The following is a 115,343-nucleotide window of genomic DNA, read 5'->3' on the forward strand; positions in this document are numbered from 1 at the left end:
GTCGCCGCCGGCCCGGATCTCGGTGTAGCCGAAGATCTCGTAGAACCGTCGGGCCGCGTCGGCGTCCGCCACGTACAGCACCGGCACCTGGGCCGCCACACCACTTTGCACGGCGTCACTCTAACCACTGCCGATCGGGGACTCGCGTCTCGTAGTTCGGGTTTTCGATCCCGTGCCATCGCCCCTGGTCACGGCCCCGCCGGGAGCAGGTCAGGGCGCGGGACGGCGGGACGGCTCGTCGGTCAGGTGGCCAGGGTGGCGTACCGGCCGGCGCGGGCAAGCAGGGTGTCGTGGGTGCCGGACTCGACGATCCGGCCGTGGTCGAGTACCGCGATCTGGTCGGCGTGCCGCACCGTGGAGAGCCGGTGCGCGATGGTGATCACCGTACGACCCTCGGCGAGGGTGTCGAAGGCCCGTTGCACGGCGCGTTCGGTCTCGGTGTCCAGCGCGCTTGTCGCCTCGTCCAGCACCAGCACCCGGGGGTCGCGCAGCAGCGTACGGGCGATGGCCAGGCGCTGCTTCTCGCCGCCGGAGAAGCGGTGGCCCCGGGAGCCGACGACCGTGTCGTACCCGTCGGGAAGGGCGGCGATCAGTTCGTGGATCTGCGCGGCGCGGGCGGCGTCGACCAACTGGGCGTCGGTGGCGTCGGGGCGCGCGTACCGCAGATTTTCCCGGATGGTGGTGTGCAGCAGGTAGGTCTCCTGGCTGACCACGCCCACGACGGCGGCCAGGTCGGTGAGACGCATGTCGCGCAGGTCGACGCCGTCGATGGTGATCCGGCCGGCGCCCGGGTCGTGCAGCCGGCTGACCAGCGCGGCGAGCGTGCTCTTGCCGGAGCCGGTCTCACCGACCAGCGCGAGGCTGGTGCCGGCCGGGACGTCCAGGCTGATGCCGGCGACGGCGGCGGTGTCACTGCCCGGGTAGCTGAAGGTGACGTCCTCGACGCGCAGGTGCCCGCGCACCCGGGTCGGGTCGACAGTCACCGGCCGGGCCGGGTCGTCCACCTCTACCGACAGGTCCAGGTACTCGAAGATCCGGGCGAACAGCGCCAGCGAGGCGGTCAGCGTGACGCCCACGTTGAGCAGCCCCATCAGCGGCCGGAACAGCCCACCCTGGAGGGCGGTGAAGGCGACCAGGGTGCCGATGCTGAGCGTGCCGGCGGTGCCGGGCAGCCCCGCGCCGAGGTAGATCACCGCCGGGATGGCGGCGAAGATGATCGTCATGGTGGCCATCCGCCAGCGACCGGCCAGCTCCGAGCGTAGCTCCAGGTCGACCAGCCGGGCCGAGCTGGTCGAGAACCTGTCGATCAGCGCGCCGCCCGCGCCGAGGGTCTTGCTGAGCTGCACGCCGCTGATCGACAGCCCCTCCTCGATGGTGACGTTGAGGTCGGCCAGCTCCCGCTGGCGCTGGGCGGTGATCTCGCGGCGCATCGCGGCGACCCGGCGGGTCAGCCAGATGGCCGGCGGCAGCACCACCAGCGACACCAGGGTGAGCCGCCAGGACAGCGCCACCATAGCGACCAGCGTGGCCACCACGGTGGTCAGGTTGGACGCGATCGAGGTGGCGGTGGAGGTGACCACGGCCTGCATGCCGCCGATGTCGTTGGTGATCCGCGACTGCACCTCGCCGGTGCGGGTGCGGGTGAAGAACGCGATCGACTGCCGGTGCAGGTGGGCGAAGACGTCGGTGCGCAGCCGGTGCATCACCAGCTGCCCGACCCGGGTGGAGATCCAGGTCTGCGCCACGCCGAGCACGGCGGTCACCGCCGCCACGGCGATCATGCCGACGACCAGCCACACCAGCAGGGTCAGGTCGCGCTCCGGCAACGCGCGGTCGATCACCGCCCGCAGCAGGAAGGGCGAGGCCATCGCGACCACCGACGACACCACGATGATCGCGGTGACCACTGCCAACTGCCCACTGTACCGAGTGAACAGCCGGCCGATGCGGCGTAGCGAGACCGCGCGGGCCTGGGACTTCTCGGCGGCACTGACGGTCCGGGGAGCGCCGCCGCGGCCCTCCCGGTGGGTTTGCATGGTGTCCAAGGGGGTTCCTTTTCCGTTCGGGGGTTCGGGTTGATGTCTGCGAGCTCATTGCTGAGGTTACCTCATCATGAGGTAGCAACAGTGACTCCTGCTACCGTATTCCGGTGACCGGTACGACATCCGAACCCCCGGCCGACCCGCCAGCCGGGCGGCAGGTCGAACCTCCGATAGGCGTGCCATCCGACCCGCCGACGGATCTTCCCGGCAAGCCGCCGGCAAACTCGCCGGCCCTGTCACCGATCGAGTCGCCATTCGGATCACCGGCCGAGCCACCGGCCGAATTGGCCGAGGAGAGCCTGGCGGAGCTGTTCTGGGCGGTGGCACGACGGCTGCGCCACCAGTCCCGGCGCACCCTCGAACCCTGGGACGTCAACCCCGGCCACGCCCGCGCCCTCACGGTGCTCACCCGGCACGGTGCGATGCGGCTCAGCGCCCTCGCCGAGCACCTGCACATCGCGCCCCGCTCCACCACCGAGGTCGTCGACGGTCTGGAGGAACGCGGGCTCGTCGCGCGCCGGCCCGACCCGGCCGACCGGCGGGCAACCCTGGTCACACCGACCGACGAGGGTACGCAGGTCGGCGCAGCCATCCGCGCGGCCCGTACCGCCGAGGCGGAACGCTTCTTCGGTCACCTCTCCCCCACCGACCACGCCGACCTCACCCGCATCCTCCGCACCCTCCGCCCCTGACCACACCCCTGCGCCCCAGCCCCAGCCCCAGCCCCACCCCGCCCTTCCAGGCCAGCCCCACCCGCGCAGTTCGGCGGCCCACTCGGCCAGAGCCTCGACCGGATTCTCAGCGCGTCGAATGCGTGGGAGGAGGACCCGACAATCCGGGAGCCCCCACATGTCAGCGAACCCGGAGCAGGCAACCGGAGCCCGCATCGGCCGCATCGCGTCGGGTGGCGAGGATCGCGCATACCTCGTGGCGTACCGCGTCAGGCTCGTGGACCAGGCGGTGGCGGGCGAAGCGCACCACCAGGATGCCGACGGTGGCGAGCAACGCGTCCCGGCGCAGGTCGATCTCGCGCTGGTGGGGGTCACCGTGGGTCGTCGCGCCGTCGAGCTCGAAATCGACGCGTTCCCGCTCGGCGTACACGTCGAGGTACATGGTGCGGCGGCCGACGACGACCCGGGCCTGGCGGCGGAAGGCGGGCATTCCCGGACCGGTGAAGACGTGGTCGTGTCCCCAGATCTCCAACGGGCTGCGGCATCCGGCGACGAGCCGGTCGAGCAGGGTGCGCAACTGCGCCCGTCCACTTAGCCTCGGTACGGCGGTGAGCGCCGAACCGATCCGCGCCGGGGTGGTGAGCCGGTCGTTGACAGCCCTGATCACCGGGGCCGGACGGTCCTCCGGGGACAACAGGGGCCAGGCGTCCACCAACGCCCGCTCCAACCGCATCACCGGTACTCCCGATCGGACGATCACCTCGGGAGGTCCGATCGTGAAGTCGACCCGCTGGTGCACCACCAGGTGCCGACGGGTCTGGAGTGCCGTGCCACGCGGGGTGTCCAGGTGCACCGGTTCCCCGTCGGGCTGCTCGCGCACACCCCAGACGGCCAGGGCGGTGACGCTGCCCAACGCCGCACGCCCGTCAGCCCAGACGAGCGCCGCACTCCGCTGGTGAGCACAGCCGAGCCTCCGAAATGCCGAACCACCGTCCACCCTGGCAGCCACCGTCCTGGCCTGCACCTGGGCCCCCGGGTGGGCGTGAACACCCGTGGGTGCGGTGCCACCAACGGGTGCGCCCGCATCGGTGGACTCGTGGACCTTGGGGGACTCGTGGGCTCGGGGGCGGATCAGGCTGGCGTCGACGTAGACGCCGGGCAGGACCCGTCGGAGCGCGCCGACGCGATAGGCATGCCGGAGCACCCAGGCCGGAACCACCTCGGCCGCCGCTCGTCGCGTCACCACGCCGCCGCTCCGCTCGACCAGCGACCGCAAAACAGGATGCATGCCCCGAAGGTTGCTCTCCCGCCCCCACCACCTCAACCTCACCACCCCTCTCCTGTGGACAGCGCTAGCCAGTGTGGACAACTGCCCACCCGCCCGCCGTATTTGCTATGGGGCCTCATGATCGGGTCAGGATTTTGGACAACTTTCCCGGCGTGTCGTGTCCATTTCCTCAACATGATCATGGGGCTGGGCTGGGCTGGGCTGGGCTGGGCTGGGCTGGGCTGGGCTGGGCTGGGCTGGGCTGGGCTGGGCTGGGCTGGGCTGGGCTGGGCTGGGCTGGGCTGGGCTGGGCTGGGCTGGGCTTAGCGGGTGCGGGGTGGGGTATGCGGGGTGGGTGCGGGTGGTGGTGGTCGGTGGGGGGTTCTCGGGGCTCGCTGCTGCGGCGGCGTTGTGCCGGGGTGGGGCGCGGGTGCGGGTGCTGGAGGCGCGGGGGCGGGTCGGTGGGCGGGTGCTCACCCGGCGGCTGGACGACGGCACCGCGCTGGATCTGGGTGCGCAGTGGATCGGGCCGGCCCAGGAGCGGATGGCCGCGCTGGTGGCCGGGCACGGGCTGACCACCTTCCCCTCGGCGGCACGCGGCCGGCCGGCGGTGCGCTGGGACGGACGGCTGCGGGAGGCCCCGCCGGAGTCGGTGTGGCGGACCGTGGAGCTGCTGGACGGCTTCGCCGCCGCTGTGGATCCGGCTGCGCCGTGGCGGGCGGCGCGGGCGGACGAGTGGGATCGACTCACCCTCGGCGCGTGGTTGACAAGCGCCGCGCCCGATCCGGTGACCGCCCGGTACGTGGGTCGGCTGCTCGCCGGTGGACTGCTGGCGGCAGACCCGGACGAGGTGTCGCTGTTGCAGATGCTGTTCTACCTGCGCAGCGGGGGTGGCAGCGGGTTGCTGCTGGGGATGGCCGGCGGTGCCCAGCAGGATCGGATCGTGGGCGGGCCGGCGGCTCTGGCCGAGCGGATGGCGGCGGCGCTGCCAGCGGGGACCGTGCTGTCCGGGGCACCGGTGCGGGCGATCCACCAGGACGATCTCGGCGTGGTGGCGTACACCGACGAGGGGGCGCACCGGGCGGACGCCGTGGTGGTGGCGGTGGCCCCGGCGCTGGCGGGCCGGATCACGTACTCCCCGGCGTTGCCCGCCCTGCGCGACGGGCTGACCCAGCGGATGCCGATGGGGGTGGCGCTGAAACTGCACGCGGTCTACCCGACGCCGTTCTGGCGGGCCGACGGGCGCTCCGGGGTGACCACGTCGGCCGACGGGCCGGTAACGGAGACGGTGGACAACTCCACCCCGGACTCGTCGCGCGGGGTGCTGACCGCGTTCAGCTACGGTCGACAGGCCCGTGAACTGCGCCGACTGTCGCCGGGCCAACGGCGGGCGGCGGTGCTGGCCGCGCTGGTGGAGTTGGTCGGCCCGGCCGCCGCCGCGCCCGACGACCTCGTCGAGTACGACTGGTCGGCCGACGAGTGGACCCGGGGTTGCTTCTGCGGGGCGCTGACACCCGGCTCGTGGCGAGACTACGGTCCCGCGCTGCGGCAGCCGGTGGGGCGGGTGCACTGGGCTGGCACCGAGACGGCGACCCGCTGGGCCGGTTACCTGGAGGGCGCGGTGCTGGCCGGCGAGCGGGCGGCGGCCGAGATCCTCGCCCACCCCACCACCTGAACCCCACCCCGCCGCCCGAAACCCGACCCACCACCTGCACCCCCGCGCGAGCCCCTGAATCCCGCCCCACTGCCTGAACCCCACCGGACCGGCCGGGTTCCGCCCCGCCACAACCTCGGCCGGCCCGGTCTGGGCGGATGTCGACCGTTGCGCCCTGCGCCGATCCATCAACCGGCACATATCGACAATCTTAAGTACAGCTATTGAAAGCTTTCTCCGTTCGTGACCTAATACCTGACAGTTCCTTTCGTCGCTCCCGCCGCACCCACACGGCATCCCCCAGGGAGGAAAGATGAACCGTCTCCGCACGGTCACGGGTACGCTGCTGGCGACCGCCACCATGGTCGCCACCGCCACGCTCGGCGTCGTCACCCCGGCCGCCGCCGCCCCCGCCGGGCTGCCCGGCATGGACGTCTCCAGTTACCAGGGCAACGTCAACTGGTCCGCCGCCTGGAACAACGGCGCCCGGTTCGCCTACGTCAAGGCCACCGAGGGCACCTACTACACCAACGCGTACTTCGCCCAGCAGTACAACGGGTCGTACAACGTCGGGATGATCCGGGGCGCGTACCACTTCGCCCGGCCGGACACCACGACCGGTGCCACCCAGGCCAACTACTTCGTCGACCACGGCGGCGGCTGGTCGAAGGACGGCCGGACGCTGCCCGGCGCGCTCGACATCGAGTACAACCCGTACGGCGCGACGTGTTACGGGCTGAGCCAGAGCGCCATGCGCAGCTGGATCGCGTCCTTCGTCAACCAGTACCACTCCCGCACCGGGCGCTGGGCGACGATCTACACCACCACCGACTGGTGGACCACCTGCACCGGCAACTACAGCGGTTTCGCCGCCAACAACCCGCTCTGGATCGCCCGCTACGCCGGCACGGTGGGCACCCTGCCGGCCGGCTGGTCCACGTACTCCTTCTGGCAGTGGGCGTCGTCGGGCACCTTCCCGGGCGACCAGAACGTCTGGAACGGCACCCTCGACCGGCTCCGGGTGCTGGCCTGCAACGGCCCCTGCTGACCCACCCATCCTGATCAGCCCGAGCACCACCGACGCCGCAGCCGCCCCGCCCGCCGGCCGTGGGCCCACCAGGTCCGCGGCCGGCACCTCCCGTCACCCCGAGGAGCCCGCCATGTCCGTACCCGTGTCGCGGCGCAGTGTGCTGCGCGGCGCGGTCCTGCTCGGTGTAGCCGCCGGAGCGACCACGTCGCCCCCGACCGGCGGACCCGCCGCCCACGCCGCCACCACCACCCAGGTCGGCGGCCCGGCCGTCATCGGCGCCGCCGCCGGCCTTGTCGACCAGCCGGTCATCGCCAACTGCGCCACCTGGGGGGCCCGGCCGCCGTCGTCGCCGGTGGGCGTGGTGGAGAGCCGACCCAACAAGATCATCGTGCACCACACGGCGTTTCCCAACTCGACCGACTACAGCCTGGCCCACGCGTACGCCAACTCACGCGAGATCCAGGACCTGCACATGGACGGCAACGGTTGGCTCGACTCCGGGCAGCACTTCACCAACAGCCGGGGCGGCCAGCTCACCGAGGGCCGGCACGGAAGCCTGTACGCGCTGCTGCACGGACGGACCATGGTGCAGGGTGCGCACTGCGTGGGGCAGAACAGTCAGGCCATCGGCATCGAGAACGACGGCATCTACCTCGACGTGCAACCGCCGCAGGCGCTCTGGGACAGCCTGGTGGTCTTCTGTGCGTTCACCTGCCAGCAGTACGGCATCCCGGCCAGCCAGATCTACGGCCACAAGGATTTCGCCAGCACCCAGTGCCCCGGCCTGCTGCACGACCGGCTGCCCGAACTGCGGGCCGCCGTCGCCGCCCGACTCGGGTGATTGCTTATATAAGCCGTGGCTGATACAAAGGGCACCGTGCACGCCTTCGACGTCCTCGGCGACCCGGTACGCCGGCGCATCCTCGAACTGCTCGCGCAGGGCGAGCGGAGCGCCGGCGGGGTCTGCGCGGTCATCCAGGAGGAGTTCGGGATCACCCAGCCCGCCGTCTCGCAGCACCTCAAGGTGCTGCGGGACAACGGCTTCGCCACCGTCCGCCCGCAGGGCGCCCGGCGGCTCTACGCGGTCGACCTCGCCCCACTGCGCGAGGTGGACCAGTGGCTGGAGGGGTTCCGCCGGTTCTGGACGCCCGCGCTGGACGCCCTGGCCACCGAGCTCGCCCGAGGTCGGCGCGAACGGCTGTCGCACACCACGACGGACGACCCGACCGAGCACCGGAGCACCTCATGATCGAGACCACGCACCAGATCAGCGCCGTACGGCGGACCGTGGGCAGCCGCACCCTGGAGGCGGGCGAGGCACGCGTGCTGACCATCAGCCAGACGTACCGGGCCACGCTGGACGACCTCTGGGACGCCTGCACCAACGTCGACCGGATCCCCCGCTGGTTCCTGCCGATCTCCGGCGACCTGCGCCTGCACGGCCGCTACCAGTTCGAGGGCAACGCCGGTGGCGTGGTGGAACGCTGCGACCCGCCGAAGAGTTTCGCCGCCACCTGGGAGATGGGCGGCGAGGTCAGCTGGATCGAGGTGCGCCTCACCCCGGAAGGCGAGGATCGGACCCGGTTCACCCTGGAACACGTCGCCCACGTCGACGACGAGCGGTGGACCGAGTACGGCCCCGGGGCGGTCGGCGTCGGCTGGGACTCCGGCCTGCTCGGCCTCGCCGGTCACCTGGACCCCGACGGCGGGGGGATCACCCCCGAGCAGGCCGTCACCTGGATCGGCTCCGAGGACGGGCGGCGCTTCATGACGCTCAGCGGCGATGCCTGGGCCGAGGCCGACATCGCCGGTGGCACCGACCCGCAGGCCGCAAGAGCCGCCGCCGCCCGTACCATCGCCGCCTACACCGGCGCACCGCCGGCCTGACCCACCCCACGGGCGTCCCGGTCCGGCGGAAATCCGGGCGCGCGTTGTCGGTGCCGGCGGGGACACTGTGCGGCATGCCGATGCGCCGCGCCGAAGACGTCCTCGCCCTGCACCGCGCCGGGCGTCCGGTGAAGTACCTCTGCTTCTGGGGTCACCGGCCCCGGCGGGACGGCACCGTCGGCCAGAGCTGCCTGAGCCAGTGGTGGCCGGCCCCGTTCACCGTCGACGGGCGGCACTTCCCCACCGCCGAGCACTGGATGATGTGGCGCAAGGCGCTGCTCTTCGGCGACACCGAGGCCGGTGAGCGGGTGCTCGCCGCCGCCCACCCGCACCGGGCCAAGGCGATCGGCCGGGAGGTCCGGCACTTCGACCCGGCGGTGTGGGAGGCCGAGCGCTACGCCATCGTGCTGGCCGGCAGCCTGGCCAAGTTCGGCCAGCACGCCGACCTGCGGGCGTACCTGCTGGGCACCGGGGAGCGGGTGCTGGTAGAGGCCAGTCCGGTCGACCGGGTGTGGGGGGTCGGTCTGGCCGCCGACGACCCGCGCGCCGAGGATCCGGCCCGCTGGCGCGGGCTCAACCTGCTCGGCTTCGCCCTGATGGAGGCCCGTGGGGTCCTACGCGACGACCGACCGGCCCGCCCCGACCGGGTCGGCGACCAATCGGAGGCCCTGCCCTGCCCTGACCGAGCAAGCCGGGGCCGAGCCGAGCCGGTCGACCTGACCTGAGCGGGGCCCGCCCGGGGCGGTAACGTGCGGCGGCATGACCGTCCTGCCGTACGCGCACTGCCACTACTGCGGCGCGGCCTATCCGGCGGACGCCGGCTGGCCCCGTCTCTGCCCGGCCTGTGGGGAGACGGTGTGGCGCAATCCCACCCCGGTCGCGGTGGCGCTGCTGCCGGTCCGTACCGACACCGGCCTCGGCCTGGTGGTGGTCCGCCGGGACATCGAGCCGGCCCGGGGCCTGCTCGCCCTGCCCGGCGGCTTCGTCGAGTACGGCGAGGAGTGGTCCGAGGCGTTGGTCCGGGAACTGCGCGAGGAGACCGGGCTGGTGGACGAGGCGCAGCGGGCGCGACTGTTCGCGGTGCACGGCGCTCCGCACGGCGGCACCATGATGGTCTTCGGGGTGCTGCCGGAGCGGCCGGCGGCGGAGCTACCTGCGTCGACGCCCACCGAGGAGGCCACCGAGTGGCTGGTCCTCACCGAGCCGGTCGAGCTGGCCTTCTCCACCCACACCCGGGTGCTGGCCGACTTCCTCGCCGGCCAGCGGTGACCCACCGCTCCACCCGTCGGTCCGCTGATCCATCGGTCCGCTGACCCATCGGTCCGCTGACCCATCGGTCCGCTGACTCGCCAGTCCGCTGACTCGCTGCTGTACCGCCGATCCCCGCCGGGCGACGATGCTTCGACCGCACAGTCACGCACCGTAATTTCTATCGCTCCCCCTCACCACTCCACTGCGCGAGGTAGTTGGGGGTGGCGAGGCACGGAAGGAAAACACCTGCTCAGGGCGGTTCGGCCGCGATTCACCTGCCAGGATGCAGTGGAGCGACGGTTACGACGTTCACTGTGAGTAATGGATGGGGCCGATCAGGGCGGCAACACCGTGAGTCACGGAAGGGCAGTGGGTCAGACCCGGGCAGGCTGGGGAGCGAAGGGAGCGCTGGCCGCCAGGTCGGGGGCCGGGTCACCGGCAGGGTGCCGCCACAACCCCCGGGACCGCAGGATCGGCAGCACCCCCTCGCCGAACCAGTACGCCTCTTCCAGGTGCGGGTGGCCGGAGAGGACGAACTCGTCGATGCCCAACGCGTGGCACTCGGCGATCCGGTCGGCGACCTCGGTGTGGCTGCCCACCAGAGCGGTGCCCGCACCACCCCGGACCAGCCCGACCCCGGCCCAGAGGTTGGGGGCGACCTCCAGCCCGTCCCGGCTGCCGCCGTGCAGGGCGAGCATCCGCCGCTGCCCCTCGGACTCGCTGCGCCGCAACCCCTCCTGGGCGGCCCGGACGTCGTCCTCGTCGATGCCGTCGAGCAGCCGGCCCGCCTGCGCCCATGCCTGATCGGCAGTGTCCCGGGCGATGACGTGCAGCCGGATGCCGAAGCGCGGCGTCCGACCGGCGTCGGTGGCGAGGGCCCGGATCCGGTCTAGTTTCTCGGCCACCTGGGCGGGCGGTTCACCCCAGGTCAGGTAGACGTCGCTGTGTCGGGCGGCGACCGGGCCGGCGGCGGTGGACGAGCCGCCGAAGTAGATCGGGGGCACTGGTTCGGGCAGTCGGGAAAGGCGGGCGCCCTCGACCCGCAGGTGCTCCCCGGTGTGGTCGACGGTCTCCCCCCGCCAGAGCGCCCGGACGACCCTCAGGAACTCGTCGGCGCGGGCGTAGCGGGCGTCCTTGTCGAGGAAGTCCCCGTAGGAGCGCTGTTCGGCGGATTCCCCACCGGTGACCACGTTGAGCAGCAGCCGGCCGCCGGAGAGCCGCTGGAAGGTGGCGGCCATCTGGGCGGCGAGGGTGGGTGAGAGCAGGCCGGGACGGAACGCCACCAGGAACTTCAGCCGTTCGGTGACCTGGGAGAGCATCGCGGTGGTCAGCCAGGCGTCCTCGCACCACGCCCCGGTCGGAGTGAGTGCGCCGACGAAGCCGAGTTGCTCGGCGGTACGGGCGATCTGCCCGAGGTAGGCGACGGTGGCGGGCCGGGCGCCGCCGGCGGTGCCGACCGCGACACCGTGACCACCGCCGACGATGTCGCGGCTGTCGCCGTAGGTGGGCAGGAACCAGTGGAAGGTCAGCGGCATCGGGGGTCCTCCTGAGGGATGGGACGGCGACCACGACAGGCTACCCATAAAACCTATCGGCTTGGTAGGTTACTGCCCGCCGCCGATCCCCGTCGGTGCGACCGCACCGTCCACCCCCCGAGGAGCCGACATGCCCACCCCGCCGAGGAGCGTGCGCCGCCTGGCCACCGCCCTGTTCACCGCCCTGTCGCTGGTCGCCGTCGGCGGGGTCACCGGCTGTGCCGACGACGCCGCCGACGCGGGCTCAGGTAGCGGCCCGCTGCGCATCGGCTACCAGCGCTTCGGCGGCCTGAGCCTGGTCAAGGCCCGCAACGCCGCGCCGGACGCCCAGTGGTCACTGTTCGAGAGCGGTCCCGCCCTCACCGAGGCACTCAAGGCCGGTTCGATCGACATCGGGCAGGTCGGCGAGGCGCCCCCGGTCTTCGCCGCCGCCGCGAAGATCCCCTTCTCGGTGATCGGCACCTCGGCCCCGATCCCCCAGGGTGAGGCGGTGCTGGTCAAGGAGAGCAGCGGCCTGAAGACCTTCGCCGACCTGCGCGGTCGGACGGTGGCGCTGAACAAGGGCAGCAACGTCCACTGGCTGCTGGTCCGCCTGCTGGAGGCGAACAAGATGACGCTCAGGGACATCGACGTCAAGTACCTCAAGCCGGCCGAGGGACGACCGGCGTTCGACAACGGACAGGTCGACGCCTGGATCATCTGGGACCCGTACTTCGCCCTCGCCGAGCAGCCCGGGGTGAAGGTCCTCGCCGACGCCACCGGCCTGGCCAGCAACCGGGAGTACGTGCTGGCTGCTCCCGGGGTGGTGCGGGACCGCACCGACGACGTCCGCGCCTTCCTCAAGACGTACCGGGAGGTCACCGACTGGGGGATCGCGCACCCGCAGGAGCGCGCCGCGGTGCTCGCACCCGAGCTGAAGATCCCGCTGGACGTCACCACCCGGGCGTTGGCCCGCAGCGCCCGGCCGCTGGCCCCGGTCTCCCCCGCCGTCGGGGCCGAACTCCAGGCCATCGCGGACGGCTTCACCACCCTCGAACTGGTCCCCGGCCCGGTCGACATCTCCGGTCGGGTCGACGACCGGTTCAGCGCGGTGTTCCAGTGAGCAGCACCGTGCTGGTCACCGCGCCGCCGACCGCCGTCGCGGCCCCACCCGACGCCGGCCCGCGCCGCCGGCCCGGGGTCCGCTGGTGGCGGCTGGTCAGCCCGGTCGTGCTCGTCGCCGGTTGGGAGGCCGCCGCCCGCGCCGGACTGCTGGCCCCGGAGAAGCTGCCGGCACCGAGCCGGGTCCTCACCACCGGCGTACGGCTGGCCGGCGACGGCACCCTCGGCGTCCACCTGCTCGACTCGCTCACCCGGGCCGGTGTCGGGCTGCTCGTGGGCGGGGTGCTGGCGCTGGTGCTCGGGGCCGCCGCCGGTCTGCTGCGGCTCGGCGACGACCTGGTCGACCCGCCGGTGCAGATGGCCCGGATGCTGCCCCACCTGGGGCTCGTCCCGCTGCTGATCATCTGGGTGGGGATCGGTGAGTCGTTGAAGATCACCCTGGTCGCGCTCGGTGTCTTCTTCCCGATCTACTTCAACACCTACGCCGGCATCCGGGACATCGACGAACGGCTGGTCGAGGCGGCCCGCACCTGCGGACTCGGCCCCGCCGCCCGGCTACGGCACGTGGTGCTGCCCGGGGCGCTGCCGTCGCTGTTCCTCGGATTGCGGCTGGCGATCGGGGCGGCCTGGCTCAGCCTCGTCGTCGGCGAACAGGTCAACGCCCAGACCGGCGTCGGCTTCCTGATGATGGAGGCCCGCGAGTTCAGCCAGACCGACGTGGTGGTGCTGGGCCTGGTCATCTACGCACTGCTCGGGCTGGCGTCCGACGTCGCCCTGCGGGTGCTGGAGAGGAGGACGCTGACATGGCGGCGCGGACTACGGGCGACCTGACGGGCGCCACCGGCAGGGCGACCGGCCCGGCGGGCGAGGCCGACAGCCCGGCGGCCGAAGCGACCGGCCCGGCGGGCGAGGCGACCGGCCCGGCGGGCGAGGCGACCGGCCCGGCGGGCGAGGCGACCGGCCCGGCGGGCGAGGCGACCGGCCCGGCGGGCGAGGCGACCGGCCCGGCGGGCGAGGCGACCGGCGAGGGGGCGGTGCTCACCGCGCACGCGGTGCGGCGGGCCTTCGACGGGCGACCGGTGCTCGCCGGGGTCGACCTGACCATCGCCGCCGGTGAGGTGGTGGCGCTGCTCGGTGGCAGTGGCTCCGGCAAGAGCACCCTGCTGCGGGTCCTCGCCGGCCTGGACGCCGAGGCCACCGGCCGGACCGGACTGCGCGGCACCGCCGCGGTGGTCTTCCAGGAACACCGGCTGCTGCCCTGGAAGCGGGTCGGCGACAACGTCGCGCTGGGGTTGACCGGCCCCGACGTGCGCGCCCGGGTGGACCGGGCGCTGACCGAGGTGGGGCTGGCCGACCGGCACCGCGCCTGGCCGGCCGAACTCTCCGGCGGGCAGGCGCAACGGGTCGCGGTGGCCCGTGCCCTGGTACGCGAGCCGGACCTGCTCCTGCTCGACGAGCCGTTCGGGGCGCTCGACGCGCTGACCCGGCTGCGGATGCAGTCCCTGCTGCGCCGGCTGCGCGCCGAGCACGGCTTCGCCGCCCTGCTGGTCACCCACGACGTCGACGAGGCACTGCTGCTGGCCGACCGGATCCTGCTGCTCGACGACGGCGTCATCGCCGAGGAGATCCCCGTCGACCTGGGCCCCACCCCGCTGACTCCACGCCCCGGCGACCGCCCCGGCGACCGGCCCGCCGACCAGCCCGCCAACCGTCCCGCAGACCGGCCCGCCCGGTCCCCCGACCATCCCGCCTTCGGCGCGCTGCGCCGCCGCCTCCTCGACCGCCTCGGCGTACCCGCCGTCTGACCACCGGAGACCCGATGACCCGCTGGACACCCGACCCGAGCTTCTACCCCTCGCCCCGCGAGGCGGCCACCGCGCCCGCCGAGAAGCTGGCCTACGTCGCCGCGTTCGACCGTACGGCGCAGCGGCCCGACGCGATCGCCGTGCTCGACACCGATCCGGAGTCCGCCGACTACGGGCGGGTGGTCGGCTGGACCGACCTGCCGTACACCGGCGACGAACTGCACCACTTCGGGTGGAACGCGTGCAGCAGCGCGCTCTGCCCGACCGCCCCGCACCCGCACGTCGAGCGGCGTTACCTGATCGTGCCGGGGCTGCGGTCGTCGCGGATCCACGTCTTCGACACCCGGCCGGATCCGCGCGCCCCGCACCTGGTCAAGGTGATCGGCCCGGAGGAGTTGGCCGAGAAGGCCGGCTACTCCCGCCCGCACACCGTGCACTGTGGCCCGGACGGCATCTACCTGTCGGCACTCGGCGGTGTCGACGGCGCACAGGGCCCCGGCGGCATCGCCGTGCTCGACCACACCACCTTCGGAGTCCGCGGAGCCTGGGAGGCCGACCGGGGTCCACAGTTCCTGGCGTACGACGTGTGGTGGCACCTCACCCAGGACGTCCTGGTCACCAGCGAGTGGGGCACCCCGTCGATGATCGAGGACGGCATCGTCGGCGAGCTGCTGCTGGGGCGGAGATACGGGCACGCGATCCACTTCTGGGACCTCGCCACGCGCCGGCACGTGCAACGGGTCGACCTGGGCGACCAGTACCAGATGCCGCTGGAGCTGCGTCCCGCGCACGACCCGACGCAGTCGTACGGCTTCGTCGGGGTGGTGATCAGCGTCGAGGACCTGTCCGCGTCGGTCTGGTTGTGGCACCGCGACGGCACCGGGGCGGACGCCCCGTGGGCGGTGACCCGGGTGATCGACATCCCCGCCGAACCGGCCGATCCGGCTGACCTTCCCGACCTGCTCAAGCCGTTCGGCGCGGTCCCACCGCTGGTCACCGACATCGACCTGTCGGTGGACGACCGGTTCCTCTACGTCTCCTGCTGGGGCACCGGCGAGCTGCGCCAGTACGACGTCAGCGACCCGTTCCACCCGGTGCTGGTCGGCTCGGTGCGGCTCGGTGGCATCGTGGCGCGCACCGCCCACCCGGCCGCGCCGGACGAGCCGCTGGCAGGTGGCCCGCAGATGGTGGAGATCAGTCGGGACGGCCGGCGGGTCTACGTCAGCAACTCGCTCTACGGCTCCTGGGACGACCAGTTCTACCCCGACGGGGTGGGCGCCTGGCTGGCCAAGCTGGACGTCGACCCGGAACACGGCGGGCTCACCCCCGACGAGCGGTTCTTCCCGCACGGGGAGGAGTTCCGTGGGCTGCGGGTGCACCAGACCCGGTTGCAGGGCGGTGACGCCAGCTCCGACTCGTACTGCTTCCCGTGACCGGGCGGACCCTGCTGGCGCTGGCGGCGCTCGGCGCGTTCCACGGGCTGAACCCGGCGATGGGCTGGCTCCTCGCGGTCGCCCGGGGGTTGCAGCAGCGCCGCCGGGCGGCGCTGCTGGCCGCGCTGCCGCCGATCGCGGCGGGGCACCTGGCCTCGGTGGCGGTGGTCGCCGCGCTGGTCACCGCCACCCGGTCGGTCACCGCCAGCACCGCGCTGACGGTGACCGGCGGGGTGGTGCTTGTCGGTTTCGGGCTGTGGCGGCTGTTGTCGCAGCGGCACTTCCGCTGGGCCGGGATGCGACTGTCGGCGGCGCAGCTCGCGGGCTGGTCGTTCCTGATGTCGTCGGCGCACGGCGCCGGGCTGATGCTGCTGCCGGTGCTGCTGGCCGACCCGCCGTCGACCGGCGGGCACGCCGGGCACCTGGCGGCGGCGTCGGCCGGCGCGCTGCCCGGGCTGGTCGCGGCCGGGGTGCACACGCTGGCCATGCTGGGCGTCGCGCTGACCGTCGCGCTTGTGGTGTACGAGGTGCTCGGCGTCGGGGTGCTGCGCCGGGCCTGGTTCAACGTGGACCGGCTCTGGGCCGGGGCGCTTGTCGCCGCCGGTGTGGTGACGTTGGCCGCCGCGATCTGACCGAACGGCCGACCAGCGTCCACCGGCGGCCCTGCCCGACGGCAACTCCTACTGATTGAATAGGACTTGCCGTCGAGTCGAAGGAGTTCCGGTGTCGTCCACCCTGTCGTACGACGAGGCCGACCACGACGCCCGCCGGGCCCGGCAGTGGCTGGCCGGCCAGGCCCGGGGGGACGGAATGTCCCGCACCGAACTGATCGAACTGGGTACGGCGATGAGCGCCCTCGCCGCCGCAGCCGACGAACGGGGGCCGGTCGCCCTCGCCGCCGAGCCGGTCGGGGTGGACCCGGGCATCGTCAAGCCACTCGCTCCCGCACTGCTCACCCCCCTGGAGAGCAACGCCGAGATGCGCTGGGAGGCGATGGCCGGGCAGGGGTACGTGGTGCCGAACGACCGGTTCTTCGTCCGCAACCACACCCACACCCCCCGGCTCGACGTCGACAGCTGGCGGTTGCGGCTGTTCGGCGACGGCCTGCGCGGCGCACCGACCCGGGACGCCCCGGTCGAGTTCGACCATGCCGACCTGCGGGCGATGCCCGCCGTCGAGATCCCCGCCCTGGTCGAGTGCGCCGGCAACGGGAGGCACTTCTTCGCCGCCCAGCAGGACACCCCGGCCCCGGGGGTGCAGTGGCGGCTCGGCGGTGTCGGGGTGGCCCGTTGGCGGGGCGTGCCGCTGGCCACCGTGCTGCGTCACGCCGGGCTGACCGCCGACGCGGTGGACGTGATGCCGGAGGGCCTTGACCCGGCATACGTCACCGGGGGTGTCGACCTGGGCCGGGTTCGTCGTCCGCTGCCGATCGGCAAGGCCCTCGACGACGTGCTGCTGGCGTACGAGATGAACGGTGCGCCGCTGCCGCTGGACCACGGTTTCCCGGTCCGGGTGGTGGTGCCCGGCTGGATCGGCATCTCCTCGGTGAAGTGGGTCGGCGCGGTCGAGGTCTCCACCACCCCGCTGTTCTCCCCGTGGAACACCAGCCTCTACCGGATGCTCGGCCCCGGGCACCCGACCGGCGGTGGGCCGGTCGACACCCAGTCGGTCAAGAGCGCGTTCGAGCTGCCCTGGGACGCCCGGCTGGCGGCCGGAGTCGAGATCACGGTGACCGGTCGCTCCTGGTCCGGGGCCGGCCCGATCGACCGGGTCGAGGTGGACACGGGCGACGGGTGGCACCCCGCCACCCTGGTCGGGGCGGACCGGGGCGGGCCCTGGCAGCGGTGGTCGACGCGGTGGTGTCCGCCGACCGCCGGCCGGTGGACGTTGCGGGCCCGCGCGGTGGACGTGACAGGTCGGGGCCAGCCCGACCGGGCCGCGCGCAACGACCTCGGTTACCTCTTCGACGGGGTGGTCCGACACCCGGTGACGGCGGTCTGACCCGCGCGTCGGCCGCCCGGGTGCGACGGGCGGCCGCCGTCGTCTCCGGGGTCGTCCCCCGCCGGGGCCCGGCGACGCCGGAGCCGCCACTACTCGGAGGCGGCGAGGTAGCCGCTCGCCTGGAGGTCGAACAACTCCCGGTAGGGTCCATCGGCGGCCATCAACGTGTCGTGGTCACCCTGCTGCACCAGGCGACCGTGGTCCATCACGAAGATCTGGTCGGCGTGCCGGACGTTGGCCAGCCGGTGGGTGATCAGCACGACCGTCCGGTCGGGACGCCGCCGCAGGTGTGCGAAGAGCGCGTGTTCGGCGCGGGCGTCGAGGGCCGCCGACGGCTCGTCGCAGATCAACAGTCGGGCGTCCCGGTAGAGGCCCCGGGCAGCCACCAGCCGCTGCCACTGCCCGCCGGAGAGGTCGTGACCGTTCTTGAACTCCCGGGCCAGCAGGGTGTCGTAGCCGAACGGCAGCCCGGCGATCATGTCGTGCGCGGCGGCCGACCGGGCGGCGTCCTCGACGGTGGGCCCGGCCGCGCCCGGGGCCCGGTCGTGCCGGCCGATGCGGATGTTCTGCCCGGCGGTGAACGGGAACCTCCACCAGTCCTGCGTCATCACCGCCACCTGGGCGGCGGTCGCCGCCGGGTCCAACTCCGCCACGTCGACCCCGTCCCACCGGATCACCCCGCCGGTGGGCCGGTAGAGCCCGGCGATCAGCTTGGCCAGGGTGGTCTTGCCGGAGCCGTTCTCGCCGACCAGGGCGACCACCTCACCCCGGCGGACGGTGAGGCTGACCTCGTCCACCGCCGGGGCGTCGGTGTCCGGGTAGCGGAGGCTGACCCGGTCCAGCTCGATGGCGTCGAAGCCGGCGACGGGCCGCCCCTGCGCGGTGGCGGTACGGCTGTCGGCGCGGTCGAGGAAGTCCCGGTAGTCCTGGTAGTAGAGGGCGTCCTCGTAGAGGTTGTTGGTGGCGTAGACGGCGAGCGCGAGGCTGCTGCGCGCCGACTGGAGGGCGAGCAGGGCGGTCGCCGCCGCCGCCAACGCGACCATGCCGGTGAGCAGCAGCCCGCCGAGGACCGCGTAGACCGCGAAGGCGGCGATCCCGCCGACGGACATCCCGACCGCCCGGGTCCGGCTCTGTGCCCGGGCCAACCGGAGCAGCGCGGCGGTCTCCACGGTCATCATCCGGCGGAACTCGGCGAGCAGGAAGCCACGCATCTGGTAGGCCCGGACCTCGGCGGCGGTGTGTCGGTTGGCCATCAGGTGGGCCAGCATCCACATCCGCCGACGACGGTTGATCCGGGCCAGCATGTCCAGGTACTGCCGGCGGGCCATCCGCACCGCGGTCACCGCCTCCGGCACGGCGGCGAGCAGCAGGCAGGGCAGCAGCACCGGTTGGATCACGGTCACCGCGGCGGCGGTGGCCAGCACGCCCACCACCCCGGTGATCAGGTTGACGGTGTGGTCCACGATGGACGCCGCCTCGGCCATCCCCCGGTCCCGGACCCGGTCCATCTCCTCGGCGAAACCGGCGTCGTCGAAGGCGGCCAGCTCGACCGCCGTGGTGGTCTCGAACAGCCGCAACTCCACCGCATAGTTGATCTGCGGGATCAGCCGGGCCTGCGCCCAGCCGGCGGTGACGGTCAACGCACCCTTGGCGGCCACCGCCGCCGCGGCCAGGACCAGCGCGGGCAGCGCGGCGCGGACCCGGTCCGGGGTCGGGCCGGCGGCGAACAACTCCCGCAGTACGCCGGTGGTGGCGAGCAGGCCGAGCGTGGTCATCACCCCGGCGGCGAGATTCAGGCCGATCGCGACCAGGGTGTCCCGGCGGTTGGTCGACCAGGCCAGCGCGACGGCCTCGCGGACCAGCCGGGGCAGCCGGCGGGCCACCGCCTGGAAACTGGTGTGCGCGAACTCGGTGGCGTGGTGCATCCAGTCACCGTCGGCCAGCTCCGGCAGATCCAACCCGGCGGTGTCGGCGGACCCACCGGGCTCGCCGGGCTCGCCGGCAGTTGTCGAACGGCGGGGGCCGGTCACCGTCGCCATGGGTCCTCCCGGGCCGAAGGGGGGCGGGGCAGGGCGAGCCTACTGTCAGCGACGGCGCGGTGTCGTCATGTGTCCGGCGTGTCGTACACCTGTCGCATTGGCGTGTCGTCGACCCCGGTCGACCGCCGGCTGCGCCGGGTCGCGTCGCGTGGTCGCGCCCCGGGTGGCAGGCTGGAGGCGAACCGTCGGCGCACCGCGCGGGACGCCGACGACCGTCGTGAAGGAGAAGATCGACCCGATGGCTGCGAGTGTGACCACCACCGACGAATGGCAGGCGCTGCGCAAGCACGCCGAGACGATGCGCGGCACCCACCTGCGGGAGCTGTTCGCGGCCGACCGGCAACGGGGTGAGCGGCTCACCGGCGAGGTCGCCGACCTGCACGTCGACTACAGCAAGAACCTCGTCACCGACGAGACGATCGGGCTGCTCACCGCGCTGGCCGGGCGGGTCGGGCTGACCGACCGGGTCGCCGCCATGTTCGCCGGGGAGCACATCAACTCCACCGAGGACCGGGCGGTGCTGCACACCGCGTTGCGGCTGCCGCGCGACGCCGCGCTGACCGTGGACGGTCAGGACGTGGTGGCCGACGTGCACCGGGTGCTGGGCCGGATGGCCGCGTTCAGCGAGCGGGTCCGCTCCGGGCAGTGGCGCGGGCACACCGGCGAGCGGATCCGCACGGTGGTCAACATCGGCATCGGCGGCTCCGACCTCGGGCCGGTGATGGCGTACGAGGCACTCAAGGCGTACCGGGACGCGGGGATCACCTGCCGGTTCGTCTCGAACATCGACCCGACCGACATCCACGACAAGACCCACGACCTGGACCCGGCGAGCACCCTGTTCGTGGTGGTGTCGAAGACCTTCTCCACCCAGGAGACGCTTGCCAACGCCGAGCAGGCCAAGACCTGGCTGCTGTCGGGCCTCGACGCCGACGACGACGCGGCCATCGCGAAGCACTTCGTGGCGGTGAGCACCAACGCCGGCCGGGTCGCCGACTTCGGCATCGACCCGGAGAACATGTTCGGTTTCTGGGACTGGGTGGGTGGCCGGTACTCGCTGCCGTCGGCGGTCGGGCTGTCGGTGATGCTGGCGGTCGGGCCGGACCGGTTCCGCGAGCTGCTGGCCGGTTACCACGCCGTCGACGAGCACTTCCGCACCGCGCCGGTGGAGCGGAACCTGCCGGCGCTGCTGGGCCTGCTCAACGTCTGGTACGTCGACTTCCTCGGCGCGCAGACCCACGCCGTGCTGCCGTACTCGCAGTACCTGCACCGGTTCCCGGCGTACCTGCAACAGCTCACCATGGAGAGCAACGGCAAGTCGGTGACCCTGGACGGCACGCCTGTCGACCACCCGACCGGGGAGATCTTCTGGGGTGAGCCGGGCACCAACGGCCAGCACGCCTTCTACCAGCTGATCCACCAGGGCACCCTGCTGATCCCGGCGGACTTCATCGCGTTCAGCCAGCCCAACCACGACCTGGGCGAGATGCACGACCTGTTCATGTCGAACTTCTTCGCGCAGACCGCCGCGCTGGCCTTCGGCCGGACGAAGGAGCAGGTCGAGGCGGAGGGCACCCCGGCCGACGTGGTGCCGCACCGGGTGATGCCGGGCAACCACCCGACCACCTCGATCATCGCGCCGAAGCTCACCCCGTCGACGCTGGGCCAGCTCATCGCGCTCTACGAGCACATCGTGTTCACCTGCGGCGCGGTCTGGGACATCAACCCGTTCGACCAGTGGGGCGTGGAGCTGGGCAAGGTGATGGCCAACCAGCTCGCGCCGAAGCTGACCGGTGACGCGCCGGACCTGTCCGACGTCGACTCCTCCACCGCGGCGCTGATCCGCCGCTACCGTCGGGAGCGCGGCCGGGCCTGAGGTCCGCGCGGCTGTTCCCGGGCACCCCGGCAACGGCCATCGCCGAGATCCGTCGGGACGGCGGCCTGGTCACCCGACCCGGCCGCCGTTTCTTTCGGTACGGCTGGTCCAACCAGTTGACGGGTTGATGGGTACGCCGGCACACTGCTGCCGTGGCCTTCGTCCCCGTGCCCCGCAGCTCCGTTTCCGACCACGTCTTCGCCCAGCTCCGCGACGGCATCGTCAGCGGGGCGCACCAGCCGGGCGACCCGCTGCCCGGTGAACGCGAGCTGGCCGCCGCGTTCGCCGTCAACCGGCACGCCGTGCGGGAGGCGCTGCGCCGGCTCCAACAGCTCGGGCTGGTGCGGGTCAGCCAGGGCGGCGTCACCCGGGTGCTGGACTGGCGGGTGCACGCCGGCCTCGACCTGGCCCTGTCCCTCGCCCAGTCCGGCGACGTGCTGCCGGTGGAGAACCTGGTCCGGGACATGCTGGAGATGCGCGCCTGCGTCGGGGTCGACGCGGCCCGGTGCTGCGCCGCCCGGGCCACCGGGGCGGTACGACGGGTCGTGGTCGACACCGTGGAGGGCTTCGCCGCGCTCGCCCCGGACCTGTCCGCGATGGCCGAGGCGAACATCGCACTGTGGCGGCACATCGTCACCGGCAGCGGCAACACCGCCTACCTGCTCTCCTTCAACAGCCTGGTGGCCGGGGCGCTGGCCGTCGGCGAGGTGCCGCCGGCCCGACGCGCGACCGAACTGCTGGACGTCGCCGGGCACCGCCGGCTGGCCGCCGCGATCGCCGACGGCCGGGGCGACGACGCCGCCACCGAGGCACACACCCTGCTCACCGCGTCCCTCACCAGCCCGACCGGCTGACCGTCGGTCCCCCCACCGGTCGACCCGCACCACCCCCCACCCGCCGACCCGTCCCGGGCGTCCACCCCCGCCGCCCGTCCCCCGGAAGGGAACGTCGCGCATGATCCCCGCCGTGCTCTACGCCGTACCGGCGTTCCTGCTGCTCATCGCCATCGAGGCGTGGTCGTACCGGTTCGCGCCGGACGACGACGAACGCGGCTACGAGCTGCGGGACACCACCACCAGCCTCACCATGGGCGCCGGCAGCCAACTGATCGGCTTCCCGTGGAAACTGCTCACCATCGGCCTCTACGTCGCGTTGTGGACCGTCGCTCCGGTACAGCTCTCCCCCACCAGCGTCGGGACCTGGGTGCTGCTGTTCCTCGCCGACGACCTGGCGTACTACTGGTTCCACCGCACCCACCACGAGGTACGCCTGTTCTGGGCCAGCCACGTGGTGCACCACTCCAGCACCCACTTCAACCTCTCCACCGCGCTGCGGCAGAGCTGGACGCCGATGACCTCGCTGCCGTTCTGGCTGCCGCTGGCGCTGCTCGGCATCCCACCCTGGATGATCTTCCTCCAGCAGTCGGTCAGCCTGCTGTACCAGTTCTTCCTGCACACCGAGCGGATCGACCGGCTGCCCCGACCGGTCGAGTGGGTCTTCAACACCCCGTCGCACCACCGGGTGCACCACGGCGCGAACCGCGAGTACCTGGACCGCAACTACGGCGGCATCCTGATCGTCTGGGACCGGCTCTTCGGCAGCTTCGCCCGGGAGGACACCGCCGTGCGGTACGGGCTGACGACGAACATCGGCACCTACAACCCGATGCGGGTGGCCACCCACGAGTACGCCGCGATCTGGGCCGACGTCCGGCGGGCCGGTTCGTGGCGGCACCGGCTCGGGCACGTCCTCGGCCGCCCCGGCTGGCAGCCCGTCCGATGAGCCGCGCCCGCACCACCCGGCGGCCCGCCCGGGGCGGGCCGGCGTCCGGCGTGGCCGGTCGGTGGTGGCTGGGGGCGTTCGGGCTGGCCGCCGTCGTCGAGCTGACCGGGGTCGCCCTCGACGCGCCGGCCGTGCAGTGGGCGGCCAAGCCACTGCTCGCCCCGCTGCTGCTCGGCTGGCTGCTCGCCGCACGCCGGCGGTGGGACCCGGTGGCGACCGGGCTGGTCTGCGCGACCGCCGGTGACGTGGCGCTGCTGGTGCCCGGCACCACCGCGTTCCTGCTCGGGATGGGGTGCTTCCTCGGCACCCAGCTGGCTTTCCTGACCGCGTTCCTGCGCCACCGGCGACCACCGGCGGTGTCCGTCGCCGGCTGTCTCGCGCTGTGGGCCGCGGGCAACGCGCTGCTCTGGGGCCGGCTGGGTGACCTGCGGCTACCGGTACTCGGCTACAGCCTGGCGTTGACCCTGATGGCCGCCGCCGGCTGGGGGGTGTCCCGGCGGGTGGCCGCCGGTGGCGCGCTGTTCCTCCTGTCCGACCTGCTGATCGGGGTCGAGGCGACGGGCATCCGGCTGCCCGGCCACGGGCTGTGGGTGATGACCACCTACCTCGCCGCCCTGCTGCTGATCACCACCGGCTGGGCGGGCCGCCCACCGGCCGCCGACGCCCCCCGGGTCGGGCCCCGCGCCGACCCGGCTCAGCCGAGGGCGGCGACCAGGGCCTCCGGGGCCATCGTGGACGGGCGGTCGCTGACCTGACCGTCGCCGATCTCCACCAGCCGCCACCGGCCGTCGGCCCGCCACGCCAGGTCGGCGGTGACGAAGGGCAGGTCGAGCGCCGTCACCACGGCGGCCAGCGGCCCGAGGTCCACCGGCACGTCGGGCAGTTCCGTCGGGGTGTCCGGATGCGGGCCGGTGAGCACGCAGCGACCACCCACCCACCAGGTGCGGATCTCGACGCCGGACAGGGGTTCGAAGCGGCGCAGCACGAAACCACCGGCAACGTCGTCGTCGCGCAGTTCGCGTAGCCGGGTCGCGACCCGCCAGGCGGCCTCACCGTCGGCCAACTCCGGCACGAAACACGCCTCGTGCCAGTGGTGCTTGGCGGATTTGGTCCAGTCCCGCAGCACCGCCGGGCCGCTGCCCAACCCGGTACGGATGCGGTCGAAGTCGGCCCGGTCGACGCCGACCGTCCAGCGGGACTCCGGGGTGAGCGCCGCCGCCGTGGCGTACCACCCGGGCAGTTCGTGGGCCCGGCGGTACCGGTCGGCGTCGGTGCGCAGGGTGACCTGCCGGGCGCGCAGCGCCCCGGCGAAACCCGCGTAGCCGGTGGCGGAGAGCATCCAGCCCCGGTAGACCGCGTCGTCGGCGGCGGGCACGCCGGCGACCGCCCGGGTGACGTCCCGCCCCGCCGCGAGGGCGTCGTGGTCGACGACGGCGACCGGGTGACCGGCCTCCCGCGCGGCCTGCGCCTCCGCCACGAAGTGCGGGTCCGGTCGACGGGGACGCAGCGGGTCGGCGGGGACGATCAACAGCATCCCCGCATCCTCCCCCGGCCGACCCGCCCGCAACCACCGTCTTTTCCCGCGAACGCGGCACACGGATTTACCCGGAATGGGGGCACGAACGGTCACGCTGTCGGACAGTTCCGCAGCGTGGCGGTGGTCATCCCCACCCCGGGCGGTTGGTTTCGCTTGCGTGTGGGGTGGAGACTCTTCTTCGGTACCGACAAAGGGGGAGACCGTGTCCGACACCGACCGCCCGCAGCGACATACCCGAGCCGCCGTTCCCGCCGGGGTGACCGATCCGCTCCTGTGGCGGATGGCCCTCGATGTGATCGACGCGCACCATCCCGACCAGGGCGGGCGTTGCGACAACCTGCTGTGCGAACACCAGGAGTGGCCCTGCGACGCCACGCGCAACGCCCACCGGGCGCTGACCATGGCCGGCGACGTGACGACCGGCGTCGTCGACGACCGACGCACCGTACGGGAGCAGCCCGTTCGGCCCGCGCGGCGCGCGCGTACCGTCGAGGCGGCCTGAGCCGTCGACCGCCGTCCCCCTCGCCCCCGGCGGCTGGCGCACCGGACCGGTGAGGGGGACGCGACCTGCCTTCTCCCTGTCTCGCCCCCGGACCGCGCCGGTGGGCTGCCGAAGACCTGACCCGGCAGTCAGCCGAGGCGCTTGGCGGAGCGGATCGCGGTGGCCAGGTTCTCCAGCAGGGGCGCCGCCCCGGCGTACGAGAAGCGGGGCACCGCGTCCCACGGGGTCACCTGGCCGGCCTTGACGGCGGGTAGCTGCGCCCAGGTGGGCTTGGCCGCGAGGTCCTTGGCCTGCAACGCTGTGGAGCGGTTGTCCAGCAGGATCAGATCGGCCGGGAACTTACCGGCGTTCTCCCAGCTCAACGCCTCGAAGTAGTCGCCTGCTTCGAGCTTGGTGGGCACCACGATCTCGACGCCCAGCTCGGCGAAGTACATCAGGTCGGTGCTGACCTTGGGGTTGGAGACGTAGAACAGGTCGGGGCTGCCGGAGGAGGCCATCACCCGGATGCCCGGGTTGGCCTTGACCGCCGCCCGGACCTGCTCGGCGGCGGCCTCGAACCGGGCCTTGGCGTCGGTGACCTTCTTGGCCGAGAGGTCCGCCCCGAGCGAGCGGGCCAGTTCGGCGTAGCGCTCGATGGGCCGGGTCATCGGGGTACGGGCGGTGGTGATCGCCACGCTCGGCGCGAGCTGGAGGATCTTGTCCCGGCTCTCGTCCGGGACGTACCAGAGGGCGTCCGGGTCGTACATGTGGGTGACGAGCAGCTCGGGGCGCAGCGCGGCGTACTTCTCCACGTTGAACTCACCCCAGACGTTGCCCAGCACGGTGACCTTGTCGACGTCGAGGTCCCCGGCCTGCGGGTCACGGGAACCGTCGGTGCGGGTGGTCTCGCCGAACACCCCGACGAGCTGGGAGTCGAGTCCGAAATCGACAAGCGCCGCGGCGACCCCGGTGAAGGCGACCACCCGGGTCGGCGCGGTGGCCGCGTCGATTTTGCGTCGGCGATCGTCGGTGAAGCTCCATGGGCCGGCAGAGCCGTTGGCAGCGGGCTTCGCCGGGTCGTCACCCCCGCCGCAGGCGGCGAGGAGGGCAGTCAGGGCGGCACCGCCACCGGCGGCGAGCAGGCCCCGGCGGGAGAGTCGGGGTGAGGACGAGGAAGGCAGCATGTGACGTCTTTCGATCAGGCCCGGACCGCGATGATCCGCGACGGCACGGTTAGGTTAACCTAACCTAAATCACTGTCAACCGGCGGCGCGCGCCGCTCTCGTCCACCCGGAGCCGACCCTGTCCGTCACCCTCTCCACACCCACCGCCCCACCGGGGGTGGTGCCGTCCCGCCGGCGCAACGGGGTCCGGGCCGCCGGGCTCGGCCTCGGTCTGCTGCTGCTCGTCGCCGTGGCGGTGCTCAGCATCGCCGTCGGCGCGAAACAGCTCACCCTCGTCGAGGTCTGGCAGGGGCTGGTCACCACCACCTCCCCCGAGCACGCGGTGGTCCGGCAGATGCGGTTGCCCCGTACGCTGCTCGGTCTGCTCGCCGGCGCGGCCCTCGGGGTGGCCGGGGCGCTCATGCAGGCGCTCACCCGCAACCCGCTGGCCGACCCGGGCCTGCTCGGCATCAACGCCGGCGCCTCCGCCGCCGTGGCCACCGCCACCGCACTGTTCGGCGTCGCCACGGTGCGGGGGTGGATCTGGTTCGCCCTGCTCGGGGCGGTGGTCGTCACCGTGGCGGTGCACGCCGTCGGCGGCGGCCGGCAGGCCACCCCGGAACGGCTGGCGCTGGCCGGGGCAGCCCTCAACGCGGTGCTCTACTCGTACGTCAGCGCGATGATGCTGCTCGACGCGGCCTCGCTGGACCGGCTGCGGTTCTGGACGGTCGGCTCGCTGGCCGTCGCGGACTTCACCACCGTCGCCACGGTGGCACCGTTCATCCTGGCCGGCCTGCTGGTCGGGTTGGCCGGGGCCCGCCCACTCAACGCCCTCGCCCTCGGCGACGACGCGGCCCGCGCACTCGGCGCCCGACCCGCCCTGGTCCGGGCCGGCACGGTCACCGCGGTCACCCTGCTCTGTGGCGCGGCCACCGCCGCCTGCGGCCCGATCGTCTTCGTCGGCCTGCTCGTCCCCCACCTGGTACGCGCACTGACCGGCCCGGACCTGCGCTGGCTGCTGCCCTACGCGGCGGTGCTCGCCCCGGTGCTGCTGCTCGGCGCCGACGTGCTCGGCCGGGTCCTCGGCCGACCCGGTGAACTCCAGGTCGGCCTGGTCACGGCCGTGCTCGGCGGGCCGCTGTTCCTGCGTCTGGTGGCCCGCCGATGAAGAGCGCGCGACTCACCGCACCACCGGCCGGCACCCGCCCACCGGTCCGGGTGCTCCGGCTCGGCAACCGCTCGGTACGGTGGCACGGCCGGTCCCTGGCGGTCGGGTCGGGTGTCACCGCCCTGGCCGTCGTCCTCGGGGTGCTCGCGATCGGCGGCGGCGACTACCCGATGAGCCCCGCGGACGTGCTGCGCACCCTCACCGGCGGCGGCACCCCCGCCGAGGACTTCATCGTCGGCGAGCTGCGGCTGCCCCGGCTGGTCACCGCGCTCGGCGTCGGGGCCGCCCTGGCGCTCTCCGGCGCGATCCTGCAGTCCCTGGTCCGCAACCCGCTGGGCAGCCCCGACGTACTCGGCGTCACCCAGGGCGCGGCGACCGGCGCGCTGGTCGTGGTGGTGGCCGGCGGCGGCACCCTGCTGCTCTCCGGCGCGGCCCTGCTCGGCGGGCTCGGCACCGGCCTGCTGCTCTGGGCGGTGGCCGGTCGGCACGGCCTGCCCGGCTACCGGCTGGTGCTGGTCGGCATCGGCACCACGGCCATCCTCACCGGCGTCAACGGCTGGCTGCTCACCCGGGCCCCGCTGATGGACGCGGCCCGGGCCGTGCTCTGGCTCACCGGCAGCCTCGACGGGCGGGGCTGGGCGCAGGCCGTCCCGCTGCTCGGCCTGCTGGCGCTGCTGACGCCGGTGGTGGTCGGCGTCGCCCGGCCGTTGTCCATGATCGAGCTGGGGGACGACACCGCCACCGCACTCGGCGTGCCGGTGTCCCGGGTCCGGCAACTGCTGCTCGGCGCGGCGGTGCTGCTCGCCGCCGGGGCAGCCGCCGCCGCCGGGCCGGTCTCCTTCGTGGCCCTGGTCGCGCCGCACCTGGCCCGCCGGCTCACCCGGGCTCCCGGGCCGAACCTGGCCGCCGCCACCGGGATCGGGGCGGTGCTGCTGCTCGCCGCCGACCTGGCCGCCCAGCGGGCCATCGACGGCCACCAACTTCCTGTCGGGGTGGTCACCGGGCTGATCGGTGGGGCCTACCTGGTGTGGCTGCTCGCCGCGCGACGTCGCGCGGCACGGATCTGAGGAGGACGTGGTGACGCAGGAGAGTCGGCTGGGCGGGGTCGGGTTGACCCTGGCCTACGAGCGGCGGGTGGTTGCCCGGGACCTGTCGGTGGCCGTACCCGACCGGTCGTTCACGGTGGTGATCGGACCCAACGCCTGCGGCAAGTCCACCCTGCTGCGCGCCCTGGCCCGGACGCTGCGACCGGCCGCCGGCACGGTGCTGCTCGACGGTCGGGACATCCACTCGGTGCGGTCCCGGGAGGTGGCCCGTACCCTCGGGCTGCTGCCGCAGTCGTCGGTCGCGCCGGAGGGCATCACGGTGGCCGACCTGGTCGCCCGGGGCCGCTACCCGCACCAGGGGCTGCTGCGGCAGTGGTCGACCGAGGACGAGCGGGTGGTCACCGAGGCGATGGCCGCCACCGGCGTCGGTGAACTGGCCGGGCGGCCCGTCGACGAACTCTCCGGCGGGCAGCGGCAGCGGGTCTGGATCGCGATGGCGCTGGCCCAGCAGACCTCCCTGCTGCTGCTCGACGAACCCACCACCTACCTGGACGTCGCGCACCAGATCGAAGTGCTCGACCTGTGCGCCCGGCTGCACGAGGAGCAGGGCAGAACCCTGGTCGCGGTGCTGCACGACCTGCACCACGCCGCCCGGTACGCCACCCACCTGATCGCCATGCGCGACGGTCGGGTGGTGGCCCAGGGCGACCCGCGCGAGGTGGTCACCGCCGCCCTCGTCGAGGAGGTGTTCGGGCTGCCCTGCCGGATCGTCGAGGACCCGGAGACCGGCACCCCGCTGGTCGTGCCCCGGGCCCGGCGCAGGAGTCAGTCCGGGCCGGTGACCGCGGGGTAGTCGGCGGCGGTCAACGGGCCGGACGACAGCGAGCCGTCGGCCCGGGGCACCTCCAGCGGTCGGCCGCGCAGCAGGAACGACACCCCGGAGACGTCGGAGCGGCCGTCCAGGGTGCAGACGATCTGCCCGTACGCCAGCACCTCGTCGCTGCGGCCGGACTCCTCCCCCAGCGGCTCCACCTCCACCTGGGCCCGTCCGTCGACCAGCCGGGCACCCAGCACGTGCACCGCGCCGGGCAGGGCGGTGCCGAACCCGGCCGCCCGTTCGGCCCGGGTCGGCCCGGCCAGCAGGCGGCGTAGCTGCCCGTCCACCCCACCGACGGCGTCGACCTGCCGGACGGTACGGGCCAAGCGGCCGTCGCGGACCAGGCAGAACGCCTGTCCCACCCGGCCCGGGGCACTACTTGCGGCCGGGGCGGCCGGCGGCCCGAACGGCGGCTCGACGGCCCTGGGCCGCTCGTCGACGGGCACCCCGCACCCGGCGACCACCAGCACCGCCACCACCGGCAGCAGCACCCACCACCACCCCGCCGGAGACTGCCGCCGGCTCCCGGCCGGAGAAGGCATCCACCGGCTCCCGGCCCAAGGCCGCATCCACCGGCTCCCGGCCCTGGGCGGCAGGTGGCCGGTCACGGTCGGCTCCCCGGCAGTTCCACCCGGAACCGGGCGCCGCCGCCGGGCCGGTCGCCGACCGAGGCCCGGCCGCCGTGCGCGGCGGCGTGCTGGGCGACCAGCGCCAACCCCAGGCCGGTGCCGTCCCCACCGGCCCGGTCGTGGGCCGCCCGGCCCCGGACGAACCGGTCGAAGACCACTTCCCGGTCGGCCACCGGCACCCCGGGGCCCTCGTCGTCGACCTCCACCACCCCGATTCCGTCGGAGAGCCACAGCCGCACCGCGACCGGGCCGCCGCCGTAGCGGACCGCGTTGTCCAGCAGGTTGACAAGCAACTGCGCGACACGTCTCGGGTCCACCGACCAGTCCCCCGGCCGGGGCGGGCCGGTGACGACAAGCGACTCGGGCAGCCCCCGCCCCCGGCACACCCCCTGGGCCAGCGCGACCACGTCGACGGACTCCCGCTGCACCGGCCGGTCGCTGCGGGCCAGCTCGATCAGGTCGTTGACCAGCTGCTGGAACCGGGTGATCTCCTCGCTGACCAGGCCGGCGGCGGTGGCCGTACGGTCGTCCAGGCTGTCCCGCCGCCGGGACAGCACGCTCGCCGCCGCCGAGAGCGTCTGCAACGGTGAGCGCAGCTCGTGGGCGACGTCGGCGGCGAACCGGCGGTCCCGTTCGATCCGCACCGCCACCTGGTCGGCCATCCGGTTGAAGGAGGTGGAGAGCCGGGCCAGGTCCGGGTCGGTGCCGGGGGCGAGCCGGGCGGTGACGTCCCCGGCCGCGATCTTCTCGGCGGCGTCGGCCACCGCCGTCAACGGGCGCAGCCCGTGCCGGGTGGCGTACCAGCCCAGTGCCGCGCCGGAGCCGGCCACCGTGACCGCCACCACGGTCAGCGCCAACGCCAGCACCTGGAACGTCTGCTCCAACTCCCGCAGCGAGGTGATCTCGTAGTAGCCTGTCGAGTCGGCCAACGGCACCCCGACCAGCAGCGCGGGCTGCCCGTCGACCCGGACCCGCTGCACCCCCGGCTCGCCGTCGGCGACCATCGCCATCAGCCCGGCCGGCACCGCGCCGGACGGACCCTCGTCGGCGGTCCGGGCGTACCAGCGGCCGTCGCGGTGCACGAGCGCCCGGCGGCTGCCGCCGGTGTCCAGGGTGCGCAGCACCTCGTAGACGTCCGGGGCGTCGGTGTCCAGGCCGGCCCGGACCACCGCCGCGTCGAAGTACGCCGCCCGCAGCGCGGTCCGCTCCCGCTCGTCGAGCAGCGAGCGACGCACCAGCTCGTACGAGATCAACGCCATCAGCGCCGACAGCAGCAGCGCGCCGATCGCGAAGGCGGCGGTGACCCGGGCCCGCAGGCCGAGCCGCCTCATGCTCCGAGCCGTCTCATCGTTGCAGTTTGTAGCCGAGGCCCCGCAGGGTGACCAGGTGCCGGGGATTGGCCGGATCGGCCTCGATCTTCTGCCGCAGCCGCCCCACGTGCACGTCTACCAGCCGCTCGTCGCCGGTCTCGTAACCCCACACCCGGCTGAGCAGCTGCTGGCGGGACAGCACCCGGCCGGCGTGCTCGGCCAGCTCGCAGAGCAACCGGAACTCGGTCCGGGTCACCGGCACGGTCTGCCCGGCCCGGCGCACCTCACCGGCCTCCGGGCTGATCTCCAGCGGGCCGAAGGCCAGCACCGGCACCACCGCCGAGGTCACCGACGAGGCCGTACGGCCCCGGCGGCGCAGCGCCCGCAACCGGGCCGACAGCTCCTTGATCGCTACCGGCTTGACCAGGTAGTCGTCCGCGCCCGCCTCCAGCGCGGCGACGATGTCGTGGGTGTCGTCCCGGGCGCTGACCACCACGATCGGCACGTCGTCGTCGCGGCGAAGCTGCCGGATGCACTCGAAACCGTCCAGACCGGGCAGCATCAGGTCCACCAGCACGTAGTCGGCGGCCTCCTGCCGCTGCGCCCGCAACCCCTCCTCCGCGGTGGCCGCCCCGCGCGCCAGGTAGCCCTCGTCCTCCAGGGCCAGCAGCAGCGCCAGACGGATCCGGTCGTCGTCCTCGATCACCAGTACGCCCGTCATCGGGAGATCGTGCCCGGTGCACGCCGACGATGACGAACCGGCCGCGGGGTACGCGGGATTTGTCACGCAACTGACATACGTCCGCGCGGCACCCGCCAACCTCGACGCACAGGCTGGGGACCGGACAGCGAACCGGAAGGAGGCCGATCGTGGGAGCGTCCCGCCCGGAGTGCACCGTACCGCTTGTGGAGGTGTGCGTCACCGACGACCTGGACCTGGCCGCGCTGGCCCGGTCCAGGGAGGTCTTCGACCGGCTGGTCGGGCTGCGCCCGGAACACGTGGTGGTCGACCTCTCACAGTGCCGGCACCTCGACGCCGCCGCCGTCGGGCTGCTGCTCGACGTGCACCGGCACCTGGCCCGCCACGGCGGCGTGCTGACCCTGCGGGATCCCAGCCCCCGGGCGTTGCGCGTGCTGAGTGCCGCCCGGGTGTCCCGGGTGCTGCCCATGGTCACCACCCCACGGGCCCTGCCGGTGGACGGCGGGCTGGTCCCGTCCGTCGTCCACCGGCAGCCAGCCCCGCCCCGGGTTCCGGAGCACAGCCGATGAGCGTGCCCGGCATCCTCGTCGCCGTCGTCGTCGGGCTCGTGATCGGCGCGTTGGGCCGGCTCGTCGTCCCCGGCCGCACCCAGGTCCCGCTCTGGCTCACCCTCGCCGTCGGCCTGGTCGCCGCGCTACTCGGCACCATCCTGAGCCGGCTGGTCGGCATCGACAGCGACGGCTACACCCTGCGGCAGCTGATCGTGCAGGTCGGCCTGGCCGGGGTCGCCGTGGCACTTGTCGTCGGCACCGCCGGTGGCCGTACCGAGCCCTGACCCACCGGATCCGGCAGTGGCCCGGCGCGCGGGGAGTCCGGTCGACCACCGCGCGTCGGGCCACGACCGCCGGAGAGCCGGCCTCGACCCCTGGAGGAGGAGACCGATGACCGTCGTACCGGACGACCCGCTGATGACGCTGATCTGCGACAGCTGCGGGACGGTGACGAGCGGCCCGGCCCGCGTCCTGCCCGACGCCGAGGTGGTCTGGACGTTCGTCGCCGAACAGGGCTGGACCGGTTCGCCGTTCGCCACCGGCCCGCACCGCTGCCCCCGCTGCGAACTGGTCCCCTCGCCGGCCCCGGCGGCCCGCACGCCACGCCGCGCCGACCCGCTCGGCGTGCTCGGCGTCGAACACCTGGACGACGTGGTGATCGTCACCGCCGCCGGTGACCTGGACATCGCCACCGGCGAGGACCTGCACGGGACGCTGGCGGAGGCGGTCGACGCCGACCGGCACGTGGTGGTCGACCTGGCCCGGGTCCACCTGATCGACTCCACCGCGCTCGGGGTGCTGGTCCGGGCCCGACAGGACACCAGGCAACGCGGCCGGCGGCTCAGCCTCGCCGGCCCGTCCCGGTTCGTCCGCACCGTGCTGCACACCATGCGGCTGGACCGGGTCTTCCCGGTCTTCGACACCCGCCGGGACGCGGTGGACTGGTCCCGGTCCACCCCGACCGACCGGCCCCGGGAGAGGAGCACGGCATGGTGATGCCGTGGCCGCTGCCCGACGACAACTGGTTCCGGCCGGAGCCCGAACCACCCGGGCCGCCCGGTGACGACGTGCGGCTGGCCGCCGAGGTGGCGTACCGGATCGTCGGCGGGATCGGGGTGCGCGCCCGGCGGATCACGGTCACCGTGCAGAACCGGGTGGCGATCCTCGGGGGCGTCGTCCCCGACGTCGACACCCGGCAGCTCGCCGGCCAGGTCGCCTGGCAGGTGCCGGGTGTGGTCGACGTCTGCAACGCGCTGCGGCTGTCGGCGAAACGCTGACCGCCCCGCTGCCGGCGGGCGGTCAGCGGGCGGTCGGCGTCAGCGCGGGGCCGGGGTCAGCGCGGGGCCGGGGTCAGCGCGGGGCCGGGGTCAGCGCGGGGCCGCCACGTGGGTCGGCGGTTGCGGACCGAACGCGGTGAGGAACCGGTCCCGGAAGGTGTCCATCCGCCACACCGGCGCGTCCGCCCCGGGGCGCAGCCCTTCCTGCCAGCCCCAGCCGGCCACCCGGGCGAGCACCGCCGGGTCGCGGGCGACCACGGTGATCGGCACGTCCCGGCTGGCGTCCGGGCCGGTGACCAGCGGGGACGGTTGGTGGTCGCCGAGGAAGACCAGCACCAGGTCGTCGTCGCCGTACGTCTGGACGTAGGAGATCAGGCTGTTCAGCGAGTACTCGATCGCGCGGCGGTAACCGGTGCGCACCTCGGTGGTGCTCCGCCCCACCACGTCCTTGGGGTTGAACGCCACCGACGTCGGCCGGCGGTAGATCGACCCGTCGCCGACGTGCTCCCAGTCGAGCATCCGGGGGATCGCCGCCCACGGGGAGTGGCTGGAGATCAGCGGGATCTCCGCCATGATCGGCGCGCGGTCCGGGGCGCTCCGTTCCCGGCGCTGGAAGGTCGACAGGGTGTACTGGTCGGGCATCGGCGCATAGCTGAACTGCGGTCCACGGTAGTCCAGTCCCGCCGCGTCGTGGTAGCGGTCGTAGCCGAAGAACGCCCCCTCCGGCCAGGGCGAGGTGGCCGCCGGCATCACCGCGACGGTCTCCCAGCCGGCCCGCCGGAACGCCCCGTTGAGGGTGAGCCGGTCGCTGGCCAGCAGGCTGTCGTGCCGTTGCTGGTTGTCGATCCACAGGCCGGACAGCAGCGTGTCGTGGGCCAGCCAGCTCCCCCCGCCGAAGGTGGGTGAGGTCAGGAAGCCGCTGCGGGCGGTGAAGCCGGCGGCGGCCAGGCGGCGGGTGCCGCCGTCGAGCACCGCGCCGACCTGACCGGCGAACTCCGGGTCCTCGACCGCGTCCCGGCCGTAGCTCTCCACGAAGGCCAGCACCACGTCCTTGCCGCGCAGCGCGGTGAGCAACTGGTCGCCGGGAGTGTCGCGGAAAGCGTCCCGGGTGACCTGGGCGGCGAACTCCCGCCGGTCCCGCAGCCCCGCGCCGACCTGGCCGACGTGCTGCCCCACCAGGGTCGCCGTGCCGGAGTCGGCGACCGGCACGCCGAGCGTCGCGGCGGCCACCCAGAGAGCGGTCAGGCCGGCGACCACCCGTACGGCGGCCCGGCGGTGCCCGGTCGCCTCCCGGGTCAGCCGCAGCACCGACCGGGTGGTCAGCACCAGCAGCGCCACCACCAGGGCAACCAGCCCCACGGCGGCGGCGACCGCGCCGCCGGTGCCCACCGAGTCGGTCACGAAGGCGTACCCGTCGTCCAGCAGCACCCAGTCGAGGACCAGGTCGAACGGGCGGGCCAGGCTGGCCGACATGCCCAGGTCGAGCACCTTGACGATGGCGACCAGCCCCAGCGCCGCCCCGACCGGCACCGCGACCAGCCGACGCGCCCGGCCGGGCAGCGCCAGCAGCAGGCCGGCGGCGATCAGCCCCTCGATCGGTACGCGCAGGAACGCCATCGGGGTGAGCTGGTCGAACCGGTCCGGTGCGGTAAGCACCGCCAGGATCAGCAGTCCGGCGAGCACGGTGGTCACCCGGCCCGCGACCGTGCGCCACCGCCCCCGCCCGGCCGTCACCGACACGGCCTCGCCCGTCGGAGTCGGCGCGTCGCCGGCGGGCTCGGCGGTCAGACCCGGGCCAGTGGCATCGGCGGTCGGAGCCGGGCCGGCGGGCTCGGTGGCGGTCGGAGCCGGGCCGGCGGGCTCGGTGGCGGTCGGAGCCGGGCCGGCGGGCTCGGTGGCGGTCGGAGCCGGGCCGGCGGGCTCGGTGGCGGTCGGAGCCGGGCCGGCGGGCTCGGTGGTCGGAGCCGGCGCGTCGTCCACCGTGGGCTCGGTGGCCGGGGGCGGCCCGTCGCCGGCGGGGTCGGCCCTCGGGTCGGGCCGGCCGGCCGGGGCGGCGGGCTCGCCGGCCGACGTGCTCCGGTGACGCAGACGTGACAACAACGACACTCCGAATGGTCCTTCCTGGGGAGGGTCCCGGCGGTGCGGCCGGCCGGGTCGGCGGTGCGGCCGGCCGGGTCGGCGGTGCGGCCGGCCGGGTCGGCGGTGCGGCTCAGACCGGTTGGTGGGCGACGAACGGCCGGTCGGCGACGGCCTCGACCCGGGGACGTACCGACGATACGGGCGGCAGCGCCGCGACCGACGACACAGACGGCAGCGCCGCGACCGACGACACCCGTGGGACGGGGATCGACGTGGCAGGGCGGGCGGGCCGGTGCCACCAGAGCCAGCCGACGTCGTGGCCGAACGACTCGACCAGCAGCGCCAACGCCACCGCGGCCAGCACGGCGGTCACCGGCCGGGCCAGCACGTCGGCGGCGACCACGAGCAGCAGGACGCCCTGCGCGGCGGCGACCACCTTGCGCCAGTAACGCGGCGGCAGGCTCCCCCGTAGCCAGGGCAGCAACCCACCGGCGACGACGAAGGCGTACCGCAGACCGCCGATCGCGAGCACCCACGGCCCCACCGCCGGTGCCACCTGGACGCTGAGCACCAGGATGAGGAACGCGTCGACCTCCATGTCGAAGCGGGCGCCGAGCGCGCTGACCGTGCCGGTGCGTCGGGCCACCCAGCCGTCCACCGCGTCCAGGGCGAGCGCCACCGCGGTCATCGGCACCAGCACCCCCAGCGGGGCCGCGCCGTCGAGGTTGGCCACGACCAGGGCGGTCACCCCCCCGACCAGCACCCCCCGGGCCAACGTCACCTGGTCGGCCGGCCCGAGCCGGTCGACACCACGGCGGCGCAGGCCGCGCCGCAACGCCACACAGGTGACGACGCCGTACGCCAGGCCGGCCAGCCAACCGGCGACGTCGAGCCCGACGGTCGCGGCCAGCCCGACCAGCAGGACTGTCTGTACGGTCAGGCCGAGCACCGGACCGGTTCGAACCCTGGACACCCTGCCTCCGTGTTTATGATCGACGACCTCGGTAGTGGGTACGCAGGACACCGTCGTTTCGTTCGGTTCCCCGGCAGATGAGGAGAAACCCGCGTGATCCGCGATGCCCAGGCCTTCTGGCTCCGCTCCCCCGGCGTCGGCGAGCTGAGGACGGTGACACTGCCCGCTCCCGGCCCCGACGAGGTGCTGGTCCGCAGCCGCTACTCCGGGGTGAGCCGTGGCACCGAGACGCTCGTCTTCACCGGCAGCGTGCCGGAGAGCCAGTACGCGACGATGCGTGCCCCGTTCCAGGAGGGCGACTTCCCCGCCCCGGTCAAGTACGGCTACCTCAGCGTCGGCGTGGTCGAGGCCGGTCCGGCGGCGCTGCGCGGTCGGACGGTGTTCTGCCTGCACCCGCACCAGAGCGCGTACGTGGTGCCGGCGTCGGCGGTGACCCCGGTGCCGGACGACGTGCCGGCGGCCCGTGCGGTGCTGGCCGGCACGGTGGAGACGGCGGTCAACGCGTTGTGGGACGCCGCGCCGCTGGTCGGCGACCGGGTCAGCGTGGTCGGCGGCGGGATGGTGGGGTGCAGCGTGGCGGCCCTGCTGGCCCGCTTCCCCGGGGTCCGGGTCGAGCTGGTCGATGCCGACCCGGCGCGGGCGGCGGTCGCCTCGGCGTTGGGTGTCGACTTCGCCCTGCCGGAGGCGGCCACCGGTGGGCGGGACCTGGTGGTGCACGCCAGCGCCACCGCCGCCGGGTTGCAGCGCAGCCTGGACCTGCTCGCCCCGGAGGGCACCGTGGTCGAGTTGAGCTGGTACGGCGACCGGCCGGTCGAGCTGTCGCTGGGCGGGGCGTTCCACTCCGGCCGGTTGACCGTCCGCAGCAGCCAGGTGGGCACGGTCTCCCCGGCGCGGGCGTCCCGGCGTGGCTTCGCCGACCGGATGGCGCTCGCCCTGGAGCTGCTCGCCGATCCGGTGTTCGACGCGCTGCTGACCGGGCGGTCCCCGTTCGCGGAGCTGCCCGACGTGCTCGACCGCCTGGCCTCGGGCGCACTGCCCGCGCTGTGCCATCTGATCACCTACGACGAGGAGACACCGTGTTCAGCGTGACCGTACGGGACCACATCATGATCGCCCACAGCTTCCGGGGGGAGGTGTTCGGGCCGGCGCAGAAGCTGCACGGGGCGACCTTCGTCGTCGACGCCACCTTCCGCCGCCCCGAGCTGGACGACGACGGCATCGTGGTGGACATCGGCCGGGCGACCGACGAGCTGAAGGCGGTGCTGGCCGACCTGACGTACCGCAACCTGGACGACGAGCCGGCGTTCGCCGGGCAGAACACCACCACCGAGGTGCTGTGCCGGACCATCGCCGACCGGCTGGCCGAGCGGGTGCACGCCGGTGGGCTGGGCGCGGGCGCCCGGGAGCTGGCCGGGGTCACCGTCACCCTGCACGAGTCGCACATCGCCTGGGCCAGCTACGAGCGGTCGTTGTAGCCGGTGCCGGCGGTGCACGTCGTCCTGCCGGGGGACATCGACGACCCGGCCACGCCCAGCGGCGGCAACGCGTACGACAGGCGGGTCTGTGCCGGGCTGGCGGCGGCCGGGTGGGCGGTATACGAGCACGGGGTGCCCGGGGACTGGCCGTACCCCGACGAGGCGGCACGGGCGCGGCTGGCCGGGGTGCTCGCGGCCCTGCCGGACGGCGCGCTGGCGCTGTACGACGGGTTGGTCGCCTCGACCGTGCCGGAGCTGCTGGCGGCGCAGGCCGGCCGGCTGCGCCAGGTGGTGCTGGTGCACATGCCGCTCGGTGACGACGCCGAGGCGCGGGCCCTGCCGCACGCCGACGCGCTCGTCACCACCAGCGGCTGGACCCGGGAGCTGCTGCTGGCCCGGCACCCGCTCGACCCGGCCCGGGTGACGGCGGCCACCCCGGGGGTCGACCCGGCCGACCCCGCCCCGGGCTCGACCGCCGGCACCGCGCTGCTCTGCGTCGCGGCGGTCACCCCGGTCAAGGGGTACGACGTGCTCGTCGACGCGCTGACCGGGCTCGCCGACCGGCCGTGGACGTTGGACTGCGTCGGCGCGCTGGACCGCGATCCGGCCTTCGTGGCAGCACTGCGGCGGCGGGTCGACCGAGACGGGCTGGCCGGGCGGGTGCGCTGGCACGGGCCGTTGACCGGGCCGGCGCTGGACGCCGCGTACGCCGGGGCGGACCTGCTGGTGCTGCCCTCCCGCGCCGAGACGTACGGGATGGTGGTGGTCGAGGCCCTGGCCCGGGGGATCCCGGTGCTGGGCACCACCGCCGGCGGGGTGCCCGAGGCGCTGGGCCGGGCCGCCGACGGCACCGCGCCCGGGGTGCTGGTGCCGCCGGGCGACCCGGTGGCGCTGGCCGGGGCGCTGCGCCGCTGGCTGCACTCGGCCGAGCTGCGCGACCGGCTGCGCCGCGCGGCCCGGGACCGGCGGGCCGACCTGCCCGGCTGGCCGGCCACCGTGACGACGATCTCCCAGGTGTTGGACGGAGTGAGGACATGACCGCGTACGCCACCGAACCGTTCGCCGACTGGCTGCGGCTGCGGGAACCCGCCGACGCCGACGCCCGCAGCCGGGAACTGGTCGACCTGCTCCGCGACCGGCTCACCGGTGCCGGTGGGCCGGACCTGTCGCCGGCCGGTGAGGGTGGGCCCGGCATGCTGGTGGCCGGTGCCGGGTCCGTCACGTCGCTGCGCGGGGACCGCCCGTGGGTGGTGCACGACCTGGGCAGCGGCACCGGCTCGATGCTGCGCTGGCTGGCCCCGCTGCTGCCCGGCCCGCAGCGCTGGGTGCTGCACGACCGGGATCCGGGTCTGCTGGAGCGGGCCGGCGCGGGTGTGCCGGTCGCCGCCGACGGCAGCCCGGTCGAGGTGATCACCCGGCAGGGCGACCTCACCCGGCTGACCGGCGCCGACCTGGCCGACGCCGACCTGGTCACCGCGTCGGCACTGCTGGACATGTTCAGCGCCGACGAGATCGCCCGGGTCGTGGCCGCCTGCGCGGGGGTCGGCTGCCCGAGCCTGTTCGTGCTCTCCGTGGTCGGTCGGGTGACGTTCGACCCCGCCGACCCGCTGGACGTCGAGATCGCCGCCGCCTTCGACGCCCACCAGCGACGTACCCTCGACGGCCGGGTGCTGCTCGGGCCGGATGCCGCCGCGGCGGCCGTCGCGGAGTTCACCCGGCAGGGGGTGCCGGTGACCGTGCGGCCGAGCCCGTGGCGGCTCGGACCGGACCGGGCGGCGCTGCTCGTGGAGTGGCTCGACGGGTGGCTCGACGCGGCCGTCGCGCAGCGCCCCGACCTGGCCGACCGGACGGCGGCCTACGCGCGGCGGCGGCGGGCCGAGGCGGCGGCCGGTCGGCTCACCGTCACCGTCGGCCACGAGGACCTGCTCGCCGGGGTGGAATGAACCCGTCCGCCGGCCGGTACGTGAGATAAGGACGAGATCTTCTCGAGGAGGAACCGCGTGTCACCGGACGCCACCGGCACATCGCCCGTTCATGCTCGTCGGCGCGTGGCCTGGGCCTGGGTGAGCAACCTGGGTGGGGTGGGGCTGGTCGCGGTGCTGCTGTGGTGGCTGGGCACCGGCCCGGCCCTGGCCGGGCTGCGGCGGATCGACACCCCGGCGGTGCTGGGCGCGCTGGCGTTGGGCGCGCTGGCCACTGTCGGTTGCGCGTGGCGGTGGCGGCTGGTCGCCGGAGGGCTGGGCATCCGGCTGCCGCTCGGCACTGCGGTGGCCGACTGCTACCGGGCGGTCTTCCTCAACGCGACGCTGCCCGGCGGGGTGCTCGGGGACGTGCACCGGGCGGTGCGGCACGGCCGGGAGGCCGGTGACCTGGGTCGGGCCGTCCGGGCGGTGGTCTGGGAGCGGACCGCAGGACAGGTGGTCCAGGTGGTGCTCGCGGCGGGGCTGCTGCTGGCCCTGCCGTCGCCGGTGCGGCCGTACCTGCCGATGGCGGTGGCCGTGACGGTGGCGGTCGGGCTGGCGCTGCTGGTGCTGGTGCGGGCGCTGCCCCGGTCCGGGCCGTCGCGGCGGGCCCGCGCGGTGCGGGCCGCCACCGCCGACGTGCGGGCCGGGCTGCTGGGTCGACGCACCGGGCCGGGGGTGCTTGTCGCCTCGACGGTGGTGGTCGGCTGCCACCTGGCGACGTTCGTGCTGGCCGCCCGGGTGACCGGAGTCACCGCACCGCTGACGGTGCTGGCGCCGCTGACCCTGCTGGCACTCTTGGCGATGGCACTACCCGCCAACGTGGCCGGGTTCGGTCCGCGTGAGGGCGTCGCCGCCTGGGCGTTCGGCGCTGCCGGCCTGGGCGCCGCCGAAGGGGTGGCCACCGCCCTGGTGTACGGGGCGCTGGTGCTGGTCGCCGCCCTACCGGGTGCCGCCGTGCTGGTGCTGCGGGGTCGCCCGTCCGCGCTGCGCGCACGGCCGGGTGACCGTACGGTGGGGACCCAGGGTGGTTCCTCACCGGTACCCGCTGCCGGGCTGGCCGGCAGCGCCTGACAGAGGAGACACATGTTCGACGCACTGCCGGCAGCGACGGTCCGGACACAGGTCACGGTCCCGCTGCGGTTCCCCGACGGGTACACCACCACGGCCCGGGTCTTCTCGTTCGACGGGCTGGTGGACGGCCGGGAGCACCTGGCGTTCGGGCTGGGCGACTGGGCGGGCGCGCTGCGCCGGCACGCGGCGGGCGGGGCCGCGCCGCTGGTCCGCCCACACAGCGAGTGCCTGACCGGGGACGTCTTCGGCAGTCAGCGCTGTGACTGCGGCCCGCAGCTGCGCGAGGCGGTCGAGCGGATCACCGAGGCGGGTGGCTTCCTGCTCTACCTGCGCCAGGAGGGACGCGGCATCGGCCTCTACCCCAAGCTCGACGCGTACGCCCTCCAGGACGCCGGGCTCGACACCTACCAGGCGAACGTGGCGCTCGGCCACGACGAGGACGAACGGGACTACCGGGCCGCCGCGCAGATGCTGGCGGTGCTCGGGGTGCCGGAGCTGGTGCTGCTGAGCAGCAACCCGGACAAGGCCGAGCAGTTGACCCGGCTGGGCGTGGCGGTGGCCGAGGTGGTGCCGACCGGGGTGTTCCTGTCCCCCGCCAACGCCGACTACCTGGCGGCGAAGGCGAGCCGGGCCGCCGCCCGGGCCGTCGACCTGCCGTCGTTGAACTGAGATGGGTGTCGTGTCGGCCGGGACGACGGACACCGCCGTCCCGGCGTCGACCGGGCGGCCGTACGTGCTGCTCAGTTGCGCCACGTCGATAGACGGGTACATCGACGACGCCACCGAGCAGCGGCTGCTGCTGTCCAACGCCGAGGACATGGACCGCATCGACGGCGTCCGGGCCGGGTGTGACGCGATCCTGGTCGGCGCGGGCACGATCCGGGCGGACGACCCCCGGCTGGTGGTCCGCTCGGCGCGGCTGCGGGCCGCCCGGCAGGCCGCCGGATTGCCGCCGTCGCCGGTGAAGGTGACCCTGACCGCACGGGGACTGCTGGACCCGACGGCCCGGTTCTTCACCGTCGGCGACGCCGAGAAGATCGTCTACTGCGCCGGCCCCGCGGTGGAGAAGACCACCGAACTGCTCGCCGGGTCGGCCACCGTGGTCGACGCGGGTGACCCGTTGGATCCGGCCCGCGCCCTGGCGGACCTGGCCGGTCGGGGGGTGGAGCGACTGATGGTGGAGGGCGGTGCGACGGTGCACGCCCGGTTCCTCACCGCCGGCCTCGCCGACGAACTGCACCTGGTGGTCGCCCCGTTCTTCGTCGGCGACCGCCGGGCGCCCCGGTTCGTCGGCGACGGCGCGTTCCCGTGGCACCCGGGCCACCGGGCCAGGATCGCCGAGGTACGCCAGATCGGCGACGTGGTGCTGGTGCGCTACGCCCTCTCGGAGCGTTGCGTCGACGGGCTGCCGGGATGAGCGACAATCCCTGGATGCGGTGCGAATCGTGGCGGGAGATCCTGTCGGCCCAGCTCGACGGGGAGGAGACCGCCGAGGAGCGGGTAGCGGTCCAGGCGCACCTGGACGGGTGCGCCGACTGCCGGGCGTGGCACGAGGTCGCCGCCATGGTGACCCGACGGGCCCGTACCCGGGTGGTGACGGCGGCACCAGACCTGGCCGGTACGGTCCTGGCGGAGACGATCCTCGCCGCCGTGCCGCCGCCGCGCCGACGGCTCGTCGACAGGTGGCGCGGCGGGCTGACCAACGGTCTGCGGGTGGCCCTGGGGCTGCTCGGCGCGGTCCAGCTCGCCCTCGGGCTGGCCCAGGTCGGCCAGGGTGTCAACGCCGAGCACCTGCACCCGACCGGGCAGCACCTGTGGCACGAGTCGGCGGCGTGGAACGTGGCGGTGGGCGCCGGCTTCCTCTTCGTCGCGGTGCGCCGTACCCCGCCGGCCGGGTTGTTGCCGATGCTCAGCGCCTTCGTCGCGACCCTGGTCCTGCTGTCGGTCAACGACCTGGTCACCGCACAGGTGGCGGTGCCCCGGCTGATCAGCCACGGGTTCCTGGTCGGCGGTTACCTGATCACGGTGCTGTTGTTCCGGCTCGGTCCGCGTCCGACCGGCCCGCCGCAGGGCCGACGCACCGGCCGGTCGCGGTGGCGGTTGCGGCTCGACGAACTCGACGAACCCCGCCGGATGGCGGCGCAGCCGTACGGCGCGCAGGCCCGCGACCGCCGGGCGGCCTGAGGCCCCGGGGGCGCACCGGTTCAGTCGAGACCACGGATGAGGTGCGGCTCGGTGTCCGGGTCGGACCAGTCGCACTGTCCGCGCTGGTTCGCCCGCCCCCAGGCGTCCAGGGCGGAGGGTGCCCGGACCGCCTCGGCCGACCGGCCGGTGCGGGGGTGGCCGGGCCCGGGTCGGGTCTTGTCGTCGGGGCTGTCCGTCAACGCGTCCCCCATGTCGGGACACCTCCCATCGTGGCACCGGCACCGGGCCGGTCACCTTCGCCGTTGCCAGGTCGACGATCGCCGTTGCCAGGTCAACGATCGAAGCACCCGTCCGGCGACCGGACCGGAATCCCGGCCCCCGTCGACCGGCCGACCTCGCCACCTGTGGTGATGGGACAATCACCGCGACCCTGGAGGTGCGGTGAAGTACCTGATCCTGATCAGCCACAACGCGCAGGCTCGTGACCTGTGGCAGGCCATGTCCGACACCGAACGGCAGCTGGGCGTCGAGGCCCACACCACCCTGGTCGACGAGCTGACCGCGACCGGTGAGCTGCTCGCCTCCGAGGCGTTGGCCGACCCGGCCACGGCCCGCCGGGTCCGGGTCGACCGGGGTCGGACGACCGCCACCGACGGCCCCTTCCCCGAGGTGAAGGAGTATCTCGCCGGTTTCTACCTGGTGGAGTGCGACAGCATCGAGCGGGCGGTGGCGCTCGCTGCCCGGGTGCCGGAGGCGCGGCTCGGCCTGGTCGAGGTGCGGCCGGTCCTCGCCGCCGGCCGCCCGGACGCGTGACCGCCACGCCGGCCGTCGAGGACCTGCTGCGCGAGCACGCCCCGCAGGTGCTCACCACCCTGGTACGCCGGTACGGCGGCTTCGACACCTGCGAGGACGCCGTCCAGGAGGCCATGCTGGCGGCGGCCGTACAGTGGCCGCGGGAAGGGCTGCCGGCGAACCCCCGGGGCTGGCTGACCACTGTCGCCTCCCGCCGTTGGACGGAGGCGTGGCGCAGCGACGCCGCCCGCCGGCGCCGGGAGCGTACGGTGGCCGCCCTGACCGGTCCGGGTCCGGTCTCCGCCGTGGACGACACGCTGACGTTGCTGATGCTCTGCTGCCATCCGGCACTGACCCGGGGTTCCCAGGTGGCGCTCACCCTGCGGGCGGTCGGCGGGCTGGGCACCGCCGAGATCGCCCGGGCGTTCCTGGTGCCCGAGTCGACCGTCGCGCAACGGATCAGCCGGGCCAAGCAGCAGATCCGGGCCGGTGGCACCGAGTTCCGGCTGCCCTCCCCCGGTGACCGCCCGACCCGGATGGTCGCCGTGCTGGAAGTCCTCTACCTGATCTTCAACGAGGGCTACACGGCCACTTCGGGTCCGGTGTGGGACCGGAGGGAGCTCACCGCCGAGGCGATCCGGCTGACCCGGCAGCTGCACCAGCACCTGCCCGACGATCCTGAGGTCACCGGCCTGCTGGCGCTGATGCTGCTCACCGACGCCCGCCGGCCGGCGCGGACCCGGCCGGACGGATCACCCGTCCCGCTTGCCGAGCAGGACCGGTCCCGGTGGGACCGGGCGGCCGTCGCCGAGGGGGTCGCGCTGATCACCCGGACCCTGGCGGACGCGCCGCTCGGGCCCTACCAGGTGCAGGCCGCGATCGCCGCCGTGCACGACGAGGCACCCCGCGCCGAGGACACCGACTGGCCGCAGATCCTCGGGCTCTACAACCTGCTGCGGCGCGTCGCGCCCGGCCCGATGGTCACGCTCAACCGGATCGTGGCGGTCGCCATGGTGGACGGGGCGCGGGCCGCACTCGCGGAACTGACCGCCGCCCAGGCCGATCCCGTGCTCGCCGGCAACCACCGGACGCACGTCGTCCGGGGGCACCTGCTCGACCTGCTCGGCGACCGGGCGGCGGCCAGGCGGTGCTACCTGCTGGCCGCCCAGGGGACCCGCAACGTCCCGGAGCAGCGTTTCCTGCGACTGCGCGCGGCCCGGCCGGCCTGAACACCGCGATCCACCTCCGCCACCACCCCGGACACCAGCGCGCTCATCCGGTCGGCGCGCCGAGCTGGCGGGGCCGTCGCCGGGTGATGTCCCCGGCCCGGATGTCGAAGTCGGCGCGGTGGTCTCGACACAGGGGTGGAAGTCGTCGCACCCGTTTCAGGAGGCAGCCGTGAAGTACCTGATCATGATCACTCACACCCGGCAGATCCGGGACACCTGGCAGGACATGTCCGACACCGACCGCGAAACGGGAGTCAGGGCGCACGCCGCCCTGGTGGAGGAGCTCACCGAGTCGGGTGAGCTGATCGTCGCCGAGGCGCTCGCCGACCCGGGGCAGGCGAAGAAGGTTCTGGTCAGTGACGGGCGGGCGGTGACCACCGACGGCCCGTTCCCTGAGGCCGGGGAGCACCTCGCCGGGATCTACCTGGTCGACTGCGCCAGCATCGGGCAGGCGGTCGAGCACGCCGCCCGCATCCCCGAGGCCCGCTTCGGCCTGGTCGAGGTGCGCCCGGTACGCGAGGCCGGTGGCCCCGACATGTGAGGTCCGCGACGGGCCGGCGGCCCCGATAGGTGCCGCCGGCCCCTCCACGGTACGAGCCCTCCGCCGTCGCCCCGCCGAGTGTGGGGAGGTCGACAGCGGGTAACCCGCTCGACGACGCCCGCCCCCGACGCCCGCCCCTCACCCGGGCCGGGAACTGCTATCCGTACACCAAAGCTATTGCAGTTAGCTTTTTGCCTAGCTACGCTAGCTTCATGACCGAATCCCGGAACGCCCTCCAGCCGGCGACCCGCTTCCTGCACCGCGCGGAAGGTCGCATCGCGTACGACCTGCAGGGCAGCGGCCCGCTCGTGATCCTCGTGCCCGGAATGGCGGAACTGCGCACCTCGTACCGCTTCCTCACCCCGGCCCTGGTCGCCGCCGGCTACACCGTGGCCACCACCGACCTGCGTGGTCACGGTGACAGCGACACCACATTCACCTCCTACGGTGACCGCGAGACGGCCGCCGACATCAGCGCCCTGATCGACGAGCTCGGCCGGCCGGCGACAGTCGTCGGCAACTCCCTCGCGGCGGGTGCGGGCGTCATCGTCGCGGCCGACCACCCCGAGCAGGTCTCCGGTCTCGTGCTGGTCGGCCCGTTCGTGCGCAACCCGAAGATGCCCCCGGGCATGCGGAGCCTGTTCCACGCGATGACGTCGCCGCTCTGGGTGGCCACCGTCTGGAAGGCCTACCTGCCCTCCCTCTACGCCGGCACCAAACCCGCCGACTTCGCCGAATACCGCGCGGCCGTCATAGGCAAGCTCCGCCAGCCCGCGTACGGCAAGGCCTTCTCGCGCACCGCACGACAGACCGACCACGATGTCGCCGAGGTACGACTCGCCGAGGTGGACACGCCGGTGCTCGTCGTCATGGGCGACCGTGACCCCGACTTCAAGGACCCGGCGGCCGAGGCGGCGTGGATCGGCGAGACCCTGCGTGGCGAGGTCGTCATGGTGCCCGACGCCGGCCACTACCCGCACTCCCAGCGACCCGAGCTCACCACCCCGGCCGTGCTCGCCTTCCTCGGGCGGGTGCACGCGGGTGCCTAGGGCCGGCCTCACCACCGCCGTCGTCGTCGAGCGTGGCGCCCAACTGCTCGAAGCCCACCCCACCGACGAGCTCACCCTCGCCGCGCTCGCCGAGAGCCTCGGCGTACGCGTCCCGTCCCTCTACAAGCACGTCGACGGCCTTCCCGGGCTCCGCCGCGGCATGATGCTCCGCGCGAAGGGCAACCTCTCCGCGGCGCTCGCCCAGGCGTGCATCGGCCGCGCCCGTGCCGACGCGGTCCGCAGCCTGGCCGCCGCCTACCGGGCGTGGGCGCGGGAGAATCCGATGCAGTACCCGATGACCATCCGCGCGCCCGAGCCCGACGACACCGAGGACCAGCTCGCGAGCGGGAGCGGGCTCGACGTGATCTACACCGTCCTGGCCGGTTACCGTCTCGTCGGCGACGACGCGATCGACGCCACGCGGTTCCTGCGCTCCGTCATCCACGGCTTCGTCAGCCTGGAGACCGCCGGTGCCTTCAAGCTCACCGCCGACCTCGAGCGCAGCTACGACAGGACGATCGACAGCGTGGTGACCGCCCTCGAGACCTGGCCGCGCTCATGACCGCCCGCACCCCGCCACCGGCCACCCCGGTGCCGGTCCTCTACCGGGCCGAGGGCGCCGTCGTCGCCGCGGCGGCCGTCGCCCTCATCGTGCTGACGGGCTTCGCCTGGTGGTGGCTGCTCGCCCTGTTCCTCGTCTTCGACCTCCCGATGCTCGGCTACCTGATCGACAACCGCGTCGGGGCGATCACCTACAACCTGGCACACAACTACGTCGCCCCCTGCGCGCTGCTCGCCGTCCACGGCATCGCCCTGGCTCTCGGCGGGACCGGATGGCCGCTGCTCGCGCTCGTGGCAGGTTGCTGGCTCTTCCACGTCGGAGTGGACCGGGCAGTCGGCTACGGCCCCAGACCCCTGCACTAACCCCCACCCACCCCCCACCACCGCCCCCACCCCCCACCACCGCCCCGGACCACCGCCCCGGTGATCAAGAGGTTTGCGTCAGGATTGATCTTCAAGGTGACGCAAACCTCTTGATCACCGCGGGAGGGTGAGGGGCAGGGGAGGGTGAGGGGGCAGGGGAGGATGGGGGGTCAGGGGGGTGGGGGGGCGACGCTGGCCCGGTGGACCAGGGTGGGGGCGATGGTGTGCCGTTCGACCACGCCCGGGCCGGCCTCGATCTGCCGCAGCAGCATCGCCAGCCCGACGCGGGCCACCGCGTCGAAGTCCGGCCGCACGGTGGTCAACGGGGGGATGAAGTACGCCGCCTCCGGCACGTCGTCGAAGCCGACCACGCTGATCTCCTCCGGCACCCGACGCCCGCGCTCGCTCAACGCCCGCAACACCCCCAGCGCGAGATGGTCGTTCGCCGCGAAGACCGCCGTCACCTCCGGCATCCGGGCCAGCATCTGCCCACAGCGGTATCCTGACGCCGCGCTCCAGTCGGCCGACAGCACCGGCGGCACCTCCGCCCCGGCCGCCCGCAGCGCCGCCCGCCAACCCTCGACCCGCCCGGCGCTGTCGAACCAGTCCGCCGGGCCGGAGACGTGCCAGACGGTACGGTGCCCGGCGTCCAACAGGTGCCGGGTGGCCAGTCCGGCCCCCGCTGCCTGGTCGACTGTGACCAACGCCGCCTCCCGGGCCGGATCGCCGTCGACGGTGACCAGCGGCACGCCGTGCGGCAGGTGGTCGAGCGCCTCGTCGGCCGAGGCCACCGGGGCGATCACCACGATGCCGGCGACCCGGTGGTCGAGGTGCCGCTCCACGGCGGCGGAGATGGACCGCCGGTCGAGGGTGCTGACGCTGCCGACGCTGACCGCGAAGCCGGCCGACGCGGCGGCCTGCTCCAGGGCCGCCAGCAGTGACGCCGGCCCGTACAGGGTGCTGTTCTGGGCCACCACCCCGATGAGCTGGGAGCGGCCGGTGACCAGCGCCCGTGCCGCCCGGTTCGGTCGGTAGCCCAGCTCGGCGATCGCCGCACGGACCCGGACCCGGGTCTGTTCCCGGACGTTCGGATGGTCGTTGAGCACCCGGGAAACCGTCTGGTGGGAGACTCCCGCCAGGCGGGCGACGTCCGTCATCGCAGGACCACGCATGCGGCCATTATCCACCGGCGCGGTCCCGCCGGTCGCCGGTGTCCGGGCCGGTCGGCGACCGGAACTTCCGGTGGGGCGGCCCGCCTTGCCAAGCCGACGACAGGCTAACGATACTCATGGATGTTCCTGAGCCGGACACGATCGAGCGCCGGGCAGCCTCGATCGGAGCAGCCGCATTCCCGCGATCCTCCGGAGGAACCTGTCCCATGAGATCCAGGATCAAACTCCTCGGCACCGCCCTGGTCGCCGCCGCGCTCACCGTACTGGCGGCGATCGCCGCCCCCACCCCGGCCTCGGCGGCGACGCTGACCCAGGTGACGAACTTCGGCGCCAACCCCAGCAATCTCCAGATGTACCTGTACGTGCCGAACACCGTGGCGGCCCGACCGGGTCTGCTGGTGGCCGTGCACTACTGCACCGGCAGCGGCCCGGCCTTCTATTCCGGCACCCAGTACGCGGCCCTGGCCGACCGGTACGGTTACATCGTCATCTACCCGTCGGTGACCCGCAGCAGCAAGTGCTTCGACGTCTCCTCCCCGCAGGCGCTGCGCCGCGACGGGGGCAGCGATCCGGTGGGCATCAAGTCGATGGTCGACTACGTCCGGGCGCGGTACCCCGTCGACCCGAACCGGATCTTCGCCACCGGCACCTCTTCCGGGGCGATGATGACCAACGTGCTGCTCGGCGACTATCCCGACGTGTTCGCGGCGGGTGCGGCCTTCGCCGGGGTGCCGTTCGGCTGCTTCGCCACCACCGACGGCTCGGAGTGGAACAGTCAGTGCGCCAACGGGCAGGTCACCAAGACCGCGCAGCAGTGGGGCGACCTGGTCCGTAACGCCTACCCCGGATATACCGGCAAACGGCCCCGGATGCAGTTGTGGCACGGCACCAACGACGAGACCCTGCGCTACCCGAACTTCGGCGAAGAGGTCAAGCAGTGGACCAACGTCCACGGGCTGAGCCAGACGCCTACCTTCACCGACACCCCGCAGGCCGGCTACACCCGCACCCGGTACGGCGGCAGCAACGGCACGGCACCGGTTGAGGCGATCAGCATGCAGGGCGTCACGCACAACCTGCCGGTCGACGCCGCGCAGGCGATCCGGTTCTTCGGCCTCGACGCCCCGCCCACCACCACCCCGCCCCCGACCACCACGCCCCCGACCACCACGCCCCCGACCACCCCGCCACCCACCACCACGCCACCCACCACCGGGCCCCCGACCACGCCGCCGCCCACCACCCCGCCGGTGCCGACCACCACGCCGCCGACCCCGTTCCCGCCCACGCCCACCACGCCCGGTCCGGGAGCCGAGTGTCGGATCGAGTACACCGTCAACGCGTGGAACACCGGCCTGACCACCGCGATCACGATCACCACCCTCAGAGACACCGGGGTCAACGGTTGGACCCTGGCGTTCACCCTGCCGGCCGGGCAGACCATCACCAGCGGCTGGAACGCGACCTACTCGCCGACCAGCGGCGCGGTCACCGCCCGCAACGTCTCCTACAACGGCACGATCGCGCCAGGCGGCTCGGTCAGCATCGGCTTCCAGGCCAACCACACCGGCAACACCGACAAACCCTCCTCCTTCACCCTCAACGGCTCCCCCTGCTCCGTCGCCTGACCCCCGTGCGGCCACCGGCACCCCCGGTGCCCGCACCCCCACCCACCCCCGCACCCCACCCACCCCTCCCCCACCCACCCCTCCCCACCCATCCCTGGTGATCAAGAGCTTTACGTCACCGATCCCGGGCAGGCCCGACCCATACCTCTTGATCACCGCTCCGCAGGAGTGGCCATCCCGGGTGATCAAGAGGTTTGGGTCACCAGAGCCGAACGTGGTGGCCTAAACCTCTTGATCACCGCGGTCAGGGCGGGTGGCGGGGGGCCGGGTGGGGGGGGGGGTGGGGTGGGGTGGTTGGTGGATGTGGGGGGTGGGGGTGGGTCGATAGGGTGGCGGTGACGGGGGTTTGTCGAGGTTGCTGGGCAGCGTCGTCGGCCGCCCGGGGACAGGCGGGTGTCGAGCCCTGCGGACCAGCCACAGCTGACCGAGCCGTCATCACCGCCATCCGTCCACAAGGGAGCGTCTATGCGTCTGAGTCGATCGTTGAAACTGGTGAAGCGGCGGCTGCCGGCGCTCGCCCTCGGCCTGGGCGCGGTCACGCTGATCGCCACCCCCGCAGCCGCCGTCCCGGGAAGCGGCAACACGGCAGCCGGAAGACCGGCGAACCCCACCGCGAACGCCAGCTCGGCAGGCGGTCTCCGGGGCAACGCCGTCATGCAGGACCCCACTGCGGGGAAGACCGTGGCAGCCGATGCCGTACGCGCGGCGGGCTGGACGCCGGTGCCGGGCACGGCGCAGGCCCGGTCCGCGCCGGCCACCGCCACCTACGGTGGTGAGCTGCACGTCTTCGTGCAGGGCCCCGACGGGCAGGTGCGGGTCGACCGGTACGACACGAACACCGACTCCTGGTCCGGCTGGGCCGCCGTCCCCGGTGACGCCATGGCGACATCGGCGCCGGCGGCCGCCGTCTACGGCGGGGAACTGCACCTGTTCGTGCAGGCCGACCAGAAGGTCCGCACCAACCGGTACGCCCTGGACACCGGCGCCTGGTCCGGCTGGAGCACGGTCCCCGGTGCCACGTCCGCGTCGTCGGCCCCGTCCGCCACCGTCTACGGCGGCCAACTGCACCTGTTCGTCCGGGGCGCGAACGGCAAGGTCCGGACCAACCGGTACTCGCTGGACACCGCCGCCTGGTCCGGCTGGGCCACCCTCGCCGGCCCGACCGGCGCCAACTCGGCCCCGTCCGCCGCCATCTACGGCGGTGACCTGCACGTCTTCGTCCGGGGCACGAACGGCAACGTACGCACCAACCGGTACTCGCTGTCCACCGGCGCATGGTCGGGGTGGAGCGACGTGCCCGGCACCGCACGCGCGGCGTCCGCGCCGGCCGCCCTGGTCTACGGTGGCGGGCTGCACGTCTTCGTCCGCACCGGCGGCGACGACCTGCGCACCACCTGGTACCTCCAGGACTCCGGCGCGTGGTCGGGCTGGAGCACGGTCGACGGCCCCGGCGGCGCGATCTCCGCTCCGGCGGGGAGCGTCTACGGCGGCCTGGTGCGGCTCTTCGTCCGGGGTGCCGACGACGAGGTCCACCAGGGCCAGCCCTAGCGGTAGCCGAACCGACGGTGTCGCCGACGCCGCCTTGCCCACCGTCGACCCGATGGGTGGGGCGGCGTCGCGGGCGCGGGCCAGGCGGTTCACCCCGTTCCCCGGCCGGCGGCACACCGGCCGGAGCCGTTCCGCCCGCGTCCCGGGCCGGCGGTCGGGGTGCTCTAGAGTCCCGACATGGGTGCGCAGGGGCGACGGGCGATCGTGGTGGGCAACAGCGACGGTGTCGGGCTGGCGCTCACCCGGCAACTGGTGGCGGCCGGCTGGACCGTCACCGGGCTGTCCCGCAGCGAAAGCGCCCTGGCCGCCCCCGGGTACGCCCACCACGTCGCCGACGTCACCGGCGACGCCTACCGCGCGGTGCTGGCCGGGGCGGTCGACCTGCTCGGCGGGGTCGACGTGTGCGTCTACGCGGCGGGGGTCGGTGAGTTCTTCGACGTCGCTGACCTGGCGGCGCAGACCAGGGCGCTGGAGGTCAACCTGATCGGTGCGGCGCGCACCGTGGAGGTCGTCGTGCCGGCGATGGTGGCCGGGGGTGGTGGTCACCTGGTGGGCCTGTCCAGCCTCGCCGACGCCGGACCGTCGACCCAGGCCCCCGGCTACGCCGCCGCCAAGGCGGGGTTGACGTCGTACCTGGTCGGACTGCGGGGTGCGCTCCGCCCCCACGGGGTGCGGGTGACAGTCGTCCGGTTCGGGTTCGTCGACACCAAGATGGCCAAGTCGCCGGTGAAGCCCATGCTGCTGAGCGTGGAGCGGGCCGCCGACGTGGTGCGCGACTGCCTGCGTACCGGGCCGACGGTCGTCTCCCGGCCACGGCGGATGGCCGTGCTGGCGCGGGCGGCCGGGTTCGCGGCGACGGTGGCCGCCCGGCGTTGAGCCGTACCGGCACGGCGGGGCGGGGCCGTCCGTGGACCGGCTTGAATTCGCCACGATCGTCGTGGGATTCTGATGCGTCGATGACTTGCCGCGCGCGCGGGGCGGACAGTCGTCCAAGGGCAACCGGGGCCGGTGGTTTCCGGGGGACGGCGACAAGTGCGACGGAACGACGTCAGTAGTCCGTCCATCAGTCCCGCCCGCCGTCTCGACGCCCCCTCGTGGTGCGCCGCTACCCCGACCGGCCGGGCGGTGCACTGTGGTGACCCACGAAGGAACCCGCATGAACAGAGATTCCGCCCCACCGTCGCGCCCGGCGCGGCGCGTCCGGGGGCGCTGGACGGCGCTCACCGTGAGCCTGCTGCTCGCCACCGGTGGGCTCGCCGTGACCGGTCCGTCGCCCGCCGACGCGGCGTCGGATCCGGTGGCCGTGACGGTCAACGTCAACGCCGGGCTGGCCACCGTGCCGGACACCGCGCTGGGTGTCAACCATGCCATCTGGGACTCCCAGCTCGGCACCGCCGAGACGTCCGACCTGCTCAAGGCCGCCGGTGTGCGGATGATGCGCTACCCGGGCGGCTCGTACGCCGACATCTACCACTGGCGCGACCACACCGCGCCCGGCGGGTACGTCGCGCCGAACACCGACTTCGACACCTTCATGGCCGCCGCCCGGCGGGTCGGCGCGCAGCCGATGATCATCGCGAACTACGGCACCGGCACCCCCGCCGAGGCCGCCGACTGGGTGCGCTACGCCAACGTCACCAAGGGGTACGGCGCGAAGTGGTGGACGGTCGGCAACGAGAACTACGGCAACGGCCTCTACGGTTCGGCCTGGGAGGCCGACGACCACCCCGACAAGAGCGCCGGCCAGTACGCCCGGCTGGTCGTCGAGTACGCCGACGCGATGAAGGCGGTCGACCCGACGGTCAAGGTCGGCGCGGTGCTGACCATGCCGGGGAACTGGCCGGACGGAATCACCGCCGGCAGTGATCCGGGTCCGTGGAACCGGACCGTGCTCTCGATCGCCGGCCCGAAGATCGACTTCGTGGACGTGCACTGGTACCCGGGTGGCAGCGCGGCCGAGTCGCTGGCCCGTACCGCCCACATCGACGAGGCGGCCCACCTGCTGCGCGACCAGCTCGCCCGGTACGCCGGCCCGAACGCCGCCCGGATCGGCATCAGCTTCACCGAGCTGAACGTCGGCACCGGCCAGAACACCCAGCCCGGCGCGCTGTTCCTCGCCGACGCCTACAGCGACCTGCTGGAGAACGGCGTCTTCACCGTCCAGTGGTGGAACGTGCACAACGGCATCGGCACCGTGTCGCAGGTGGCCGGGCAGACCGACTACGGCGACTTCGGGCTGCTGTCCAGCGGCGGGTGCACCGCCGACAACTCGGTCTGCGAGCCGCCGCTGAACACCCCGTTCGCCCCGTACCACGGGTTGTCCATGCTGAACCTGTTCGCCCGGCCGGGTGACCAGTTCGTCCGGGCCGCCACCGACCAGCCGCTGGTCACCGCGCACGCCGTCCGGCGGGTCGACGGGGATCTCGCGCTGCTGCTGGTCAACAAGGACCCGGACAACGCCCGTCAGGTCACCATCGACTATGCCGGGTTCACCCCGTCGGATGCCGCGCCGACGACGTACTCGCTCACCAACGGGGCGTCCGGCGTGGTCACCGGGCAGTCCGGCAGCGCGGGCAGCCGGACGCTGCCGGCGTACTCGCTGACCACGCTGGTGCTGCGGCCGTCGTCGCCGGTCACCGCGCACCCGGCCCCGCCGGGGCAGCCCACCGTCAGCGGGGTGACCGACCGGGCGGCGACGATCTCCTGGTCGCCGGCCCCGCCGAAGGGCGCCCCGATCGCCAAGTACGAGGTGTACCGGCAGAACGGCACGGTCAGTGAGCAGCTCGGCGAGACGGCCGGCACCTCGTTCACCGTCGACAACCTCGTCCCCGGCACCCGGTACACCCTCAACGTGCTGACCCGGGACACCGCCGGGAAGGTCTCCTGGTCGTCGCCGCCGGTGACCTTCACCACCGCCGGCCCGGCCGAGAGCAGCTGCACCGTCCGGCTCAGCACCGCCAGCGACTGGGGCAACGGCTGGGTCGGCAACGTCGAGATCGTCAACAACGGGGCGAACCCCGTCGACGGCTGGACGTTGACCTGGAAGTGGCCCACCGACTGGCAGAAGGTGAGCAGCGGCTGGAGCGCCACCTGGACGCAGACCGGGCGCACGGTGACGGTCGCCAGCACCGACGACAACCGGCGGATCGCCGCCGGGGGCAGCACCACGGCCGGTTTCGTCGGCGCCTACAGCGGCCCGAACGTGCCGCCCACCGGCTTCGTCCTCAACGGCACCCCCTGCACCGTCGGGTGACCGGAGGCGGGCCGGTCACCGGTCGGGCTGACCGCCCGGCCGGCGACCGGCCCGTGGCCCCGTACGACGGTGGCCGCCGACGCGGCGCTGCTGCGTCGGCGGCCACCCCGGGTCGTGCCATCGCTCCCGCTCCCCCGGGGAAACGTCCCGGCCACACCTTTCGATCAGCCGGGCGGGCCCGGGACCGGTCAGAAACCGGCCGCGTGCGCGGCGGACGTGCCGCCGACCACCGGAAGAACGATCTTGCTGCTCTTCAGGGCGACCTGGATGTTCGCGGCGGTGGTGTCCGCCTGGCTGGAGTACTGCGGGTAGCTGGCCACGATGATCACGCCGATCCGGTGGCCCGGCTTGAACACGTAGTCCTCCGGCAGCAGCGGGAAGGTGAAGTTGTACGACTCCCCCACCACCAGCGGCACGGCGGTACGGATCGACTGCCGGTTCTGGGCGTCCATGATGCCCTTGGTGACCAGCTCGTAGTCGGCGGTGGCGACCCGCTTGGCGGTCTGCTTGTAGCAGCCGTCGTCGGTCGGACTGCTCAACCCCCAGCAGTCCTCGGTGGTCAGGGTGATGATGCCCTCGCCGGAGGCCCGGTGCGCCACCCGCTCGTCGGTGCCGTAGTCGACCAGGATCGCCCCGAAGTTGGTGTCGGTCTGGTCGGCCGAGGCCCGCAGCTGCACCGTCGGCGTGCCCGAGATGTGCAGCGGCGCGGTCAGCGGCGCGGACAGGAACGCCAGCCGGTTCGGCTGCACCGTGTCCGGGTTGAGGATCATGGTGTTCTGGCTCTGGGTACGGCTGTCCTGGAACGCGCCGGTCGCCGGCTTGGCGGTCGGCACCAGCTTCAGGCCGCCGGCCCCGGTGCTGCCGGGCTGGAGGAACACCTCGGTGTCGGCCTTGCCGGGGATCGGCCAGTCGGCGTGGGTCTCCCACACGTCGGCGGCCCGCTCCAGGTCGACCCGGGGTTCGTCCATGATGCCGTTGGCGACCCCGTGCAGCCAGAAGTCGAACCACCGGTGCAGGGTGGACACCCAGACCGCGCGCCGCGAGTCGAACGGGTCGACGTGCCCCTCCTGGGAGAGCCACAGCTTGCGCTGGACGTTGTTCTCCGCCAGGGCGTACCAGAACTTGCTGAAGTGGTCCGCGCGGACGTTGTCGTCGTTGAGACCGTGGTAGAGCAGCACGCTGGCGGTCATGTTGGGGACCTTCTTGACGTAGCTGCGCTCGTTCCAGAAGGCGGTGTAGTCGCCGGTCTCGTCGCCGTCGGCGGCGGCCATCGCGTCCCGCACCGGCTTGCAGTACTCCCGCCGCTCCGGGTTGGTGACCGTGTTGGCAAGCGACGCCACGTAGCTGTTGCCCCGGGTGACCACCCCGTTGCTGCGCACGTAGTCGTAGTACTCGGTGGGGCCGCTGATCGGCACCACGGTGGTCAGGCCCTTGACGCCGGTCACCGCCGTCGCCATGGCCAGCGACCCGTCGTACGACTTGCCGATCATGCCCGATTTGCCGTTGTGCCAGTCGGCGGTGACCACCTGGCCGGCGGCGTTGCGGGCGGTGGCCCGGCCGTTGAGCCAGTTGATCGCCTGCTTGGCGCTGAGATTGTCCTGGTTGGCGTTGGTGGTGGGGCAGCCGGTGGAGTTGTTGGTGCCCACCATGTCCAGCAGGATCACCGCGTAGCCGCGCGGCACGAAGTAGTTGTCGTAGAACAGCGGCCACCTGTCGAGCAGGCCGTCACCGTCCAGGTCGGCCTTGCACTCGGACTCGTTGCCCCGGCAGACGGTCGAGTAGTACGGGCTGGCGTCCATGATGACCGGGACCTTGAGCCCGTTCGCGGTGGCCGCCGGCCGCATCAGGTCGAACGCGATGATGTCCCGCAGACCGTCGTTGTCGCTGTCGAAGGTGGAGTCGATGAACAGACGCTCCCGGATGGCGTCGGCGTAGCCGAACACCGGCTGGGTCACCCCGTCCTGGACCACGATCGTCGGTACGTCCGCCGCCGCCCCCGCCGGTGGTGCCGCGCCCAGGGCGGCGAGCACCATCGCGGACAGTACGGCCACCCCGGCGCGCAGGGGCGTTCCCATCGCAACCATGCAGTCTCCTTGAATCTCGGCGAGACTGCGCACGTTATGGGCCGACCGACCGCCACCACCATCTGCACCTGTAGGAACTTCGCCCCCGCCGGGTCCGGCACCCCGCCCGCGACGACGGGCCGCCGGTGGTGACCCGCCGGTCAGTCCCGGTAGCCCCACTGCCGCAACGGCTTGTCCAGCACCCGTTCCACCGCGGCGAGCTGGTCCACGCCCAACTCGTCCTGGTACGCGGCCCGTCGCCCGGCGTGGAACCGGTGCCGACCGAACCCCTTGTCGAACGCCGGTGACCAGTCCAGGTCGAGGAAGTCGAGCATCCGGGCCACCTCGGCACGCGGGTCGGCGAGCAGGTCCTCGTAGCGCACGTCGAGCCACTGCCCCTCGGGGTGTGCGGCGCGTGCCTCGGCGAACCGGTCCATCAGCATCTTCCAGCCCAGGGCGGCGAGCACCGGGAACGACCTGTCGTACTCCTCCCACTCCTGGCGCAGGTCGGTCGGCAACGGCCCGAGGAACCAGTTCTCCGGCCCACGCCAGCCGTCCCACCAGCCCATCTGGAGCCAGGAGTTGGTCACCGCCCGCCCGTCGCGGAGCACGTTGACCACCCGCAGACCGGGATAGCCGGCCCGCAGGAAGCCGGTGCGCGGCCAGCCGGTCACGTGGTGCAGCAGCAGCCGGCAGCCCTGCCGTTCGATCCGGGCGTCGAAGAAGGCCCGCAGCCGCCGCCGCAGGTAGGGGGTGAGGTCCTCGGCGGTCAGGTCCCGGCACGGGCGGGAGAAACCGGCAAGCACGTGCCGATCCAGCAGGTCGTACGCCTCCGACGGGGCTACCCGCAACCGGCCCTTCTCCAGCAGCCGGCGGCTGTGCCGCAGCGAGGTCATCCCGGCCGGGCGGGGCGCCGACCGCCGGTACAGCGGCCCGTTGAGCCGACCGGCGAGGTTGAGCCGGGACAGCTTGTCGTCGACGCCGGAGACGAACCCCACCCCGGGATGCCGGGACAGCAACTCCTGCACCAGGGTCGAACCGCACCGCCCGGTGCCCACCACCACCGCCAACATCCCTCAGCCCTCCTCTCGCCCGGCCACCGTCGCGTGCCCGGCCTGCGTCGGCCGCCCGACCTGCGTCGATTGACCGGCGTCCGTCGATTGACCGGTCGCCGTCGACCGCCCGGCGTCCGTCGACCGACCGACTCCCGTCGACACCGGCCCGCCCCGACCCCACGGGTAGCCGAACCGGCGCAGGCCCGGCGCGGTCAGCGCGGTCACCAGCGCATACGACCAGCGGGACAGGTCGCGTCGCCACTGCACGTCGGCGGTGATCGGCACCGGGCCGGTCCGGTGCCGGGACGGGTTGCCGGCCACCGAGTGCGTCGGGGCCAACCGCACCGTCGCCGGGCCGGTGAACGGGCCGCCGTCGGCGTCGACCCCGGCGAACGCGACGATCCGGCGCAGCGTCGCCTCCGGGTCGGCGGTCAGGTCCTCGTAGCGCACCCGCAGGTAGCCCGTCGGGGCACCGCCACCCCACAGGCGGACGGTCACGGTGTTCCAGACCAACCAGAGCAGGGCCGCCTTCCACACCGGCGGTCGGCTCATCAGCTCCGGGTCGGTGTCGCCGTCGAGGCCCCGGCGGCGACGCCAGGAGAAGGCGGTGGCCCGGGGGTCGCGGACCAGGTGCAGCACCCGCAGGTCGATGCCGGGCAGCGCGCCGAGCAGCGCACCGTACGGGGGCAGCTTCGACGAGTCGACCACCACCCGCGCCCCGGTGTGCCGGGCCACGGCGGCGTACAGGGCGGCCAGCGCCGCGTCGTCGGGGTGCGCGGGGACCGGCCGTACACCGCGCCGGTGGCGACGCAGCAGCGCGGGCAGGCCGCGCATCCGGAGCCTGCCGCGCAGCCCGGCGGCGATCGCGGCGGCCCGGTCGGTCGGCAGTTCCCGGCGCACCTCGCGCCACAGCGGGCAGTCCCGCAGCGGCCGACCGCACCCGCAGGGCCGGTTGTCCAGCTCGCCGCGCTGCCACAGGTAGCGCAGCTCACCGGCGGCGAAGACCCCGTCGTACTGGCCGAGCACTGTGGTGACCAGGGTGCTGCCGCTTCGTCCGCTGCCGGCCAGGTAGAGCACCCGCACCGGCGGGTTCACACCGGCTCCCGGACGGCACGCGCGGCGGTCGAGTAGACCTCCCGCAACCGGGCCAGGTGCGCCTGCGGGGAGAAGTCCCGCTCCACCCGCGCCCGCCCGGCCAGCCCCATCCGGTACGCCCGTGCCGGGTCGGCCAGCACGCGCCCCAGCCCGGCGGCCAGCGCGGCGGGGTCGTCGGCGGGCACCACCTCGCCGTCCACCCCGGGGGTGACCAGCTCGGGCAGACCACCCAGGTCGGAGGCGACCACCGGCACCCCGCAGCCGTACGTCTCCAGCACCGCCATCGGCTGGTTCTCGTTCCACCGCGACGGGACCGCCACCACCGTCGCGGACCGGACCAGTTCGTGCAGCCGGGCCTTGTCCAGCCGGCCGTGGAACCGGACCCGGCCGGGGGCCCGCCGCTGGGCCAGTTCGGTAAGCCCGTCCCGGGCCGGGCCGTCCCCGGCCACCTCCAGCACGACGTCGTCGGGCAGCCGGGTGAGTGCCTCGATCAGCACGTCGACGCCCTTCTCCGGGGCCAGTCGGCCGGCGAAGACCACCGGTCCGCCGGGTGCCGGCTTCACCGCCGTCGCGGCGACGTCGACGAAGTGGGACACCACGTGCAGCCGGTCGGGGAAGACACCGGCCCGACGCATCACGTCGGCGAGGAACCGGCTGGGGCTGACGAACGCCTGCACCGGCCCGTACGCCCGGGTGGAGCGGTGCAGCCAGGACTCCACGGCGAGCAGCGAGCTGGCCCCCAGCGACCCGTCCTTGCAGCGGCGACGGACCGCCCGCAGCGGGCCGCCTGTCACGCAGGCGTCGCAGACCGTCCCCTGGTCGAGCATCTGGTAGCTCGGGCAGGCCAGCTTGTAGTCGTGCAGGGTCATCACCGCCGGCACCCGGGCGGCCCGCACCGCGGCCAGCACCGACGGGGAGAGCTGGTGGTAGATGTTGTGCAGGTGGACCACGTCGGGCCGGAAATCGTCGAGCACCCGGGCCAGGCCCCGCCGGCTGGCCGGCGACCAGATCATCCGGGCCGCGACCGCCGCCCGCGCGCCCGCACCGCGCGGCGCCGGGTCCAGCTCCACCCGGGACGGGAAGTGCCGGGCGTACGGGGTCGGTGCGTCGTTGTCCGGGTGGGTCATGCCGAAGAAGGCCACCTCGTCGCCGTCGCCCCGTTGCAGCTCGGCGACGTCGAGCAGGTAGCCCTCGGCACCGCCGCGCCGGTAGAGGAACTTGTTGACATGGAGGACACGCATCGGCCTGCTCCGGGGGTGGCTGCTGCGGTCCGTCGGGGTCCAGGGGTGGGGTGTTCGCCCCGGACAGCAGCGTTGACCAGGGGCCCCACCGTAAGCAACACCCGCGTCGTGAGTCCAGCTCATGATCCCCAAGTAAGCCTTACGGCCCATCGTCGGCTGACCACACGGCCACGTGGTCAGCCGCGATGATCTGCCGGTACCGTGTGCCCCACCCCGCCCGACGTGCCCGAGGAGGACCCGGTGCCCCACCCCGACGAACCCTCGGCGTTGGCGTACACCGCCCGACGGGTCCGCCGGCACCTGCGCTGGGCACGCACCGAGGGCGTCCGGCGGCTGGTCGAGGAGGACCGGCTCGACCCGGTCGAGCGGGCCCGCACCGCGCTGGCCAAGTGGCGCTGGCGGCGGGCCCATCCAGGGCCGCCCGGCCGGGCCGTCCCGGTCTACCTGGTGGGCCTGCAACGCTCCGGCACCAACATGCTCACCCGGGGCCTGGACGCCGACCCGTCGGTCGAGGTGCGCAACGAGAACGACCGGGCGGTGTTCCACCGCTTCCGGTTGCGCCCCGACCCGGTGCTCACCGCCGTCGTCCGGCGCAGCCGGCACCGGTACGTGCTGGTCAAGCCGCTGTGCGACACACACCGGGTGGACGAGCTGCTCGCCCTGACCGGGGTCGCGCCGGGGCGGGCGCTGTGGGCGTACCGGGACGTCGACGACCGGGCCCGGTCCGAGGTGGCGAAGTTCGGCGACGCCAACCTGCGGGCGCTGCGTGCCGTCGCCGACGGCACGATCGGGGACCGCTGGCAGGGGCAACGCCTGGACGCGCCGACCCGGGAGCTGATCGCCGGCTTCGACCACGACCGAATGACGCCGCACACCGCCGCCGCCCTGTTCTGGTACGTCCGCAACTCGCTGTACTTCTCGCTGGGCCTGGCCGACCGCCCGGACACCCTGCTCTGCTCGTACGACGCACTCGTCGCCGACCCGGCCGGGTACACCCGGCGGCTGTGCGCGTTCCTCGACCTGCCGTACGACCCGGTGCTGCACGCGCACGTCGGTGCGCGCACGCCGGCACGGCCCCGGTTGGAGATCGACGCCCGGGTGCGGACGCTCTGCACCGACCTGACCGCCCGGCTGGACGCGCTGGCCGGCCGGCACGAGGCGGTGGACCATGGCTGACCCCGCCGACCCGATCCCGCACGCCGCACCGGACCCGCAGGCCCGGCCCGCACCGGCGACCGGCCCCGCACCGGGCGCGGCAGCCGGGGCAGGCCGTCCGCAGGGGCCGATCTTCCTGGTCGGGTGCCAGCGGTCCGGCACGACAATGCTGCGCCTGGTGCTCGACTCGCACTCCCGGGTCAGCTGCGGCCCGGAGACCCGGTTCCTGACCGACATGCAGCGCATCGTCGGGCGGGACTGGGAGCGGCTGGCCCGCTTCGGGTTCCCCCGGGAGTACTGGCTGGGCCGCATCGCCGACTTCTTCGGCGGCATCCAGGCCGACTACGCCCGGTCCCGGGGCAAGACCCGCTGGGCCGACAAGACACCGCTCTACGCGCTCTCCATCGACTTCCTGGCCGAGGTCTTCCCGGACGCGCAGTTCGTGCACGTCGTACGGGACGGCCGGGACGTGGTGGTGTCCCACCGCAAGCGGTTCGGCTACTGGTCGGCGGTGAAGTGCGTGGTGAAGTGGCCGCGTTACATCAGGATCGCCCGTGCCTCCGGGGCCCGGTTGCCGGCCGACCGTTACCACGAACTGCGCTACGAGGAGACAGTCACCGACCCGGAGAAGGCCATGCGCGGCCTGTTCGAGTTCCTCGGCGAACCATGGGAGGCTGGCGTGCTCGACTACGACGGCAAGCAGCACGACGTGGCGGGCAAGTACACCGCCGAAGCGGACCGGCGGCGGGCCGCCGCCGGCACGGACGCCCCGATCTACGGCTCCCGGGTCGGCACCTACCGCCGGGAGCTGGACCCCTTCCTGCGGGTGCTGGTCCGGGTCTTCTCCGGTGCCACCCTGCGCGAACTGGGCTACCGGTGACCCGCCGGGCCGGGCGGCGGGTGCTGGTCGCCGGTGCGCTGCTGTTCGCCCTGGTCGCCGGGGCGGCCTGTTCGGACGATCCCACCCCCCGGCCGGCCCCGTCGGCGACCAACCCGTCGGCGGGCACCCCGTCGGCCGGTGCCACCGGCACTCCGCTGCCGGCCGGTGCGCCGGTACGCAACCCGTTCGGCGCGCACTGGGACTTCTCCCGGCACGACCAGTTCGTGCCGTACCTGGAGAAGCTCTCCGGCTCGACGACGTACCACGAGCTGAGCTGGTGCGACATCGAGAAGACCCAGGGCAGCCCGGACTTCTCCGCGGTGGACCAGATCGCCGAACGCAGCCGCAAGCTCGGCATCACCCTGCACCTGAAGATCCGTACCGGGGTCTGCTGGGCGACCGGCGGGACGGCGAAGTTCACCCGGGGACAGGCCAACAAGACCGAGTCGGCGATGCCGGTGGACCTGGCCGCCTACCAGAAGTTCGTCAGCGACCTGGTGCGGCGGTACACCCCCTACGGCGTCGGTGAGTACGCCATCGAGAACGAGGTCAACGCGCAGCAGTACTGGGCCGGCAGCCCGGAGGACTACCGCCGGCTGGTCACCGCCGCCGCCGAGGCGATCCGCGCGGCCGACCCGAAGGCCAAGGTGGTCGACTCGGGCATGAGCAGCGTGGCGTACGGGATGGGGGTCGCCGACCGGCTGCTGCGGGCCGGTCAGCCGGACCAGGCCGTCGCCGCCTACCAGGCGTACTTCCAGCGGCGGATCGGCACCCGGGGACGGCTGATCCCGGCGGTGAACGACCCGGCGGCGTTGCGGGCCGCGCTGGACAACACGCCGAACGCCCGGAACCTGGCCTACCTCGCGGTCACCGAGAGACTGCTCGACGACCGGGTGGTCGACGTCCGGCAACTGCACTTCTACGAGCACTTCTCCGGGGTGCCGGCGCTGCTTGACTACCTGCGGGCGGAGACCCCTTCGGGGGTGCCGGTGCAGGCATGGGAGGTCGGCCAGTTCTGGAAGGACGGCGCCGACGACGCCGCCACCCGGGGCGACGAGATGGTCAAGGTGGTCAGTCTGCTGGTCGCCGGGGGCATCCACGAGGTGCTCTGGCTGCCGCTGGCGTACAACCCGAACAACCGGGCCGGCGCGGAGGTCCGCTACGGGCTGCTCGACCCGGACGGCACCCAGCGGCAGGCCGGCGCGATGATGGCCGCCCTGGCGTCGGCGGCCCGGGACGCGACGGTCGAGCCGGTGAACGGCAAGGGGCTGACCGGGGTGGCGTTCCGGCGGGGGGCGGAGAGCACGTTGGTGGTCTGGTCGACCTCCACCGGCACCGTGTCGCTGCCGGCCGCACCCGGCCTGACCGGCGGCCCGGTCGGTGCCGACCCGACCGCCCGCACCGGCGCGCTGCCGATCGGTCCGAGCCCGGTGCTGGTGCGGGCGAAGGGCGACCCGGCCACCGTCCTCGCCCCGATCCGCTGACGCCATGATCGAATTGCAACTTCGCGCACCAATCGCGGCGTGTCGACTACCGGAACGCAATCCGATCATGGTGCGGGGCGGTGGCGCGGCGACCGTTCACCAGGTACGGGGCCAGTCGAGCAGGTCGGCCAAGCGGGCGTTGTGCGGGGCGAACTCGGCGGCCAGGACGGCCCGCAGCTCGGGGGTGAGCTGGGACGGGCCGGTGTCCGTCCGGCGGGTGTGCCGGGCGAACTCCGCCGGGGTGAACGGGGCCAGGCCGAGGAAGCGCAGCACGCCCGCATAGGTGGTGGCCGGATCGGCGTACAGGTCCTCGCTGCGGATCACGTGCAGCCGTTCCCGGGGCAGGTGGGCGTACCAGCGGTCGAGCTGTTCGGCGTAGCGGCCCCGGGCGGCGTAGGAGAAGTTGCGCAGCGCGTGGTGGGCCGCGGGGGTGTCCGGCCCGTCGGCCAGCGCCCCGGCCAGCCGCCCCGGTTCGGCGGCGAGCGCCTCGGCGAAGCCCAGCGGTTCCACCCCGTACGAGCGGGTGTGCAGGTAGTGCGAGTAGGCCCGCTCGACCGGGTCGCGCAGCAGCGCCACGAACCGGGCCTCGGGCAGTGTCGCCGCTACCCGGGCCGGAACGTCGGGGTGGAACAGGTAGTAGGGGCTGGCCTCGAAGCTGCGTAGGCCGGGGGCGGCCGGTGGGAAGTGCGCCCGGTACCAGCGCGGCCCACGCCTGAAGTGCAGGCTGAAGAACTGGAGTTCCTTGCCGGTGGCGACCCGCACGTCGGGATGCGCGGCGAGGTAGTGGTGCAGCGAGGTGGTGCCGCAGCGCTGCCCGCCGATGATCAGGAAGTCCGGCAGCGCGCCGACCCGGCCGGGCAGCGCCGCCCGCCCCCAGGCGCGGGTGCCGCGTACCACCCGGCGGAGTCGGTCCATGGTGGCCCGGCGCGGCCCCGCGCTCACCGCGACACCACCCGGCCGGAGGTGTCCCTGCCGTCCCCGGCCACGCCGGACCCGGGCAGACCGCCGTCGGCCCGGTCGAGGGGGTCGACGCCCGGAAGGTCGGCCGGCGTGGGGCCGTCCCCCGCGTCGGGCGGGACGCCGCGACGGCGACGGCGGGCCAGGGTGCGCAGCACCATCAGATCCTCCCGGCTGAGTCCCAGCGCCAACACGGTCGCCAGGTAGACCGCCACGATCGTGGTCAGCCCGGCGACCGGCCGCCACGGCCAGCCCGGCACCAGCCAGCGCACCAGCAGCCCGGCGGCCAGCGCGACCACCCCGGCGACGAGCCCCTTGGCCATCCCGACGGTGAACGGCAACGCGCCGGTCAGGTAGCGGACCTGCACCACCCGGGCGATGTTGACCACGATCAGCGAGGCGCTCCAGGCCGCCGCCGCACCGACGATCCCGTACGCGGGGATGAGCCACAGGTTGAGCAGCACGTTGAGCACCAGGGCGACCAGGTTGTCGGCCATGTTGACGGCCACCCGGCCGGACATGTTCAGCACCGTGCCGCACGGGCCGGTCGCCGCGTTGACGAGCTGGCCGAGGGCCAGGATCACTGTCACCGCCGCGCCGGTGGCGACCTCGCCGCCGAAGACCCGCAGCAGGTCGCCGGGGAGCACCAGCAGCGCCACGAACGCCGGCAGCGACAGCCGGACCACCCAGCCCGTCGCCACCGCGTAGACCCGGCGGACGTCGTCGAGGTCCCCCCGGTGGTAGAGGTGCGCCAGATACGGGCCGAACGCGGCGTTGACCGGCGCGAGGACGAAGATGGCCACGGTGACCAGTCGGGTGGCGACGTTGTAGACGCCGATCTCCTGGTTGGCGAAGAAGCCGAGCAGCAGGGTGTCCACCCAGATCAGCCCGGTCGACGACAGCGACGACACCCAGCTGACAGTGGAGAAGCGGAACAGTTCCCCGGGCCGGTGCACCGGGCGGGCCGGCGGCACCCGGCGGACCAGCCGGCCCAGGGCCACCAGGGCGAACAGGGCGGCCGACCAGCCGGCCACCACCAGTGCCCAGAACGCACCGGTCAGCCCGGCCCCGGTGACCAGGGCGAGCGTGGTGAGCAGCAGCCGGGTGCCCGGCTCGTAGAGCTGCCCGATGAAGGTGAACGGCCGCTGGGTACGCCAGCCCCGGGTCGCCGCCAGGGCCGCCTCGCAGACCGTCGAGGCGGGCAGGGTCAGCGCTACCAGTCGCAGGCCGGTGACCAGCCCCGGGTCGTGCAGCCGGTCGGCCAGCCACGGTGCGCCCCAGGCCAGCGCCCCGGCGAGGACGACCGACGAGCCGGCCGAGACGGCCAGGCCCAACCGGACGGTGCCGCGCAGCGCCGGGGCGTCGTCGTCGGCCAGATGCACCGCGACGAACCGGGTCAACCCGGCCCGGAACCCGGACAGCGACAGCAGCCCGGCCAGCGACAGCACCGCGTAGCACTGGGCGTACCGGCCGACCTCCCGGATGCCCAGCACCCGGGCCAGCAACAGCATGATCAGGAAGACGGCGGCCTGGCTGAGCAGGGCGCCGAGCAGGTTGAGCCCGCCGCCCCGGGCCATTCCCCGGACGTGCTGGTCGCCCCGGGCCGTTTCCCGGACGTCCCGGTCGGCCCGCGCGGACGATTCGGGCACCCCCGCCTACCGGTGCCGGGAGCGCTGCTCGGGCACGGTCGCCGCGACGACCGGCAGCACCACCGTGTCGTCACTGCCGCGCCGGCCACCGGTCGACGCCGGGGTCGCCCGCCCCACCGCCTGCGGCTGCCCGGCCCGCCGGCTGCGTGCCAGCCACTCCACCACCGCCACCAGCAACACGGCCAGCAGCAGGCCGGCACCGGACACCGGGAGCACCAGGCCGACCAGCGCCTTCGTCCGGGACACCGGCTGCACCTCGCCGACACTGGTCACCTTGTCGGGGTCGGCGGCCTGGGACTGGGCGCGGGCCTGTTGCAGGCCCTGTCGGGCCGAGGCGAGCGCGCTGGTGGCGCTGTCCCGTTGCGCGATCAGCGCCTGGTAGTCGGGCAGCTTCGGGCCGAGCCCGTCGAGCCGCTTCTGCCCGGCGCTGATCGACTCGGCGGCGGCGGTGGCGCCCCGGCTGTTGCCGACCGCCTGCATCTGCAACTGCTGCTGCCGCAGGCTGGCGATCTCCTGGAGGGTCGACTGGTAGAGCTTGTCCGGCTGGCTGACCTTGTTGGTCTTCTCCCAGTCGTTGATCGCCCGGGTGGCGGTGGTCAGCTCGTCGGTGGCCGTCTTCACCTCGTCGGTGGCGATGCCGACCTGGCTGGCGAACAGGAAGGCCAGGGCGCGCTTGCCGGTCGCGGCGAGCACCGGGGCGACCGTGTTCCGGTCGGCGGCGGTGTAGGTCACGGTGAGCTGGCTGCTCGCGCCGACCTGCTTGACCGCCAGTCCGTCGCGCAGCGTGTCGGCGGGGACCCCGGTGTCGGTGGCCACCTGGTCGACCACCTGCGGGGAGGTCACCGCCGCGGCGAAGGCCGCCGCGAACTGGTTGGCCGCCTGGGTGCCTGTGTACTGCTGGGCCGCGCTGCCGCCGACCAGGGCGGGCGCGGCGACGTACGAGGTGGCCGCGTACTGCTGCGGGCCGAGTAGGACGACAAGTGCGGCTGCCGCCCCGGCCACCAGCGGAATGCCCACCAGCAGCCAGAGTCGACGCCGCGCGACCCGCAGATAGTCGACGATCTCCACCCTGCTGCTCCCCACTGCTTGACGGTTCATCGGTGGTGCCATCCGGTCGGCACCGGTCGGGGCGTCGCCGCCCGGGACGGGCCGGTCGGCAGCCCGCGGGCGACCGCCCCGGCCGCCGCGGCGAACGCCGCGAAATACCACAGGGTGACCACGTTCGAGATCACGTTGGACGCCGCGCTGACCGCGACGAAGGCGACCGCGCAGCCCAGGAAGCCGACCGCGATGCCCCGGCCGAGGCTGCCCGGTGGGGCCCGGCGCAGCGCGTTCAGCCCGGTGTGCAGGCACAGCGCCATCATCGCCAGGTACGCCAGCAGCCCGGCCAGCCCGGTCTCCACGTACGCACGCAGGAAGTCGTTGTGCGGCTTCTTCGCCTCGTCGGCCTCGAACTTGGTCATGTTGGGGCCGATCCCGGTGACCGGGTTGCGGTTGGCCAGCGACACGATCTCCGACCAGTAGCCGACCCGCCAGGCGAGGGTGTTGCCGGTCGGGCCACCGCCCACGGCGGTGCTGTCGGCGAGCTGCCCGAAGCGCTGCGCCACGCTCGGCAGCAGGGCCACCCCGGCCACCGCGACCAGGCAGAGCGCCACCAGCATCCGCCGGCTGCGGTGCAGCACCGCGACCACCAGCAGGCCCAGCCCCGCCCCGAGGATCGCGCTGCGGGTGTTGGTGAGCAGCAGGAACAGCAGCGACGCGGCGAGCAGCACGCCGAGGCCGAGGCGCAGCCGACGGCTCAGGTAGCGGTGGATGCCGAACCCGAAGATCACCATGAACATCAGGTACCGGCCGAACGTGGTGGACTGGCTGAACGGGCCGCTGATCCGGGTGAAGTCCCCCTTGACCTCGGCCGGCGGGTGGCCGAGCAGGGACAGCACGACGGTGTAGCCGACCGCAAGCGCCAGCGAGACGTACGCGGCGAGCAGCACCCGGCGGACCGCCGGCAGGTCCGGCATCAGCTGCTCCAGGACCACGAACATCACCACCACGGTGCCGATCCGCAGCGCCTCCAGGGCGCTGGGCACCGGCTGGGCGGCCCCCGCCGCGCTGACCAGCGAGGTGGCCCCGACCAGCAGCATCGCCACACCGAGCGGGGAGCCGCGCAGCCGGCCCCGCTGCCGCAGTTGGGCGGCGAGCCAGAGGCCGGCGGCGAGCAGGAACAGCACCGCCAGGATCGTCGACGGGTCCATCGCGCGGGTCGCCCCGGCACCGTCGGCCCGACCGGCCGTCGGGCCGCTGAGCTTGAACAGGTCGACGCAGGACCGGACCGCCAGCATCAGCAGCACGTACGCCGAGAAGCGGGTCAGCGCGAGCACCCCGACGGCCAGCCCGGCGAGGACCACCAGGGGCAGCACCGCGCCGATCCGGCCGCCACCGGTCGCGGCCAGCCCGACGCCGACCGACACCACCGCGCAGAGCAGCGCCGCGCCGGCGGTCAGCAGGCGCACGGTCGGGTCACCGGCGGACCACCGGCGGCGTCCCTGGGTGGGCAGGGCGGGGCCGCCCTCCGTGCCGTTTCGCTGTCCGTCCACCGCTCGCCGACCACTCGTTTCCACAGGATGCGTTGCCGGTCGCCGCCGACGGCCGGGAAGACGGCCTAATCTAACGGTCGCCGAGGGCCCGGGACATGGGCCGTTACGCCGACCGTGGGCGACTTAACGTCCCGAACCGGGCGGGGCCCGCGCAGCGCCAGCGAGAAGTAGAGCCGTTCCAGCTCACGGGCGGCCACGTCCCAGCTGTACTCGGCGAGCACCCGGTCACGCAGCAGCGCGGCGCCGGCCCGTTCGGCCGGTATGTCGGCGGTCACCGTGGCCAGGGCCCGGAGCAGGTCGTCGCCGTCGCCGTCGCGGAACAGCCGCTGCCCTGGACCGTCGCGGTCCAGCACCTCCAGATGCGGTTCGATGTCGCTGGCCACCACCGGCAGCCCGTACGAGGCGGCCTCCAGCAGGGTCAGCGGCAGCCCCTCCAGGCGGGACGGCTGCACGAAGGCCGCCGCGTGCGAGTACAACTCGGCCAGCAGGTCGCCGTAGACGAAGTCGGTGAAGACGATGCGCGGGTCGTCGCCGGCGGCCTCGCGGAGCCGGGCGACGTACCCGTCGGTGAAGGCCGAGCCGCCGACGATGGCCAGCCGCAGGTCGGTCGGCAACCGCCGGAACGCCCGGACGAGCAGGTCGGCGGCCTTCTCCGGGACGAGCCGGCCGACCAGCAGCAGATAGCCGCCGGGGCGCAGGCCGAACCGGGACAGCTCCCCCGGCGGCCGGTGGGTCGGGACGGCCACCCCGTTGGGGATGTACCGGGCCGGGCGGCCGAACCGGCTGGTGTAGTGCGCCGCCAGGCCCTGCGACACGGTCACCCGGGCGTCCGGCAGGTGCCCGCTGAGCCGGTACGCGGTGCCGAGCACCGCCCGCGCGGCCGGGCCCCACTTGTCCCGCTGGTTGTCCAGCCCGTGCACGGTGAGCACCACCCTGGCCCGGGAGGCGTAACGGGCCAGCGGCGCGGTCAGCACCGGGCCGAGACCGTGGTAGTGCACGATGTCGGGGCGCTCGGTCAGCGCCGCCACGGTCGAGGTGGCCGAGTGCACGATGGCGTCGAGGTGCTTGCTGGGCACGGTACGCGCCCGCCGCAGCCGGATGCCCCGGTGCTGCTGGGCCTCCACCGCGCCGTAGCTGTCCCGGCAGTAGACGGTGACCTCGTGGCCGAGCCCGGCCAGCCGGCTGGCCATCTCCTCCACGTGCCGTTCGATCCCCCCGTGGGTGGCCGGCACGCCCTTCTGGCCGATCATCGCCACCCGCAGCGGACGCCAACCGGGCGGGCAGGTCGCGGTCGGCCCCGAGCGGTCGGGGCGGAGCTGGTCTCCCCGGTCGGCGGCTTCGTCACGGAACGGCACTGTCCCCCCTAGTTTCTGCTACTCACCGCCGGCGGTGGCGCATCCCCGGCGCACGGGACGCTAGATCATCGACGACCGGCCGGCCACTGGCCGGTCAGTCAGACCTGGTCGGTTACCTGCGGATCGGCCGACCGGACACCCACGGCGTCGGCCGGACGCCGGTGGCCGCCCCCGTGCCGGTACGGCGCCGGGAGGACGCAGTCTCCGTCCTCCCGGCGACCGTGTGGTGACGTCAGGCGGTCGGGCCGCCGAACTCCACCCAGTTGAGGTTGAACAGACTGGTCGTCGGTCCGCCTTCGACGGGCTTGAAGACCAGGTAGAGCGCGTGCGTGCCGGCGGCCTGGCTGACCGGGAAGGTCTGGCTGGCCCAGGCGCTGGTGCCTGCGGTGGCGTTGAGCGTCGCGCTTGTCACCAGGGCCCCGGTCGGCGAGTCGAGCCGCAGCTCGACGATGCCGCGCGGGGTTCCGGCGGTGGCCGTGGAGCCACCGGCGTACCGGAAGGTGATCTTGTCGATCCCGCCCAGGTTGACCGGGTCGAGCGCGATGTGGTCACCGTTGTCGATGCCGGCCACGTGCTGGCCGCCACCGGCGTCGGTGGTGTTCGCCAGGGTGACGCCCTGCTGCACCTGGGCGAACTCGGCCTGCTGCCGGTAGGTCTGCAGGACGATCTGGTCGAGCGCGGAGAGCGCCGGCTGACCGTTGGCGCCCTTGTCGGCGTAGGTGGCGCTGATCGCGCCGTACAGGTAGCCACCGGCGTGGTCGGCACCGTCGGCCGGGGTCTCGAACGAGCCCGAGCAGCCGTTGGCGTCGCTCATGCCGTGCCCGTGCGTGTCGTGACCCAGGACGAAGGAGACGGTGACCCGGCTGCAGTCGATCGGGCCGTCCTCGGGGTCGGTCACGGTGACCGTCCACGGCACGGTGTCACCCCAGTTGAAGAAGGTGCCGGACAGCGGCGAGGTGACCTTCACGGTGGGTGCGGTGTTGCCCACGGTGATCTCGCGGGTGAGCACCGCCGTCTTGCCGCTGGTGTCGGTCACCGTCAGCTTGGCGGTGAAGACGCCGTTGGTGGTGTAGGTGTGCGACGCGTCCCGGTCGGTCGCGTCGGTGGTGCCGTTGCCGTCGAAGTCCCAGGCGTAGGTGATGGTCTCGCCCGGGTCCGCGTCGTAGGAGCCCTCGGCGGAGAACTGCACGGTCAGCGGCGCCTGGCCGGAGGTGGGGCTGGCCTTCAGCTCCGCCACCGGTGCCCGGGTGCCCTTGGCGTAACGGATCACCGAGAGCGCGGCGTCCGGGTTGGCCCGGAAGAAGCCGTCGCCGTACTCCAGCAGGTAGAGGCTGCCGTCCGGGCCGAACTCCATGTCCATCGGGTTGTCGAAGACGAAGCCCGGCAGGAACTGCTCCACCCCGACCAGCTTGCCGCTGCCGTTGGTGCGCATCATGAAGAGCTTGTCCCGGGTGAACTCCCCGAAGACCACCGCGTCGTGGTAGTACTCCGGGAACTTGGTCTCGGAGGCCAGCGCGGCGTCGTACTTGTAGACCGGGCCGCCCATCGGGCCGACGCCACCGGTGCCGAGCACCGGCCACTGGAACTCACAGGTGCCGGCCGGCGTGCTCAGGTACGCCTCGGCGCAGGTGGTGGTGGCGCGGAAGGTGTAGTTGAGCTGCGGGTCCTGCACCGGCGGGAGGACCCGACGGCCGGTGTTGCGCGGCGAGTCGTTCACCGGCGCGGCGCAGTTGAACGCCCCCTTCGACTGCTTGGTCACGAAGTCGTAGTCGATATACGGCAGGGTCGGCGAGTAGCAGTACGGCCAGCCGTAGTTGCCCGCCTTGTTGGCGGCGATCCACCGACCGGTGCCCTCCGGCCCCCGGGCCGCGTTCGGCACCTGCGAGTCCGGCGAGTAGTCACCGATGTAGACGAAGCCCCGGGAGTCCACGTCGAAGCGGAACGGGTTGCGCAGGCCCATCAGGAAGATCTCCGGGCGGGTCTTGTTCTCCCGGTCCTCGGCCTCGGGGAAGAGGTTGCCGGCCGGGACGCTGTACGACCCGTCCGCCTTCACCTTGATCCGCAGCACCTTGCCCCGCAGGTCGTTGGTGTTGCCGGCGGAGCGCTGGGCGTCGTAGCCCGGCCCCTGGGTCGGCGACTCGTTGATCGGGGTAAAGCCGTCCGAGCCACCGGCGTTGGTGTCGTCGCCCGTGACCAGGTAGAGCAGCCCCTTGCCGTCGAACTTGACCTCACCGGCGACGTGGCAGCAGACGCCCCGGTCGGTGTCGACCTTCATGATCTTCTGCTCGCTGGCCAGGTCCAGGTGCGGCGTCGGCTCCTCGACCCACTTGAACCGGGAGAGCTGGTTGTGCCCCTTGTAGACGTCCCACGCGGTCGGGTCGGTGCTGGTCACCGGCGCGTCGGTGATGGGGGTGTCCAGCTTCGGGGCGTAGTAGACGTAGACCCACTTGTCGGTCGCGAAGTCCGGGCCGATGGTGATCGACTGGAGACCGTCCTCGTCGTGCTGGTAGACCGGGAGGGTGGTGATCACCGGGCTGGCGCCGGTCTTCGGGTCGTAGAGCCGGATCTCACCGGCCCGGGTGTTGTGCAGCACCCGACCGTCGGGCAGCACCGACAGGGTCATCGGCTCGCCCGGTTCGTCGTTGAGGATGACCTTCTCGTAGTTGGCCTTGACCGTCGCGCCGCAGTCGCCCTGGACCATGCCGGCCGACCACTGGATCGCGCCGAGCAGGTGCTTGCGGAACGCGCCGTTGGCGTACGTGTCGGCGGAGTCACCGAGTCCGGTGTAGAACGACCGGCCGCCCTGGAAGTCCTTGCACCAGGAGATCGGGTGGTCGTAGCCCATGGTGCCACCGGTGAAGGTCTTCTCGTCCACCGTGGCCAGCACGTGCGCGGTGCCCCGGACGTTTGTGGTGAAGTTGTACCACTGGTCGTTCAGACTGAGCTGCCGGGCGAGTGGCTTGCTCGCCGGGTGGACCCGGTCGGCCACGTCGATGGTCGCCGACCCGCTCGACGCCGTACCGGCCACTGTGGTGCCGACGATGTCGCGGTAGAAGGTCCACGACGGCTCGGCCTCGACCGCGGCGTGCACGCCGAGGTAGCCGCCACCGTTGCGGATGTAGCGCTCGAAGGCCGCCTCTTGGCCGCCGTCGAGCACGTCACCCGTGGTGTTCAGGAAGACGACCGCGCCGTAGCTGGCCAGGTTGTCGTCGGAGAAGGCGGTGGAGTTCTGGGTGACGTCGACGGTGAAGCCGTTGCTGCCACCCAGCGTGCGGATCGCGTTGACACCCTTGTCGATGGACGGGTGCCGCTCACCGTCGGTCTTGGTGAAAACCAGGACGCTTGTCTGGTCCTGGGCCGGCTGGGCCAACGCCGGGGCGGTCGCGGCGAGCGGGACGACGATCCCGAACCCTGCGATCGCGGCGAGCCATCGGTGTACCGATCTTGCCATCTGGTTCCTCCGGTGGGGGGACGATGTGCTACCTGCTCCGGGCGGGTGCCGGGGCCACCCGGGTTGGTGCGGTGCTGCGCCTCGCTCTCCGGTAGGGGGCGGGACGACGCCGGCCCGCCCCCGGTGCGGTTCGCCGACCGGGGAGCTGCCGTACGGCCATGGGGCCGCACGGCCCGTGCTACGGGCGCGCGAGGACGCGGCCCGGGGGTACGGGTCGGAAGAGGTGGCGCGGGGATGATTCGGCCCGGGGACCGGGATCCGGTCGGTTCCGGGTCTGCCGGGAGCCGGGTCGGACGGCCGCCGCCGGGGCGGGGCGCCGCCCGGTCGGGTCCGGGTCTGCCGGGGCGGGACCGGGCGGCGCGGCCTGGTGGTGGCGGTCGCGTCAGGGGACGCGACCGCCACCCGGGTGCCGACGACGGTGGTGCGACCGCCGGTCGGTGCCCAGCTGCGGCCGGGGCACGGCCGTCGGGCGGGTCAGTCCTTGTTGTAGATGGTCAGGTCGGCCATGTTGGCGTAGCTGAGCCGGGCGAAGTCGAGCGACTGGGCCGGCGCGGCGGTGCCGCCGGGGGCGGTGTCCATCTCCCAGTTGGCGTGGTGGAAGTCGGACTCGCCGATGGTCTGGAAGAACTGCTGGAAGTTGATGTCACCCTCGCCGAGCGGGATCATCTCGTAGCCGTTGGGCAGCGCGGTGTTGCGGTTGCCGTCCTTGGCGTGGAACAGCGGGAACCGCTTGGTGCGCCGCGCCACGTTCAGGATCGGGTCGAACAGCGAGGTCTTCTCCTGGCCGGCCGAGTTGATGTACTTGGTGTGCTTGTGCCGCGCCACGTACGCCCAGTAGATGTCGCACTCGAAGAAGACGTACTTCGGGTCGGTCTTGGCGAAGAAGTACTCCAGCCGGCGCACGCCGGACGAGCGGGTCGGCTTGCCGTTGGCGTCCAGCGGGCCGCTGTCGAGCAGGAACGAGTACGCCACGTCGTGGTTGTGGGTGTAGAGGCGCATCTTGCGCTCCTTGGCCTGCCGACCCAGCTCGTTCCACAGGTCGGCGGCGGCGTCCCAGTCGGCCTGGTAGGCGCTGTTGGTCGGGTCGCTGCCGGTGCCGATGTTCTTCATGCCGAGTTCCTCGGCGATGTCGAGCTGCTGCTGGAAGGTCGCCGCGTTGATCGACGCGTGGGTGCCGTTGGCGACCAGGCCGTTGTCGTCCAGGATCTTGCGGATCTCGGTCGGGGTGATCTGCCGGCCCAGGATCGAGGTGTGCTGGTTGTAGCCGGCGAACTCGATCTCCTTGTAGCCCATCTCGGCCAGGCTGGCGAGCACCCGCTCGAAGCCGTACGGCACGCCGCTGTCGTCCGGGGCGGCGGAGATCCGGTCCCGGACGCTGTAGAGGATGATGCCACGGTTCTGCACCGGGATGAGCGGGTCGACCTGCCACTTGCCGTCGGCGCGGGCCGGGGCCTTGGTCTGGAGAACCGGCAGGCCGGCCGCGCCGAGCACGGCGGCGGCGCCGGCCGACGCGGCCAGCAGCCGACGACGGGTGACCTGGGCGCGGTACTGGGGGTCGGCGGCCATACGACGCTGTTCCTCGTTCACAATTTCCACCTTTCGAGTGCGGCCCTGGAGGGCCGCGGAGACGTGCGAGTCCTGCTTGGAGGGTCGGAAGGACCTGCGCCGCCGAATACGCGTGGCCCGGTGGATGACTGGTCGATCAAGGGGGGATGTCAGCCGTGTTACGTCCGTGAACCGGACACTAACGGTGGCTGACGGCTAAAGATAGACCTCGAACGGAGAAACTTTTGTTCGCACGAACAAAAGTTCCCGTCGGTCGGAGCCAATGCGCAGACGGTCGCCCGCACCCGGCTCCCCCGTCGATCCCCCGCCCCTCACCAGCACGAACACCGACGGCCACCGGAACCCGGGCACGCGGACGCGACGCGGGGCGCGGCGTCGACCCACGATCGAATCGACACCGCGCCCGACGCGTCGCCCGTGGACCGGCCCGCCAGCGGCGACCGGTCGGCCACGCGAGACCCGGGGCGGTGCTACCCGGAACCGGCCAGCACCAGCTCCCCGAGCCGCTGGTCGAGCGCCGTCGCGTCGAGGCCGCCCGGCCAGCCCCGCAGCAGCGCGCCACCCTTGGCCACCAGCACCACGGCCGGTGGTTCCCGCACCGCGTACGACCGCCAGACGGTCTGCTGCTCGTCGACGACGACGGGGTACTCCACCCGGTGCGTACGCAGGTAGTCCTGCAACTCGTCGGCCTGGTCGGCACCGGCCACCCCGACGAAGACCACCCGGTCGCGGTGCCGGCGGGCCAGCTCGCTCAGTGCGTCCTGCCGGGCCACGCAGGTGGTGCACCAGGAGCTGAAGAAGGTGAACACCACAGGCCGGTCCGCCCAGAGCCGGGCGGCGGTGAGCGGGGTGCCGTCGGTGAGCGCGCCGGTGAACGCCGGGGCGGCCGGCGCGGCGCCGGGTGCCGGGCGCAGCGCCAGGTCGGCGGGGACCGGTCCCGGCATCGTCGAGGCGCCCCCGGCGAGCGCCGGCCCGGGTGCTGCGGCCGGACTGGCGGTGCAGCCGACCAGCACCAGCACGGCCAGCAGCGGCACGAGCAGCAGCCGCCTCATGCCGGCACCACCGCCACCAGCGCCGGCCCCTCGCTGCTGTCCGGGGTCAGGTCGATCGGGGGACGACCGGCCACCTCCAGCCGGTACCCGGCACGCTGCGGCACCTGCACCGGCACCGCGAACTCACAGTAGGTCGGCACCCGCTCCACCGCCAGGTCCTCGGCGAAGGCGGCCACCGCCGTACCCGCCGGCAGCGTGCCGGTGACCAGGGCCGCGCCGTCCGGGTCGAGCAGCCGGAAGGACGCCCGGTGGTGGAAGTACAGGTACGGCCCGGTACCGGCGCAGTCCACCCCCTCGGCCCGGATGTTGATGTCCCGGACCAGGACCCGGACCGTGGTCGGGGTGACCGCCTCCGCCCCGGCGTCGCCACCGCATCCGCCCGCCCCGGCCAGCAGCAGGGTCAGCAGCGCGCCGACGCCGCGTCGGGCGCTCGTGGACAACCGCACGTCGTCTCCTCCCACCCGTACGCCGGGTCGGTGGCGACACCTGCCGCCACCGACCCGGCGCGATGATCGATCCCGGTCAGGACTTCTCCACCCGGCACTGCTTCGTCACGGTCTTCGTCGGGTCGCTCTCCGAGGTCGCGGTGAGCTTGACGAAACCGGTGTCCGCCGCGGCGGCGGTGGCTCCCACCGACACCCGGACCGTGGTCGACTTGCCGAACTGGGCGGTGGCGAGCGGGTTGGGCAGCCAGGTCCGCCAGCCCCGACCGGCCACCTCCGCCGAGAGGCGGTAGACGTCCGACTTCAGGTACGCGGTGGCGTCCTCCGGGTGCTGCTGCCCACCGGCCGAGTAGGTGCCGGTGTTGGACAGCTCGAACGAGCAGGTCACGCCCCTGTTCGTCGGCTTGCCGGTGCTCGTCACCTCACCCTTGCCCAGGGCCACGCCGTGGCTGCTCGGCCCCCCGGTGCCGTCCAGCGACTTCACCGCCACCGTGTACGACAGCGAACCGGCGGCGTCCCGCTTGAGGTCGAGGACGTAGAAGTGCAGCCGGTTGGCCTCGTCGACGTACTCGTACTGGCTGCCGGTGTCCGCCCCGGCGTGGAACAGCGCGTCGGAGAGCTGCCGGTAGTCACCCATGGTGATCTTCTGCGGGGTGCCGTCCGGCCGGTAGAAGTCGATCATGTCGATGTCCTGCGGGTTGGCGTCCACCACCCACTGGAACGGCGCGCTGTCGGCGTTCTTGGTCTTGCTCAGCAGCACGCCCCGGTCCGGGGTGAACGAGTCCGCGCCCATCCGGTCGACGACCTCGACCGTGTAGTTGTTGAAGCTGCCGCCGTCGCACAGTGGATTCGTGGCGACCGTGCAGGCCGGCGAGAGGTCCTTGTTCAGGGCGATGTTCACGCCGGTCAGCCCCTTCGGGCCGGCGTCGACCGCGCGGGCGGTCACCTGGGCGACGACCAGCCCGGAGGAGGCCAGCGCCTCCCGGGACAACCGCAGCACGTGCTCCTCACCGAGCAGACCGATCTTGAGCTTGTCCCGCACGGTGTGCAGCGAACCCATCGAGCCGCCGTTGGTGGGCGGGATCTGCCAGCGGGTGTGCGGGCCGCCGGGTCCGTTGAACGAGCCGCGCGACATCATGCTCCAGATCCCGGTGTACGCCCTGCGTAACGGCTCGCCGTACGGGTTGTTGTAGTTGTCGCCGATGCCGAGCAGGTGGGTCAGCTCGTGGGCGTACACCCCCATGCCGGAGCTCTCCCCCTGGGTGGACGAGCCGGAGCCTGCGTTCGGCCAGAGCGTCGCCGCCGCCTTCCACGACGTCCACTCCACATAGCGGGTCTTGGCCCAGTTCGGCAGGTTGGGGTCCGGCGGTCCCCAAGCGTCCGGCACGTCCTCCTTGTTCTGGAAGATCATCTGCCCGAACTCCTGCCAGGTGGACGACTCGTCCTGCCCGGCGCTGAGGATGAAGACCAGCTCGTACTGGTTGGCGACCGCGTCACCGACCGCCGCCCGCCAGGCGCCCAGCCCGTCGGTGCGGATGTTCTTGTTGCAGGTGTCCCCGCTCGGGCAGGCCCCGGGGTTGAAGCTGTTGTCCAACCCGTACTGGTACGACTTCGCCGGCAGCTGGTACGGCCCGAACCCGGCCAGGTCCACGCCGTAGCGCCCGTTGGAGTCCTGCATCCAGTACTCGTGCAGGGTGTGCCCCTTGTTCAGGGTGTTCGGGGTGTTCAGGAAGTCCTGGTAGAACTTCGACACGTCGGCGCGGGGGATGTTGGCCGCGACCGACTGGGGGTTGCCGAAGACCGTCGAGCGCGCCCGCTGGGAGACCGCGAACGTCTGGTCCGGATAGTCGAGCGCGACCAGGGCGATCTTGAAGTTGCGGATCGCGCCCCGCACGCTCGGGTCGGCCCAGTTCTTCCCGGGCACCGCCTGGTAGTCGTCCCAGGTCATGGTGTCCGGGTTCTGCCAGGCCTGCGGGTCGAGGACCTGGAACGGCGCGGTGCCGCCGGCCGGGTTGGCCGGGGCCGCGGCGGCCTGCGCCGCGCCGGTCACCACGAGCGTGCCGGCCAGGATCGAGGCCAGCAGGGCACGCCTCAGTCGGGGTCTGTCGGGGATAGCACGGTGCACGGGTTCGCCTCTCGTCGGGAGGGACGCGGCGTCCGGTGTCCGGTGTCCCGAGGGGTGGCTGCCGAGGCACCCGCCACCGGGCCGCGCAGCGAATCTAGGAGCACGGGCCAGGGCCGGTCACCGTGCAGATGTCGGCAGGTGGACCGGCGGCTTCCGACACCTGAAGGACCGGCGGCGGATCGACGCAGGCCGGCCACCCCGGCCCGGACAGCCCCGGCACGGACCTGGACAGGACCGGCGCGGACGATCGGTGGCCCGGATCGGGGTGGCTCAGCGGGGACGACCGCCGGTCACCGGGTCGACGGTGACCGCCAACGCCCGGAGCAGGTCCCGGCGCAGCCGGGCGGCGGCCGGCCCGGCCAGCGGCCCACGCGGCGGGCGGCACCGGCCGCCGAACCGCCCGGCGCAGTCCATCGCCAGCTTGATGGCCTGCACGGACTCCGGACGGGAACCCCAGCCGAAGGCCGGGTGCAGCTCGGCATAGAGCGGCAGCGCCCGGACCAGGTCCCCGGCGGCACAGCGGTCGTAGAGTCGCAGAGCCTGCCGGGGCAAGGCGTTGGCCAGCCCGGCGACCCAGCCCCGGGCCCCGCACAGCACCAGTTCGAGCAGCACGTCGTCCGCCCCGGCCAGCACGTCGACGTGCGGGCAGAGGTCCCGGATCCGGTGCACCCGCCGCACGTCACCGGAGAACTCCTCGACCGCGACGATCCCGTCGGTCTCGGCGACCCGGGCGAGCAGCTCCGGCGTGAGGTCCACCCTGGTGTCGTACGGATCGTTGTGGGCGACCACCGGCAGGCCGACGGCGGTCACCTCCCGGTAGTGGGCGACCACCTCGGCGTCGCCGGCCGGGTAGCCGTCCGGCGGCGGGGCGAGCACCGCGGCGGCACCGGCGGCGGCGGCCTGCTCCGCCCAGCGGCGGGACTGCCGGCTGCCGTAACCGCCGACCCCGGGCAGCACCGCGCAGCCAGGCGGCGCGGCCTGCACCGTCGCCCGCACCACGTCGGCCCGCTCGTCGTCGGACAGCGCCCGGTACTCCCCCACCGAGGCGCACGGGGTCACCCCGTGGCAGCCCGCATCGGCCAGCCAGCGCACGTGTTCCTGGAGCCGGTCGAAGTCGACGCCGAGGTCGTCGCGGAACGGCGTGGTGATCGCGACCAGCACCCCCCGCCAGGGCCTACCAGCAGTCACTCGGGCGTTCCCTCCTGCGCGCCGGCGGCCCGCTGCCCACCGCAGCAGGAACCCTACGATCGTCGATCGTCGCGGCTCTTCGGACAATTGCCGGAACAGTCGTCGTCGGGGCCGTCCTTTTGTCGGTAGATCTCCGGTGGACCTTGCGCGCAGGCCCACCGGCCGCCCAGGGTAGGGCACCGGCTGCCGTACCCCTGTCGCGCAGCCAACCAGGGGAGATCCATGCATGGTGAGCTTCAGCGCATAGTCGACGCCGTCGCCGCCCGGGTGGGGCGTCCTGCCCTCATCGAGGACCGGCGGCAACGGGTGGTCGTCTACAGCGAACACGACGGACCGATGGACGAGGTACGCCGGATGTCGATCCTGCGCCGGCAGACCACCCCGGAGGTGATCGCCTGGTTCCGCCGGATGGGCGTGCTGACCGCCCGCGAGCCGGTGCGTACCCCCGCCGACGTCGACCTCGACCTGCTCCCCCGGGTCTGCGTGCCGATCTGGCACGACGACCTGCTGCTCGGGTTCGTCTGGTTCATCGACGACGACGGGTCGATGACCGACGCCGACATCGCCACCGCGACCGGTGCCTTCACCGACCTGTCGCTGGCCCTCTACCGGGAGAACCTGCTCGGTGAGCTGGCCTCCCAGCGGGAGGCCGAGGCCACCCGGACCCTGCTGGTGGAGAGCCCGCAGGCCCGCGCGCACGCCGTCCGGGCGCTGCTGGAGGAGGGTACGGTCGCCGGTGACGGCACCACCACCGCGGTGGTGGCCCAGCTCGCCCCGGCCGCCGGGCGACACCCCGACGAGGTGGCCCGGATCGCCCTGGAGCAGGCGCTGGTGGCGACCCGCCGGTGGCTCGGTGTCCGGGAGTCGCTGCACATGGTCTGGCCCGACCACGGGGTGCTGCTGATCTGTGGTGACCGGATCGCCGGTCGCCCCAGCGCGCAGGCCGCCGCCGACCATCTGGACGAGGCGCTACGCAATGCGACCCGGGGGCTGTCCTCGGTGGACCGGACGGTGACCGGCATCGGTCAGCCGCGGCCGGGGCTGGCCGACGCGGTGCAGTCGTACCGGGAGGCGGTGCAGGCGGCCCGGGTGGGTGTCCAACTGCCGGCGCTCGGCCGGGTGGTCTCCTGGGCCGGGCTGGGCATCTACCGGGTGCTGTCCCAGTTGGACGGTCGGCACCTGGACGTCGCCGGGGTGCACCCCGGGTTGGAGCGGCTGCTGCGCGACGACGCCCACCAGGTGCTGCTGGAGACCCTGGAGGCCTACCTCGACCTGGCCGGCAACGCCCACGCCACCGCCGAGAAGCTGCGGCTGCACCGGACCACCCTCTACTACCGGCTGCAACGGGTCGAGCAGCTCGCCGACACCGACCTCAAGGACGGCAACGAGCGGTTGTGCCTGCACCTGGCGATGAAGCTGGGCCGGCTGACCGGCCACTACCGGACCCCGTCCTGACCGACCCGACCGTCCGCAGCGGACGACCGGACCGCACCGCTGTGACAGCCCGTGTCCGCCCGGACAGATCATTGACAGATCCGAGCGGGTACGGCCAGGATGGGCGCACCGATCGGCAATGCCCCCACGACCGACCGTAACCAGGTACGTCCCTCGCCCGTCACGCGGACCGGATCGGCGCCGGTCGGCCACCTCCGGCGCGTCCGGGAGACCCTCGGGTCCCCGTTCTCCGGCAGGTCGACGTCATGATCGGCCGCCGACCGTCGCCCGACTGTCGGCGTCCGTACTCCCCGTTTCGCACGCCGCCCGACGGCGGGCGCCGCCGCGCGCCGTCGGCCCGTCTCGCACCCCCAGGAAAGGTGGCCCGAGATGTCCCGTTCCGCACTCCCCCGCCGTTGGCGGCGGTTACCCGCCGCGACCGCCGCCGGCGTGGCACTGCTGTTGCTCGCCGGGCCGGCGACCGCCGGCACCGCCGCCCCGCCCGACCGGGAGCCCGACGCCCCGATCGTGCTCGAACGCTCCGCCGACGAGCAGGCCGACGTGGTGGAGGTGGTGGTCGACGGTGCCGCCCGGTTGGACGAGCTGGTCGCCACCGGGGTCGACCTCGACCACCACGTCACCCAGACCGCGCAGGGCATCGTGGTGCACGCAGTGGTCACCCCCACCGAGGTCGCCGCGCTCAAGCGGATGGGCTACCGGGTCGGTGCGGTGCTGCACGACTCCGCCGACTCCGCGCAGCGGGTCAGCGAGCGGGATGCGACGATCGCCGCCCACCGGGCCGAGAACCGGGCGTACACGGCGACCCTGGAGCGCAGCGCCGCCACCTCGGACGTGAAGATCATCCGGGCTGACTTCTACACCTCCGGCACCAACCAGGTGCTCTCGGTCGAGGCGAAGTGGGCCCAGGGGCAGACCTCCACCAGCGCGCTGACCGTGGCCCGGGACAGCGGGCCGGGCACCGAGATCGGCTCCGGCGGCACCCAGAGCATCACCCGGTTCGTCGACGCCGGGGTCTACCTCTACCACCGGGGCGCCGCCGCCGTCACCGCCCGACCGCAGCGCATCCAGATCACCAGCCCCACCGGGGACGTGGCGGTCGCCGAGGTGAAGGAATGGCTGCCGATCCCGGCCGACAGCCCGGAGGGGCCCGGCTACCAGAAGGACTTCGTCACCAGCTACCTCACCCCGACCGAACTGTACGACCGGATCAAGCGACTGGCCGACGCCTACCCGCAGCTGGCCGAGGTGGTGAAGCTGCCGTACCAGACCAACGGATACCGGCGTAAGGCGCAGGTGGTGCTCGGCGGCACCAACGCCACCCGGGTCGCGGTGGACTCGCTCGCCTGGGGTCACGAGGGCGGCAACGACATCAGCGTCGAGCTGGTGAACCCGGGCGCGGCCGACCGGCCGCTGGCGGTCACGGTGACCGGCAAGGCCATCCGGGTCAGCCTGGCCACCGACGCCGCCGGGGCGGTGACCAGCACCGCCGCCCAGGTCGCCGCGGCGCTGACCGCCGAGGCGGGCACGCTGGTCAAGGCGTACACCTATCGGGGTGACGCCGGGGCGGGGGTGGTCGCGCCGGTCGCGCCGACGCCGCTGTCGGACAACCTGAAGGCCCCGGCCGGGGTCTCCCGCGACCCGCACCCGGTGTATGCCATCCGGATCGGCAAGTACCGGGACGGCTCCCGCACCGGGGTGCTGGCGTACGCGCAGGAACACGCCCGGGAGTGGGTGCCGCCGTTGGTGACCATCGAGACCGCCGAGCGGCTGCTGCGCAACCACGCCACCGACGAGAACACCAAGCAGTTGCTGCGCACCCTGGACATCTGGATCGTCCCGTCGATCAACCCGGACGGCGGGCACTACTCGTTCTACGACTACGCCTCGCAGCGCCGCAACATGACCAACCACTGCGCGCCGGGCGGTGCCACCGACGCGCTGGCCCGCAACTCGTGGGGGGTGGACAACAACCGCAACTACACCGAGTACAGCCTCTTCGACGGTTACTCGGGGGCGTCGGCGAGCTGCACCGGTGACACCTATGCCGGGCCGAGCGAGCTGTCCGAGCCGGAGAACCGCAACGTCGACTGGCTGGCCCAGCGGCCCAACATGAAGTTCTCGATGAACCTGCACTCCTCCGGCAACTACTTCATGTGGTCGCCGGGCGCGTACGCCACCCCGGGGCGGGTCTCCGCGCCCCGGCCGTCGCTCGCCGACGAGTCGTTCTTCTGGGGCGCGTCGTCGCGGATCCTCACCGCGATCAAGCGGCACCGCAACATGGCCGTCACCCCGGCCCGGACCGGCCCGATCTCCGACGTGCTGTACTCGGCGGCCGGCAACTCCGGCGACATGCTCTGGTACAAGTACGGCATCTACGCCTGGAACTTCGAGGTCGGCACCAGCTTCCAGCCCACCTGGGACGAGGCGCACCAGGAGACCATGGAGTTCAGCAACGGCCTGGTCGAGCTGCTGCGGGTGGCCCGGGACTTCGACAAGGACAAGAAGCGCCCGACCAGCACCCTGTCGGTCGCGCCGAGCCCGACCGAGGGCACGGTCAGTGTCCGGTTCGACGTCAGCGAGCCGGCGGCGGTGTTCTACACCCTCGACGGCTCCCGACCGACCTTCGACTCCACCCTGTACGCCTCGGCGGGCATCCGGGAGGGGGCCGAGACGCTGACCGTCCCGGTCGGCACCAAGGTGCACTGGTTCTCGGTGGACGCGGCCGGCAACATCGAACGCAACTACCGGCCGGACGACGACAGCTTGACCTTCAACCGGGGCTGGGCGACCCTGCCCACCGGCTGAGGTCCGGTAGGGCACCAGCGGGGGTCCGCGCCGCCGGACCCCCGCTGGTCGACCGGCTCAGTCCTCGGCCCGCCACCTGTAGAACTCCGTCGCCACCGCGTCCAGCGGGCTGCCCCAGGTCTCCGGGTCGAAGGGACTGATGTACGGGCTGAGGTCGTCCATGATCTGGGCGAAGGCCGGCTGGTCGTGGCGCTCCGCGACGGCGCCGTCGAACGACTCGCCGGTGCGCTCCAGCACGTGCAGGTAGACGTCGTCGATCGAGTAGAGCCACCGCCCGGTGACCCCCATCATGGTGGGCAGCGGGCCGGCGTCGGACTCGGCGAAGATCTGCGCGACGGTGGGTTCCGCGCCGGGCTTGATCCGGGCCACGATGACCGTCCGGGTCGGCTCGCCCGACGGCTCCCCCGCATCGGCCGGCGGCTCGGTCGGTGCCCACCTGTAGAACTCCTTCGCCACCGAGTCCGACGGGTTCCTCCAGTCCCTCGGGTAGGGCGTCACGTACGGGCCGATCTTCTCGGCGATCTGCTGGAAGGCGGGCAGACCCCGGGTCTGCCCGGTCACCTTCGGGTCCGCGTTCCGTTCGATCAGGTGGATGTAGAGGCCGTGGAAGGACAGCAGGGTCCGCGCGACCACGCCCAGGTCCTGCGGCCGGGTGGTGCGGTCGTAGTACCCGAACACGTCGGCGACGGTCTGCTCGCTGCCCGGCACCATGCGGCAGACGATCACGTTACGGAAGGTCATCGAAGCTCCTCGGAGATCAGACGGTACGGGTCGACTCGGTGGGACGGGGGCGACTGGCCGGCGGGTACGCCCCCGGCGGGGCGGAGGCGGTGAACCGGACGGGCAACTCCAGCAGACCCCGGAACGGTGACGCCGCCGGCAACCGACGCAGCTCGGCGGGCGGCACCGCGAGGCGCAACCCGGGCAACCGGCGCAGCAGCGCCGACAGACCGATCTGTGCCTCCATCCGGGCCAGCGAGACGCCGAGGCAGTAGTGCACGCCGTGACCGAAGCCCAGGTGCGGCCCGCGGACCCGGCGCAGGTCCAACCGGTCCGGGTCGACGAAGTGCGCCGGGTCGTGGTTGGCCGCGTTGAGCACCACGCCGACGATCGACCCGGCGGGGATGCGTACCCCCTGGTATTCGACGTCCTCGGTGGCGACCCGGGGGCTGGCCACCGGCAGCGGGCCGTCGAAGCGCAGCAGCTCCTCGATCGCCGAGGGCAGCAGCTCCGGGCTCTCACGCAGCAGGTCGAGCTGGTCGGGGTGGGTCAGCAGGGCCACCGTCGCGTTGCCCAGGAAGTCCGCGGTGGTCTGGTGCCCGGCGAACAGCAGCAGGAACGTGGTGGTCACCAACTCCGCCTCGGACAGTCCGCCGTCCTGGTCACAGGTGTCGATCAACGCGCTGATCATGTCGTCGGCCGGGATGGTCCGCTTGGCGGCCACCAGGTCCGCCAGGTATTGGTGCAGCCGTACCTGCGCCTCGCCGACGGCCGCCCGTTCCTCGGCCGGTGGTCGCCGCGTCGACCCGGAGGTCCGGATCACCTGGGTCCAGTCGAGCACCCGGTCCTGGTCGGCCCGGGGCACCCCGAGCAGTTCGCAGATCACCACCATCGGCAGCGGGATCGCGAAGTCGTGCATCAGTTCGGCCCGTCCCTGCGCGACGAAACCGTCGACCAGGTCGTCGACGATCTGCCGCACCCGGGGTCGCAGCGCCTCGATCCGACGCGGTGCGAACGCCTGCGACACCAACCGGCGCAGCCGGGTGTGCTCCGGCGGGTCGGAGTTGAGCATGTTCCGGTTCAGCGCCTCGGAGTTCGGGCCGAAGAGCTGGAGGTAGTGCTGGCCGGGGCCGTAGAGGTCCTTGGACAGCCGGGGGTCGGTCAGCGCCGCCCGCGCGTCGTCGAACCGGGTGAGCAGGTACGAGTCGAACCGCGGCGAGCTGACCGGGCAGACCGGCGCGTCCGCGCGCAACCGGGCGAAGGACGGGTAGGGATCGGCGGCGAACTGCTCGGTGTAGAGCTGCGCCGCGGGCACCGGCTCGGTCATCTCGCCCCCTCCCGCGCGCTGGGCATGCTGTGCAGCACCTGGTAGGTGTGCCGTTCGGCGGATTCCCGCAGCTCACGCACCACCCGCAGCAGCCGGTCCCGGTGTTCGCTGCGACCGAAGGCGTCCAACCGTTGCCGGTCCGCCCAGTCGCTGATGATCAGATAGCTGCGGGGGTCGTCGGCGTCGCGGACCAGGTCCTGCCGCAGGCACCCGTCGAGCAGCCGGATCTGCTCCGCCGCCGAGAGCCACTCCGCCTCGAACCGTTCGGCGCACCCCTCCCGGGTACGCATGGCGAGCACGGTGCGCACCGCCGTCATCGCGCGCCGCCGAAGACCAGGTGCAGGTTCTTGCGCAGCGCGTCGGCGTCGATCGGCTGGCTGCGGAAGCCGACGTGCCCGTCCGGACGGATCAGGTACAGGGCGGTGCCGGCCACCCCGTACCGGGACCGGAACTCACCCCCGGCGTCGCGTACCACAGGCGGCGCGAGCAGCCCCGGTTCCTCGGCGTCCGGACTGAGCAGCAGGTAGACGTCGACCTCACCCCGGGTCAGGGCGCGGACGTCGGCGCAGAGCCCCGCCACGGCGGCCACCGCCGCCGGCTCGGCCGACGCGTCGGCGTAGACAAGCAGGGTGTGCCGGGTGCCCCCGGTCAGGTCGCGCAGCCGCAGTGGATGCCCGACCCCCTGCCGCTCCAGCCCACCCAGGTCGGGGGCGCGGTCACCGGGGTGGGGGCCGGCGCGCAGCGCGTCGGGGTCGGTCACACACTCCCCGACCAGCGGGCTGTCGGCGTAGCTGAGCAGCAGGGACATCTCCTGGAGGAACTGCCGTTCCAGATCGGCGCGGTCCAGTTCGTCGGTGAACGCCATCCGCACCGCCCGACCGACGATCTCCTCCCCCTCCGGGCGGCGTTCGGCCTCGTAGCTGTCCAGCAGCCCGGGGGCGGCGATCCCCCGTACCGCAAGCGCCACCTTCCAGGACAGGTTCCAGGCGTCCTGGATGCCGGTGTTCATCCCCTGCCCACCGGCGGGTGGGTGCAGGTGCGCCGCGTCACCGACCACGAAGACCCGGCCGTGGCCGTACCTGTCGACGATGCCGTGGCTGATCCGGAACACCGACGACCAGCGCAGGTTCGTCGCCCGGGTGCCCGGCGGGGCGAGCCGGTCCAGGGCGGCCTGCACGTCGTCGAGGGTCGGCTCGGCCAACTCCTCGCTGAACCCGGGCGGGGCGTCCCGGCCGCCGGTCTGGGCGAAGAACCGGGGCGGCGCGAGGGTCGCGATCCGGTACCGGCCCTGCCCGCGCAGAGGTACGCAGACCAGCATCCCGTCCATCCGACCGTCGGTCTCGTGCAGGAACCGCAGCAGGTGCCCGTCGGGCATGTCCCAGTTCACGTCGACATCGGCGAGCATGAACAGCTGCGGGAACCGGCCCAGCCCACCCGAGAACGTCAACCCGAGCAGGTCCCGGACCCGGCTGTGCGCGCCGTCGGCACCGATGAGGTACTTCGCCCGTACCGTCTGGGCGCCGCCGCCGGCGAGGGCGAGCGTGGCCAGCACGCCGTCCGCGCCCTGGGTGAACCCGGTCAGCTCCGTGCCACGCTGCGGCCGTACGCCGAGGGTGGCCAGCCGGTCGGTGAGGATCCGCTCGGTCTCGTACTGGGGCAGGCCGAGGTGCGCGTACGGCAGTCCGGGCAGCTCCCAGCTCATCCGGTGGGTCTGCGTGCCGTTGACGAAGACCACGTTGCCGGTGAGCCACACCCCGGCGTCCATCGCCTCCCGCACGATGCCCTGCTCCGCCCAGATCTCCATGGTGCGGCAGTGCACCCCGATCGCCTTGTCGGCCTGGCCGGGCGGCACGGCCAGCTTCTCGACCACCCGGCAGTCGATGCCGCGCCGGGCCAGCTCGACGGCGGCGGTCAGCCCGGTCGGCCCCGCCCCGACGATCAGTACGTCCGTTGTCGTGTGCACGTCGGTCTCCCTACCGGTACTGGCTGCCCGGTCGGTGCCGGGGTGAGCCGCGAGGTGGAACAGGCGGCGGCGGAAGTCGAGCAGGAACGGCGCGATCGGCCCGGCCTCCTCCCGCGCGTGGGCCGGGTTGGCGACCCAGCGGTGGAACTCCGCCTCGGTACGCCACTCGGCGAAGATGTGGTGCACGTCCGTGCAGGGCTCGCGCAGCAGGTCCTCGCGCAGGTAGCCGGGGACCCCGGCCATCCGGGCGGTCACCTCGGCGTGGCCCCGGTGAAACTCGGCGAGCCGGGCGGCCGGCACGGTGACCTGGACGTCCACCAGGATCGTCGGATGCCCACCCGGCTCGTCGCGCATCACCCGGTGGTCGTCGGCGGTGGTCGGTTCGCAGCCGGTGCGCAGGGCGTCGGCGAGGCGGGCGGCCACCGGGCCGTTCTCGTAGGCGAGCAGGGCGGCGTCATCGGCCCACTCGGTGGCGACGACGAAGGTGTGCGGGTCGTGCGCGTCCAGGAACAGGTCCCGCCGCAGGTTGCCGGGGAGCGCACCGATCTGCTCCGCGGTCGCCTGCCAGGCCGAGCGGACGGCCTGTCCGGCACCGGGGCGCGCGCGGATCCGGAGCATTGTCCTGATCATGGGGTCTCCCTTGACGGCCTGCCCGTGACGGGGGTCCCGACCGCCGGCACCTGCACCGGCACGTCGTCGTTCGACCCTGTCGCAGGTCCCGTCACCCCATCGTCACCGAGGGGCCGCCCCGGGTCGCCACCCGTTGACGCCGCCGCGACGGCGCACCCGGACCTGTCGGTTCCGCCGCCGGCTCGGCAGCGGCGGACGCCGACGGAACGCCCGGCTCAGGGGCGGCGGTTGCCGCTGCTCGCGCGGACGACGAGGACCGGTTCGACCTGGGGTCGGGGGGTGCTCGCGCCGGTGCCGTCGAGGAGTTCCAGCAGGGCGGCCACGCACCGGCGGCCGACCTCGTCGAAGTCCTGCCGCACGGTGGTCAGCGGCGGGGAGAGGTATTCGGCCTCGGGAATGTCGTCGAAGCCGACCACACTGACGTCCTCGGGAATCCGGGCACCCCGCTGGTGCAGGGCGCGCAGCAGGCCGAGCGCCTGGTGGTCGTTGGCGCAGAACACCGCCGTCACGTCGGGGCGTGCGGCAAGCGCCTGGCCCAGTTCGTAGCCGGCCCGGGGGCTCCAGTCGCCGACGATGACCGGGGGCACGCGGCGGCCCGCCTGCTCCAGGGTCTGCCGCCACCCGTCGACCCGGTCCCGGGCCTCCAGCCAGTCCCGGGGACCGGCGATGTGCCACACCGTCTCGTGCCCGAGGTCGAGCAGGTGCCGCACCGCCAGCCGGGCGCCGGCCACCTGGTCGACGGAGATGCTCGGCAGTTCACCGCGCTCGCCGCTGGCCTCGACCACCACCGCCGGCACGCCGGTCGGCAGGCCGTGCACGGCGACCGACGCCGTCATCATCGGGGTGATGACGACGACGCCGGCCACCGACTGCTCGGTCAGCGCGTCGATGGCGGACCGCGTCCCGCTGCGGTCCAGCCGTTCCAGGGTGACGATGCTGATGCCGTACCCGGCGGCGCGGGCGGCCCGCTCGATGCCCAGCAGGGTGGCCGCCGGCCCGAACAGGATGGTGTCGAAGCTGACCACACCGATCACCCGGGAGCGCCGGCCGGCCAACCCCCGGGCCAGGGCGTTGGGCCGGTAGTTGAGCTGGTGCACGGCACGCAGCACCCGCTCCCGGGTCTCCGGCCGCACGCTCGGGTGGTTGTTGAGCACCCGGGACACGGTCTGGTGCGACACCCCGGCGAGTTGCGCGACGTCGCTCATCACCGCGGCGCGTTCGCGCCGCTGCTGGCCCATGGCAGCTCAGAAACCCCGGGCCAGGCGGTAGTAGGCCTGGTTCCAACGGAGCTCGTCGGCAAGCCGCCGGGGGGTGGTGTCGGCGTCGATGACGACCAGCTCGGTGCTGACCATCTCGGCGAGGTCGTGCAGCTCCTCGACCCCGACGGCCTGGGACAGCACCGTGTGGTGCGGGGCGCCGGCGGTGAGCCAGGCCTCCGCCGAGGCGGCCAGGTCCGGCCGGGGCCGCCACACCGCCCGTGCCACCGGCAGCTTCGGCAGCGGGTACGGCGGGGCGACCACGTCGATCTCGTTGGCCACCAGCCGGAACCGCTCCCCCATGTCGGCCAGGCCGAGCACCACCGCCGGGCCGGGCTGGGCGTCGAAGACCATCCGGACCGGGTCCTCCCGGCCGCCGATGCCCAGCGGGTGGATCTCGACGTTCGGGGTGGCCGCCGCGATGGTCGGACAGACCTCCAGCATGTGCGCCCCGAGCACCAACTCCCGGCCGGGGGTGAGGTCGTAGGTGTAGTCCTCCATGAACGAGGTGCCGCCGGTGGTGCCGACGGACATCGACTTGAGCGTGCGCACCAGCACCGAGGTCTTCCAGTCGCCCTCGCCGCCGAAGCCGTACCCGTCGGCCATCAGCCGCTGCACCGCCAGGCCGGGCAGTTGCCGCAGCCCGCCCAGGTCCTCGAAGTTGGTGGTGAAGGCGCGGAACCCACCGGCGTCGAGGAAGTCGCGCAGGCCGGCCTCGATCCGGGCGGCGTAGCGCAGCGAGTCGTGCCGGTCGCCGCCGGAGCGCAGCTCGGCGACCAGGCGGTAGCTGTCGTCGTACTCCTTGACCAGCTCGTCGATGCGGGCGTCGGCGACGGCGTCCACGGCGTCGACCAGGTCGTTGACGCCGTAGGTGTTCACCGAGACGCCGAAGCGCAGCTCGGCCTCGACCTTGTCCCCCTCGGTCACCGCCACGTCGCGCATGTTGTCGCCGAACCGGGCCAGCCGCAGCGACCGCATCTCGGCGTGCCCGATCGCGGCCCGGGTCCAGGCGCCGATCCGGGCGGCGACCCGGGGGTCGCTGACGTGCCCGGCGACGGTCTTGCGGGCGACGCCGAGCCGGGTCTGGACGTACCCGAACTCCCGGTCGCCGTGGGCGGCCTGGTTGAGGTTCATGAAGTCCATGTCGATCTCGGACCAGGGCAGTTCCACGTTGGCCTGGGTGTGCAGGTGCAGCAGCGGGGTACGCAGCGCGTCCAGCCCGGAGATCCACATCTTGGCCGGGGAGAAGGTGTGCATCCAGGCGATCACCCCGACCGCACCCTGCACGGCGGCGTCGCGGCAGACGGCCAGGATCTCGGCGCTGGAGGTCAGCACCGGCTTCCAGACCACCCGGGCCGGGACGGCCGGGTCGGCGTCGAGCCGTTCGGCGATCCGCTGGGACTGCTCGGCCACCTGGCGCAGGGTCTCCGGGCCGTACAGGCCCTGACTGCCGGTGAGGAACCAGACCTCGGCGACCGGGGATGGGTTGGTCATGGGCGTTGCCTTCCGGTGGGACTGGCGAGGGTCACTTGGTACGGATGCCGACGAGGCGTTGGAGCAGGATGAACACGAACAGCAGGCCACCGATGACGATCTTGGTCCACCACGAGTTCAGCGTGCCGTCGAAGGTGATCAACGTCTGGATGATGCTGAGCACCAGCACCCCGAGCAGGGTGCCGAAGACGTAACCGGACCCCCCGGTGAGCAGGGTGCCGCCGATGACGACCGCCGCGATCACGTCCAGCTCCATGCCCACCGCGATCAGCGGGGCCCCGGACAGGGTGTAGAACGAGAGCAGGATCCCGCCGATCGCCGAGCAGAGCCCGCTGATGGTGTAGACCGCGATCTTCGTACGGCCCACCGGCAGGCCCATCAGCAGCGCGGACTGCTGGTTGCCGCCGATGGCGTACACGTTGCGACCCAGCCGGGTGTACGCCAGCACGGCCGCCCCGATCGCCAGCACCGCGAGGGCGATCAGCACGCTGATCGAGACGAAGTTCTCCCCGAGATGGATCCGGTGCTGGGCGGCGGTGGTCCAGAAGCCGTCGGTGATCGGGATCGAGGTGGTGCTGATCCAGGTGCACATGCCCCGGGCGAAGAACATCCCGGCCAGGGTGACGATGAACGGTTGGATGTCGAAGAAGTGGATCACGCAGCCCATGGCGAAGCCGAGGGCCGGGCCGAGCAGCAGCGCGATCAGCAGCACCAGGGCGGGGTGCAGCCCGTCACCCAACAGCGAGGCCGACACCATCGCGGTCATCGCCACCACCGACCCGACCGACAGGTCGATGCCGCCGGTGAGGATCACGAAGGTCATCCCGACCGCGACGACAAGCAGGAAGCCGTTGTCGATGAAGACGTTGAAGACGACCTGGATGTTGGAGAACGCGCGGTACTGGGAGACGCCGATGGAGTACATCACCAGCAGCAGGGCGAGGGTGGCCAGCACCGGCACGTGCCGGGGTGGCACCCGCCACCAGGCACGTCCCGCACGGGCGGCCAACGGGGTCGTGGTCATGCCGGAACCTGCTCCTTCTCTGTGCCGACCGGCTCCACCGGAGTCACCGGGACGCTGCGCCGACGGCGGAACCGCGCCCGGAAGGCCGGGGCCTGGATGAGACAGACCACGATCACCACGACCGCCTTGAACAGCAGTGACGTCTGCGGGTCGATGTTCATGGCGTACACCGAGGTGGTCAGGGTCTGGATGAGCAACGCGCCGATCACGCTGCCACCGAGGTAGAACCGGCCGCCGGCCAGCGCGGTGCCGCCGATGACCACGGCCAGGATGGCGTCCAGCTCGACCCAGAGCCCGACCGCGTTGCCGTCGGCGCTGGAGACGTTCGCCGTCATCATGAACCCGGCGATCGCCGCGCAGGCGGCGCTCACCACGTACACCAGGAAGGTGATCCGGCGGGAGCGGATGCCGGCCAGCCGGCTCGCCTCGGCGTTCCCGCCGACCGACTCGATGATCATCCCGAGCGCGGTACGCCGGGTCAGCACCGCCACCAGCAGGGTCACCGCGAGCGCGATGACGATCGCGAACGGCAGGGTCAGCAGGTGCCCCACCCCGATCACCTTGTAGGGATCGCTGTTGATGGTGATGATCTGCCCCTCGGCGATCAGCTGGGCCAGGCCCCGGCCGGCCACCATGAGGATCAGCGTGGCGATGATCGGTTGGATGCCGATCCCGGCCACCAGGATGCCGTTCCACGCGCCGAGCAGCAGGGCGACCCCGAAGCCGAGCGCCACCGCGGTGAGCACCACGGCCAGGCTGTTCTGGTCGGGCTGCTTGCTGATGTACAGGCAGGCCACTGCACCACTGACGGCGGCCACCGCGCCCACCGAGAGGTCGATGCCGCCGGTGGCGATCACCAGGGACATCCCCAGGGCGACCAGGATCAGCGGGGCGCTGAGCCGGACGATGTCGACGAGGCTGCCGTAGAGGTGGCCGTCCTTCAACTCGACCGACAGGAAGCTCGGCCGGTAGATGACGTTCGCCACCAGCAGCAGCACCAGCACGACCAGCGGCCAGAAGAGCCGGTGACCGGTGACGCCCGTGAGGCGGGCCCGTGCGGTGCTCATGCCGGCACCGTCCCTTCCTGCGAACTGCCGCTGGCGATGGCCTGCATGATGCGGGCCGCGTCGAGGGTGTCGTCGTTGGTGAGCTCGCTGACCAGCCGCCGGTCGCGCATCACGGCGACCTTGTGGCTGAGCCGGAGCACCTCCTCCAGCTCGGCGGAGATGAACAGCACCGCCATCCCGCCGTCGGAGAGCTGCGCCACCAGGCGCTGGATCTCGGTCTTGGCACCGATGTCGATGCCCCGGGTCGGTTCGTCCAGGATCAGCAGCCGGGGTTCGGTGATCAGCCACCGGGCCAGCAGCACCTTCTGCTGGTTGCCGCCGGAGAGGTTGCGCACCGGCATCTCCGGGTCGGCCGGCCGGATGCTCAACGCCTTGATCCAGTGTTGGACCAGCTCGTCCTGCCGGCGGCGGGGCACCGGCCGCAGCCAGCCCCGGGCCGCCTGCATGGCCAGGATGATGTTCTCCCGCACCGACAGCTCGCCGACCAGGCCCTCGGTGCGGCGGTTCTCGGAGCAGAAGGCGATGCCCCGGTCGATGGCGGCCACCGGGTTGCGGATCGTCACGGGGGTGCCGTCCACGGCGAGCCGGCCGGCGTCGGCGCGGTCCGCGCCGAAGAACAACCGGGCCACCTCGGTACGACCCGACCCGAGCAGCCCGGCCAGGCCGACCACCTCACCCTGGTGGATGGTGAGGCTGAACGGCGCGACGGAACCGGACCGGCCGAGCCCGTCGGCAGCCACCAGCGGGGTGCCCTGTTCGAGTGCCGCCCGGTCCTCGCCGCTGGTCGCCTCGTCGAGGCGTTCCAGGGCGTCGAGCTCCTTGCCGATCATCTTCTCCACCAGCGCGATCTGCGGCAGTTCGCTGGTCAGGTACTCGCCGACGAGCCGGCCGTTGCGCAGCACGGTGATCCGGTCGGCGATGGCGTACACCTGGTCGAGGAAGTGGGTGACGAAGATGATCGCGATGCCGTCGTCGCGCAACTGCCGCATGATCCGCATCAGCTGGGCCACCTCGTCGGCGTCCAGGCTGGAGGTGGGCTCGTCGAGGATCAGCACCCGGGCCTGGATGTCGACCGCGCGGGCGATCGCCACCATCTGCTGCACGGCCAGCGAGTAGCTGCCCAGCAGCTCGGTGACGTCGATGTGCAGGTCGATGCGGGCCAGCAGCTCCTGCGCCCGGCGGCGCATCTCGCGCCAGTTGACCGCACCGAGCCGGCGCGGCTCCCGGCCGATGTAGATGTTCTCCGCCACCGACAGGTTGGGCAGGAGGTTGACCTCCTGGTAGACGGTGCTCACCCCGGCGGCGGTGGCCTGCATCGGGCCGGAGAAGGAGACCTCTGCGCCGTCGAGGGTGATGGTGCCGGAATCGGTGCCGTAGACGCCGGTCAGCACTTTGATGAGGGTGGACTTCCCGGCGCCGTTCTCGCCCATCAGGGCGTGCACCTCACCGGGAAAGAGCCGGAGGTCGACGCCGTCGAGGGCGCGGACCCCGGGGAAGAGCTTGCTGATCGCGGTCATCGTCAGGACCGGATGCCTATCCGACATCCCACCGAACCTTTCCTCGGAAGCGGAGGCCGCCGCGCCGAACGCGGCGGCCTCCGGTCGGATCAGTACTTCCGGTTGGGCAGAGCAGTCTTGGCCTGCTCCTGGGTGAAGGTGGTCTCCTCGGTCTCGACCCGGGCCGGGACCTCCTCGCCAGCCTTGACCTTCTTGGCCAGGTCCATCAGCTGCGGGCCGAGCAGCGGGCTGCACTCGGCGATGAAGTTGAACTTCCCGTCGGCCAGGGCCTGCATGCCGTCCTTGACCGCGTCGACGGTGATGATGGTGATGTCCTTGCCGGGCGTCTTGCCCGCCGCGGTGATCGCCTCCAGCGCGCCCAGGCCCATGTCGTCGTTGTGCGCGAAGAGCACGTCGATCTTCGGGTTGGCCCTGAGGAACTGCTCCATGACCTGCTTGCCGCCGGCCCGGGTGAAGTCACCGCTCTGCGAGGCGACGACCTTCAGGTTGGGGTTGGCGGCGATCGCCTCGGCGAAGCCCTTCTTGCGGTCGTTGGCGGGCGCCGCGCCGGTGGTGCCCTGCAGCTCGACGATGTTCACCGGGCCGGTCGCGGCCGACTTCTCCTTGACCAGCCACTCACCGGCGAGCTTGCCCTCCTTGACGAAGTCCGAGCCGATGAAGGTCTTGTAGAGGCTCTTGTCGGCCGAGTCGACGGCCCGGTCGGTCAGGATCACCGGGATCTTGGCGTCCTTGGCCTCCTTGAGCACGGTGTCCCAACCCGACTCCACCACCGGCGAGAAGGCGATCACGTCGACCTTCTGCTGGATGAAGTTGCGGATCGCCTTGATCTGGTTCTCCTGCTTGCCCTGCGCGTCGTCGAACTTCAGCTCGTAGCCGGCCTCGGTGGCGGCTTCCTTGATCGAGTTGGTGTTCGCCGTGCGCCAGCCGCTCTCCGCGCCGACCTGCGAGAAACCGATGACCAGCTTGCTGTTGCCGCCGGTGCTGCCGCTGTCGCCGTCGGTGTCGGTGTCGCTGTTGCCGCAGCCGGCGAGTCCGCCGGCCAGCAGGCCGACGGCGAGCATCGCGCCGAGGCCGCGCCGGGTGAGGGTGATGCCGGTCTTCGCCATGTGAAGACTCCTTGTACGGGGATGAGGTGGGGGATGGGGTGCTACTACGGGGAGGACCGGCCGACACGGCACGCCGGGCAGGCCGGACCTTCCAGGGGTTGGTGCATCGGGTTGCGGTGGATCGACCGGACCCGCGGGGCGGGCCGGTGGCGGGTACGGGCCAGGTCGGGGGTTACGGCCCCGGCTGCCCGTAGACGTTCTGGTAACGGTCGTAGAGTGAGTCGATGTCCGCCCGGGCCATCGGCACGGGCGTGCCGAGCGTCCGGGCCAGGTGGGCGGTACGGGCCACGTCCTCGCACATCACGGCGGCCTTCACCGCCGCGCGGGCGTCCCGGCCGATGGTGAACACGCCGTGATTGCGCATCAGCACCGCCGGTGAGCGATGCCCGGACAGGGTCGCCACGATGCCCTTGCCGATGTCGTCGCCGCCGATGAGCGCGAACGGACCGACCGGGATCTCGCCGCCGAACTCGTCGGCCTGGGCGGTGAGGTGGCACGGGATCGCCTCGCCGCAGGCGGCCCAGGCGGTGGCGTACCCGCTGTGGGTGTGCACCACCCCGCCGACCTCGGGCATCGCCCGGTAGACGTAGGCGTGGGCGGCGGTGTCGCTGGACGGGGAGAGGTCGCCGTCGACCACCACGCCGTCGAGGTCGCAGACGATCATGTTGTCGGCCCGCAGGTCGTCGTAGGACACCCCGCTCGGCTTGATCACCATCAGCTCCCGGCCGGGCACCCGGGCCGAGACGTTGCCGGCCGTCCAGGCCACCAGGTTGTAGCGCACCAGCTCGCCGTGCAGGGTGGCCACCTGCTCGCGCAGCCGGGCCACCTCGGCGTCGAGGTCGAGGGTCATGCCGGCACCTCCAGGGACTCGATGGTCGTCTCGGCCGACGGCGCGACGGCCGCCTGGCGGGCGGCGTTGCGGATGGCCCGCAGCCGCAGCAGCACGTCGTCGCCGCCCCGGCCGAAGTGGTCGTGCAGCCGGCGGTACTCGGCGTAGAGCGCGTCGTAGGCGCGGGCCCGTTCCGGGTCGGGCCGGTACACCTCGCGGTCCACCCGGCCCATCGCCACCGAGGCGGTCGGCACGTCGGGGTACGCCCCGGCCGCGACCGCCGCGTGGATCGCCGAGCCCAGGGCCGGCCCCTGCGCCGAGCCGATGATGCCCAGCGGACGCCGGGTCACGTCGGCGTAGATCTGCATCAGCAGGCTGTTGCCGGTGAGCCCACCGGCCACGATCAGCTCGTCGACCGGGACTCCCGCCTCGGCGAACGCCTCGATGATCATGCGGGTGCCGTACGCGGTGGACTCCAGCAACGCACGGTAGACGTCCGGCGGGCGGGTGGCCAGGGTGAGCCCGACGAGCACCCCGCTGAGGTCGTGGTTGACGAGCAGCGAGCGGTTGCCGTTCCACCAGTCCAGCGCCACCAGCCCGTGCGCGCCGACCGGCTGCGCGGCGGCGGCCTCGGTCAGCGCCTCGTGGGAGGCGTACCCGGCGGGGGCGGCGTGCTTCACGTACCAGCCGAAGATGTCGCCGACGCCGCTCTGGCCGGCCTCGTAGCCCCAGGAGCCGGCGCTGATCCCGCCGTCGACCACCCCGCACATGCCGGCCACCTCGGCCCGCTCGGTGCCGTTGACCACGTGGCAGGTGGAGGTGCCCATGATGGCGACCAACCGGCCGGGGGCCAGCGCCTGCGCGGCGGCGGCGGTGACGTGGGCGTCGACGTTGCCGACAGCCACCGCGATCCCCTCCGGCAGCCCGGTCCAGGCGGCGGCCTGCGCGGTCAGCCCACCGGCCCGCGCACCCAACTGCGCCAGCGGCCCGTCGATCTTGGCGACGAAGTCGGCGAAGCCGGGGTTCAACGCGGCCAGGTAGGCCGCCGACGGGTAGTGCCCGTCCTGGAGCAGTCCCTTGTAGCCGGCGGTGCAGACGTTGCGGGTCTCGACGCCGCAGAGCTGCCAGACGATCCAGTCGGCGGCCTCGATCCACCGCTCGGCGCGGGCGTAGACCTCCGGGTCCTCCTCCAGCAGTTGCAGGCCCTTGGCGTACTGCCACTCGGCGGAGATCTTGCCGCCGTAGCGGCCGATCCAGGACTCGCCCCGGGCGTGGGCCAGCGCGTTGATCCGGTCGGCCTGCGGCTGGGCGGCGTGGTGCTTCCACAGCTTCACCCAGGCGTGCGGGCGGGTACGCAGGTCGGGCAGCTCGCACAGCGGGGTGCCGTCGGCCAGGGTGGGCAGCACGGTGCAGGCGGTGAAGTCGATGCCGACGGCGACCACCTGGGCGGGGTCGACGCCGCTCTCGGCCAACGCGGCGGGCACCGCCTGGCGCAGCACCTCGCGGTAGTCGTCCGGGTCCTGCAACGCCCAGTCGGCCGGCAGCGGCCGACCGTCGACGGCGAGCGTGGTGTCCATCACCGCGTGGCGGTACTCGTGCACCGCCGTGCCCAGCTCGGCGCCGTCGCCGACCCGCACCACCAGCGCCCGACCCGACAGCGTGCCGTAGTCGACGCCGACGACGTACCGGTCCTGCGGCTTCGCGCCTGCATCCATGCCGTTCTCCGTTCAATCGTTGGGGGCAAGTGTTAGCGCTCACATGGAATCCGTCAAGGCGCTTCCATGTAACACTGCCGTAACCATCTCTGGCAGCCCCTGCACAGGGTCCACGGCCACCGTCCCGACCAGCCATCGAGCGGTCGACATGCGTCGAGCAGGTGAGCGGTCACATCCGTTCGGCCGGGTGGGCTCTTGACACACCTCCACGGCCGGTTCCAGACTTCGGGGCGATCCGGAGGAGGCCACGTGAGGATCGTCGACGCCCGGGTCATCGTGACCTGTCCGGGCCGCAACTTCGTCACCCTGAAGATCGTCACCGACGAGGGGGTCACCGGCGTCGGTGACGCCACCCTCAACGGCCGGGAGCTGGCCGTCGCGTCGTACCTGCGCGACCACGTGGTGCCGCTGCTGATCGGGCGGGACCCGGCCCGGATCGAGGACACCTGGCAGTACCTCTACCAGGGGGCGTACTGGCGGCGCGGACCGGTGACGATGAGCGCGATCGCCGCCGTGGACACCGCGCTGTGGGACATCAAGGGCAAGGTCGCCGGCCTACCGGTCTACCAGCTGCTCGGCGGCCGGTCCCGCGAGGGGGTCACCGTCTACGGGCACGCCAACGGCGAGACAGTCGAGGACGTACTGGTCGAGGTCGCCCGCTACGTCGACCTCGGCTACCGGGCGGTGCGGGTGCAGTGCGGCGTGCCGGGGCTGCCGAAGACCTACGGGGTCAGCGCCGACAAGCTGTTCTACGAGCCGGCCGACGCCGCCCTGCCCAGCGAGGCGACCTGGTCCACCGCGCGGTACCTGGCCCACGTGCCGACCGTCTTCGCCCGGGTACGCGACGAGTTCGGCCCGACCCTGCGGCTGCTGCACGACGTGCACCACCGGCTCAGCCCGATCGAGGCGGCCCGGCTCGGCAAGAGCCTGGAACCGCACGCGCTGACCTGGATGGAGGACCCGGTCCCCGCCGAACTGCCGGAGGGCTTCCGGCTGATCCGCCAGCACACCACCACCCCGGTCGCCGTCGGCGAGGTGTTCAACACCGTCTGGGACGCCGCCCAGCTCATCCGGGAACAGCTCATCGACTACATCCGTACCACGGTGGTGCACGCTGGCGGGATCACCCACCTGCGGCGCATCTTCGACCTGGCGGCGCTGCACCACGTGCGCAGCGGCTCACACGGGGCGACCGACCTCTCCCCCGTCTGCATGGCCGCCGCCCTCCACCTCGACATCGCCATCCCCAACTTCGGGCTGCAGGAATACATGCGGCACACCGACGCCACCGACGAGGTCTTCCCGCACGGCTACCACTACGCCGACGGCTACCTGCACCCGGCGGAGACCCCCGGCCTCGGGGTGGACATCGACGAGGAGGCGGCGGCCCGCTACCCGTACGCCCCGGCGTACCTGCCGGTGAACCGGTTGGAGGACGGCACCGTCCACCCCTGGTGAGCCGGGCCACCACCGGGCCACCGGACGGTCAGCGCAGCTCCTTGACCCGGATCAGGTTGCCCGCCGGGTCGCGGAAGGCGCAGTCGCGCACCCCGTACGGCTGGTCGATCGGCTCCTGGACGACCTCGGCGGCACCGGCCTGCACCGTCTCGAAGACGCCGTCGAGGTCGGGGGTGGCCAGCATCAGCCAGCCGTAGGTGCCCTTGGCCATCATCTCGGCGATGGTGCGGCGCTCCTCGTCGGTGACGCCCGGGTCGACGGCCGGCGGCGCCAGCAGGATCGACGTGCCGGGCTGGCCGGGCGGGCCGACCGTGATCCAGCGCATCCTGCCCGACCCGACGTCGTTGCGGACCTCGAAACCGAGGATGTCGCGGTAGAAGGCCAGCGAGGCGTCCGGATCGTCGTGCGGCAGGACGCAGGTGTCGATGGTGAGATCCATGCTGATCACGCTAGGTGATGACCGGTGCGGGCGCTTCTCGATTCCTGACCGGCCGGGTCACCTGTTTGGTCAGACACGGCGGCGGCTCCGCCGATCCGGGCGTCGACGACGCCCGGTAGCTGCTCGGCGGGACGCCGACCAGCTCGGTGAAGCGGGTGCTGAAGGTGCCCAGCGAGGCGCAGCCGACCGCGAAGCAGACCTCGGTGACGCTGAGGTCGCCCCGGCGCAGCAGCGCCATCGCCCGCTCGATCCGCCGGGTCATGAGATAGGCGTAGGGTGACTCACCGTAGGCGCGACGGAACTGCCGGCTCAGGTGCCCGGCCGACATGTGCACGCCCCGGGCGAGCGCCTCGACGTCCAGCGGCCGGGCGTACTCCCGGTCGATCCGGTCCCGCACCCGGCGCAGCCGGGCCAGGTCGCGTAGCTGCTGCTCCGGGGCGGATCTGCTGGTCATCCCGTGATCGTGCCACGGCACGCCGGCACGTCGCGCGGCATCCGGTCAGTGGATACGGCGGCCCCGGGCGTCGGGTACCCCGGACTTGCGGAAGAAGTACGTGTTGACCTGGTCGCGCCACTCGGTGGCGCAGCGCAGCTGCTCGTCGAGGCGCTCGGCGACCCGGTCGTGCACCGCCCGGTCGATCATCCCGGCGAGCCGGGCCCACCGCTCCCGCATCGCCACCACCTCCTCCACCCCGGCGAAGTGGGTGTCGTAGATGTGCTGGATGACCGTGGACCCGTTGTGCAGGACGTGGGAGTACGGGACGTGGTGGAAGAAGAGCAGCAGTTCGTCCGGGCAGCGCTCGGGTGACTCGTACACCTGGGACCAGGGGGGCGGGTACTGGCCGGTGAAGCCGGTGCCGGTCGCCCTGGTCCGGTCCACCCCCACGCCGTCGCGGTCGGCGAAGTGGTAGGTGCCCCACCGGCTGTACTCGTAGCCGTCCACGCTGGGCCCGTAGTGGCCGGCCGGGTTCACCATGAAGCCGACCCCCAACGGGGCGGTGTACCGCTCGTAGGTGCGCCACGAGTCGTCCAGCACCGCGTGCAGCGTCGCGCGTACCAGGTCGGGGTCACCGACCGTCGACGCCGGGAAGGTCAGGTCGATCCACTCGTCGAGGATCGCCACCGGATCGAGGCACGGATCCCAGGCCAGTCGGCCGAAGGCGTACAGGTTGGCCTGGGCCAGCGGGTGCCCGCACCAGAACGGGTCGTCCCCCACGTTGGCGACGGCGACCAGGTCACCGCCCCGGCGGGGCTGCGGGCCGGGCACGTCCGCCAGCACGTCGGCGACGGTCCGCTCCGGCGGCCCCCACGGCCGGAAGCCCAGCACCTCGCGCCACCACGGCGCGAGGTAGCAGGCGTGCCACTGCTGGCCGGTGTACTCCTGGGTCACCTGCAACTCCACCGCCAACCGGGTGGCCGGCATCGCCGCGATCACCGGCGACACCGGCTCCCGGGGCTGGAAGTCGACCGGGCCGAACTTCACCTGGAGGACCACGTTGTCGGCGAACCGGCCGTCCAGCGGAGCGAAGTGGTCGTACGCGGCGCGGGCCCGGTCGGTGCGGCGGTCCCGCCAGTCCTGCCGGTGGTCGTAGACGAACGCCCGCCAGTGCACCACTCCCCCGTGCGGGGCGAGCGCGGCGGCGAGCAGGTTCGCGCCGTCGGCGTGGTCCCGCCCGTAGGTGAACGGGCCGGGTTGCCCCTCCGAGTCGGCCTTCACCACGTACCCGCCGAAGTCGGGGATGCGCGCGAAGACCCGTCGGGTGGTGTCGTGCCACCACTGCCGCACCTCGTCGTCGAGGGGGTCGGCGGTGGGCAGGCCACCGAGGACGACGGGGGCGGCGAAGGTCACCGACAGGTGCACCCGGACGCCGTACGGGCGCAGCAGGTCGGCGATCTCGGCCACGTCGTCGAGCCGGTCGGTCAGCAGCCGCGCCTCGGTGACGCCCACGTTGACGTTGTTCACCGAGATCGCGTTGACCCCCGTCGAGGCCAGCAGCCGCCCGTACGCCCGCAGCCGGTCCCGGTCGCCGCGGGGGCCGCCGTCACGCCAGAAGATCGAGCCGCCCGCGTAGCCCCGTTCCACCTGCCCCGATCCCGGATGTACGGCGACGTTGTCCCAGTGGTCGAGCATCCGGCGGCGCAGGGTGGGTCGGTGCGCCCGCGTCGGGCGGTCCCCGGTGAACGCGGCCTCCCCGGCCCGGACCAGGTGGAACAGTCCGTAGAGCAGCCCGGCCGGCGCGTCGGCCAGCACCACCGTGACCCCGTCGACCCGGCTGCACAGGAAGCCCTCGTCGCCGAGCGGCCCGGCGTCGCCGACAGGTGTCGCCGTCGCCCCGGCCGGCACCGCCGACGGCAGCGGATCCGCGCCACGCACGGCGAGCACCAGGTCGACGGGGCAGCCCGCCGACGAGCCGCCCGCCGACGGACCGCCCGCCGACGGACCGTCCGCCGACGAGCCGGAGCCCGCGCCGACGCCGGTCCGGCCGGCCCACCCGCCGTGCCCGGCACAGGCCCGCACGACCTCGTCGAAGACCGTGTCCACGAGCGGACCGTCGCCGTGCACAAGCACCCGGCGTGCCCCCAGGGCCCGGAACGCCTCAGGTGGCAGCCAGGCGGCGTGCGGTACCGGTGCGGTACCGGCCGCTCCGTCTCTCGTCGGGCCGCCCGCAGCGGCATCCCGGGCCGTGACGCTCCCGCTCATCCGGTGAAGTCCTTCCGCACGATGTCGATCATCGGAGTGCCGATCCGCAGGTAGGCCAGGGCGAACAGCCCGGCCAGCAGGACCAGCGATGCCTCGGAGAAGAGCACGGTGAGCGCCCCCGCGGCGGCCAGCAGCAGCAGGGTGCCGAGGGTTACGGCGGGGGTCCGAACCAGGAAGTACAGCGCCAGCCGCAGCACGTCCCGGGTCCGGAAGGTGAACAGCGAGGCGATCACCAGGGCGTTGCCGGCGACCAACGTGGCCCCGACGGCCACGCCGACCAGCGGCACCGCCCAACCGGTCGGGACGGCAGCGGCGGGCAGGTGGGTGAGGTTCACCCCGATGACGGTCAGCCACAGCAGCAGCGGCACCCAGATCCGCAGCACCTGCGGCAGGTTGGCCCGGTAGCCCTGCCGGAACCGCGCGGCGGGCCGCAGGTCGGTCAGGTCGGGGCGCTGGTGGTGCAGGGCGTACAGGGCGGCGGAGACCGCCGGGCCGACGGGCAGCAGGCAGAGCGCGACAAGCGGCAGGTTGCTGGCGTCGCGACCGAGCAGGAGCAGCGGCACCAGGCCGGGCAGGGCGGCGAGCGTCAGCAGCAGCCCGACGACGAGCACCGTGTACACCGACGCGGCGGCCCGGGACAGCGGGCCGTCGCCGAACTCCCGCCAGGTCTGCGCGCTCACGGCCGGTCGTCCCGGTCGGCCGGCGCGGTCCGCTGCCCGGTGCCGCCGAGCAGTCGGGCGTCGTCCCACCACGGCGGGGTCTCGTCGCGCACCGGGGCCAGCTCGACCAGGGTGACCTCGTGCCGGGCCAGGGTGAGGTCGAGGTCGACCCGGCCGGCGGTGACCGGCAGGGCCCGGTGGGAGCGGGCCGGTTCGGCGGCCTCCCGCAGGGTGTCGAGCTGACCGGGTCGGGGGGATCGGGGCCGGCCCATCTCGCACCAGGCCGTCCAGGCGTTGCCGGCCTCCTCGTCGACCGACGAGCGGAGCTGGAAGGCCGACGTGGTACCAGGTGGACCCACCGGCACCGACAGGGTCAGGGGGTGCCGGTCGGGCACCGGCTCGTGGCCTGTCACGTCCACCGGGGCCCAGGCCAGGACGGCGACCCGACCGTCGGGATGCCGGGTGACCAGGTGGTCCGCCCCGCGCGCCAGCACCTCGTCGCCGAGCCGGGCCATGAAGGCGTACAGGTGGTAGGTGGGCTTCTTGAGCTGGCGGTGGGTGAGCAGGCCGAACCCGCCGTGGAACAGCGCGGTCGGCACCCCCGTCTCCTCGAACATGTCGCTGAACGTCCAGTACGCGAAGGAGTCGACCAGGTCGCCGCCCGCCGCCAGCACCGGGGCGAGGTACGCGGCGTGGAACGCCGTGTCGTGGATCGGGTTGTCCGGCCGGTAGGAGGAGTTGAACTCGGTGATGTGCACCGGCAGCTCCGCCAGCGCGGTGCCGGACAGGTGCCGGCGGGGCGCGGCGAACTGCTCCAGCAGCGACGACGCCGGGGCCAGGGTCTGGTGGGTGCCGAAGGGCACGTGCTGGGCGGGGCCGGAGGTGTAGGCGTGCCGGCTGACGAAGTCGACAGGCACGTCGTGCGCGGTGACGAAGTCGGCGAAGGGCTCCAGCCAGTCGTCCGCGCCGGGCGAGATCGCCGGACCGCCGACCTGCAACCCGGCGTCGACCTCCTTGACGGCATGCGCGGTGACCTCGTAGAGCCGGTGGTAGGCGTCCCGGTCCGCGCCCTGCCAGAAGTCGGGCAGGTTCGGCTCGTTCCACACCTCGATCGGCCAGCCCCGTACCTCGTCGAGGCCGTACCGGTCGACCAGGTGGGCCACGGTGGCGCGGACCAGGTCGGCCCACTCCGACCAGCAGCGGGGCGGGGTGACGTTGCCCTGCCACCAGAACACCGTCTGGTCGCCGGAGGCCAACGCGGTGGGCATGAACCCCAGCTCCACGAAGGGGCGGATGCCCAGCTCGAGGTAGGCGTCGACGACCTGGTCGACGTACGTGAAGGAATGGTGCACCCGACGTTCGCCCCGGTGCTGGTAGGGGCGGTGCACGCCCACGCCGTCGCTGAGCAGGCCGTGGCCGCGGATGTGCCGGAAGCCGATGTCGCGCTGGAGCAGGGCCAGCGACTCCTGGTAGTCGCGGCGCAGGGCCAGTTCGAAGCGCCCGGTGCCGACGCAGTGCCGCCAGGCACCGGTGAGCCGGCCCACGGGCTGGGCGGGAACGGTGATCCGCATCGTCGTCGTCCTCCGGTGGTCGCCGTGCCGGTGCCGGTGACCGGTCCGGCCGGGCCTGTGGCGGGGCCCGGCCGGACCGGGTCGGTCAGCCGTTGTCCTTCTGGAACCGCTCGTGCGCCTTGTTGACCAGGCCGATGTACTGGTCCGAGTTCTTGGCCTTCAGCTCACCGAGGTAGGCGTCCCACTCGGTGAGCGGCCGCTGGCCGAGGATGAACTTCAGCGTGTTCTGGGTGACGTGGTCCTTCAACGGGGTCTCCCACAGCGACACCTGCTCCCGCTCCTCGTCGGTGAGCGGGGCCGGCGGGTCCACCGGCAACGGCGGCCGGGCGTTCATCACCTTCTGGAACTCCAGTTCCTCCGGGGAGAAGAACGACTGCACCAGGTCGAGCTTGCCGCCGTAGGAGAACACCCCGTTGCCGAAGCCGAAGTCCTTCTGCAGGTGCTTGCTGCCCTTGGGGTTGAGCCCGATCATGTCGACGTCGGGGGCCAGAGTGTACTTGCCGGCGGGGTCCTTGGTGAAGGTGGTGCCCTCGACGCCCCACTTGGCGAACTCCTCGCCGGCCTCGGAGTAGTACAGCCAGTCGATGAACTGCATCATCGCCACGAAGTTCTTGCTGTCCCGGGCCTTCTTGGAGATCATGATGCCGTTCTCCAGCCGGCTGGCCGGGTTGATCTCGCCGGCCGGGCCGACCAGCATCGGGATCTTCGTCAGCTTGGCGTTCGGCTGGGTCTTGGCCAGGTCGGGCCGGTACTCGTTGACCAGGCTCTGGGCGTTGCTGCCGATGACGAAGGACTTGCCGTTGGCGAGCTTCTGCCGGGCCTGCTCATCGGTCTGGGTGAAGCTCTCCGGGTCGAGCAGCTTCTCGGCCACCAGCTTGTTGAGGTACACGATCACCTGCTTGTACTGCTCGGTGGCACCGGTGTAGACGAACGTCTTCGCCGCCGGATCCCAGGTGGCGGGGTTCCAGCTCCAGCCGGTCCGGATACCGTGCGCGGCGCCGACGATGCTCAACAGTTCCCCGCCGGGGTTCGGCTTGCTCCACCGGTCCGAGTACGGGTAGGAGTCGGGGTAGCGTGCCTTCATCGCCTTGAGCACGGTGTACAGCTCGTCCCAGGTTTTGGGGATCTGGAGGTTGAGCTGCTGGAGGATGTCGGTGCGCACCGCGATCGAGTACTCCGCCCAGGGCTTCTCGTGCAGGCCGGGGAGGAGGTAGAACTTGCCGTCGGACTGCCGCAGCGTGTCGAACTCCGGCTGGAGGTTCCACTTGGCGATCTTGTCCTTGAGGTGGGGCATCAGGTCCAGGTAGTCGCTCACCGGGAGGATCGCGCCGGAGGAGACGAAGGCGTTCTCCTGCGGGTGGTAGGTCTTCGGCATGATCAGCGGGGCGTCGCCGGCGCCGATCAGCAGGCTGCGCTTCTGCTCGTAGTCGCTCAGCGGCACGGCCACCGGTTCGAGCTTGACGTTGGTCCGCTTGGTCAGCTCCGACCAGAACAGCCAGTCGTCCTTGAGCGGATAGTTCGGGTGGTTGTTGTAGAGGATGGAGAAGGAGAGCGGCTCGGTCGCCTTGAACTGCGTGTCGAGTCCGTAGTCGGCCATCGCGCCGGCCCGGTTTCCGGACAGGTCCTTGGCCTCCGGAGCGTCCTCGGAGCAGGCCCCGACGAGGGTGAGGGTGAGCAGCCCGGCAGCGGCTATCGCCACGCGGCGCCACGTCCTGTGGAACATGGCTCGTCCTTTCGATCAGGTGGTGGGGGGTGGGGCGGGGTGGAGCCGTCGGCCGGGCTACCCCTTGACCGCGCCGAGCATCACGCCGGACACGAAGAACCGTTGGATGAAGGGGTAGACCGCGAGGATCGGCAGGGTGGTGAGCACGATGGTCACGGCCTGGATGGTGGCGGCGGCCTGGACCGCGTCGGACTGGGCGACGCCTCCGGCGGACTGCGCTCCGGTCGCCCCGGCGATGAGGTTGCGCAGGTAGACCGTGACCGGGAGCAGGTCCTGTTGGTCAAGGTAGAGGAACGCGGTGAACCAGGAGTTCCAGAAGGACACCGCGTAGAACAGCACCATGGTGGCGATGATCGCCTTGGACAGCGGCAGCACGATCCGCAGCAGGGTGCCGTACGTGCTCAGCCCGTCGACGGCGGCGGCCTCCTCCAACTCGACAGGCAGGCTCTCGAAGAACGCCTTCATCACCAGCAGGTTGAACACGTTCACCGCGTTGGGCAGCACCACCGCCCAGATGCTGTTCTTCAGCCCCAGGCTGGTGATCAGCACGTAGTTGGGGATCAGCCCGCCGGAGAAGAACATGGTGAACACGGCGATCCCGACGAGCACCCCGCGCCCCTTGAGCTGGTGCTTCGACAACACGTACGCGTAGCAGGTGGTCAGCACGATCGAGATGGCGGTGGCCACGACGGTGTAGACCACGGTGTTGCGGTAGTTCGTCCAGAACATCGGGTCGGACATCACCAGCCGGTAGGCGGTGAGGTTGAAGCCCTGCGGGACGAGGTTGACCTTCCCCGCGATGATCGGTGCCTCGTCGCTGAGCGACCGGGCCACGATGTTGACGAACGGGTAGAGCGTCACGATCACCACGAGGGTCAGCACGACGGCGTTGACCGCCTGGAACACCCGGTAGCCCCGGGTCGGGCGGATCCCGCGCCGGCGGCGGGCCCGCGGGGCGTCAGTCGTCTTCGGGCCGGCCGTGCCGGGGGCCACGGTCACCACAGGCTCGTCCCCACCGTGCGCCGGGAGATGGTGTTCGCCCCGAGGACCAGGATCAGCCCGATCACCGCCTCGAACAGGCCGATGGCGGCGGCGTAGCTGAAGTTGCTGGACTCGAAGCCCAACCGGAACAGGTACGTGGAGATCACGTCGGCGGTCGGGTACGTCAACGGGTTGTACAGCAGCAGGATCTTCTCGAACCCGACCGCCATGAAGGTGCCGATGTTGAGGATCAGCAGGGTCACCATCGTCGGCCGGATCCCGGGCAGCGTGACGTGCCAGGTCTGCCGCCAGCGGTTCGCCCCGTCGATCCGGGCCGCCTCGTACAGGTTCTCGTCGATGGTGGTGAGCGCCGCCAGGTAGAGGATCGTTCCCCAGCCGACTGTCTGCCAGACCTCCGAGGAGACGTAGATGGCCCGGAACCAGCCCGGCTGCTGCAGGAACGGCACGGCCTCCCCGCCGATCCCCCGGACCACCTGGTTGACCGAACCGTCCATCGACAGCAGCTGCATCACCATCGCCGCCACGATCACGATGGACAGGAAGTGCGGCAGGTAGGACACCGACTGGACGAACCGCTTGAGCCGGCGGGCCCGGACCTCGTTGAGCAGCAGCGCCAGCACGATCGGCAGCGGGAAGCAGAACAGCAGGGTCAGCGTGCCCAGCACCAGGGTGTTGGTGAACACCTGCCAGAAGGTCGGGTCGGCGAGGAACAACCGGAAGTACCGCAGGCCCACCCAGTACTCGCCGAAGACGCTGCCGCCGGGGCTGAACCGGCGGAACGCGATCACGTTGCCGATCATCGGCAGATACCGGAAGACCAGGAAGAACAGCAGCGGCAGGACGGCCAGCGAATACAGCTGCCAGTCCCGGCGCAGCGCCCGTCGCCAGGGTTGGCGGCGACGCCGTCGGGGGCCCGGGGTGGCGGGTGCCGGGGCCGGCGGCGGTGGCCGCAGCGTCTCGGCGGTCATCCCCGGGCCTCCTGTCCGGCGTGCGGGTCGGTCGCGGCGGGCTCGACCCGTACCGACGTGAGCAGTTGCCGTCGGACACCGACCTGCCGTTCGACGCCGGTCAGCCGCAACGGCACGGTCGCCACGACCTCGCCGCTGGACCGGCCGAACCGCAGCTCGACGTCACCGGGTTCGACGACACGCCGGCCGTCGCGCCCGGTGAACGAGGCGAGGTCGGCCGGTACGGTGAAGCTGACGTGTGCCGCCGCGCCGGGGTCCAGCGGCACCCGGGCGTAGCCGACCAGCCGGACCACGGGTCGGGTGGTCTGCGCGACCGGGTCGTGCAGATAGAGCTGGACCACCTCGGTGCCGGCCCGCTGCCCGGTGTTGCGCACGGTGATCCGTACCGTCGTCTCGCCGTCGACCGGCCAGGCCGGCGGCCCGTCGGGATCGGTGCCGCCCACCGCCACCGGATCGGTCCAATCGAAGGTGGTGTAGCTCAGCCCGTGGCCGAACGGGTACGCCGGGGTGGGGTCGATCGAGGACACCTCGGAGCGTCGACCCAGCGGCGGCGTCAGGTAGGTGCCCGGCAGGCCACCGGCGTCGCGGGGGACGCTGACCGGCAGCCGCCCGGACGGGTTCACCGCGCCGGTGAGCACCTCGGCGAGCGCCTGCCCGCCACGTTGGCCGAGGAAGAACGCCTGGACGACGGCGGCGGCGCGGTCGTACTCCGGACCGAGCGCGTAGGGCCGGCCGGTCATCAGCACCAGGACCACCGGGGTGCCGGTGTCGAGCACGGCCCGGACCAGCTCCGCCTGGACGCCGGGCAGCCGCAGGTCGGGCGCGTCGCAACCCTCGCCGGAGGTGCCCCGGCCGAACATGCCGGCCCGGTCGCCGACGGCGAGCACGCAGACGTCGGCCCCGGCGGCGGAGGTGACCGCCGCCCCGATGCCCGAGGTGTCCCCGCCGGTGATGGCGCAGCCCGGCTCGTGCAGGAGCTGCGGAACCCGCCTGGCGAGTTCGTCGCGCAGCGAGGGCAGTTCGAGGCCGAGCCCGTGGTCGGGGTGCCGGACGCCGACGTGGTTGGGGAAGGAGTAGCAGCCGAGCAGGGCCATCGGGTCGTCGGCGACCGGTCCGACCAGGGCGACCCGCAGGTCGGTGGCGAGCGGCAGCACGCCGTCGTTGCGCAGCAGCACCACCGACTCGCGGGCCAGCCGGACGGCGACGTCCCGGCTGGTCTCGTCGTCGAGCCGCAGCTCCGCCACGTCCTCGGGCAACTCCTGCCAGCCCTCGTCGAGCAGCCCCAGTTCGATCTTCTGGACCAGCACCCGGCGCAGGGCGCGGTCGATCAGCGTCTCGTCGATCTCGCCGGCCCGGACCGCCGCCACCAGGGGTTCGCCGAAGGCGTCCACGGTGGGCAACTCCACGTCGATTCCGGCCCGCAGGGCGAGCCGGGCGGCGTCGGCGGCGTCGGCGGCCACGCCGTGCAGGGTCTGCAGGAAGCGCACCGCGAAGTAGTCGGCGACGACGGTGCCGGTGAAGCCCCACTCGTCACGCAGCAGCCCGGTCAGCAGCTCCTCGTCGGCGGCGGCGGGCACGCCGTCGATCTCGGCGTACGAGTTCATCACCGAGCGGGCCCCGCCGAGGCGCAGCGCCATCTCGAACGGCGGGAGGATGACGTCGGCCAACTCCCGGCGGCCCATCGACACCGGGGCGAGGTTCCGACCGCCCCGGGAGGCGGAGTAGCCGGCGAAGTGCTTGAGGGTGGCGACGATGCCGGCCCGTTCCAGGCCCCGTACGTACGCCGCGCCGGTCGTGCCGACCAGGTACGGGTCCTCGCCGATGGTCTCCTCGGTACGCCCCCAGCGGTAGTCCCGGGTGACGTCGAGCACCGGGGCCAGTCCCTGGTGGACGCCGGCGGCCCGCATCGACCGGCCGATCCGGCCGGCCATCTCCTCGACCAGGGCGGGGTCGAAGGACGCGCCCCAGCCCAGCGGGGTCGGATAGACGGTCGCCCGCCAGGCGGCGAAGCCGGTGAGGCACTCCTCGTGCACCTGGGCCGGGATGCCGAACCGGCTCGCCGCGGCGATCTGCGCCTGGGAGGCGGCCAGCGAGCGCGCCCCGACGACGGGGTCGACCGGCGCGGTGCCGAACGGGCGGGTCAGCTGGCCGAGCCCGTGCCGGATCAGGGTGCCCCACGGCGGACCGTGGTCGATCATGTCGGCCTGGTGCGGGGCGACCCCCTCGCCGGAGGCTTCCGCGCCGACCCAGACCCCGACGAGCTGGGCGATCTTCTCCTCCAGCGACATCAGCGGGACCAGGGCGTCGGCCCGTTCCGCGGGTGAGCGCCGGGGATCTCGCCAGGGCAGGGTGTCGCGCGGTGCCGGACCGTCGTCGACGGGCACCTGACTTCTCATGCCACACCCCTCACCTTCGACCGCTCCCCCGTCCCGCGTCGCACCGACCGAAGCGGGGAACCGGAGGGGGTCCGAAAATTTCGTAAACAGCTCGTTGCCTTTTTCGGGCAACTTAGGAGGCGTCGATGGCGCATGTCAAGGGCCTCAGATCGGATATATACGAACGCTCTTCCCGGAACGGGCATTCACCTTCATCAAAATCTTTCATCGACGTCGGTCCCAAGTTTCGGCGTGGGCGTGCTAGAGTCCTCCGAAACTTTCGGAAGCGCCCGGTAAGGCTTCGATGACCGCGTCCCGTCCGCTCACCCCGCAGGCCCCGGCCACCATCGCCACCATCGCCGAGGAGGTCGGCGTCTCCGTGGCGACCGTCTCGAAGGTCCTCAACGGGCGCGCGGACGTCGCCGCCGAGACCCGGGCCCGGGTCGAGGAGAGCCTCGAACGGCACCGGTACCGCCGCCGGATCCGCCGGCAGTCGCTCGGTATCGACCAGATCGACTTGGTCTTCCACGAGTTCAACTCCGGCTGGGCGATGGAGATCGTGAGCGGGGTGGAGGCGGTGGCCTCGGCCGCCGGGCTCGGGATCGCCATCTCCCAGCTCGACGGGGCGCACCGACCCGCGCCGCGCCGGCTGGACGCCCTGGTCGCCCGTCGCCCGCTGGGCCTGCTCTTCGTGCTCTGCCACCCGACCCCACCGCAGCAGCTCCTGCTGGCCGAGCACCGCATCCCCTTCGTGGTCGTCGACACCGACAGCGCGACCTCGGCCCCGGTGCCGACCGTCGGCTCCAACAACTGGAACGGCGGCCTGCTGGCCACCCGGCACCTGATGGAGCTGGGGCACCGGCGGATCGCCGTCATCTCCGGCCCCCGGGACGTGCTGTGCAGCCAGGCCCGCGCCGCCGGCTTCCGCTCCGCCCACGACGAGGTCGGGCTGACCGTGGACACCGCCCTCATGCGCTACGGCAGCTTCTACGTCGACGGCGGGCACGCCCACGGGCTGGAGCTGCTGGCCGCACCCGACCGACCCACCGCGATCTTCGCCGGCTCGGACCTGCAGGCCATCGGCGTGCTCCGGGCCGCCCGTCAGCTCGGCCTGCGGGTGCCCGCCGACCTCTCGGTGATCGGGTACGACGACCTGCCGGTCGCCGGCTGGACCGACCCGCCGCTGACCACCGTGCACCAGCCGCTGCGGGACATGGCCGGCACCGCCACCCAGATGCTGCTGGAACTGGCCCGGGGCGGGGTGGTGGCGACCAGCCGGATCGACCTGGTGACCGAGCTGGTCGTCCGGGAGAGCACCGCACCACCCGCCACCACCCGCCACTGACCCGACGAGGAAACCATGACCCCCCACGACGAACTGCGACGGTACGCCCCGACGGTCGTCGAACCCGTCGACTTCGACGCGTTCTGGCGTACCACCCTCGACGAGGCGCGCACCCGGCCGGTGCTCGTCGACGTCCGCCCGCACCGGACCGAGCTGCGCCTGGTCGACACCTGGGACGTCACCTTCGCCGGGTTCGCCGGTGACCCGGTGCGGGCCTGGTACACCCGCCCGGCCGGGGTCGACGCCCCGCTGCCCACAGTGGTCGAGTACGCCGGCTACGGGCGCGGCCGGGGGCTGCCGCACGAGCGGCTGACCTGGCCGGTGGCCGGGTACGCGCACCTCCTGATGGACAACCGGGGCCAGTCCGGCCTGTACGGCGCGGGCGACACCCCGGACCCGCACGGGGCGCCCGGCGGCCCGTGGCCCGCCACCTGGGGCATCCTCGACCCGCACGACTACCACTACCGCCGGTTGATCACCGACGCGGTGCGGGCGGTCGAGGCCGTCCGCGCGCTGCCCGGGGTGGACCCCGCCCGGGTCGTGGCGGCCGGCAACAGCCAGGGCGGCGGTCTCGCCCTGGCTGTCGCCGGCCTGCGCGACGACCTCGCGGCGGTGCTGACCACCGCGCCGTTCCTCTGCGACGTCCAGCGCGGGATCGAACTCACCGACGCCTCCCCCTACGGCGAGATCGCCCGCTATCTGGCGGTGCACCGGCAGGCGGAGGAGGCCGTCCGGCACACGCTGTCCTACGTCGACGGGGTGACCTTCGCCCGGCGGGCCACCGCCCCGGCGCACTTCGGCATCGGGCTGCGGGACGACGTCTGCCCGCCGCGCACCGGCTTCGCGGCCTACAACCAGTACGGCGCGGCGAACGGCCACGCCGAG

At 72.9% G+C, this 115,343-nt stretch carries 101 protein-coding genes and 1 pseudogene (2 of these 102 cut by a window edge); 52 read left to right on the top strand and 50 right to left on the bottom strand.

The genetic code is table 11. The features are described 5' to 3' along the window. Both OHQ87_RS11345 and OHQ87_RS11350 read right to left on the bottom strand, forming a co-directional pair. Positions 1-111, bottom strand: partial view of a VOC family protein gene (locus tag OHQ87_RS11345; RefSeq protein WP_328347614.1) — the beginning only. It extends 591 nt beyond the left edge of the window; 111 of the gene's 702 nt are visible here — the first part of the coding sequence; the start codon lies at positions 109-111; its stop codon lies beyond the left edge, outside the window. 131 nt (positions 112-242) lie between these two features. Then, positions 243-2,036, bottom strand: coding sequence for an ABC transporter ATP-binding protein (locus OHQ87_RS11350; protein ID WP_328348816.1), 1,794 nt, complete (start codon positions 2,034-2,036; stop codon positions 243-245). 290 nt (positions 2,037-2,326) lie between these two features. Between OHQ87_RS11350 and OHQ87_RS11355 the strand changes: the two genes are divergently transcribed. Then, on the top strand, positions 2,327-2,734 hold the full coding sequence (locus tag OHQ87_RS11355) for a MarR family winged helix-turn-helix transcriptional regulator (protein WP_328348817.1): 408 nt from the start codon (positions 2,327-2,329) through the stop codon (positions 2,732-2,734). 160 nt (positions 2,735-2,894) lie between these two features. Here the strand turns inward: OHQ87_RS11355 and OHQ87_RS11360 are convergent, their stop codons facing one another. Then, positions 2,895-4,001, bottom strand: coding sequence for an endonuclease domain-containing protein (locus OHQ87_RS11360; protein ID WP_328347616.1), 1,107 nt, complete (start codon positions 3,999-4,001; stop codon positions 2,895-2,897). 334 nt (positions 4,002-4,335) lie between these two features. On the opposite strand from OHQ87_RS11360, the gene OHQ87_RS11365 reads away from it, so the two are divergent. From OHQ87_RS11365 to OHQ87_RS11395, 7 genes are all read left to right on the top strand, one after another. Beyond that, positions 4,336-5,655: a flavin monoamine oxidase family protein gene (locus tag OHQ87_RS11365; RefSeq protein ID WP_328347618.1), complete on the top strand. Its 1,320-nt coding sequence runs from the start codon at positions 4,336-4,338 to the stop codon at positions 5,653-5,655. A gap of 292 nt (positions 5,656-5,947) precedes the next feature. Beyond that, entirely contained in the window at positions 5,948-6,682 is a 735-nt protein-coding gene (locus OHQ87_RS11370) for a lysozyme (protein ID WP_328347620.1), read from the top strand. A 112-nt stretch (positions 6,683-6,794) separates the two neighbouring features. Continuing rightward, positions 6,795-7,505, top strand: a complete 711-nt coding sequence (locus OHQ87_RS11375) for a peptidoglycan recognition protein family protein (protein WP_328347622.1) — start codon at positions 6,795-6,797, stop codon at positions 7,503-7,505. Positions 7,506-7,541: 36 nt separating this feature from the next. Beyond that, positions 7,542-7,913: an ArsR/SmtB family transcription factor gene (locus tag OHQ87_RS11380; RefSeq protein ID WP_328348818.1), complete on the top strand. Its 372-nt coding sequence runs from the start codon at positions 7,542-7,544 to the stop codon at positions 7,911-7,913. Continuing rightward, positions 7,910-8,551 (top strand): SRPBCC family protein, encoded by a 642-nt coding sequence (locus tag OHQ87_RS11385; protein WP_328347624.1) that lies wholly within the window; start codon positions 7,910-7,912, stop codon positions 8,549-8,551. The genes OHQ87_RS11380 and OHQ87_RS11385 overlap by 4 nt, the downstream gene beginning before the upstream one ends. A 74-nt stretch (positions 8,552-8,625) precedes the next feature. After that, positions 8,626-9,276, top strand: coding sequence for an NADAR family protein (locus tag OHQ87_RS11390; RefSeq protein WP_328347626.1), 651 nt, complete (start codon positions 8,626-8,628; stop codon positions 9,274-9,276). A gap of 34 nt (positions 9,277-9,310) precedes the next feature. Continuing rightward, positions 9,311-9,820, top strand: coding sequence for an NUDIX domain-containing protein (locus OHQ87_RS11395; protein WP_328347628.1), 510 nt, complete (start codon positions 9,311-9,313; stop codon positions 9,818-9,820). A gap of 356 nt (positions 9,821-10,176) precedes the next feature. On the opposite strand, the gene OHQ87_RS11400 is transcribed toward OHQ87_RS11395, so the two are convergent. Beyond that, a complete protein-coding gene (locus OHQ87_RS11400) occupies positions 10,177-11,337 on the bottom strand; it encodes an LLM class flavin-dependent oxidoreductase (RefSeq protein WP_328347630.1) in 1,161 nt (386 codons plus the stop codon). Positions 11,338-11,467: 130 nt separating this feature from the next. Between OHQ87_RS11400 and OHQ87_RS11405 the strand changes: the two genes are divergently transcribed. From OHQ87_RS11405 to OHQ87_RS11430, 6 genes are all read left to right on the top strand, one after another. After that, on the top strand, positions 11,468-12,439 hold the full coding sequence (locus OHQ87_RS11405; RefSeq protein ID WP_328347632.1) for an aliphatic sulfonate ABC transporter substrate-binding protein: 972 nt from the start codon (positions 11,468-11,470) through the stop codon (positions 12,437-12,439). Further along, positions 12,436-13,269, top strand: a complete 834-nt coding sequence (locus OHQ87_RS11410; protein WP_328347634.1) for an ABC transporter permease — start codon at positions 12,436-12,438, stop codon at positions 13,267-13,269. Before OHQ87_RS11405 ends, OHQ87_RS11410 begins: the two co-directional genes overlap by 4 nt. 203 nt (positions 13,270-13,472) lie before the next feature. Beyond that, a complete protein-coding gene (locus tag OHQ87_RS11415; protein ID WP_328348819.1) occupies positions 13,473-14,243 on the top strand; it encodes an ABC transporter ATP-binding protein in 771 nt (256 codons plus the stop codon). Between the two features lie 14 nt (positions 14,244-14,257). Continuing rightward, positions 14,258-15,676, top strand: a complete 1,419-nt coding sequence (locus OHQ87_RS11420) for a selenium-binding family protein (protein WP_328347636.1) — start codon at positions 14,258-14,260, stop codon at positions 15,674-15,676. Then, positions 15,673-16,308 carry a hypothetical protein gene (locus OHQ87_RS11425; RefSeq protein WP_328347638.1) on the top strand — a complete coding sequence of 212 codons (636 nt, stop codon included), beginning with the start codon at positions 15,673-15,675 and terminating at the stop codon, positions 16,306-16,308. The genes OHQ87_RS11420 and OHQ87_RS11425 overlap by 4 nt, the downstream gene beginning before the upstream one ends. A gap of 91 nt (positions 16,309-16,399) precedes the next feature. Next, complete coding sequence (locus OHQ87_RS11430) at positions 16,400-17,677, top strand: molybdopterin-dependent oxidoreductase (protein WP_328347640.1); 1,278 nt, start codon at positions 16,400-16,402, stop codon at positions 17,675-17,677. A gap of 89 nt (positions 17,678-17,766) precedes the next feature. Here OHQ87_RS11430 and OHQ87_RS11435 read toward each other — a convergent pair whose 3' ends face one another. Then, on the bottom strand, positions 17,767-19,716 hold the full coding sequence (locus tag OHQ87_RS11435; RefSeq protein WP_328347642.1) for an ABC transporter ATP-binding protein: 1,950 nt from the start codon (positions 19,714-19,716) through the stop codon (positions 17,767-17,769). Positions 19,717-19,954: 238 nt separating this feature from the next. Between OHQ87_RS11435 and pgi the strand changes: the two genes are divergently transcribed. From pgi to OHQ87_RS11455, 4 genes are all read left to right on the top strand, one after another. Then, complete coding sequence (gene pgi / locus OHQ87_RS11440) at positions 19,955-21,592, top strand: glucose-6-phosphate isomerase (protein ID WP_328347644.1); 1,638 nt, start codon at positions 19,955-19,957, stop codon at positions 21,590-21,592. Between the two features lie 152 nt (positions 21,593-21,744). Continuing rightward, entirely contained in the window at positions 21,745-22,446 is a 702-nt protein-coding gene (locus OHQ87_RS11445) for a FadR/GntR family transcriptional regulator (protein WP_328347646.1), read from the top strand. A gap of 100 nt (positions 22,447-22,546) precedes the next feature. After that, positions 22,547-23,374: a sterol desaturase family protein gene (locus OHQ87_RS11450; protein ID WP_328347648.1), complete on the top strand. Its 828-nt coding sequence runs from the start codon at positions 22,547-22,549 to the stop codon at positions 23,372-23,374. Further along, complete coding sequence (locus tag OHQ87_RS11455) at positions 23,371-24,129, top strand: lysoplasmalogenase (protein ID WP_328347650.1); 759 nt, start codon at positions 23,371-23,373, stop codon at positions 24,127-24,129. The genes OHQ87_RS11450 and OHQ87_RS11455 overlap by 4 nt, the downstream gene beginning before the upstream one ends. Here the strand turns inward: OHQ87_RS11455 and OHQ87_RS11460 are convergent. Beyond that, positions 24,069-24,908: an ATP-grasp domain-containing protein gene (locus OHQ87_RS11460; RefSeq protein ID WP_328347652.1), complete on the bottom strand. Its 840-nt coding sequence runs from the start codon at positions 24,906-24,908 to the stop codon at positions 24,069-24,071. The genes OHQ87_RS11455 and OHQ87_RS11460 overlap by 61 nt on opposite strands. A gap of 205 nt (positions 24,909-25,113) precedes the next feature. Here OHQ87_RS11460 and OHQ87_RS11465 point away from each other — a divergent pair, with 205 nt between their 5' ends. Continuing rightward, on the top strand, positions 25,114-25,413 hold the full coding sequence (locus OHQ87_RS11465; RefSeq protein WP_442930753.1) for a hypothetical protein: 300 nt from the start codon (positions 25,114-25,116) through the stop codon (positions 25,411-25,413). A 128-nt stretch (positions 25,414-25,541) separates the two neighbouring features. Here the strand turns inward: OHQ87_RS11465 and OHQ87_RS11470 are convergent, their stop codons facing one another. Beyond that, the gene (locus OHQ87_RS11470; protein ID WP_328347654.1) at positions 25,542-26,576 is read right to left on the bottom strand and encodes an ABC transporter substrate-binding protein; all 1,035 of its coding nucleotides are present in this window, start codon (positions 26,574-26,576) and stop codon (positions 25,542-25,544) included. Between the two features lie 211 nt (positions 26,577-26,787). On the opposite strand from OHQ87_RS11470, the gene OHQ87_RS11475 reads away from it, so the two are divergent. The 3 genes from OHQ87_RS11475 to OHQ87_RS11485 are packed head-to-tail and all read left to right on the top strand — an operon-like array spanning position 26,788 to position 29,622. After that, positions 26,788-27,723 (top strand): FecCD family ABC transporter permease, encoded by a 936-nt coding sequence (locus tag OHQ87_RS11475; protein WP_442930816.1) that lies wholly within the window; start codon positions 26,788-26,790, stop codon positions 27,721-27,723. Continuing rightward, on the top strand, positions 27,720-28,790 hold the full coding sequence (locus OHQ87_RS11480) for a FecCD family ABC transporter permease (protein ID WP_328347658.1): 1,071 nt from the start codon (positions 27,720-27,722) through the stop codon (positions 28,788-28,790). The genes OHQ87_RS11475 and OHQ87_RS11480 overlap by 4 nt, the downstream gene beginning before the upstream one ends. Before the next feature lie 43 nt (positions 28,791-28,833). After that, on the top strand, positions 28,834-29,622 hold the full coding sequence (locus tag OHQ87_RS11485) for an ABC transporter ATP-binding protein (protein ID WP_328348821.1): 789 nt from the start codon (positions 28,834-28,836) through the stop codon (positions 29,620-29,622). Here OHQ87_RS11485 and OHQ87_RS11490 read toward each other — a convergent pair. From OHQ87_RS11490 to OHQ87_RS11500, 3 genes are all read right to left on the bottom strand, one after another. Continuing rightward, complete coding sequence (locus OHQ87_RS11490) at positions 29,595-30,137, bottom strand: GerMN domain-containing protein (protein WP_328347660.1); 543 nt, start codon at positions 30,135-30,137, stop codon at positions 29,595-29,597. The two genes, OHQ87_RS11485 and OHQ87_RS11490, sit on opposite strands and share 28 nt — an antisense overlap. Before the next feature lie 113 nt (positions 30,138-30,250). Beyond that, positions 30,251-31,606 carry a sensor histidine kinase gene (locus OHQ87_RS11495; RefSeq protein ID WP_328347662.1) on the bottom strand — a complete coding sequence of 452 codons (1,356 nt, stop codon included), beginning with the start codon at positions 31,604-31,606 and terminating at the stop codon, positions 30,251-30,253. 13 nt (positions 31,607-31,619) lie between these two features. After that, a complete protein-coding gene (locus OHQ87_RS11500; RefSeq protein ID WP_328347664.1) occupies positions 31,620-32,306 on the bottom strand; it encodes a response regulator transcription factor in 687 nt (228 codons plus the stop codon). 149 nt (positions 32,307-32,455) lie between these two features. On the opposite strand from OHQ87_RS11500, the gene OHQ87_RS11505 reads away from it, so the two are divergent. The 4 genes from OHQ87_RS11505 (at position 32,456) to OHQ87_RS11520 (ending at position 34,113) form a co-directional block, all read left to right on the top strand. Then, a complete protein-coding gene (locus OHQ87_RS11505; RefSeq protein WP_328347666.1) occupies positions 32,456-32,854 on the top strand; it encodes an STAS domain-containing protein in 399 nt (132 codons plus the stop codon). Beyond that, a complete protein-coding gene (locus OHQ87_RS11510; RefSeq protein ID WP_328347668.1) occupies positions 32,851-33,120 on the top strand; it encodes a GlsB/YeaQ/YmgE family stress response membrane protein in 270 nt (89 codons plus the stop codon). Before OHQ87_RS11505 ends, OHQ87_RS11510 begins: the two co-directional genes overlap by 4 nt. A gap of 106 nt (positions 33,121-33,226) precedes the next feature. Then, on the top strand, positions 33,227-33,832 hold the full coding sequence (locus OHQ87_RS11515) for an STAS domain-containing protein (RefSeq protein ID WP_328347670.1): 606 nt from the start codon (positions 33,227-33,229) through the stop codon (positions 33,830-33,832). Next, positions 33,826-34,113, top strand: a complete 288-nt coding sequence (locus OHQ87_RS11520; RefSeq protein ID WP_328347674.1) for a BON domain-containing protein — start codon at positions 33,826-33,828, stop codon at positions 34,111-34,113. The genes OHQ87_RS11515 and OHQ87_RS11520 overlap by 7 nt, the downstream gene beginning before the upstream one ends. A 90-nt stretch (positions 34,114-34,203) precedes the next feature. Here the strand turns inward: OHQ87_RS11520 and OHQ87_RS11525 are convergent, their stop codons facing one another. After that, on the bottom strand, positions 34,204-36,210 hold the full coding sequence (locus tag OHQ87_RS11525) for a sulfatase-like hydrolase/transferase (protein ID WP_328347676.1): 2,007 nt from the start codon (positions 36,208-36,210) through the stop codon (positions 34,204-34,206). Positions 36,211-36,445: 235 nt separating this feature from the next. Beyond that, positions 36,446-37,165: pseudogene (locus OHQ87_RS11530) on the bottom strand (CDP-alcohol phosphatidyltransferase family protein); the annotation flags it as partial. A 93-nt stretch (positions 37,166-37,258) separates the two neighbouring features. On the opposite strand from OHQ87_RS11530, the gene OHQ87_RS11535 reads away from it, so the two are divergent. The 8 genes from OHQ87_RS11535 to OHQ87_RS11570 are packed head-to-tail and all read left to right on the top strand — an operon-like array spanning position 37,259 to position 43,859. Then, positions 37,259-38,254: a zinc-dependent alcohol dehydrogenase gene (locus OHQ87_RS11535; protein WP_328347678.1), complete on the top strand. Its 996-nt coding sequence runs from the start codon at positions 37,259-37,261 to the stop codon at positions 38,252-38,254. Then, the gene (locus tag OHQ87_RS11540) at positions 38,242-38,640 is read left to right on the top strand and encodes a 6-pyruvoyl trahydropterin synthase family protein (RefSeq protein ID WP_328347680.1); all 399 of its coding nucleotides are present in this window, start codon (positions 38,242-38,244) and stop codon (positions 38,638-38,640) included. The genes OHQ87_RS11535 and OHQ87_RS11540 overlap by 13 nt, the downstream gene beginning before the upstream one ends. 3 nt (positions 38,641-38,643) lie before the next feature. Beyond that, on the top strand, positions 38,644-39,678 hold the full coding sequence (locus OHQ87_RS11545; RefSeq protein WP_328347682.1) for a glycosyltransferase family 4 protein: 1,035 nt from the start codon (positions 38,644-38,646) through the stop codon (positions 39,676-39,678). After that, positions 39,675-40,583, top strand: a complete 909-nt coding sequence (locus tag OHQ87_RS11550; protein WP_328347684.1) for a class I SAM-dependent methyltransferase — start codon at positions 39,675-39,677, stop codon at positions 40,581-40,583. Before OHQ87_RS11545 ends, OHQ87_RS11550 begins: the two co-directional genes overlap by 4 nt. 57 nt (positions 40,584-40,640) lie before the next feature. Beyond that, on the top strand, positions 40,641-41,675 hold the full coding sequence (locus OHQ87_RS11555) for a lysylphosphatidylglycerol synthase domain-containing protein (RefSeq protein WP_442930754.1): 1,035 nt from the start codon (positions 40,641-40,643) through the stop codon (positions 41,673-41,675). Between the two features lie 12 nt (positions 41,676-41,687). Then, positions 41,688-42,344 (top strand): GTP cyclohydrolase II, encoded by a 657-nt coding sequence (locus OHQ87_RS11560; RefSeq protein ID WP_328347688.1) that lies wholly within the window; start codon positions 41,688-41,690, stop codon positions 42,342-42,344. A gap of 10 nt (positions 42,345-42,354) precedes the next feature. Next, positions 42,355-43,092, top strand: a complete 738-nt coding sequence (locus OHQ87_RS11565; RefSeq protein ID WP_328347690.1) for a RibD family protein — start codon at positions 42,355-42,357, stop codon at positions 43,090-43,092. A 14-nt stretch (positions 43,093-43,106) separates the two neighbouring features. After that, positions 43,107-43,859, top strand: a complete 753-nt coding sequence (locus tag OHQ87_RS11570) for a zf-HC2 domain-containing protein (protein ID WP_442930817.1) — start codon at positions 43,107-43,109, stop codon at positions 43,857-43,859. Between the two features lie 20 nt (positions 43,860-43,879). Here the strand turns inward: OHQ87_RS11570 and OHQ87_RS11575 are convergent, their stop codons facing one another. Beyond that, positions 43,880-44,071 (bottom strand): hypothetical protein, encoded by a 192-nt coding sequence (locus tag OHQ87_RS11575; protein ID WP_328347694.1) that lies wholly within the window; start codon positions 44,069-44,071, stop codon positions 43,880-43,882. A gap of 190 nt (positions 44,072-44,261) precedes the next feature. On the opposite strand from OHQ87_RS11575, the gene OHQ87_RS11580 reads away from it, so the two are divergent. The 6 genes from OHQ87_RS11580 (at position 44,262) to OHQ87_RS11605 (ending at position 48,355) form a co-directional block, all read left to right on the top strand. Next, positions 44,262-44,633: a YciI family protein gene (locus tag OHQ87_RS11580; protein ID WP_328347696.1), complete on the top strand. Its 372-nt coding sequence runs from the start codon at positions 44,262-44,264 to the stop codon at positions 44,631-44,633. Further along, positions 44,630-45,841 carry an RNA polymerase sigma factor gene (locus OHQ87_RS11585; protein ID WP_328347697.1) on the top strand — a complete coding sequence of 404 codons (1,212 nt, stop codon included), beginning with the start codon at positions 44,630-44,632 and terminating at the stop codon, positions 45,839-45,841. Before OHQ87_RS11580 ends, OHQ87_RS11585 begins: the two co-directional genes overlap by 4 nt. Before the next feature lie 169 nt (positions 45,842-46,010). Further along, positions 46,011-46,382: a YciI family protein gene (locus tag OHQ87_RS11590; RefSeq protein ID WP_328347698.1), complete on the top strand. Its 372-nt coding sequence runs from the start codon at positions 46,011-46,013 to the stop codon at positions 46,380-46,382. Between the two features lie 212 nt (positions 46,383-46,594). Next, positions 46,595-47,431, top strand: a complete 837-nt coding sequence (locus OHQ87_RS11595; protein WP_328347700.1) for an alpha/beta fold hydrolase — start codon at positions 46,595-46,597, stop codon at positions 47,429-47,431. Beyond that, positions 47,424-47,993 carry a TetR/AcrR family transcriptional regulator gene (locus OHQ87_RS11600; protein ID WP_328347702.1) on the top strand — a complete coding sequence of 190 codons (570 nt, stop codon included), beginning with the start codon at positions 47,424-47,426 and terminating at the stop codon, positions 47,991-47,993. The genes OHQ87_RS11595 and OHQ87_RS11600 overlap by 8 nt, the downstream gene beginning before the upstream one ends. Continuing rightward, on the top strand, positions 47,990-48,355 hold the full coding sequence (locus tag OHQ87_RS11605) for a DUF4260 family protein (RefSeq protein ID WP_328347704.1): 366 nt from the start codon (positions 47,990-47,992) through the stop codon (positions 48,353-48,355). Before OHQ87_RS11600 ends, OHQ87_RS11605 begins: the two co-directional genes overlap by 4 nt. 170 nt (positions 48,356-48,525) lie before the next feature. Here OHQ87_RS11605 and OHQ87_RS11610 read toward each other — a convergent pair whose 3' ends face one another. Next, positions 48,526-49,527 (bottom strand): LacI family DNA-binding transcriptional regulator, encoded by a 1,002-nt coding sequence (locus OHQ87_RS11610; protein ID WP_328347706.1) that lies wholly within the window; start codon positions 49,525-49,527, stop codon positions 48,526-48,528. Between the two features lie 206 nt (positions 49,528-49,733). Here OHQ87_RS11610 and OHQ87_RS11615 point away from each other — a divergent pair, with 206 nt between their 5' ends. The 4 genes from OHQ87_RS11615 to OHQ87_RS11630 all read left to right on the top strand — a co-directional run bounded on the left by OHQ87_RS11615 (position 49,734) and on the right by OHQ87_RS11630 (position 55,956). Further along, the gene (locus OHQ87_RS11615; protein WP_328347708.1) at positions 49,734-51,155 is read left to right on the top strand and encodes an extracellular catalytic domain type 1 short-chain-length polyhydroxyalkanoate depolymerase; all 1,422 of its coding nucleotides are present in this window, start codon (positions 49,734-49,736) and stop codon (positions 51,153-51,155) included. Positions 51,156-51,620: 465 nt separating this feature from the next. Then, the gene (locus OHQ87_RS11620; RefSeq protein ID WP_328347710.1) at positions 51,621-52,703 is read left to right on the top strand and encodes a hypothetical protein; all 1,083 of its coding nucleotides are present in this window, start codon (positions 51,621-51,623) and stop codon (positions 52,701-52,703) included. Positions 52,704-52,880: 177 nt separating this feature from the next. After that, the gene (locus OHQ87_RS11625; protein ID WP_328347712.1) at positions 52,881-53,579 is read left to right on the top strand and encodes an SDR family NAD(P)-dependent oxidoreductase; all 699 of its coding nucleotides are present in this window, start codon (positions 52,881-52,883) and stop codon (positions 53,577-53,579) included. A gap of 280 nt (positions 53,580-53,859) precedes the next feature. Then, positions 53,860-55,956, top strand: a complete 2,097-nt coding sequence (locus tag OHQ87_RS11630; RefSeq protein WP_328347714.1) for a cellulose binding domain-containing protein — start codon at positions 53,860-53,862, stop codon at positions 55,954-55,956. Between the two features lie 188 nt (positions 55,957-56,144). Here OHQ87_RS11630 and OHQ87_RS11635 read toward each other — a convergent pair whose 3' ends face one another. From OHQ87_RS11635 to OHQ87_RS11650, 4 genes are all read right to left on the bottom strand, one after another. Then, positions 56,145-58,040: a CocE/NonD family hydrolase gene (locus tag OHQ87_RS11635; protein WP_328347716.1), complete on the bottom strand. Its 1,896-nt coding sequence runs from the start codon at positions 58,038-58,040 to the stop codon at positions 56,145-56,147. Positions 58,041-58,180: 140 nt separating this feature from the next. Then, entirely contained in the window at positions 58,181-59,092 is a 912-nt protein-coding gene (locus OHQ87_RS11640) for a sulfotransferase family protein (RefSeq protein ID WP_328347718.1), read from the bottom strand. A gap of 3 nt (positions 59,093-59,095) precedes the next feature. Continuing rightward, entirely contained in the window at positions 59,096-60,169 is a 1,074-nt protein-coding gene (locus tag OHQ87_RS11645) for a sulfotransferase family protein (RefSeq protein WP_328347720.1), read from the bottom strand. Further along, positions 60,166-61,410 carry a glycosyltransferase gene (locus OHQ87_RS11650; protein ID WP_328347722.1) on the bottom strand — a complete coding sequence of 415 codons (1,245 nt, stop codon included), beginning with the start codon at positions 61,408-61,410 and terminating at the stop codon, positions 60,166-60,168. Before OHQ87_RS11650 ends, OHQ87_RS11645 begins: the two co-directional genes overlap by 4 nt. Before the next feature lie 240 nt (positions 61,411-61,650). Here OHQ87_RS11650 and OHQ87_RS11655 point away from each other — a divergent pair, with 240 nt between their 5' ends. The 3 genes from OHQ87_RS11655 to OHQ87_RS11665 are packed head-to-tail and all read left to right on the top strand — an operon-like array spanning position 61,651 to position 64,929. Beyond that, entirely contained in the window at positions 61,651-62,586 is a 936-nt protein-coding gene (locus tag OHQ87_RS11655; RefSeq protein ID WP_328347724.1) for a hypothetical protein, read from the top strand. Then, entirely contained in the window at positions 62,579-63,445 is an 867-nt protein-coding gene (locus OHQ87_RS11660; protein ID WP_328347726.1) for a sulfotransferase family protein, read from the top strand. The genes OHQ87_RS11655 and OHQ87_RS11660 overlap by 8 nt, the downstream gene beginning before the upstream one ends. Next, positions 63,442-64,929 (top strand): hypothetical protein, encoded by a 1,488-nt coding sequence (locus OHQ87_RS11665; protein WP_328347728.1) that lies wholly within the window; start codon positions 63,442-63,444, stop codon positions 64,927-64,929. The genes OHQ87_RS11660 and OHQ87_RS11665 overlap by 4 nt, the downstream gene beginning before the upstream one ends. 96 nt (positions 64,930-65,025) lie before the next feature. Here the strand turns inward: OHQ87_RS11665 and OHQ87_RS11670 are convergent, their stop codons facing one another. The 11 genes from OHQ87_RS11670 to OHQ87_RS11720 all read right to left on the bottom strand — a co-directional run bounded on the left by OHQ87_RS11670 (position 65,026) and on the right by OHQ87_RS11720 (position 81,309). Then, positions 65,026-65,871 carry a sulfotransferase family protein gene (locus OHQ87_RS11670; protein WP_328347730.1) on the bottom strand — a complete coding sequence of 282 codons (846 nt, stop codon included), beginning with the start codon at positions 65,869-65,871 and terminating at the stop codon, positions 65,026-65,028. Next, on the bottom strand, positions 65,868-67,535 hold the full coding sequence (locus tag OHQ87_RS11675; protein WP_328347731.1) for a flippase: 1,668 nt from the start codon (positions 67,533-67,535) through the stop codon (positions 65,868-65,870). The genes OHQ87_RS11670 and OHQ87_RS11675 overlap by 4 nt, the downstream gene beginning before the upstream one ends. Positions 67,536-67,541: 6 nt before the next feature. Further along, entirely contained in the window at positions 67,542-68,618 is a 1,077-nt protein-coding gene (locus OHQ87_RS11680; protein WP_328347733.1) for a Wzz/FepE/Etk N-terminal domain-containing protein, read from the bottom strand. A gap of 11 nt (positions 68,619-68,629) precedes the next feature. After that, complete coding sequence (locus OHQ87_RS11685) at positions 68,630-70,129, bottom strand: O-antigen ligase family protein (protein ID WP_328347735.1); 1,500 nt, start codon at positions 70,127-70,129, stop codon at positions 68,630-68,632. 65 nt (positions 70,130-70,194) lie between these two features. Next, the gene (locus OHQ87_RS11690) at positions 70,195-71,484 is read right to left on the bottom strand and encodes a glycosyltransferase family 4 protein (protein ID WP_328347737.1); all 1,290 of its coding nucleotides are present in this window, start codon (positions 71,482-71,484) and stop codon (positions 70,195-70,197) included. A 232-nt stretch (positions 71,485-71,716) separates the two neighbouring features. Beyond that, entirely contained in the window at positions 71,717-74,935 is a 3,219-nt protein-coding gene (locus OHQ87_RS11695; protein WP_328347739.1) for a ThuA domain-containing protein, read from the bottom strand. 474 nt (positions 74,936-75,409) lie between these two features. Beyond that, positions 75,410-76,522 (bottom strand): sugar phosphate isomerase/epimerase family protein, encoded by a 1,113-nt coding sequence (locus OHQ87_RS11700; RefSeq protein WP_328347741.1) that lies wholly within the window; start codon positions 76,520-76,522, stop codon positions 75,410-75,412. 449 nt (positions 76,523-76,971) lie between these two features. Then, a complete protein-coding gene (locus OHQ87_RS11705) occupies positions 76,972-77,553 on the bottom strand; it encodes a TlpA family protein disulfide reductase (RefSeq protein ID WP_328347743.1) in 582 nt (193 codons plus the stop codon). Beyond that, positions 77,550-77,999: a hypothetical protein gene (locus tag OHQ87_RS11710; protein WP_328347745.1), complete on the bottom strand. Its 450-nt coding sequence runs from the start codon at positions 77,997-77,999 to the stop codon at positions 77,550-77,552. Before OHQ87_RS11710 ends, OHQ87_RS11705 begins: the two co-directional genes overlap by 4 nt. A gap of 76 nt (positions 78,000-78,075) precedes the next feature. Continuing rightward, positions 78,076-80,121: a M6 family metalloprotease domain-containing protein gene (locus OHQ87_RS11715; protein ID WP_328347747.1), complete on the bottom strand. Its 2,046-nt coding sequence runs from the start codon at positions 80,119-80,121 to the stop codon at positions 78,076-78,078. 270 nt (positions 80,122-80,391) lie between these two features. Continuing rightward, complete coding sequence (locus tag OHQ87_RS11720) at positions 80,392-81,309, bottom strand: dihydrodipicolinate synthase family protein (RefSeq protein WP_328347749.1); 918 nt, start codon at positions 81,307-81,309, stop codon at positions 80,392-80,394. A gap of 222 nt (positions 81,310-81,531) precedes the next feature. Between OHQ87_RS11720 and OHQ87_RS11725 the strand changes: the two genes are divergently transcribed. Beyond that, entirely contained in the window at positions 81,532-82,764 is a 1,233-nt protein-coding gene (locus OHQ87_RS11725; RefSeq protein ID WP_328347751.1) for a PucR family transcriptional regulator, read from the top strand. Positions 82,765-83,133: 369 nt separating this feature from the next. Beyond that, positions 83,134-85,569, top strand: coding sequence for a M14 family metallopeptidase (locus OHQ87_RS11730; protein ID WP_328347753.1), 2,436 nt, complete (start codon positions 83,134-83,136; stop codon positions 85,567-85,569). Positions 85,570-85,626: 57 nt separating this feature from the next. Here OHQ87_RS11730 and OHQ87_RS11735 read toward each other — a convergent pair whose 3' ends face one another. The 12 genes from OHQ87_RS11735 to araB all read right to left on the bottom strand — a co-directional run bounded on the left by OHQ87_RS11735 (position 85,627) and on the right by araB (position 100,217). After that, positions 85,627-86,310 (bottom strand): TcmI family type II polyketide cyclase, encoded by a 684-nt coding sequence (locus OHQ87_RS11735; protein WP_328347755.1) that lies wholly within the window; start codon positions 86,308-86,310, stop codon positions 85,627-85,629. A gap of 16 nt (positions 86,311-86,326) precedes the next feature. Further along, complete coding sequence (locus OHQ87_RS11740; protein WP_328347757.1) at positions 86,327-87,616, bottom strand: cytochrome P450 family protein; 1,290 nt, start codon at positions 87,614-87,616, stop codon at positions 86,327-86,329. Then, positions 87,613-87,933 (bottom strand): putative quinol monooxygenase, encoded by a 321-nt coding sequence (locus tag OHQ87_RS11745; RefSeq protein WP_328347759.1) that lies wholly within the window; start codon positions 87,931-87,933, stop codon positions 87,613-87,615. Before OHQ87_RS11745 ends, OHQ87_RS11740 begins: the two co-directional genes overlap by 4 nt. After that, on the bottom strand, positions 87,930-90,209 hold the full coding sequence (locus tag OHQ87_RS11750; RefSeq protein ID WP_328347761.1) for an FAD-dependent monooxygenase: 2,280 nt from the start codon (positions 90,207-90,209) through the stop codon (positions 87,930-87,932). The genes OHQ87_RS11745 and OHQ87_RS11750 overlap by 4 nt, the downstream gene beginning before the upstream one ends. 215 nt (positions 90,210-90,424) lie before the next feature. Next, a complete protein-coding gene (locus OHQ87_RS11755; protein WP_328347762.1) occupies positions 90,425-91,447 on the bottom strand; it encodes a LacI family DNA-binding transcriptional regulator in 1,023 nt (340 codons plus the stop codon). A gap of 6 nt (positions 91,448-91,453) precedes the next feature. Then, positions 91,454-92,959, bottom strand: coding sequence for an L-arabinose isomerase (araA, locus tag OHQ87_RS11760; protein ID WP_328347764.1), 1,506 nt, complete (start codon positions 92,957-92,959; stop codon positions 91,454-91,456). Between the two features lie 31 nt (positions 92,960-92,990). After that, positions 92,991-93,983 carry a galactofuranose ABC transporter, permease protein YjfF gene (gene yjfF / locus OHQ87_RS11765; protein WP_328347766.1) on the bottom strand — a complete coding sequence of 331 codons (993 nt, stop codon included), beginning with the start codon at positions 93,981-93,983 and terminating at the stop codon, positions 92,991-92,993. Beyond that, entirely contained in the window at positions 93,980-95,050 is a 1,071-nt protein-coding gene (locus tag OHQ87_RS11770; protein WP_328347768.1) for an ABC transporter permease, read from the bottom strand. The genes yjfF and OHQ87_RS11770 overlap by 4 nt, the downstream gene beginning before the upstream one ends. Beyond that, positions 95,047-96,594 (bottom strand): sugar ABC transporter ATP-binding protein, encoded by a 1,548-nt coding sequence (locus tag OHQ87_RS11775; RefSeq protein ID WP_328347770.1) that lies wholly within the window; start codon positions 96,592-96,594, stop codon positions 95,047-95,049. Before OHQ87_RS11775 ends, OHQ87_RS11770 begins: the two co-directional genes overlap by 4 nt. Positions 96,595-96,656: 62 nt before the next feature. After that, positions 96,657-97,673 carry an ABC transporter substrate-binding protein gene (locus tag OHQ87_RS11780; RefSeq protein ID WP_328347772.1) on the bottom strand — a complete coding sequence of 339 codons (1,017 nt, stop codon included), beginning with the start codon at positions 97,671-97,673 and terminating at the stop codon, positions 96,657-96,659. Between the two features lie 172 nt (positions 97,674-97,845). Continuing rightward, on the bottom strand, positions 97,846-98,523 hold the full coding sequence (locus tag OHQ87_RS11785; RefSeq protein ID WP_328347774.1) for an L-ribulose-5-phosphate 4-epimerase: 678 nt from the start codon (positions 98,521-98,523) through the stop codon (positions 97,846-97,848). Further along, on the bottom strand, positions 98,520-100,217 hold the full coding sequence (araB, locus tag OHQ87_RS11790) for a ribulokinase (RefSeq protein ID WP_328347776.1): 1,698 nt from the start codon (positions 100,215-100,217) through the stop codon (positions 98,520-98,522). Before araB ends, OHQ87_RS11785 begins: the two co-directional genes overlap by 4 nt. Before the next feature lie 249 nt (positions 100,218-100,466). On the opposite strand from araB, the gene manD reads away from it, so the two are divergent. Beyond that, positions 100,467-101,675, top strand: a complete 1,209-nt coding sequence (gene manD, locus OHQ87_RS11795) for a D-mannonate dehydratase ManD (RefSeq protein WP_328347777.1) — start codon at positions 100,467-100,469, stop codon at positions 101,673-101,675. Positions 101,676-101,703: 28 nt separating this feature from the next. Here the strand turns inward: manD and OHQ87_RS11800 are convergent, their stop codons facing one another. The 9 genes from OHQ87_RS11800 to OHQ87_RS11840 all read right to left on the bottom strand — a co-directional run bounded on the left by OHQ87_RS11800 (position 101,704) and on the right by OHQ87_RS11840 (position 113,134). Next, positions 101,704-102,114, bottom strand: coding sequence for a VOC family protein (locus tag OHQ87_RS11800; protein ID WP_328347779.1), 411 nt, complete (start codon positions 102,112-102,114; stop codon positions 101,704-101,706). Between the two features lie 10 nt (positions 102,115-102,124). Then, complete coding sequence (locus OHQ87_RS11805; protein WP_328347781.1) at positions 102,125-102,568, bottom strand: helix-turn-helix transcriptional regulator; 444 nt, start codon at positions 102,566-102,568, stop codon at positions 102,125-102,127. Positions 102,569-102,613: 45 nt separating this feature from the next. Beyond that, a complete protein-coding gene (locus OHQ87_RS11810; RefSeq protein WP_328347783.1) occupies positions 102,614-104,815 on the bottom strand; it encodes an alpha-glucuronidase in 2,202 nt (733 codons plus the stop codon). Beyond that, positions 104,812-105,495, bottom strand: a complete 684-nt coding sequence (locus OHQ87_RS11815) for a hypothetical protein (RefSeq protein WP_328347785.1) — start codon at positions 105,493-105,495, stop codon at positions 104,812-104,814. The genes OHQ87_RS11810 and OHQ87_RS11815 overlap by 4 nt, the downstream gene beginning before the upstream one ends. Beyond that, positions 105,492-107,045: a GH39 family glycosyl hydrolase gene (locus OHQ87_RS11820; RefSeq protein ID WP_328347786.1), complete on the bottom strand. Its 1,554-nt coding sequence runs from the start codon at positions 107,043-107,045 to the stop codon at positions 105,492-105,494. The genes OHQ87_RS11815 and OHQ87_RS11820 overlap by 4 nt, the downstream gene beginning before the upstream one ends. 85 nt (positions 107,046-107,130) lie before the next feature. Continuing rightward, positions 107,131-108,768, bottom strand: coding sequence for an ABC transporter substrate-binding protein (locus OHQ87_RS11825; RefSeq protein ID WP_328347788.1), 1,638 nt, complete (start codon positions 108,766-108,768; stop codon positions 107,131-107,133). Positions 108,769-108,825: 57 nt separating this feature from the next. After that, positions 108,826-109,767, bottom strand: coding sequence for a carbohydrate ABC transporter permease (locus OHQ87_RS11830; protein WP_328347790.1), 942 nt, complete (start codon positions 109,765-109,767; stop codon positions 108,826-108,828). Beyond that, complete coding sequence (locus OHQ87_RS11835; protein ID WP_328347792.1) at positions 109,764-110,738, bottom strand: ABC transporter permease; 975 nt, start codon at positions 110,736-110,738, stop codon at positions 109,764-109,766. Before OHQ87_RS11835 ends, OHQ87_RS11830 begins: the two co-directional genes overlap by 4 nt. Beyond that, positions 110,735-113,134: a glycoside hydrolase family 3 N-terminal domain-containing protein gene (locus tag OHQ87_RS11840; RefSeq protein ID WP_328347793.1), complete on the bottom strand. Its 2,400-nt coding sequence runs from the start codon at positions 113,132-113,134 to the stop codon at positions 110,735-110,737. Before OHQ87_RS11840 ends, OHQ87_RS11835 begins: the two co-directional genes overlap by 4 nt. A 283-nt stretch (positions 113,135-113,417) precedes the next feature. Here OHQ87_RS11840 and OHQ87_RS11845 point away from each other — a divergent pair, with 283 nt between their 5' ends. Then, positions 113,418-114,458, top strand: coding sequence for a LacI family DNA-binding transcriptional regulator (locus OHQ87_RS11845; RefSeq protein ID WP_328347795.1), 1,041 nt, complete (start codon positions 113,418-113,420; stop codon positions 114,456-114,458). A 15-nt stretch (positions 114,459-114,473) separates the two neighbouring features. Further along, positions 114,474-115,343 carry the 5' portion of an acetylxylan esterase gene (locus OHQ87_RS11850; protein ID WP_328347796.1) on the top strand. It continues 129 nt past the right edge of the window, so only the first 870 of its 999 coding nucleotides appear in the window; it begins with the start codon at positions 114,474-114,476; its stop codon lies off the right edge, out of view.

The sequence above is a fragment of the Micromonospora sp. NBC_00421 genome (assembly GCF_036017915.1).
Taxonomy (GTDB): Bacteria; Actinomycetota; Actinomycetes; order Mycobacteriales; family Micromonosporaceae; genus Micromonospora.

Bases quoted from the DNA above. Each gene is read 5' to 3' on its own strand.
- OHQ87_RS11350 (WP_328348816.1), bottom strand. From the start codon at position 2,036: ATGCAAACCCACCGGGAGGGCCGCGGCGGCGCTCCCCGGACCGTCAGT.
- OHQ87_RS11360 (WP_328347616.1), bottom strand. From the start codon at position 4,001: ATGCATCCTGTTTTGCGGTCGCTGGTCGAGCGGAGCGGCGGCGTGGTG.
- OHQ87_RS11370 (WP_328347620.1), top strand. From the start codon at position 5,948: ATGAACCGTCTCCGCACGGTCACGGGTACGCTGCTGGCGACCGCCACC.
- OHQ87_RS11375 (WP_328347622.1), top strand. From the start codon at position 6,795: ATGTCCGTACCCGTGTCGCGGCGCAGTGTGCTGCGCGGCGCGGTCCTG.
- OHQ87_RS11385 (WP_328347624.1), top strand. From the start codon at position 7,910: ATGATCGAGACCACGCACCAGATCAGCGCCGTACGGCGGACCGTGGGC.
- OHQ87_RS11390 (WP_328347626.1), top strand. From the start codon at position 8,626: ATGCCGATGCGCCGCGCCGAAGACGTCCTCGCCCTGCACCGCGCCGGG.
- OHQ87_RS11395 (WP_328347628.1), top strand. From the start codon at position 9,311: ATGACCGTCCTGCCGTACGCGCACTGCCACTACTGCGGCGCGGCCTAT.
- OHQ87_RS11400 (WP_328347630.1), bottom strand. From the start codon at position 11,337: ATGCCGCTGACCTTCCACTGGTTCCTGCCCACCTACGGCGACAGCCGC.
- OHQ87_RS11405 (WP_328347632.1), top strand. From the start codon at position 11,468: ATGCCCACCCCGCCGAGGAGCGTGCGCCGCCTGGCCACCGCCCTGTTC.
- OHQ87_RS11420 (WP_328347636.1), top strand. From the start codon at position 14,258: ATGACCCGCTGGACACCCGACCCGAGCTTCTACCCCTCGCCCCGCGAG.
- OHQ87_RS11435 (WP_328347642.1), bottom strand. From the start codon at position 19,716: ATGGCGACGGTGACCGGCCCCCGCCGTTCGACAACTGCCGGCGAGCCC.
- pgi (WP_328347644.1), top strand. From the start codon at position 19,955: ATGGCTGCGAGTGTGACCACCACCGACGAATGGCAGGCGCTGCGCAAG.
- OHQ87_RS11450 (WP_328347648.1), top strand. From the start codon at position 22,547: ATGATCCCCGCCGTGCTCTACGCCGTACCGGCGTTCCTGCTGCTCATC.
- OHQ87_RS11455 (WP_328347650.1), top strand. From the start codon at position 23,371: ATGAGCCGCGCCCGCACCACCCGGCGGCCCGCCCGGGGCGGGCCGGCG.
- OHQ87_RS11460 (WP_328347652.1), bottom strand. From the start codon at position 24,908: ATGCTGTTGATCGTCCCCGCCGACCCGCTGCGTCCCCGTCGACCGGAC.
- OHQ87_RS11470 (WP_328347654.1), bottom strand. From the start codon at position 26,576: ATGCTGCCTTCCTCGTCCTCACCCCGACTCTCCCGCCGGGGCCTGCTC.
- OHQ87_RS11480 (WP_328347658.1), top strand. From the start codon at position 27,720: ATGAAGAGCGCGCGACTCACCGCACCACCGGCCGGCACCCGCCCACCG.
- OHQ87_RS11495 (WP_328347662.1), bottom strand. From the start codon at position 31,606: ATGAGGCGGCTCGGCCTGCGGGCCCGGGTCACCGCCGCCTTCGCGATC.
- OHQ87_RS11500 (WP_328347664.1), bottom strand. From the start codon at position 32,306: ATGACGGGCGTACTGGTGATCGAGGACGACGACCGGATCCGTCTGGCG.
- OHQ87_RS11510 (WP_328347668.1), top strand. From the start codon at position 32,851: ATGAGCGTGCCCGGCATCCTCGTCGCCGTCGTCGTCGGGCTCGTGATC.
- OHQ87_RS11515 (WP_328347670.1), top strand. From the start codon at position 33,227: ATGACCGTCGTACCGGACGACCCGCTGATGACGCTGATCTGCGACAGC.
- OHQ87_RS11520 (WP_328347674.1), top strand. From the start codon at position 33,826: ATGGTGATGCCGTGGCCGCTGCCCGACGACAACTGGTTCCGGCCGGAG.
- OHQ87_RS11550 (WP_328347684.1), top strand. From the start codon at position 39,675: ATGACCGCGTACGCCACCGAACCGTTCGCCGACTGGCTGCGGCTGCGG.
- OHQ87_RS11560 (WP_328347688.1), top strand. From the start codon at position 41,688: ATGTTCGACGCACTGCCGGCAGCGACGGTCCGGACACAGGTCACGGTC.
- OHQ87_RS11570 (WP_442930817.1), top strand. From the start codon at position 43,107: ATGCGGTGCGAATCGTGGCGGGAGATCCTGTCGGCCCAGCTCGACGGG.
- OHQ87_RS11575 (WP_328347694.1), bottom strand. From the start codon at position 44,071: ATGGGGGACGCGTTGACGGACAGCCCCGACGACAAGACCCGACCCGGG.
- OHQ87_RS11595 (WP_328347700.1), top strand. From the start codon at position 46,595: ATGACCGAATCCCGGAACGCCCTCCAGCCGGCGACCCGCTTCCTGCAC.
- OHQ87_RS11605 (WP_328347704.1), top strand. From the start codon at position 47,990: ATGACCGCCCGCACCCCGCCACCGGCCACCCCGGTGCCGGTCCTCTAC.
- OHQ87_RS11610 (WP_328347706.1), bottom strand. From the start codon at position 49,527: ATGCGTGGTCCTGCGATGACGGACGTCGCCCGCCTGGCGGGAGTCTCC.
- OHQ87_RS11615 (WP_328347708.1), top strand. From the start codon at position 49,734: ATGAGATCCAGGATCAAACTCCTCGGCACCGCCCTGGTCGCCGCCGCG.
- OHQ87_RS11620 (WP_328347710.1), top strand. From the start codon at position 51,621: ATGCGTCTGAGTCGATCGTTGAAACTGGTGAAGCGGCGGCTGCCGGCG.
- OHQ87_RS11625 (WP_328347712.1), top strand. From the start codon at position 52,881: ATGGGTGCGCAGGGGCGACGGGCGATCGTGGTGGGCAACAGCGACGGT.
- OHQ87_RS11630 (WP_328347714.1), top strand. From the start codon at position 53,860: ATGAACAGAGATTCCGCCCCACCGTCGCGCCCGGCGCGGCGCGTCCGG.
- OHQ87_RS11635 (WP_328347716.1), bottom strand. From the start codon at position 58,040: ATGGTTGCGATGGGAACGCCCCTGCGCGCCGGGGTGGCCGTACTGTCC.
- OHQ87_RS11640 (WP_328347718.1), bottom strand. From the start codon at position 59,092: ATGTTGGCGGTGGTGGTGGGCACCGGGCGGTGCGGTTCGACCCTGGTG.
- OHQ87_RS11650 (WP_328347722.1), bottom strand. From the start codon at position 61,410: ATGCGTGTCCTCCATGTCAACAAGTTCCTCTACCGGCGCGGCGGTGCC.
- OHQ87_RS11660 (WP_328347726.1), top strand. From the start codon at position 62,579: ATGGCTGACCCCGCCGACCCGATCCCGCACGCCGCACCGGACCCGCAG.
- OHQ87_RS11695 (WP_328347739.1), bottom strand. From the start codon at position 74,935: ATGGCAAGATCGGTACACCGATGGCTCGCCGCGATCGCAGGGTTCGGG.
- OHQ87_RS11705 (WP_328347743.1), bottom strand. From the start codon at position 77,553: ATGAGGCGGCTGCTGCTCGTGCCGCTGCTGGCCGTGCTGGTGCTGGTC.
- OHQ87_RS11725 (WP_328347751.1), top strand. From the start codon at position 81,532: ATGCATGGTGAGCTTCAGCGCATAGTCGACGCCGTCGCCGCCCGGGTG.
- OHQ87_RS11730 (WP_328347753.1), top strand. From the start codon at position 83,134: ATGTCCCGTTCCGCACTCCCCCGCCGTTGGCGGCGGTTACCCGCCGCG.
- OHQ87_RS11735 (WP_328347755.1), bottom strand. From the start codon at position 86,310: ATGACCTTCCGTAACGTGATCGTCTGCCGCATGGTGCCGGGCAGCGAG.
- OHQ87_RS11740 (WP_328347757.1), bottom strand. From the start codon at position 87,616: ATGACCGAGCCGGTGCCCGCGGCGCAGCTCTACACCGAGCAGTTCGCC.
- OHQ87_RS11745 (WP_328347759.1), bottom strand. From the start codon at position 87,933: ATGACGGCGGTGCGCACCGTGCTCGCCATGCGTACCCGGGAGGGGTGC.
- OHQ87_RS11750 (WP_328347761.1), bottom strand. From the start codon at position 90,209: ATGATCAGGACAATGCTCCGGATCCGCGCGCGCCCCGGTGCCGGACAG.
- OHQ87_RS11755 (WP_328347762.1), bottom strand. From the start codon at position 91,447: ATGGGCCAGCAGCGGCGCGAACGCGCCGCGGTGATGAGCGACGTCGCG.
- araA (WP_328347764.1), bottom strand. From the start codon at position 92,959: ATGACCAACCCATCCCCGGTCGCCGAGGTCTGGTTCCTCACCGGCAGT.
- yjfF (WP_328347766.1), bottom strand. From the start codon at position 93,983: ATGACCACGACCCCGTTGGCCGCCCGTGCGGGACGTGCCTGGTGGCGG.
- OHQ87_RS11770 (WP_328347768.1), bottom strand. From the start codon at position 95,050: ATGAGCACCGCACGGGCCCGCCTCACGGGCGTCACCGGTCACCGGCTC.
- OHQ87_RS11775 (WP_328347770.1), bottom strand. From the start codon at position 96,594: ATGTCGGATAGGCATCCGGTCCTGACGATGACCGCGATCAGCAAGCTC.
- OHQ87_RS11780 (WP_328347772.1), bottom strand. From the start codon at position 97,673: ATGGCGAAGACCGGCATCACCCTCACCCGGCGCGGCCTCGGCGCGATG.
- OHQ87_RS11785 (WP_328347774.1), bottom strand. From the start codon at position 98,523: ATGACCCTCGACCTCGACGCCGAGGTGGCCCGGCTGCGCGAGCAGGTG.
- araB (WP_328347776.1), bottom strand. From the start codon at position 100,217: ATGGATGCAGGCGCGAAGCCGCAGGACCGGTACGTCGTCGGCGTCGAC.
- OHQ87_RS11800 (WP_328347779.1), bottom strand. From the start codon at position 102,114: ATGGATCTCACCATCGACACCTGCGTCCTGCCGCACGACGATCCGGAC.
- OHQ87_RS11805 (WP_328347781.1), bottom strand. From the start codon at position 102,568: ATGACCAGCAGATCCGCCCCGGAGCAGCAGCTACGCGACCTGGCCCGG.
- OHQ87_RS11810 (WP_328347783.1), bottom strand. From the start codon at position 104,815: ATGAGCGGGAGCGTCACGGCCCGGGATGCCGCTGCGGGCGGCCCGACG.
- OHQ87_RS11820 (WP_328347786.1), bottom strand. From the start codon at position 107,045: ATGCGGATCACCGTTCCCGCCCAGCCCGTGGGCCGGCTCACCGGTGCC.
- OHQ87_RS11825 (WP_328347788.1), bottom strand. From the start codon at position 108,768: ATGTTCCACAGGACGTGGCGCCGCGTGGCGATAGCCGCTGCCGGGCTG.
- OHQ87_RS11835 (WP_328347792.1), bottom strand. From the start codon at position 110,738: ATGACCGCCGAGACGCTGCGGCCACCGCCGCCGGCCCCGGCACCCGCC.
- OHQ87_RS11840 (WP_328347793.1), bottom strand. From the start codon at position 113,134: ATGAGAAGTCAGGTGCCCGTCGACGACGGTCCGGCACCGCGCGACACC.
- OHQ87_RS11845 (WP_328347795.1), top strand. From the start codon at position 113,418: ATGACCGCGTCCCGTCCGCTCACCCCGCAGGCCCCGGCCACCATCGCC.